99 protein-coding genes, 1 tRNA gene and 1 riboswitch (2 of these 101 running past the window's edge) are annotated in these 115,343 nt (G+C 62.2%); of the genes, 35 read left to right on the top strand and 65 right to left on the bottom strand.

The window, feature by feature from the left end:
• Positions 1-475 carry the 3' portion of a phosphoadenylyl-sulfate reductase gene (locus L1K66_RS06980; protein ID WP_252260215.1) on the top strand. 284 nt of this gene lie to the left of the window's left edge, so 475 of the gene's 759 nt are visible here — the last part of the coding sequence; its start codon lies off the left edge, out of view; the stop codon is at positions 473-475.
• Positions 476-478: 3 nt separating this feature from the next.
• Here L1K66_RS06980 and L1K66_RS06975 read toward each other — a convergent pair whose 3' ends face one another.
• The 30 genes from L1K66_RS06975 to L1K66_RS06830 form a co-directional block, all read right to left on the bottom strand.
• Positions 479-1,390 (bottom strand): NAD-dependent epimerase/dehydratase family protein, encoded by a 912-nt coding sequence (locus L1K66_RS06975; RefSeq protein ID WP_252260214.1) that lies wholly within the window; start codon positions 1,388-1,390, stop codon positions 479-481.
• 7 nt (positions 1,391-1,397) lie between these two features.
• Positions 1,398-2,519: a glutamate 5-kinase gene (proB, locus tag L1K66_RS06970; protein ID WP_252260451.1), complete on the bottom strand. Its 1,122-nt coding sequence runs from the start codon at positions 2,517-2,519 to the stop codon at positions 1,398-1,400.
• Positions 2,520-2,523: 4 nt separating this feature from the next.
• Positions 2,524-3,582 (bottom strand): GTPase ObgE, encoded by a 1,059-nt coding sequence (obgE, locus tag L1K66_RS06965; RefSeq protein ID WP_252260213.1) that lies wholly within the window; start codon positions 3,580-3,582, stop codon positions 2,524-2,526.
• A gap of 152 nt (positions 3,583-3,734) precedes the next feature.
• Positions 3,735-5,684, bottom strand: coding sequence for a TonB-dependent receptor plug domain-containing protein (locus L1K66_RS06960; RefSeq protein WP_252260212.1), 1,950 nt, complete (start codon positions 5,682-5,684; stop codon positions 3,735-3,737).
• A gap of 115 nt (positions 5,685-5,799) precedes the next feature.
• A riboswitch (cobalamin riboswitch) is annotated at positions 5,800-5,997 on the bottom strand.
• A 192-nt stretch (positions 5,998-6,189) separates the two neighbouring features.
• Positions 6,190-6,265 (bottom strand) — tRNA-Ala (locus tag L1K66_RS06955).
• A 57-nt stretch (positions 6,266-6,322) separates the two neighbouring features.
• On the bottom strand, positions 6,323-7,252 hold the full coding sequence (locus L1K66_RS06950) for a hypothetical protein (protein ID WP_252260211.1): 930 nt from the start codon (positions 7,250-7,252) through the stop codon (positions 6,323-6,325).
• A gap of 227 nt (positions 7,253-7,479) precedes the next feature.
• Positions 7,480-8,223 (bottom strand): Bax inhibitor-1/YccA family protein, encoded by a 744-nt coding sequence (locus tag L1K66_RS06945; RefSeq protein ID WP_252260210.1) that lies wholly within the window; start codon positions 8,221-8,223, stop codon positions 7,480-7,482.
• A gap of 160 nt (positions 8,224-8,383) precedes the next feature.
• Positions 8,384-9,190, bottom strand: coding sequence for a pyrroline-5-carboxylate reductase (gene proC / locus L1K66_RS06940; RefSeq protein WP_252260209.1), 807 nt, complete (start codon positions 9,188-9,190; stop codon positions 8,384-8,386).
• A gap of 21 nt (positions 9,191-9,211) precedes the next feature.
• Positions 9,212-9,718, bottom strand: coding sequence for a type III secretion system chaperone family protein (locus tag L1K66_RS06935; RefSeq protein WP_252260208.1), 507 nt, complete (start codon positions 9,716-9,718; stop codon positions 9,212-9,214).
• A gap of 171 nt (positions 9,719-9,889) precedes the next feature.
• The gene (locus L1K66_RS06930) at positions 9,890-11,404 is read right to left on the bottom strand and encodes a tetratricopeptide repeat protein (RefSeq protein WP_252260207.1); all 1,515 of its coding nucleotides are present in this window, start codon (positions 11,402-11,404) and stop codon (positions 9,890-9,892) included.
• A 119-nt stretch (positions 11,405-11,523) separates the two neighbouring features.
• Positions 11,524-13,299, bottom strand: a complete 1,776-nt coding sequence (ftsZ, locus tag L1K66_RS06925; RefSeq protein WP_252260206.1) for a cell division protein FtsZ — start codon at positions 13,297-13,299, stop codon at positions 11,524-11,526.
• Positions 13,300-13,482: 183 nt separating this feature from the next.
• Positions 13,483-14,805, bottom strand: coding sequence for a cell division protein FtsA (gene ftsA, locus L1K66_RS06920; RefSeq protein WP_034952496.1), 1,323 nt, complete (start codon positions 14,803-14,805; stop codon positions 13,483-13,485).
• Positions 14,805-15,716, bottom strand: a complete 912-nt coding sequence (locus tag L1K66_RS06915) for a cell division protein FtsQ/DivIB (RefSeq protein ID WP_034952493.1) — start codon at positions 15,714-15,716, stop codon at positions 14,805-14,807. Before L1K66_RS06915 ends, ftsA begins: the two co-directional genes overlap by 1 nt.
• Positions 15,697-16,686, bottom strand: coding sequence for a D-alanine--D-alanine ligase (locus tag L1K66_RS06910; protein ID WP_252260450.1), 990 nt, complete (start codon positions 16,684-16,686; stop codon positions 15,697-15,699). The genes L1K66_RS06915 and L1K66_RS06910 overlap by 20 nt, the downstream gene beginning before the upstream one ends.
• Positions 16,683-17,648: a UDP-N-acetylmuramate dehydrogenase gene (gene murB / locus L1K66_RS06905; RefSeq protein ID WP_407931981.1), complete on the bottom strand. Its 966-nt coding sequence runs from the start codon at positions 17,646-17,648 to the stop codon at positions 16,683-16,685. Before murB ends, L1K66_RS06910 begins: the two co-directional genes overlap by 4 nt.
• A gap of 5 nt (positions 17,649-17,653) precedes the next feature.
• Complete coding sequence (gene murC / locus L1K66_RS06900) at positions 17,654-19,078, bottom strand: UDP-N-acetylmuramate--L-alanine ligase (RefSeq protein ID WP_252260204.1); 1,425 nt, start codon at positions 19,076-19,078, stop codon at positions 17,654-17,656.
• Positions 19,075-20,295 carry an undecaprenyldiphospho-muramoylpentapeptide beta-N-acetylglucosaminyltransferase gene (murG, locus tag L1K66_RS06895; protein WP_252260203.1) on the bottom strand — a complete coding sequence of 407 codons (1,221 nt, stop codon included), beginning with the start codon at positions 20,293-20,295 and terminating at the stop codon, positions 19,075-19,077. The genes murC and murG overlap by 4 nt, the downstream gene beginning before the upstream one ends.
• Complete coding sequence (locus L1K66_RS06890; RefSeq protein WP_252260202.1) at positions 20,292-21,515, bottom strand: FtsW/RodA/SpoVE family cell cycle protein; 1,224 nt, start codon at positions 21,513-21,515, stop codon at positions 20,292-20,294. The genes murG and L1K66_RS06890 overlap by 4 nt, the downstream gene beginning before the upstream one ends.
• Positions 21,512-22,891 carry a UDP-N-acetylmuramoyl-L-alanine--D-glutamate ligase gene (murD, locus tag L1K66_RS06885; protein ID WP_252260201.1) on the bottom strand — a complete coding sequence of 460 codons (1,380 nt, stop codon included), beginning with the start codon at positions 22,889-22,891 and terminating at the stop codon, positions 21,512-21,514. The genes L1K66_RS06890 and murD overlap by 4 nt, the downstream gene beginning before the upstream one ends.
• A 12-nt stretch (positions 22,892-22,903) precedes the next feature.
• Positions 22,904-23,974 carry a phospho-N-acetylmuramoyl-pentapeptide-transferase gene (gene mraY, locus L1K66_RS06880; RefSeq protein ID WP_252260200.1) on the bottom strand — a complete coding sequence of 357 codons (1,071 nt, stop codon included), beginning with the start codon at positions 23,972-23,974 and terminating at the stop codon, positions 22,904-22,906.
• Between the two features lie 19 nt (positions 23,975-23,993).
• A complete protein-coding gene (locus L1K66_RS06875; protein WP_252260199.1) occupies positions 23,994-25,454 on the bottom strand; it encodes a UDP-N-acetylmuramoyl-tripeptide--D-alanyl-D-alanine ligase in 1,461 nt (486 codons plus the stop codon).
• Positions 25,451-26,944 (bottom strand): UDP-N-acetylmuramoyl-L-alanyl-D-glutamate--2,6-diaminopimelate ligase, encoded by a 1,494-nt coding sequence (locus L1K66_RS06870; RefSeq protein ID WP_252260198.1) that lies wholly within the window; start codon positions 26,942-26,944, stop codon positions 25,451-25,453. Before L1K66_RS06870 ends, L1K66_RS06875 begins: the two co-directional genes overlap by 4 nt.
• A complete protein-coding gene (locus tag L1K66_RS06865) occupies positions 26,941-28,614 on the bottom strand; it encodes a peptidoglycan D,D-transpeptidase FtsI family protein (RefSeq protein ID WP_252260449.1) in 1,674 nt (557 codons plus the stop codon). Before L1K66_RS06865 ends, L1K66_RS06870 begins: the two co-directional genes overlap by 4 nt.
• A gap of 122 nt (positions 28,615-28,736) precedes the next feature.
• Positions 28,737-29,294 carry a hypothetical protein gene (locus tag L1K66_RS06860; RefSeq protein ID WP_252260197.1) on the bottom strand — a complete coding sequence of 186 codons (558 nt, stop codon included), beginning with the start codon at positions 29,292-29,294 and terminating at the stop codon, positions 28,737-28,739.
• On the bottom strand, positions 29,291-30,232 hold the full coding sequence (gene rsmH, locus L1K66_RS06855) for a 16S rRNA (cytosine(1402)-N(4))-methyltransferase RsmH (RefSeq protein ID WP_252260196.1): 942 nt from the start codon (positions 30,230-30,232) through the stop codon (positions 29,291-29,293). The genes L1K66_RS06860 and rsmH overlap by 4 nt, the downstream gene beginning before the upstream one ends.
• On the bottom strand, positions 30,229-30,741 hold the full coding sequence (locus L1K66_RS06850; protein ID WP_034952465.1) for a division/cell wall cluster transcriptional repressor MraZ: 513 nt from the start codon (positions 30,739-30,741) through the stop codon (positions 30,229-30,231). The genes rsmH and L1K66_RS06850 overlap by 4 nt, the downstream gene beginning before the upstream one ends.
• Positions 30,742-31,165: 424 nt before the next feature.
• The gene (locus L1K66_RS06845) at positions 31,166-31,957 is read right to left on the bottom strand and encodes a Gldg family protein (protein ID WP_252260448.1); all 792 of its coding nucleotides are present in this window, start codon (positions 31,955-31,957) and stop codon (positions 31,166-31,168) included.
• Positions 31,938-32,306: a hypothetical protein gene (locus tag L1K66_RS06840; protein WP_252260195.1), complete on the bottom strand. Its 369-nt coding sequence runs from the start codon at positions 32,304-32,306 to the stop codon at positions 31,938-31,940. The genes L1K66_RS06845 and L1K66_RS06840 overlap by 20 nt, the downstream gene beginning before the upstream one ends.
• Positions 32,307-32,342: 36 nt before the next feature.
• Entirely contained in the window at positions 32,343-33,365 is a 1,023-nt protein-coding gene (locus tag L1K66_RS06835) for a cysteine synthase A (RefSeq protein WP_252260194.1), read from the bottom strand.
• A gap of 42 nt (positions 33,366-33,407) precedes the next feature.
• Complete coding sequence (locus L1K66_RS06830) at positions 33,408-33,716, bottom strand: 2Fe-2S iron-sulfur cluster-binding protein (protein ID WP_034952459.1); 309 nt, start codon at positions 33,714-33,716, stop codon at positions 33,408-33,410.
• Positions 33,717-33,825: 109 nt separating this feature from the next.
• Here L1K66_RS06830 and L1K66_RS06825 point away from each other — a divergent pair, with 109 nt between their 5' ends.
• Positions 33,826-34,443, top strand: a complete 618-nt coding sequence (locus L1K66_RS06825) for a DNA-3-methyladenine glycosylase family protein (protein WP_252260193.1) — start codon at positions 33,826-33,828, stop codon at positions 34,441-34,443.
• A gap of 67 nt (positions 34,444-34,510) precedes the next feature.
• On the opposite strand, the gene L1K66_RS06820 is transcribed toward L1K66_RS06825, so the two are convergent.
• Positions 34,511-35,317 (bottom strand): hypothetical protein, encoded by an 807-nt coding sequence (locus L1K66_RS06820; RefSeq protein ID WP_252260192.1) that lies wholly within the window; start codon positions 35,315-35,317, stop codon positions 34,511-34,513.
• Positions 35,318-35,496: 179 nt separating this feature from the next.
• Between L1K66_RS06820 and L1K66_RS06815 the strand changes: the two genes are divergently transcribed.
• Both L1K66_RS06815 and L1K66_RS06810 read left to right on the top strand, forming a co-directional pair.
• Entirely contained in the window at positions 35,497-37,437 is a 1,941-nt protein-coding gene (locus tag L1K66_RS06815) for a S9 family peptidase (RefSeq protein WP_252260190.1), read from the top strand.
• A gap of 81 nt (positions 37,438-37,518) precedes the next feature.
• On the top strand, positions 37,519-38,334 hold the full coding sequence (locus tag L1K66_RS06810) for an SDR family oxidoreductase (RefSeq protein WP_252260189.1): 816 nt from the start codon (positions 37,519-37,521) through the stop codon (positions 38,332-38,334).
• Positions 38,335-38,580: 246 nt separating this feature from the next.
• Here L1K66_RS06810 and L1K66_RS06805 read toward each other — a convergent pair whose 3' ends face one another.
• The gene (locus L1K66_RS06805; protein WP_034952441.1) at positions 38,581-38,874 is read right to left on the bottom strand and encodes a 4a-hydroxytetrahydrobiopterin dehydratase; all 294 of its coding nucleotides are present in this window, start codon (positions 38,872-38,874) and stop codon (positions 38,581-38,583) included.
• 65 nt (positions 38,875-38,939) lie between these two features.
• Here L1K66_RS06805 and ccmA point away from each other — a divergent pair, with 65 nt between their 5' ends.
• Positions 38,940-39,554 (top strand): heme ABC exporter ATP-binding protein CcmA, encoded by a 615-nt coding sequence (gene ccmA, locus L1K66_RS06800; protein WP_252260188.1) that lies wholly within the window; start codon positions 38,940-38,942, stop codon positions 39,552-39,554.
• Entirely contained in the window at positions 39,551-40,201 is a 651-nt protein-coding gene (locus tag L1K66_RS06795) for a heme exporter protein CcmB (protein WP_252260187.1), read from the top strand. The genes ccmA and L1K66_RS06795 overlap by 4 nt, the downstream gene beginning before the upstream one ends.
• A gap of 3 nt (positions 40,202-40,204) precedes the next feature.
• Here L1K66_RS06795 and L1K66_RS06790 read toward each other — a convergent pair whose 3' ends face one another.
• Positions 40,205-40,465: a hypothetical protein gene (locus tag L1K66_RS06790; RefSeq protein ID WP_252260186.1), complete on the bottom strand. Its 261-nt coding sequence runs from the start codon at positions 40,463-40,465 to the stop codon at positions 40,205-40,207.
• A gap of 185 nt (positions 40,466-40,650) precedes the next feature.
• Between L1K66_RS06790 and L1K66_RS06785 the strand changes: the two genes are divergently transcribed.
• Entirely contained in the window at positions 40,651-41,313 is a 663-nt protein-coding gene (locus L1K66_RS06785) for a hypothetical protein (RefSeq protein ID WP_252260185.1), read from the top strand.
• A gap of 13 nt (positions 41,314-41,326) precedes the next feature.
• Here L1K66_RS06785 and map read toward each other — a convergent pair whose 3' ends face one another.
• On the bottom strand, positions 41,327-42,154 hold the full coding sequence (gene map, locus L1K66_RS06780) for a type I methionyl aminopeptidase (RefSeq protein WP_252260184.1): 828 nt from the start codon (positions 42,152-42,154) through the stop codon (positions 41,327-41,329).
• A gap of 39 nt (positions 42,155-42,193) precedes the next feature.
• Positions 42,194-43,039: a DUF4163 domain-containing protein gene (locus tag L1K66_RS06775; protein WP_252260183.1), complete on the bottom strand. Its 846-nt coding sequence runs from the start codon at positions 43,037-43,039 to the stop codon at positions 42,194-42,196.
• A gap of 63 nt (positions 43,040-43,102) precedes the next feature.
• Here L1K66_RS06775 and L1K66_RS06770 point away from each other — a divergent pair, with 63 nt between their 5' ends.
• The 5 genes from L1K66_RS06770 to glnA all read left to right on the top strand — a co-directional run bounded on the left by L1K66_RS06770 (position 43,103) and on the right by glnA (position 47,953).
• Positions 43,103-44,488, top strand: a complete 1,386-nt coding sequence (locus L1K66_RS06770; protein WP_252260182.1) for a leucyl aminopeptidase family protein — start codon at positions 43,103-43,105, stop codon at positions 44,486-44,488.
• 114 nt (positions 44,489-44,602) lie between these two features.
• Positions 44,603-44,956, top strand: a complete 354-nt coding sequence (locus L1K66_RS06765; RefSeq protein WP_034952424.1) for a hypothetical protein — start codon at positions 44,603-44,605, stop codon at positions 44,954-44,956.
• 31 nt (positions 44,957-44,987) lie between these two features.
• Positions 44,988-45,911, top strand: coding sequence for an N-acetyl-gamma-glutamyl-phosphate reductase (argC, locus tag L1K66_RS06760; RefSeq protein ID WP_252260181.1), 924 nt, complete (start codon positions 44,988-44,990; stop codon positions 45,909-45,911).
• A 205-nt stretch (positions 45,912-46,116) separates the two neighbouring features.
• Positions 46,117-46,455 carry a P-II family nitrogen regulator gene (locus L1K66_RS06755; protein WP_034952418.1) on the top strand — a complete coding sequence of 113 codons (339 nt, stop codon included), beginning with the start codon at positions 46,117-46,119 and terminating at the stop codon, positions 46,453-46,455.
• A gap of 88 nt (positions 46,456-46,543) precedes the next feature.
• Positions 46,544-47,953 (top strand): type I glutamate--ammonia ligase, encoded by a 1,410-nt coding sequence (glnA, locus tag L1K66_RS06750; protein ID WP_034952415.1) that lies wholly within the window; start codon positions 46,544-46,546, stop codon positions 47,951-47,953.
• A 135-nt stretch (positions 47,954-48,088) separates the two neighbouring features.
• Here the strand turns inward: glnA and L1K66_RS06745 are convergent, their stop codons facing one another.
• The 3 genes from L1K66_RS06745 to L1K66_RS06735 form a co-directional block, all read right to left on the bottom strand.
• Positions 48,089-48,745, bottom strand: coding sequence for a hypothetical protein (locus tag L1K66_RS06745; protein ID WP_252260180.1), 657 nt, complete (start codon positions 48,743-48,745; stop codon positions 48,089-48,091).
• Positions 48,742-48,948: a helix-turn-helix transcriptional regulator gene (locus L1K66_RS06740; protein ID WP_252260179.1), complete on the bottom strand. Its 207-nt coding sequence runs from the start codon at positions 48,946-48,948 to the stop codon at positions 48,742-48,744. The genes L1K66_RS06745 and L1K66_RS06740 overlap by 4 nt, the downstream gene beginning before the upstream one ends.
• 198 nt (positions 48,949-49,146) lie before the next feature.
• Positions 49,147-49,953, bottom strand: coding sequence for a hypothetical protein (locus L1K66_RS06735; RefSeq protein WP_252260178.1), 807 nt, complete (start codon positions 49,951-49,953; stop codon positions 49,147-49,149).
• 74 nt (positions 49,954-50,027) lie between these two features.
• Here L1K66_RS06735 and L1K66_RS06730 point away from each other — a divergent pair, with 74 nt between their 5' ends.
• Positions 50,028-50,747 (top strand): lysozyme, encoded by a 720-nt coding sequence (locus L1K66_RS06730; protein ID WP_252260177.1) that lies wholly within the window; start codon positions 50,028-50,030, stop codon positions 50,745-50,747.
• Here the strand turns inward: L1K66_RS06730 and L1K66_RS06725 are convergent.
• The 4 genes from L1K66_RS06725 to L1K66_RS06710 form a co-directional block, all read right to left on the bottom strand.
• The gene (locus L1K66_RS06725) at positions 50,741-54,967 is read right to left on the bottom strand and encodes a translocation/assembly module TamB domain-containing protein (RefSeq protein WP_252260176.1); all 4,227 of its coding nucleotides are present in this window, start codon (positions 54,965-54,967) and stop codon (positions 50,741-50,743) included. The genes L1K66_RS06730 and L1K66_RS06725 overlap by 7 nt on opposite strands.
• Positions 54,967-57,081, bottom strand: coding sequence for an autotransporter assembly complex protein TamA (locus tag L1K66_RS06720; RefSeq protein WP_252260175.1), 2,115 nt, complete (start codon positions 57,079-57,081; stop codon positions 54,967-54,969). The genes L1K66_RS06725 and L1K66_RS06720 overlap by 1 nt, the downstream gene beginning before the upstream one ends.
• 49 nt (positions 57,082-57,130) lie before the next feature.
• Positions 57,131-57,976 (bottom strand): arginyltransferase, encoded by an 846-nt coding sequence (locus L1K66_RS06715; RefSeq protein ID WP_034952398.1) that lies wholly within the window; start codon positions 57,974-57,976, stop codon positions 57,131-57,133.
• Between the two features lie 263 nt (positions 57,977-58,239).
• Positions 58,240-59,505, bottom strand: a complete 1,266-nt coding sequence (locus L1K66_RS06710; protein WP_252260174.1) for a threonine ammonia-lyase — start codon at positions 59,503-59,505, stop codon at positions 58,240-58,242.
• Positions 59,506-59,641: 136 nt separating this feature from the next.
• Here L1K66_RS06710 and L1K66_RS06705 point away from each other — a divergent pair, with 136 nt between their 5' ends.
• The 3 genes from L1K66_RS06705 (at position 59,642) to L1K66_RS06695 (ending at position 62,829) form a co-directional block, all read left to right on the top strand.
• On the top strand, positions 59,642-60,547 hold the full coding sequence (locus tag L1K66_RS06705) for an NAD(P)-dependent oxidoreductase (RefSeq protein WP_252260173.1): 906 nt from the start codon (positions 59,642-59,644) through the stop codon (positions 60,545-60,547).
• 8 nt (positions 60,548-60,555) lie between these two features.
• Positions 60,556-62,205, top strand: a complete 1,650-nt coding sequence (locus L1K66_RS06700) for an amidohydrolase (RefSeq protein ID WP_252260172.1) — start codon at positions 60,556-60,558, stop codon at positions 62,203-62,205.
• A 405-nt stretch (positions 62,206-62,610) separates the two neighbouring features.
• Positions 62,611-62,829: a hypothetical protein gene (locus L1K66_RS06695; protein WP_034952390.1), complete on the top strand. Its 219-nt coding sequence runs from the start codon at positions 62,611-62,613 to the stop codon at positions 62,827-62,829.
• 102 nt (positions 62,830-62,931) lie between these two features.
• Here the strand turns inward: L1K66_RS06695 and tatC are convergent, their stop codons facing one another.
• From tatC to L1K66_RS06650, 9 genes are all read right to left on the bottom strand, one after another.
• Positions 62,932-63,750, bottom strand: coding sequence for a twin-arginine translocase subunit TatC (gene tatC, locus L1K66_RS06690; protein ID WP_252260171.1), 819 nt, complete (start codon positions 63,748-63,750; stop codon positions 62,932-62,934).
• A gap of 10 nt (positions 63,751-63,760) precedes the next feature.
• Positions 63,761-64,147, bottom strand: coding sequence for a Sec-independent protein translocase protein TatB (gene tatB, locus L1K66_RS06685; protein ID WP_252260170.1), 387 nt, complete (start codon positions 64,145-64,147; stop codon positions 63,761-63,763).
• Between the two features lie 47 nt (positions 64,148-64,194).
• Complete coding sequence (gene tatA, locus L1K66_RS16540; protein ID WP_407931980.1) at positions 64,195-64,572, bottom strand: twin-arginine translocase TatA/TatE family subunit; 378 nt, start codon at positions 64,570-64,572, stop codon at positions 64,195-64,197.
• Positions 64,532-65,185 (bottom strand): SMC-Scp complex subunit ScpB, encoded by a 654-nt coding sequence (gene scpB, locus L1K66_RS06675; RefSeq protein ID WP_252260169.1) that lies wholly within the window; start codon positions 65,183-65,185, stop codon positions 64,532-64,534. The genes tatA and scpB overlap by 41 nt, the downstream gene beginning before the upstream one ends.
• 1 nt (position 65,186) lies before the next feature.
• Entirely contained in the window at positions 65,187-66,038 is an 852-nt protein-coding gene (locus L1K66_RS06670) for a segregation and condensation protein A (RefSeq protein WP_252260168.1), read from the bottom strand.
• A complete protein-coding gene (nagZ, locus tag L1K66_RS06665; RefSeq protein ID WP_252260167.1) occupies positions 66,035-67,057 on the bottom strand; it encodes a beta-N-acetylhexosaminidase in 1,023 nt (340 codons plus the stop codon). The genes L1K66_RS06670 and nagZ overlap by 4 nt, the downstream gene beginning before the upstream one ends.
• 104 nt (positions 67,058-67,161) lie before the next feature.
• Positions 67,162-67,857: an SPOR domain-containing protein gene (locus tag L1K66_RS06660; RefSeq protein ID WP_252260166.1), complete on the bottom strand. Its 696-nt coding sequence runs from the start codon at positions 67,855-67,857 to the stop codon at positions 67,162-67,164.
• Positions 67,858-67,872: 15 nt separating this feature from the next.
• Positions 67,873-69,621 (bottom strand): arginine--tRNA ligase, encoded by a 1,749-nt coding sequence (gene argS / locus L1K66_RS06655; RefSeq protein WP_252260165.1) that lies wholly within the window; start codon positions 69,619-69,621, stop codon positions 67,873-67,875.
• A gap of 89 nt (positions 69,622-69,710) precedes the next feature.
• On the bottom strand, positions 69,711-70,361 hold the full coding sequence (locus L1K66_RS06650; protein ID WP_252260164.1) for a hypothetical protein: 651 nt from the start codon (positions 70,359-70,361) through the stop codon (positions 69,711-69,713).
• Positions 70,362-70,459: 98 nt separating this feature from the next.
• Between L1K66_RS06650 and ispH the strand changes: the two genes are divergently transcribed.
• Genes ispH through rnhA form a run of 3 tightly spaced genes read left to right on the top strand, consistent with a single transcriptional unit; the run spans position 70,460 to position 72,891 of the window.
• Positions 70,460-71,428: a 4-hydroxy-3-methylbut-2-enyl diphosphate reductase gene (gene ispH, locus L1K66_RS06645; RefSeq protein ID WP_034952368.1), complete on the top strand. Its 969-nt coding sequence runs from the start codon at positions 70,460-70,462 to the stop codon at positions 71,426-71,428.
• 12 nt (positions 71,429-71,440) lie between these two features.
• Positions 71,441-72,412: a homoserine kinase gene (locus L1K66_RS06640; protein ID WP_252260163.1), complete on the top strand. Its 972-nt coding sequence runs from the start codon at positions 71,441-71,443 to the stop codon at positions 72,410-72,412.
• A 29-nt stretch (positions 72,413-72,441) separates the two neighbouring features.
• Positions 72,442-72,891 (top strand): ribonuclease HI, encoded by a 450-nt coding sequence (gene rnhA, locus L1K66_RS06635; protein ID WP_252260162.1) that lies wholly within the window; start codon positions 72,442-72,444, stop codon positions 72,889-72,891.
• 61 nt (positions 72,892-72,952) lie between these two features.
• Here rnhA and L1K66_RS06630 read toward each other — a convergent pair whose 3' ends face one another.
• The 3 genes from L1K66_RS06630 to L1K66_RS06620 form a co-directional block, all read right to left on the bottom strand.
• Complete coding sequence (locus L1K66_RS06630; protein ID WP_252260161.1) at positions 72,953-73,129, bottom strand: YegP family protein; 177 nt, start codon at positions 73,127-73,129, stop codon at positions 72,953-72,955.
• Positions 73,130-73,192: 63 nt separating this feature from the next.
• Complete coding sequence (locus L1K66_RS06625) at positions 73,193-74,308, bottom strand: NAD(P)/FAD-dependent oxidoreductase (protein ID WP_252260160.1); 1,116 nt, start codon at positions 74,306-74,308, stop codon at positions 73,193-73,195.
• Complete coding sequence (locus L1K66_RS06620) at positions 74,305-75,294, bottom strand: alpha/beta hydrolase (protein ID WP_252260159.1); 990 nt, start codon at positions 75,292-75,294, stop codon at positions 74,305-74,307. Before L1K66_RS06620 ends, L1K66_RS06625 begins: the two co-directional genes overlap by 4 nt.
• Before the next feature lie 123 nt (positions 75,295-75,417).
• Between L1K66_RS06620 and L1K66_RS06615 the strand changes: the two genes are divergently transcribed.
• The 7 genes from L1K66_RS06615 to L1K66_RS06585 all read left to right on the top strand — a co-directional run bounded on the left by L1K66_RS06615 (position 75,418) and on the right by L1K66_RS06585 (position 82,906).
• Complete coding sequence (locus L1K66_RS06615) at positions 75,418-75,897, top strand: A24 family peptidase (RefSeq protein WP_252260158.1); 480 nt, start codon at positions 75,418-75,420, stop codon at positions 75,895-75,897.
• Positions 75,898-75,997: 100 nt separating this feature from the next.
• Positions 75,998-77,098, top strand: coding sequence for a Flp pilus assembly protein CpaB (gene cpaB, locus L1K66_RS06610; RefSeq protein ID WP_252260157.1), 1,101 nt, complete (start codon positions 75,998-76,000; stop codon positions 77,096-77,098).
• 92 nt (positions 77,099-77,190) lie between these two features.
• Entirely contained in the window at positions 77,191-78,828 is a 1,638-nt protein-coding gene (locus tag L1K66_RS06605; RefSeq protein WP_252260156.1) for a type II and III secretion system protein family protein, read from the top strand.
• Positions 78,829-78,858: 30 nt separating this feature from the next.
• Positions 78,859-79,503, top strand: a complete 645-nt coding sequence (locus tag L1K66_RS06600; RefSeq protein WP_252260155.1) for a CpaD family pilus assembly protein — start codon at positions 78,859-78,861, stop codon at positions 79,501-79,503.
• A 3-nt stretch (positions 79,504-79,506) separates the two neighbouring features.
• Positions 79,507-80,787 (top strand): pilus assembly protein CpaE, encoded by a 1,281-nt coding sequence (locus L1K66_RS06595; RefSeq protein WP_034952349.1) that lies wholly within the window; start codon positions 79,507-79,509, stop codon positions 80,785-80,787.
• 130 nt (positions 80,788-80,917) lie between these two features.
• On the top strand, positions 80,918-81,889 hold the full coding sequence (locus L1K66_RS06590) for a type II secretion system F family protein (protein WP_034952346.1): 972 nt from the start codon (positions 80,918-80,920) through the stop codon (positions 81,887-81,889).
• An 18-nt stretch (positions 81,890-81,907) separates the two neighbouring features.
• Complete coding sequence (locus L1K66_RS06585; protein ID WP_034952344.1) at positions 81,908-82,906, top strand: type II secretion system F family protein; 999 nt, start codon at positions 81,908-81,910, stop codon at positions 82,904-82,906.
• Positions 82,907-82,990: 84 nt separating this feature from the next.
• Here the strand turns inward: L1K66_RS06585 and L1K66_RS06580 are convergent, their stop codons facing one another.
• The 6 genes from L1K66_RS06580 to L1K66_RS06555 form a co-directional block, all read right to left on the bottom strand.
• Positions 82,991-83,491 (bottom strand): MarR family winged helix-turn-helix transcriptional regulator, encoded by a 501-nt coding sequence (locus L1K66_RS06580; RefSeq protein WP_252260154.1) that lies wholly within the window; start codon positions 83,489-83,491, stop codon positions 82,991-82,993.
• Between the two features lie 63 nt (positions 83,492-83,554).
• Positions 83,555-84,427, bottom strand: a complete 873-nt coding sequence (locus tag L1K66_RS06575; protein ID WP_252260153.1) for a crotonase/enoyl-CoA hydratase family protein — start codon at positions 84,425-84,427, stop codon at positions 83,555-83,557.
• A 234-nt stretch (positions 84,428-84,661) separates the two neighbouring features.
• Positions 84,662-85,633: a c-type cytochrome gene (locus L1K66_RS06570; RefSeq protein WP_252260152.1), complete on the bottom strand. Its 972-nt coding sequence runs from the start codon at positions 85,631-85,633 to the stop codon at positions 84,662-84,664.
• A gap of 112 nt (positions 85,634-85,745) precedes the next feature.
• On the bottom strand, positions 85,746-86,684 hold the full coding sequence (locus L1K66_RS06565; RefSeq protein ID WP_252260151.1) for an alpha/beta hydrolase: 939 nt from the start codon (positions 86,682-86,684) through the stop codon (positions 85,746-85,748).
• A gap of 121 nt (positions 86,685-86,805) precedes the next feature.
• On the bottom strand, positions 86,806-87,591 hold the full coding sequence (locus L1K66_RS06560) for an SDR family NAD(P)-dependent oxidoreductase (RefSeq protein WP_034952341.1): 786 nt from the start codon (positions 87,589-87,591) through the stop codon (positions 86,806-86,808).
• 25 nt (positions 87,592-87,616) lie between these two features.
• Positions 87,617-88,789, bottom strand: a complete 1,173-nt coding sequence (locus L1K66_RS06555) for an acetyl-CoA C-acetyltransferase (protein WP_252260150.1) — start codon at positions 88,787-88,789, stop codon at positions 87,617-87,619.
• Between the two features lie 142 nt (positions 88,790-88,931).
• Here L1K66_RS06555 and L1K66_RS06550 point away from each other — a divergent pair, with 142 nt between their 5' ends.
• From L1K66_RS06550 to L1K66_RS06540, 3 genes are read left to right on the top strand one after another with little or no spacing between them, the layout of a single operon-like run.
• Positions 88,932-89,669, top strand: coding sequence for a 2OG-Fe(II) oxygenase (locus tag L1K66_RS06550; protein ID WP_252260149.1), 738 nt, complete (start codon positions 88,932-88,934; stop codon positions 89,667-89,669).
• Positions 89,666-91,381 carry a putative 2OG-Fe(II) oxygenase gene (locus L1K66_RS06545; RefSeq protein WP_252260148.1) on the top strand — a complete coding sequence of 572 codons (1,716 nt, stop codon included), beginning with the start codon at positions 89,666-89,668 and terminating at the stop codon, positions 91,379-91,381. The genes L1K66_RS06550 and L1K66_RS06545 overlap by 4 nt, the downstream gene beginning before the upstream one ends.
• Before the next feature lie 11 nt (positions 91,382-91,392).
• Positions 91,393-92,304 carry a class I SAM-dependent methyltransferase gene (locus L1K66_RS06540; RefSeq protein ID WP_252260147.1) on the top strand — a complete coding sequence of 304 codons (912 nt, stop codon included), beginning with the start codon at positions 91,393-91,395 and terminating at the stop codon, positions 92,302-92,304.
• Between the two features lie 160 nt (positions 92,305-92,464).
• On the opposite strand, the gene L1K66_RS06535 is transcribed toward L1K66_RS06540, so the two are convergent.
• Entirely contained in the window at positions 92,465-95,353 is a 2,889-nt protein-coding gene (locus L1K66_RS06535; RefSeq protein ID WP_252260146.1) for a TonB-dependent receptor domain-containing protein, read from the bottom strand.
• 227 nt (positions 95,354-95,580) lie between these two features.
• Here L1K66_RS06535 and L1K66_RS06530 point away from each other — a divergent pair, with 227 nt between their 5' ends.
• Positions 95,581-96,177, top strand: coding sequence for a hypothetical protein (locus L1K66_RS06530; protein WP_252260145.1), 597 nt, complete (start codon positions 95,581-95,583; stop codon positions 96,175-96,177).
• A gap of 86 nt (positions 96,178-96,263) precedes the next feature.
• On the opposite strand, the gene L1K66_RS06525 is transcribed toward L1K66_RS06530, so the two are convergent.
• The 3 genes from L1K66_RS06525 to clpB form a co-directional block, all read right to left on the bottom strand.
• Positions 96,264-98,264, bottom strand: a complete 2,001-nt coding sequence (locus L1K66_RS06525; protein ID WP_252260144.1) for an alpha/beta hydrolase family protein — start codon at positions 98,262-98,264, stop codon at positions 96,264-96,266.
• Between the two features lie 159 nt (positions 98,265-98,423).
• Positions 98,424-101,867: a TonB-dependent receptor domain-containing protein gene (locus L1K66_RS06520; RefSeq protein WP_252260143.1), complete on the bottom strand. Its 3,444-nt coding sequence runs from the start codon at positions 101,865-101,867 to the stop codon at positions 98,424-98,426.
• A 382-nt stretch (positions 101,868-102,249) separates the two neighbouring features.
• Positions 102,250-104,826: an ATP-dependent chaperone ClpB gene (clpB, locus tag L1K66_RS06515; RefSeq protein ID WP_252260142.1), complete on the bottom strand. Its 2,577-nt coding sequence runs from the start codon at positions 104,824-104,826 to the stop codon at positions 102,250-102,252.
• Between the two features lie 222 nt (positions 104,827-105,048).
• On the opposite strand from clpB, the gene L1K66_RS06510 reads away from it, so the two are divergent.
• From L1K66_RS06510 to L1K66_RS06490, 5 genes are all read left to right on the top strand, one after another.
• Positions 105,049-107,280 (top strand): acylase, encoded by a 2,232-nt coding sequence (locus L1K66_RS06510; RefSeq protein ID WP_252260141.1) that lies wholly within the window; start codon positions 105,049-105,051, stop codon positions 107,278-107,280.
• A 132-nt stretch (positions 107,281-107,412) separates the two neighbouring features.
• Positions 107,413-110,283, top strand: a complete 2,871-nt coding sequence (locus tag L1K66_RS06505) for a M16 family metallopeptidase (protein WP_252260140.1) — start codon at positions 107,413-107,415, stop codon at positions 110,281-110,283.
• 193 nt (positions 110,284-110,476) lie between these two features.
• On the top strand, positions 110,477-110,779 hold the full coding sequence (locus tag L1K66_RS06500; RefSeq protein ID WP_034952324.1) for a hypothetical protein: 303 nt from the start codon (positions 110,477-110,479) through the stop codon (positions 110,777-110,779).
• 110 nt (positions 110,780-110,889) lie between these two features.
• Positions 110,890-112,038 (top strand): alanine racemase, encoded by a 1,149-nt coding sequence (locus tag L1K66_RS06495; protein ID WP_252260139.1) that lies wholly within the window; start codon positions 110,890-110,892, stop codon positions 112,036-112,038.
• 136 nt (positions 112,039-112,174) lie between these two features.
• A complete protein-coding gene (locus tag L1K66_RS06490; RefSeq protein ID WP_252260138.1) occupies positions 112,175-114,544 on the top strand; it encodes a TonB-dependent receptor in 2,370 nt (789 codons plus the stop codon).
• A gap of 101 nt (positions 114,545-114,645) precedes the next feature.
• Here L1K66_RS06490 and L1K66_RS06485 read toward each other — a convergent pair whose 3' ends face one another.
• On the bottom strand, positions 114,646-115,343 hold the 3' portion of the coding sequence (locus L1K66_RS06485) for a hypothetical protein (protein WP_252260137.1). It continues 178 nt past the right edge of the window; the window shows 698 of its 876 coding nt (coding positions 179-876); its start codon lies beyond the right edge, outside the window; its stop codon occupies positions 114,646-114,648.

Genomic DNA, 115,343 nt, shown 5'->3' with positions numbered 1-115,343 from the left:
GGAGCGGATCGGCCTCACCAATCTGCAAATCCTCAGCCCCAACGCTGACGATCTGGCACGGCAGGACGAAACCGGCCTCAGGTGGTCCTACGATCCCGATGGCTGCTGCGAAATCCGCAAGGTCAAGCCGCTGGCAAGGGCGCTGGAGAATTTCGACGCGAGCGTCACCGGCCGCAAAAGCTTCCAGTCATCAACCCGCGCCAATCTGCCCCGGTTCGAACTGGACACGTCGGATGCGCAAGGGCGGCTAAAGATCAATCCGCTGATCGATTGGAGCGCGCAGGATATCGCAGCCTATTTCGAGGAGCATGACCTGCCCCGGCATCCGCTCGTGGCGCGCGGTTTCCCCTCAATCGGTTGCGAGCCCTGCACCCACAAGGTCGCACCGGGCGAAGACCCGCGTTCTGGCCGCTGGAAAGGCTGGGACAAGACCGAATGCGGCATTCACAAGCCGGGCGAGGAACCGTTCCTCTAGGCGCTAAAGCCAGCCCTCGCGGGTATACCAATCTGCCGTCGCCTTCAGCCCATCCTCGCCGCTGATCTGCGGCTGCCAGAATCCGGCTTGTGGGCGACGGTCTGATCGCACGACCCAGTTGGGGTGGCACATGTAACCCACGCGGTCGGCGGTAAGCTTGGCCTTGTCCCCGCGCAGCAGCCTGTCGGCGCTCGCGGCGATGTTCAACACACCCTTGGGCAGGTGCGGAGCGAAGACGCGGCGCTTGCCCACCGCTCGCCCGATTGCCTGCGCCAGTTCCTGATGCGACCATCCGCCTTCACGCCCGTCATCGGGTTCGAAAATCCGGTTCATGCCCCGCTGCTCGGCCAGGGCCAGCAGCAGCACGGCGAGATCGTCAACATGGATGATCGAAGTCGCGCCGCGCGGCGGGAGCGGGACAATCCCCATCTTCGCCGAACGAAACAGTTCGAACATGTCGACATCGCGCGGGCCGTAAACCGCCGGGGGGCGAACGATCGTCCAGTCGAGATGGCTCGCCTGCACCAGTTCCTCAGCCTTTGCCTTGGACGCGCCATAAGCGGAAAGCTGCGGCTCGCGGGCCGAAAGCGACGAGACGAAGACCAGCCGTTTCACCTTGGCTGCCTTGGCTGCGGCGATCAAATTGGCAGTACCCGTCACATTCGCCACTTCGAATTCGGCAATGTCGGGGGTGTTGGTTAGCCCGGCGATATGGATCACCGCATCGGCCCCTTCGCATAGGGACGCGAGTGCTTGCGTGTCGTTGAGTGTCCCCTGCACCCATATCACACCATCGCGAACCGGCTGGTCGCGCCGGGTCAACGCGCGCACGTCGTAATCACCGGAAGCGTCGATCACTGCCGAGCCGACAAAGCCGGTCGCCCCGGTGATCGCTAAGGTGAAGAGCTTGGCCATGACCGTCCTACCCCTGCACCATATGATCGCGGTGGACGACGGCGGCACGCGGGGCATATCCCAGCCGCGCTTCCTGCTCCGCCTGCTTCAGCCCGGCAATCGCGCGGCATTCGTCTGACGAATATTCGACCAGCCCCTGCCCCAGCCGCTCTCCCTTCGGCCCGTGCAGGCTCACCAGCGCGCCTCGCTGGAAACTGCCTTCCACTTCGACCAGCCCGGCAGCAAGCAGACTTGCCCCATCGGCCAGCGCGGCGACGCATCCCGCATCGACGGTCAGCACGCCCTCAGGCGCGAGCCGCCCGCCCAGCCATGCCTTGCGCGCGCTGTCGCTGCGAACGGGCAGGAAAACCGTGCCGCGATCCGCCGCAACCGCGTTCGAGATCGGCGATTCCTGCTTGCCATTGATGATAGCCAGCATGATCCCGGCGCGCTCGGCAATGCGCGCAGCCTGCAGCTTTGACAGCATCCCGCCCGATCCCATGCCCGAGGAGGAATCGCCGGTCGCCATGGCGATGACTTCCGGCGTCACCCCTTCGACCCGATTGATCAGTTGCGCACCCGGCTGGCTGGGTGGGCGATCATACAGCCCGTCGACATCAGACAGCAGCAGCACGGCATCGGCATTCGCCGCCTGCGCCACGCGCGCGGCTAACCTGTCATTGTCGCCGAACCGGATTTCCTCGGTGGCGACGCTGTCGTTCTCGTTCACCACAGGCACAGCGCCCGCCTCCAGCAGTCGCTCTAGCGTGGCCGCCGCGTTTAGGTACCGCCGCCTCTCCTCAAGATCACCGAGCGTCACCAGCATCTGCGCCGCCGTGATCCCATGACGCTCAAGTGCCCCGGCCCACAATTGCGCCAGCGCCACCTGCCCCACCGAAGCCGCGGCCTGCGCATCGGCAAGGCTCGCACGCCCGCCTTTGGGCAAGTTCAGCCGGGCTGCGCCCAAAGCGATCGCGCCTGAACTGACGACAATCACCTGCACGCCTTCGCTGCGCAGGGCGTGGATTTCCTCGGCAAGCGAGCTCAGGCGCGCCGCCGCGGGCTCGCCCGCTTCGACCAGCAGCGCGCTGCCGATCTTCACCACCACGCGCCTTGCCTGCGCGATATCCTTTATCGCAGTGATCGCCATGGCATCAGATCGGCGACCATTCGCCGTCGTCATCGTTTTCGTCTTCGACCTCGACGGCCTTGGTCTCGGTCGCGGTGCGATCGGGCAGATAGGACAGCACAGCGTCCAGCAGCGGTTCGATCCCAGCCCCGCTCGCGCCCGACACGGTAAAGACCTGCTCGGCCCCCGCCGCGATCAATTCGTCGGCAAAGGCTGCGCCCAGTTCGCTGTCGGCAAGATCGAGCTTGTTCAGAGCGACCAGTTGCGGCTTGTCCTCAAGCCCCGCGCCATAGGCTTCGAGTTCGCCCTGCACGATCTGCATCGCCTCCACCGGGTCTTCCCCGGCGATGTCGATCAGGTGGATCAGCACCCGGCAGCGTTCGATATGGCCAAGGAACCGGTCCCCGATCCCGGCACCATCCGCTGCGCCTTCGATCAGGCCGGGAATGTCGGCGAGTACGAATTCGCGGCCCTTGTGGCGCACCACTCCCAGCTTGGGGATCAGCGTTGTGAAGGCATAATCGCCAACCTTGGCCTGGGCATTGGATACTGCGTTGATGAAGGTCGATTTGCCCGCATTGGGCAGGCCGACAAGGCCGACATCGGCAAGCAGCTTCAGGCGCAACCAGACCCACATTTCCTCACCCGGCAGGCCCGGCTGATGCTGACGCGGCGCGCGATTGGTCGCGGTCTTGTAGGATGCGTTTCCGCGCCCGCCCAAACCGCCTTCGAGGAAAGTGATCCGCTGGCCGACTTCGGTGAAATCGGCGAGCACCTCGTCCTTCTCATCCGAAAGAATCTGCGTACCCACGGGCACTTTGATCACCAGCGGCTTGGCACTGGCGCCGGTGCGGTCCTTGCCCATGCCATGGCCACCGCGCGCGGCCTTGAAATGCTGGGTGTAGCGGAAGTCGATCAGAGTGTTGAGGCCGGCCACAGCTTCGAACACGATATCGCCGCCACGGCCCCCGTTGCCGCCGTCAGGGCCGCCGTACTCGACATACTTCTCGCGCCGGAAAGAGACCGCTCCCGGTCCCCCCGCGCCAGATTTGAGATAGATTTTGGCCTGATCGAGGAAATGCATGGGCGCCGCATAAGCCTTTCCTGCTGCAATTGCGAGGGCTTTGGGCGGCAGTGACCCGGCCCGAAGGGCCGCAAGGCCGACTGGCCGCCCGCAGCGATGCGACCTTCAGGTCGCGTGAGCGAGGATTTCGCACCCCGGATGGGGTGCGGAACTCAAAAACGTGCCTCGATCCCGATCACCGCCGTGCGGCCCGGCGATACGAAGCTGAAGACTTGCTCGTAGCGTTCATCCAGCAGGTTTTCGATCCGGCCGAAACCGTTGATCCCCTCTGCCAGCTTCACCCGCGCATTGAGGTTTACCAGCGTGTAATCGTCGAGCACGGCCCGCACCGGAACGAAGCTGGGTTCGGTGAAGGCGAGATCGACAGCTTCGCCATTGTGGCGCACCACGAGGGTTGCCGATGCCTTGTCCTGCGGATGCGTCCATGTCAGCGCGGCGCTGGCGATGCTTTCCGGGCGGCGCACTTCGGCAAGGCCGTTTTCCTCGGCATCGACATAGCTGTAGGCGGCATTCACGCTCCACTGCGGGCTGAGACTGGCCGACAATGCCAATTCGACGCCCTGCTGCTTGCTCTTCGTGGCGGCATTAGCCGGGGTGGCAGTGAATGTCGGAGGTGGGAAGGTGGTGAAGATCTCATCCTCAAGCTCGGCGTTGAAATAGGTCACCGAAAGCCGCGCGGCATCGCCGAGGTCCTGGTCCAGGCCGATTTCCCAACTGGTCGATTTCTCCGGCTGCAAATCGGCATTGCCGATGAAGCGCCCATCGACGAAGCCGAACAGCTCGAAAAAGCCGGGGTTCTTGATCCCCGACCCCGCGCTGGCGCGGACACGGGTGGTATCCGTCACCCGGTATCCTGCGCCGATGCGGAACGTGGTTTCGTCAGCAAAACGATCGTTGAAATCGTGGCGCAAGGCCGCCGAAAAATCGAAACGCTCCCCGTCATAGCGGTACTCGCCCACCAGCCCGGTGTTCTCGATCTGGCGACGCCCGTTGAAGGCGAAGCCGCCCGGCGTGGTGTTGCGGAACCGCTCGCGCTCCCAATCGGCCGCAAATGTCAGCGTGTGCTCGTCAGCCAGTCGGAAGGCGCTGACATAGGAAGCTTTCACCCTGTCGCCCTCCGATGAATTGCTGGGGCCGAAAGGGCCGAAGGTGTCGCGAGTGATGTCTGCTATCTGGACGGACAGATCATGGGTCCAGCGCCCTTCCAGCGTCTTCAGCCGAGCCCCGACAAGCGCATAGATCGCCTCGTTCTCGAACCTGGTGTCGGGACTGTCGACTACGAAGCCGAATGTCGGGCTGGTCGGATCAAAATCCTGATCGTTGAACTCCCCTTTGGTGAGAACGTACCTAGCAACCGCGCGCAGGGTGAGCGTGTCTGTGACATCCGCTGCCAGCTTGCCTGCAAGCGTGTAGCTGTCGCGCCCGATGTCCCGCCAGCCGCCCCGTGCATTCGGTTCGCCATCGGTGCTGACGATGGTGCCCGAAAGCGAGGCGCGTACGCCTCCTTTGTCCATGCCCCAGCGCATGGCGCCGTTGAGTGTGTCATTGGTTCCCGCTTCGATCCTGCCGCCGAAGCCTGAGAAAGCGCCGCTTTCATAGGCGATGACGCCGCCGATCGAATCCGTGCCGTAGAGCGCGGATTGCGGCCCGCGCAGCACTTCGACCCGTGATCCGATTTCAGCCTGAAGCGCGCCAATATCGAATTCGCCCGCGAACGGATCGGACACTTCGATTCCGTCGACCAGCACAAGGACATGGTTCGCCTCCGACCCGCGCAGGCGCAGCTGCGTCTGCCCGGCTACGCTGGAGACAGCCACCCCCGGCACATCGCGCAGCACATCGGCGATGTCGCGTATCTGGCGCTGTTCGATCTGTTCGGGAGAAACAATGGTGGCAGAGCCAGTGAAATTGCCAAGGCTTACATCGCCGGCCCGGCTACCCGGCACAATGATCACGTCACCCGGATAGCACAGCAGCATTTCCTCATAGGGTTCGCCATCACCAGTGACATAGCAAACACCCGCGGCCCGCTCCTGCGCCAAGGCAGGTGCGTTCCATCCCAGAGCCAGCAGCGCGGCTCCGCACAGTATTTTCGACTTCATCGGCATCCCTTCCGATTGAGCAACAACATTCGCCGCAGGGGTCATCCCCACGGCGATTTCCAAGTCGTCGCTCGAAACGAAAGAACTTCGCGCCGCACCAATCCCTGAGCGAGGCAACAAGCGACACGCTCCGGTCGGTCTCCTGGCTTGCGGATCGCCGTATTCGGGTTTTCACCTTCCCAGGACTTTTCGGCCCCAGTGGCTGCGCCCCTCCCGTCAAAAAGGCACGCAAACCCGATACTCACCGCTTACAGTTGCAGGGACAGCTGCGGATTTGAACCGCATTCCCGTTACCGAAGTGTGGTGAGGGAGATAGCGTCCAGCCAAGCTGACGGCAAGCGATGTAAAGACCCGGGCGAAAAGAGGAAACTATATCGGCCCGAAGGGCCGCAAGCGCGAACGCGCGCCCGAGCCTATGCGAGGAAAGCCAAGCTGCGCGGACGCGCTGCGCCCGGCGCTTGAGGGCGAAAACAAGGAATCCGGTTTTCTGGCGAAGCTAGAAAACTGGTGGAGCCGAGGGGAATCGAACCCCTGACCTCGTCATTGCGAACGACGCGCTCTCCCAACTGAGCTACGGCCCCACAAATCATGGTTCGGCGCAAATAGCGTGCGCCGATGCGGCTGGCAATCGGGTGCCGCTACCTTGGAGTGGAGCCGTCCTGCCCGCTGGCAACCGGTTCCACCACCGGCTGCGACACGAAATTCTCCTGAACCGGCACGACCGGCACGGCCACCCCTGTTTCGGGATCGGTTACCATGCCGGCGGTAGCAGCCGGATTGGCCAGCGTCGCCGAAGGGTCGCTTGTGCCTGCGGTGGGTACGGGTATGCCCTTTGCCCGCGCTTCCTGCACCGCGACCCAGCCCGGTTGCGACGGGCCGAACATCGCCCCCCACTTCGCGTCCCAGGCGGCGGAGGCGCGCTGGTATTGCTCATATTCCTGGAAGAACAGCTCGAACGGCTCTTCGACCAGCGCGAAATTCTCGTTCGCGAAACCGACAGGATCGACCGGCGCGAGCAGGTAGCGGTTCGAAATGTCGAGCGCGGCGCGGCAGAAGCGCGCGCGGGCCGGCGGCAGGGCGAAGAAGTTGTAGACCGCAGTCATGCGCTCTTCGCGCGCAAGCATACCTGCCCGCCGAGCGCCCAATTGCTGGCGATAGGCCCGGTCGATGCGCTCGTTCACCTGACCCAGAGTGCGCTGATGCTTGCTGATGTAGTCGCTGTATGCAGTCAGGATCGGATCGTACTGCGCCGCGGTGCAGTTGAGCGCGGCGACGTTCCAGGCGGAGCGGAAGTGCCAGACGCGTTCATCATCGGTGATGCCGAGATTGATTGTCTGGCGCTGCCCCATCGCATTTCGGCGCGGGATTTCCATGACGTAAGCGGCCCCGCCCGGAGGAAGCGGGCGATACGGTGTCGTCTCAACTGCCGGGGGTGGAGGCGGCGGCGGAGGGGGCGGCGGCGGAGGCGGCGCGGGAGTCGCACAGGCGCCCAGCAATGCGACGGTAACGGCGATGGTGGTGATCCTGATCGGCGCTGTGAAGCCTACGGACTTTGGCTGTGTGCTCATTGGCAAGCTGTCTCTCATCCTTGTGTCCCCCCGGACCGGCATACGCGGCAAATGCACCCATGCGCGTTCCAGCCTTGCTCTTCACTGAAGAACATTTCGGACACTTGTCAAAAGCCTTGTTAGGCGCGGCAGATGACAAAGCAAATGCCCGAAACCTCGAAGAAGGTTCCGGGCATTGCGATTTCAACAGTCTGGTTTGACGCCCCGTGGCGAGGCGTCAGCGCCGATTATTCGCGGCTACCCAGGAAGTTCAGCAGGAACATGAACATGTTGACGAAGTCGAGATACAGGCTGGTAGCGCCCATGATCACGGCCTTGCCCATGAATTCGGTCCCGCGCAGATACTGGTAATCGTTCTTCAGGCGCTGCGTGTCGTAGGCGGTAAGGCCTGCGAAAACGAGCACGCCGATTGCGCTGATCACGAAGGCCATGGCTTCCGACTGCAGGAAGATGTTGACCACGCTGGCGATAAGCAGGCCGATCACACCCATGATCAGGAACGTGCCGAAGCCCGACAAGTCCTTCTTGGTGGTGTAACCGTAGAGCGAGAGTCCGGCGAAAGCTCCCGCCGTCGCAAAGAACGTCACCGCGATCGATTCACCGGTGAACACGAGGAAAATCGTCGAAAGCGAGAGGCCCATGACGACCGCGAACGACCAGAACAGCACCTGAAGCGTGCCCTGGCTCATCTTGTGCAGGCCGAAATTCATCGCGAGGATGAAGCCCAGCGGTGCGAGTGCGACGATCCACATGAGCGGGCCGCTTGCCAGCGCATAGGCGATGCCTGTCATTGCCGCGGAAAGGGCCACGATGCCGGTCAGCAGCACGCCCGATGCCATGTAATTGTAGATCAAGAGCATGTACGAACGCAGGCCCTCGTCATAGGTGGCGCGCCCTGCAACATCACCGCCGGCCCGGGGTACGGAGCCGAAAGCCTGTCCGCTACGCTGAGTGTCATTCCAATCAGACATTCTGGATCCCTTTCTCCACTAATGGAGTCTCCAATAATGACGCGACCATACGCGTCTTATGCTACGCAATATCGGTGCATTGCGTCTCATTTTCAAGCGAAACCGGGCGAGGATCGACGAATGTCGTTCATTTTTTCACGCCCCATGCTTAACAAGTCGTTCAACTATCGCCCTTGGACAATTCCGCGCCGCGATCCCTTGTCGCCGCAAGCGTGCGGGTGAGAAGTTCCACCAGCGCTCCGCCCTCATCCAGCACATTCAACCCTTCGCGGGTCATTCCGCCCGGACTTGCCACCCGATCCGCCAGCTCGCCGGGCGAAAAATCGGATGCCGCTGCCAGCGATGCTGCCCCTTCGACCATGGCCAGCGCCAGCGCATCGGCTTGCTCCCGGTCCAGCCCCAGATCGGCCCCGGCGCGCGCGAGCGCATCGATAAAGCGATAGACGAAACCCGGCCCTGACCCGGCGAGGGCAGTAACCAGATCGAACCGGCTTTCATCTTCGAGCCATACCGCCGTGCCGAGCGCATCGAACAGGGCGAACGCGGCGCTCCGCCCGGCATCATCAAGGCCGGCTTCCATCAGGATCACCGGCGATTTTTTTATGCGTGCGGCAAGGTTCGGCATTACGCGGACGTGGGCCGAGGCGTTCGGAAAGGAAGCCCGCAACTGCGCCAGCGTGATCCCTGCGAGCAAGGAAGTAACCGCAATGCCATCGCCGCAAACCGACTGTATTCCGGGGGCGAGTTGTCCGAGTTGCTGCGGTTTGAACCCCAGCATCACCGCATCATGCTCACTAGCCGCTTCGGCCTCGGCAACAGAGCGATAAAGCGCAACGCCTTCGGGCGCTGTCTCAAGCGCCGGATCGAGCACGGCAAAACGGGCAGGGTCCATGCCGGCGGCAAGCCATCCTGCCAGCATCGCGCCGCCCATGTTTCCGCATCCGATAATCAGAAGCTGTCTGTGCATGGCATCCTCCCGCCAGACCGATCAGGCTTCGCCCAATGCATCCACCATCGCCGCCTCCAACGCGGCGCGCGGGGTCTTATCGCCCCACAGCACGAACTGGAACGCCGGATAGAACCGGTCGCATTCGTCGATCGCGGTCTCCACCAGAGCCTGAGCCTGCTGGATCGAAAGCATGCCCTCATCGCCCAGCAGCACGCCGTGGCGATACAGCAGCACATCGCCGTTCGACCAGATGTCGAAATGGCCGAGCCACATCTGTTCATTGACGAGGCTCAACAGCTCGAATGCACTTTGCTTCTTTTCCTGCGTCACGCGGATGTCGGGCAGGCAGAGAAATTGCAGGACATTGTCTTCGCTGCGCCAGATCGCCCGCAGCTGGTATTTGGCCCAGCTGCCCTGCACCTCGCCCACCATTTCCTCGTCGGAGACGATCTCGCACTCCCAGCCGCGCGCTTTGAACAACGCGGCCAGCATCTCGACAGGAGCTGCGTCCTCTTCGGCGGCATATTCGGTTTCGCGCGGCATCATGCTGACGCTTTCAGGTCCGGAGCGGACATAGGGGGAGAGGTGTCTTGCATCAGGATGCGGAATGCCCGTTAACCCTGCCGCTTGGCAATCCGTCCCCGTTTTCGCGCTGGGGAGAAGTGTTCTGGCTTGTTCAAAGCTTGTGCAAAGAAACCCGTGGATGATCGCAAGACACTACTTAAGTTCCTGAATTTCGGTGCCTTCGGGGCTGGTATAGGAAAAAGTCTCAACCCCCTTTTCCGCCAATGCATTGATCAGCTCGCGAGCTGCCTCGCGACTGCCGATCGGGCCTGCAAGCAGGCGATTGGCCTGCCCCCACGGGGTAACATGAGGCTTGAACCTGCCCAGCAGATCGGGCGCGCTGCGCTGGATCCTTCGCCAGTCGAAGCGCAACGCGTCGGTGTCGCGCCCGGTGGCCAGTTGCACCCAGATCCGGCGGGGATGCGCCGGTGGTGCAGGCTCCGGCTCCGGCGCGACTTCACGCGGGATATCGATGGCGGCGATGTTCACCGCACCGCCCGTCCCCGCTGCCACGGGCAATTCGCCATTTCCCAGATCGGCAAAGGCGTCAGCCACACTTGCAGGCTCCGAACGGGCGGGTGGAGCCTCCGCTTCCCGGACCGCGATTGCAGGCAGAGTTGCAGAAGGAGTAGCCTCGGCAGGACGGGCGCGCTCGACCTGTGGCCTCGACGCTGCTTGTGAGGGGGCCAGAGCAGGGGCTTGCGCGGGGGTCGGAGCAGTGGTCGGCTGCGTTCGCGCGGGCGCTGGCGTTGCTGCCGGTGTGGGTAGCGGGGCCGCTGCGACAGTTGTGGCGGGTGCGGGCGCTGTCCCGAATGGCTCACCCGACGGCTCCAACCGTGATCCGGCTGCACCTTCGCGGGCAAAACGGGCAATGCGCGGGTCTTCCCGTCCGATATCCGCCACCCGCGGAAAAATTCCGAGATTGGCCGCCGCCGCCTGCTGCGTTGCCGTCAGGCGCGGCATATAGGCGAGATAGGGATTGATCCGCAGGGCGAGATCGCGCGGCATGACCTGATTGACGATCCCTTCGGCACGCTCCTGCTGCCCCATGATCGCAAGCCCGAACGCCCGCGCGCGAAAGGCGGCTATGTCCCGCGCCTCAAGCAGAGGAGCGAGCGTTTCCTGAAACGCAGCCTCGTTGCCCGATATCGCATGGCTCAGGGCAAGCCTGCGGCGTGCCTCGTCATCTTGCGGGTTCAGTTCGATCGCACGCCGATATGCTGCCTGCGCCGATGCCTGATCCCCGATCAGATCAAAAGCGAGCGCCTGATCGCTCAAAACGTCGCGCGGACTGGCCCCGGCCGTCAGGGCCGCGTTGAGCATCGGCATTGCTTCCAATGGCATGCCGCTGCGCAGGTAGACCTTCGCGAGGCCCAGCTTGACCCTCGGATCGTCTGGCTCGATGTCGGCAGCCTGGCCATAAAATCCGGCCGCCGCGTCCAGATCGTCAACCGCCAGAGACGCATCAGCAGCCTCCAGCAGGGCGCTTACGCGGCGTGGCTGGCGTGCCAGTTCGAGCAAGGCGCGGTTGAGCCGCTGGACTTCGGGCGATGGCAGCGGCTGGACGACTTCGCGCGAAGTCGAATCCTGCGCCGCAACTGGCGCGAAAACGCCGCAACAAAGAGCCGCTGAGATGGCGGTGCGAAGGGGGAGAAAACGTCGATACATTGTCACATCGCCCCCGCTAGCGCACAAACCCCGGCAATCCAGCCCTCAAATCCGCAACGCGGGACGAACCGCTCCACGGTTTCGATCAGCCGCGCGGGCAGGGTTTGGTTCGGCAGGAACTACTGGTTGTTCTGGCGACCGAGGAAGCGCGGGATGCTGAGCGCGGGCGTATCGTCACCGTCGCCATCATCGTCATCTTCGTCATCCGAGCCCGAGGAACGGGACAGATTGGCCATGCGCTCGAACAGCGTGCTGCCGGCCGAAGGGCCACCACCAGGGCCGAGGATGGCCGCACGCCGGGCGGAAGGAGTGACGGGCTTGTCCTCTTCGGCAAGGCGATCGGCATTTTCCAGCAGATCGTCGCTGCTGTCAGTTTCTGCCGGCTGCGCACCATTCGATTCGTCGTATTCGGCATATTCGCCACCAAGGTCCAGCGTGTCTTCCGCGGCGTCCTCACCGGTGTCCTCGCCATAGGAAGAGCTGCCCAGTTCCTCAGCCGCGTCATCGTCGCTGTCGGAATAGCTTCCGCCACCAAAGCCCGAATAACCGTCTTCATCGTCGGCGCCGCGCGGACCGGCGAGAGGATCAATGATGCCGTCGACATCGTCTTCCTCTTCACCCATCTCGTCCCCGGCTTGCATACCGGTCAGGTCGAACGGTTCGGCGTCGGCCGATGCCTCTTCGTCACCGCCGGTATCGCCAAAGCCGCCGTCCTCAAATCCGTCTTCCTCGTCATCGGCTTCCATCGCCTCGGACACCGGATCGGGGATCGCAGGAATGCGCGGAGCGAAGGACTCCTCGGGCGTCTCCGTCGCAGCAGGCTCTTCCGCCGGGCTCTCATCCTCACCGCCCAATTCCAGCACGGGGCGCTTGGGCGCACGTGAGCCGCCGAAAGCAGAAGTGGCGGTGCGAGGAGCGTCACTGGCAGCACCAGCTTCGATGCCGGTCGCGACCACGGAAACGCGGATCTTGCCCGAGAGATCAGGGTTGAATGCACTACCCCAGATGATGTTGGCATCTTCGTCGACCAGATCGCGAATGTGGTTCGCGGCCTCATCGACTTCCATCAGCTTCATGTCTTCGCCGCCAATGATCGAGATGATCACGCCCTTGGCGCCTTGCATCGAAACACCGTCGAGCAGCGGGTTGGCTATCGCCTGTTCGGCAGCGTCGAGCGCGCGGTTTTCGCCTTCGCCCTCACCCGTGCCCATCATGGCCTTGCCCATCTCGCTCATCACCGAGCGGACATCGGCAAAGTCGAGGTTGATCAGGCCCGGCATCACCATCAGGTCGGTGATCGAACGCACACCCTGTTGCAGCACTTCGTCAGCCAGCTGGAACGCTTCCTTGAAGGTGGTTTCCGGCTTGGCGACAAGGAACAGGTTCTGGTTCGGGATCACGATCAGCGTGTCGACGTGATCCTGCAATTCGGCGATGCCCGCTTCGGCGGCGCGCATCCGGCGGGTGCCTTCGAACAGGAACGGCTTGGTCACCACGCCCACGGTCAGCACGCCCTTGCGGCGGGCAGCTTCGGCGATCACCGGCGCAGCACCCGTTCCGGTGCCCCCGCCCATACCTGCCGCGATGAACACCATGTTGACGCCATCGAGCGCTTCTTCGATCTCGGCGACGGTTTCCTCGGCGGCAGCCTTGCCCACTTCGGGACGCGCACCTGCACCAAGGCCTCCGGTGATATCCGGGCCAAGCTGGATGCGGGTTTCCGCCGGGCTGGTGCTGAGCGCCTGCGCGTCGGTGTTGGCGACGATGAAATCGACACCCTCGATCTCCGATGCGATCATGTTGGCAATGGCGTTGCCGCCAGCGCCGCCAATTCCGATGACGGTGATGCGGGGGCGCAGATCGTCTGTCTCTGCCGGTCCGATATTGATGCTCATCGCTTTAAGTCCTCCAGACGCGGGGTCCGGTCTTGGCTGCCCTCTTGCCCCACGCCATTGCTTCTGTGACACATTCAAGATGCGCCTGTTATCCCGCCAAATTCCTTATCCACAGGCGGGCATTAACCCTGATACACCATGCGGGCGGCGGTGAGAATCCCGCGAGACTGCCGTTTCCCCGCCCTAGAAATATTCCTTCAGCGCCCGGAACAACCGTCCCAAGGCGAAAGTCGAAGCGATTGAACCGCCAAAATCCGCATGGCGAGTGTACCGCGAACCGAATGAACGAATGTCGACAGGATCTTCTGCTGCATACAGACACAGCCCTGCCAGCCCCGCAAATCCGGGCGTTGCATGCGCTTCGGGCAGACCCGTCAGGCTTGGCGGGCGCCCCAGCCTCACCGGCATAGCCAGCGCGCTCTGCGTGAATTCGGCCAGTCCGGCCAGTTCCGCCCCACCCCCGGTCAACACGACCTGACCTGCGCGTGTTCCGGAGAAACCCATTTCCTTCAGAGCCTTGCCGATCTCCGTGGTCAATTGCGACTGGCTTTGCGTGATCACCGATATCAGCTCGGCACGGGCGATGCGGTTCTTGTCATCCGCACCGCGCGCCTGCGGGCCACTGTTTTCGCCGGGGCCTTCGTTGGGGCCATGGACGGGGATCATCTCGCGGTGATCGCTTGGCGATGCGATGGCCGAACCGGACACGCATTTGAGCCGCTCCGCCTGGAACCGGCGGATACCGAATGCGCTGGCCACGGCATCGGTGATATCGCCTGAACCCATGGGGATCGCCCTCAGGCCCAGCAGCATCCCGGCAGCAAAGACCGAAACATTGGTGACGTCCGAACCGATTTCGACCAGCGCAACGCCCAGATCGCGTTCCTCCGGCGACAGGCAGGCATATCCCGAAGCCAGCGGTGCGGCGACCACAGCTTCGACTTCGAGATGGGCGTTCTGCACCGCTTCCATCAGATTGCGAACCGGAGCGCCATCGGCCAGCATCACATGCACATCGACGCCCAGACGCTCGGCATGCAGACCGCGCGGATTGGCAACACCATGCGCCCCGTCGAGCGTGTAATGCGCCGGTTGCGCGTGCAGCACCGTGCGGCCGTCGGGTTGGATCATGTCGCGCGCCTCGATCAGAAGGTGCTCGACATCCTCATCCTCGATCCGGCGACCGCCGATTTCGATCTCCACCTTGGAAACACGGCTTTGCAGCCCTGCCCCGGCGCAGGCGATCCAGACGCTCTGGATGCTCGTGCCGGCGTTCTTTTCCGCCCGCTCAACAGCATCGCGGATCGCATAGGTCGCCGCCTTCATGTCGGTGACATAGCCGCGCTTGATGCCCTGGCTGGCACGATGACCCGACCCCAGAACGACCAGATCACCGGTCTCGGTTTCGCCCATGATCATCGCGGAAATGCGGAACGAGCCGACATTGACCGCGCCGAAAATCCGGGCAAGCCGCGCGTTCTGCCGCGAAGATGCCTTGCTCGCCATCAGGGGGTATCCTTTGCCGCCAGCTCAACCGCATCGCCGCGACCGGGGACCCGCATGTAGATGCGCGGAGGTGAACGCATGTCGAAACTGGCCACCTCTCCGCCCAGCAATCGGTTTTGACCGTCGAGCCGCGCAAACTTGACAAGGGCGGTCGCGGCCTCGGTCGCGCCCTCTGGCAGGGCAAGCACCTGATCGCTCTTGAACGTGAGGTTCCAGCGGCGATTGCCGACCCATTCGGCGGCCACCACCTGCGGTTGCAGCGCCGGAGCGGATGCAAGCAACCGTTCAAGCTCTGCGACCTGTTTGGCCGATCCCGGGCCGGATATCAGCAGCATCCCCTCGGCCGCGTCAGCCGCAATAGGTTCCAGCTCCACCCCTTGCGCGTCGATCAGCATCAGCCGATCGGGCTTTTGCAGCACCGCGTGAGGTTCACGCTCGACAATGTCGATCGCCAGCGTCGAAGGCAGTTGCCGCGAAACCCGCGCATCCATTACCCAAGGCAGTTGCTTGAGATCGCTGCGCAAGGCTTCGAGTTCGACCATCGGCATGGGCCGGTCGCGCTGCGCGAGCGCACGGGCGTAAACCTGGCGTTCGTCCATCCGGCTGGTGCCGGTGACGCGCACATGCTTGACCTCGAAGCCGACATCCGATGCCATTGCCGCGACCTGAGCCTGCGCAAGCGCCGGAACGCCTGCAAGGTTGGCGATCACGAACGCAAGGCCGACGCCCGCGCCAATGATCACCGTCATCCAGATCGTGCTCCACTGCTCGTCCGAAAAGGGCAGCAGGCCCATCGCCCGGTCCAGCATGCTGGTGGTCTGTGCCTTGGCCCGGCGCGCGCCGGCTGCACGGCTCTGGGATTTTGCCGCACGGCGGACGCCCTTGCCGGAGCTACGCGTGATCTTCGCCATCAGCGCCCCCTGCAATATCATGCACCCTGATCGCCTCCATCACGATCAGTTCGACCAGCTCGGCATAGCCGATGCCCACTGCCCGGGCCTGTTCAGGCACAAGGCTGAGCGGGGTCATGCCCGGCTGGGTGTTGGTTTCGAGGACGAACAGACCATCCTCGCCCTGTTCGTCATCCCAGCGGAAATCGGTGCGGCTGGTGCCGTGGCAGCCGAGCACTTCGTGTGCCTTGAGCGCGTATTGCTCGCACAGCGCGGCGATTTCGGGCGGGATCTTGGCAGGGCAAACGTGCTGCGTGCGCCCTTCGGTATACTTGTGCTCGTAATCATAGAAACCGTTGTCGATCACCAGTTCGGTCACACCCAGGGCACGCGGGCCGGATGCGCTGTCAATCACGGCGGTGGTCAGTTCGCGACCTTTGATGAAAGGTTCGGCCAGCAAGCGGTCAAACTCCTGCCACGGCCCCTTGGCCTCGCGGGAAATGGGATTGCCCACGTTCGAGTCCGCAGTGACGATGGCCACGCCAACCGACGATCCCTCGTTGACCGGCTTCAGGACATAGGGCCGCGGCAACGGATCGCGCTCATGCAGTTCCTCGACATCGACGATCCGCCCGCCGGGCATAGGGATACCATGCGGAACAAGCGCCTGCTTGGTCAGCTGTTTGTCGATCGCGATCACCGAAGTCGCCAGCCCCGAATGGGTGTAGGGAATGCCCATCAGATCGAGCATACCTTGGACGCTGCCGTCCTCTCCCGGTACGCCGTGAAGCGCATTGAACACCACATCGGGCCTGGCCTCGGCCAGCCGCAGCGCGACATCGCGGCCCATGTCGATGCGGGTTACGCGGTGGCCATTCATCTCAAGCGCATCGGCAACGCCCGCTCCACTCATCAGCGAGACTTCGCGTTCATTGGCCCAGCCGCCCATCAGCACGGCGACATGCAAGGGGGGCTTTTCCGCCATCATCATGGCCGCCCCACCCGCTTGATTTCCCATTCAAGCTGAACGCCCGAATTGGCATAGACCTTCTCACGCACGATTTCGCCCAGTTCCTCGATATCGGAGCCGGTGGCCGTGCCGGTGTTGATCAGGAAATTGGCGTGCTTCTCGCTCACCTGCGCGCCGCCATGCCTGAAACCGCGAAGGCCCGCTTCGTCGATCAGTTTCCAACTCGAATGGCCCGGCGGGTTCTTGAAGGTCGATCCGCCCGTCATGCTGCCGATCGGCTGCGATTCCTTGCGCTGGGTGGAGATGCGATCCATCTCCGCCTTGATGACTTCGGGATCGCCGGGGAAGCCTTCAAACCGGGCTTCGACCACTGTCGAACCTTCGGGCAGCGCCGAATGGCGATAGGAATATTGCAAATCGGCGTTCGACAGGGTGACGAATTCGCCATCCGGCAGAACAACGTCGCAATCGGTCAGGACATTGCAGGTTTCGCGCCCGTAGCACCCGCCGTTCATCTTGGTCACTCCGCCGACCGATCCGGGGATGCCGATGAAGAAGGAAAGCCCGTCGATCCCGGCCTTCGCCGCCCGCCGCGCCACCATACTGACAGGGGCCGCCGCGCCCGCTTTCAGGGTGGTCTCTCCGGTGATTTCGATATTGGCAAACGCCTGACCCAGCTTGATCACCACTCCCGGCACGCCGCCATCGCGGATGATCAAGTTCGATCCCACACCCAGCGCCATCACCGGCATCTGGCCGTCGAGCCGTTCGAGAAAGCTTTTCAGGTCATCGACATCGGCGGGTTCGAACAGCCAGTCGGCCTTGCCGCCCGCCTTGAACCACACGTGCTTTGCCAGCGGTGCCTCCCGCGTCAGCCGTCCGCGCACGCCTTCGACCGGGACAGGCGAAGTCGCCGCCCCTTCGACCGTGCTGGTAGGGGCGGAACCGTCGTCGAGATCGTTCCAGTCGTCTGGTTGCGTCATGCCTGTCATGCGCCCCCTTGTGATTCAATCGCGGGCGCGAGGGTAGCCGCCCACTTGGTGATATCCCCCGCTCCGAGGCAGACCACGATATCGCCTGGCACAAGCTCCTGCGCGAGCGTGGCCGCCAGATCGGAGTGACTGGCGGTGGTGCGGGCGGAGCGGTGGCCGCGCGACTTGATTCCGGCGACCAGCGCTTCGGAATCGACGCCCTCGATCGGGTCTTCGCCCGCGGCATAGACCGGGGTCACGAACACCATGTCTGCATCGTTGAAGCAGCTCTGGAAATCATCCATCAGATCGTTGAGGCGGGTGTAGCGATGCGGCTGCGCTACCGCGATGACGCGGCCTTCCGGCACCGCTTCGCGCGCGGCGGCAAGCACGGCGCGGATTTCGACCGGGTGGTGGGCATAATCGTCGATCACATTGACGCTGCCGCCACCCAGTTCGACCGTCCCGACCTTGGTAAAGCGGCGCCGCACTCCGCCAAAGCTGCCGAAGCCTTCGCGAATAACATCGTCGCTGCATCCCATTTCGATCGCCACGGCAATCGCGGCGAGGGCGTTCTGGACATTGTGCCGACCTGGCATGGGAAGGTGCACGCCTTCGATCCGGCGATCTTCCTCGCCGCGCTGGCGCACGATCACGTCAAAGGTGTTGCCGCCTTCGTGCGGGCGGATGTTCACGCCGCAGATATCCGCCTGAAGCGAGAAGCCGTAAGTCACGACCTTGCGATCGCGCACTTCGCCGATCACCACCTGAACTTCGGGATGATCGACACACAAGACTGCCGCGCCATAGAACGGAACATTGTGGATGAACTCGACAAAGGCGCGCTTCACCCCGTCGAAATCGCCGTAGTGATCGAGGTGTTCTGGATCGATATTAGTGACTACCGCGATCGTCCCGTCGAGCCGCAGGAAGCTGCCGTCGCTTTCGTCGGCCTCAACCACCATCCAGTCGGAATCGCCCAGCCGCGCGTTGGAGCCGTATTGTTCGATAATCCCGCCATTGATGACGGTGGGATCGACATCACCCTTGTCCAGCAGGCTGGCGATCATGCTGGTCGTGGTGGTCTTGCCGTGCGTCCCGGCGACCGCGATTGTCGATTTCAGGCGCATCAGTTCGGCCAGCATTTCGGCACGGCGCACAACGGGAATGCGCGCTTCCAATGCGGCGGCGACTTCGGGATTGGTCCGCTTTACTGCGGTGGAGGTGACGACGACGGCGACGCCTTCGACATTCTCGCGCTCATGCCCGATCTTCACGGTGATGCCGCGTGCGCGCAGCCGTTCGACACTCGCGCTTTCGGAAATGTCGCTGCCTTGCACCGTATAGCCGAGGTTGTGCATCACTTCGGCGATGCCCGACATGCCGATGCCGCCAATGCCGACGAAGTGGATCGTACCGATGTCTGTCGCAACGCCCTTCATGCCGCGACATCCTCTCCGCTTTCGCGCGTGGCGGTCTGCGGCTTGGTTGCGGTTGCGGCGGCACGCGGGGCGGTTTCGCTGACCTTGATCACGTCCATCAAATCGATCCCGCCCATGCTTTCGACCAGATCGGCGAGGTCTTTCGCCGCCTTGGGGCGCCCGCAATTCCACGCGCCATGCGCGGCATTGCCAAGGCTCGATGGGTTCTTGGCAAGCGCCTGTATCTGCTTCGCCAGTTCCTTGGGCGTGAACTTGTCCTGCCGGATCATTCGTGCACCGCCCGCCTTGACGATCTCGCCGGTGTTCGCAGCCTGATGATCGTCGGTGGCGATAGGCAGCGGGACGAGGATCGCCGGGCGGCCAACCGCCGTCAGCTCGGCAATGGTAGAAGCCCCGGCACGCCCGATGAACAGATGCGCGTCGGCCAGCCGTTCGTGCATATCCTCGAAATAGGTGCCCAGTTCGGCAGGGATATCGTGATTGGCATAGCGATCGCGGACCCGCTCAAGGTCTTCGGGGCGGCATTGCTGGGTCACCTGCAGCCGGTTGCGCAGCGCCGGTGGCAGCATCGCGAGGCCATCAGGCACGACATCGGAAAGCACGCTCGCCCCCTGACTGCCGCCGGTGACCAGAACGCGCAGCAGCCCCTCTTCGGTAAAGGGCGGGAAATCCTGATCGCGCAGTGCCAGCACTTCCTCGCGCACCGGATTGCCGACGAGATGGACCTTGTCCTTGAACTTGGGCTTCAGCCGCTGGACCTGGGGATAGGAGATCGCAATCGCATCGACCCGGCCCGCCAGCAGCCGGTTGACCCGGCCCAGCACCGCGTTCTGTTCGTGCACGACGCTCGGAACGCCCGATCCGGTCGCGGCGAGCAGAGCAGGCAATGCAGGGTATCCGCCAAAGCCGATCACGGCGGCAGGCTCGAAACTTTCGAACAGGCGCAGCGCCATGTCGCGCCCTTCCAGCACCGCGCGAAGGCCGCCGATCCAGCGCAGCGGGTTTTTACCGAAACGCCCCGCGGGCAGGACATGCGCGGTCAGGAAATCGGGCTTGCCCGGAATATGCGCACCGCGTTCGTCGGTGATCAGCGCCACGTGATGGCCGCGCGCGTCAAGCTCTGCCGCGAGGGCAAATGCGGGGATCAGGTGCCCCCCGGTTCCTCCTGCGGCAAGGACGAAATGGCGGCTGGCGCCTTTCCTTGCCTCGCTGGTCATGCGCGGTCCTCCCTATGCCCGTGACCGGGGCGCTCAAACAGATCCTTCAACCCCGGCTTTTCCCGTTCAAGGAAAGGATTGCGCCGGGTGATCGCCAGCAATAGCCCGAAGGTCAGACACACCGCCAGTGTCGACGACCCGCCATAGCTTACCAGCGGCAGCGTCATCCCCTTTGACGGGAACAGCTGGAGGTTTACCAGCATGTTGATGAACGCCTGCCCACCGATCTGGGTAGCCAGCCCTGCCCCTGCAAGCAGGGCGAACAGATTGTCCTCGTCCACCAGCCGCAACAGCGCCCGCGCGACCAGCGCGACATAGACAAGAAGAATGACGGCGCAGGCGAGCAGGCCGAATTCTTCCCCGATGACGGAGAAGATGTAATCGGTGTGCGCTTCGGGCAGGCTCAGCTTGCGGGTACCCAGCCACAGGCCTGCCCCGGTCCAGCCACCGTTGAGCAGGGTGCGCTGTGCGAGGTCCACCTGATCGAAGGCAGTCCCGCCGCCAAAGAAACTGTCGATGCGATAGCGCGCATTGTCATACAGGAAATAGGCTGCGGTGAGCGCCGCAAGGCCAGCCGCGATCAAGCCGCCGATCCGGGCAAAGGAAACGCCCGACAAAACCACCAGCACAAACCATACGCCGCCGAACAGGATCGTGTCGCCAAGGTTGGGCTGAAGCATCAGCAGCGCTGCCACCAGCGCCATCGTCAGCGTGGCATATCCCAGCACCGGCAGTCCGGGATCGCGCAGCCGCCATGACAGCATCCATGCCAGCAGGATTGCGAAGCCGGGTTTCAGGAATTCGCTCGGCTGAAGCGACATGCCCACTTCGATCCAGCGTTTCGCGCCATTCTTTTCCACCCCGATGATCGGAACCAGGAACAACAGTCCCAGCATCCCGACAGCCAGCAGGATTCCGATGCGGCGCGCGTCCTCGCGGCTGACAAAGGACAATGCCAGCATCAGGCCCACACCCAGAAACTGAAACACGATATGCCGCTGGAAGAAGGCGAAATCGGAAACGCCATACTGGCTTGCCGCAGCCGGAGATGCCGCAGCAACGGCCATGGTACCGAGTGCCATCAGAAGCAGGACAAGGCCAAGCAGCCACTTGTCGATTTCGCGCCACCAGACCCGCAGGCTTTCGCCAAGGCCACGCCGGGCAGGAACAGGCGCATGGAATTTCGGATCGGCGCGCGATGGAGTGTAGATGCCGCTCATACCCGGTCGCTCCCGATCGAAGGATCAGCCGAACAATCAACCCCGCATTCGGCAATGACACCCACCAGCTGGCGGAAGTGTTCGCCGCGCTTTTCATAGTCGCGGAACTGGTCAAAGCTTGCGCAGGCAGGCGAAAAAAGCACGACATCGCCAGCTTGCGCCGCGTCGCGTGCCCGGCGCACTGCTTCGCTTACAAGCTCGCACCGCTCGACATTGGGCACGGTGCCTTCGAGCAATTCGGCAAAGCGCGGCCCGGCTTCGCCGACGGTATAGACGGCAGCGACATTGCCAAGGTGCTCGCCGCAATCGCCCAGCCCGTCTTCCTTGGCCAGACCGCCGACGATCCAATGCACGCGCGGCCTGCCCTCGATTGGCGGGAACGCGGCCAGTGCCGGGGCGGCAGAGGCGGTGTTGGTTGCCTTGCTGTCGTTGATGAAGAGGACGCCGTGTTCCTCGCACACCCGCTCCATCCGGTGCGGCAGGCTGCGAAAGCGCGGAAGCGCGTGTTGCCATTGTGCCGGCTTCACGCCCAGTTCTTCGACAATGGCGATTGCAACTGCGACATTTTCGAGATTGTGCGGGCCTTGCAGGCTCGGCCATTGCGGCTGCAGCTCGCGCAGGGCATCCAGATCGGCAGCCACCGCACGTCCCGCAGGACGGCGCGCCCGCTCTGTCTCGAAGATCGCGCCGACAGGCTCCGCGAGTGATCCGAACACAGCCAGGTTGGCAGCGGACTGTATTTCGAACAGCCGCGCCTTGGACGCAGCGTAGGCGGCAAAGCCATCGTAGCGGTCAAGATGATCGGGCGTGATATTGGTCAATGCCGCGACATCGCAATCGAGGCTGTTCGTCAGATCGATCTGGTAGCTCGACAATTCGAGCACATAGACACCCTCGCCCTGATCGTTCGGGGCAAGCGGGGTTTGCGCCATGATCGCTTCGCCGATGTTTCCGCCAAGCACGCTGGGCAGGCCGGACATCTGCAGGATGTGGTGGACCAGAGCGACGCTGGTGGATTTGCCGTTGGTGCCGGTGATGCCCACCACCTTGTGCGGCAAAAGCTCTGGCCGGGCGAGCGCGAACAGCTCGATATCGCCGATGATCGGCACCCCGAACTTTTCCGCGTGCGGCCGGATCGGATGGGTGTTGAGCGGCACGCCGGGAGAAACGATCAGCCCGTCAAAGCCGGTCAGGTCGATCGCCAGCGGATCAGCGATATCGCAGCGACCTTCGAACGGTTCGCGGGCGACATCCTGCCGGTCCCACACCGTCAGCCGCGCGCCGCTGGCGAGCAAGGCCTCAGCCGCCGCCGCGCCGGAGCGCGCGAGCCCTAGGATCGCATAACGCTTTCCGGCAAAGGCGGTGGAGGTGATCACGGCGGTCTTGCGTTACCTCAGCTTGAGCGTGGCGAGCCCGATCAGCGCAAGCACTATGGCTACGATCCAGAACCGGATCACGACCTTGCTCTCGCTCCAGCCGAGCTGCTCGAAATGATGATGGATCGGGGCCATGCGGAACACACGCTTGCCCGTGCGCTTGAACCAGAAAACCTGAATGATCACCGACAGCGCCTCGAACACGAACAGACCGCCGACGATGGCAAGCACGACTTCGTGATGGGCCGCGACCGCGATTGCGCCCAAGGCTCCGCCTAGCGCCAACGACCCGGTGTCGCCCATGAACACCGCCGCAGGCGGCGCGTTGAACCACAGGAAGGCAAGCCCCGCCCCCATGATCGCGGCACAGAACACCACCAGTTCGCCTGCGCCGGGGACGTGCGGGATGCCGAGATAGGCGCTGAAATCGGCGCGTCCGACAAGATAGGCGATGATCGCGAAAGTACCCGCCGCGATGATCACCGGCATGATAGCGAGGCCATCCAGCCCGTCTGTCAGGTTCACCGCATTGCCGGCCCCCACCATCACGAAGGCCGCGAAGACATAGTATGCCGGGCCCAGCGGGATCGCGACGTTCGACAGGAAGGGGATGTAGAGGTTGGTGTTGATCTGGCTGACGATAAGATAGCTCGCCACGCCTGCGACCGCGAATTCCAGCAGCAGGCGGACGCGGCCGGAAAGCCCGGCATGGCTGTTCTTCGACACCTTGTCATAATCGTCGATGAAGCCGATCACGCCGAAGCCGATCGTCACCGCCAGGCAGGCCCAGACGAACGGGTTGGTCAGGTCCATCCACAAGAGCAGGGAAACCGTCAGTGCGACGAGGATCATCAACCCGCCCATCGTCGGCGTTCCGCGCTTGGCGAGATGGCTTTGCGGCCCGTCTTCGCGGATCGGCTGGCCCTTGCCCTGCCGCACGCGCAGCATGTTGATGAAACGCGGCCCGATGATCAGGCCGAAAACCAGCGCCGTCATCAACGTCGCGCCGAAGCGGAACGTCTGGTAACGCACCAGGTTCAAAATGCCTTCAAAGCCAAGCCATTCCGCGAGCAGATACAGCATTACGATCCCTTGGCGCCGCTCATGACGGGGCGCTCGTATAGTGTGAAACCAGCCTGCCAAGCCCGACCGAATTGGAACCCTTCACCAACACCGCGTCGCCGTGGATCAGCCCGAAATCGTCCAGCGCCGCAATCGCCTCGACAGGGGTTTGGCAATGCGCGAACTGCGGGGCAAAGCCAAGCGAATTGGCCGACCTTCTCCCCAATTCCGCAGCGAGAGCGCGCATCTCGTCGCCGACGAGGATCACGTGATCGATTTTCGCATCTTGCAGCGGGTCTGCCAGCTGCGCGTGGAAGCCTTCGGCGAAATCGCCCAGCTCCTTCATGCTGCCCAGAACCGCGATGCGCCGATGCGCGGGAGTCTGGCCCAGCGCCTTCAGCGTGGCACGCATCGAAGCCGGGTTGGCGTTGTAGCTTTCATCCACCAACAGCGCCTTGCCGCCAGCAGCATCAATGCTGAAACGCGCACCGCGGCCCTTCAGCCCGCCCATTTCCGCCAGCGCCAGACCGGCGCTTGCCAGATCACCGCCGGCCGCGCGCACCGCCGCCATGACGCCAAGCGAATTGGCGACCCAATGTTCGCCCGGTTCTGCCACCGAATAGCACAGGCGTGCCGTGCCAAGGTCCGCTGTGACAAGCGATCCGCCATTGGCGCTGGGGATCGCATCGAGCAGCCGCACGTCGGCATGCGCGCTGCGGCCGAAAGTGACGACCTTCACACCCAAGCCCCGCGCATTGGCAATCATGCGATCGGCATATTCGCTGTCAGCCGGAATGATCGCGGTGCCGCCTTCGACCAGACCGGTGAAGATCTGCGATTTCTCGTCCGCAATCGCCTCCATGCTGCCGAGGTTTTCGATATGCGCAGGCGCAATGGTGGTGATCAGCGCGACATGCGGACGCACATGATCGGCCAGCGGCGCGATTTCACCCTGATGGTTCATCCCCATCTCGAACACGCCGAACTGCGCACGCGCCGGAAGCCGGGCGAGGCTCAAGGGAACGCCAACGTGGTTGTTGTAGCTGCGCACGCTGCGATGCGCCGCGCCGCGGCTTGCACGATCAAGAGCCGTGAAGATCGCTTCCTTCACCCCGGTCTTGCCGACCGATCCGGTGACGCCGATGCGCACCGCGCTGCTGCGTTCGCGCGCGGCATGGGCCAGCGCGTGCAGCGCCGCTGTCGTGTCCTTGACCAGCACATGCGGGAAATCGACCGGGCGATCGGTGATCGCGGCAACCGCGCCTTTGGCGAAGGCGGCGGGAATGAACTTGTGACCGTCCATCGCTTCGCCCTTGAGCGCGACAAAGACATCGCCGGGCCGGACATCGCGGCTGTCCATTTCGACGCCGGATGCCTGGAAAGCGTGGCTCGCCCTGCCCCCGGTCGCGGCTTCGATGCTTACCGCATCCCAAAGCGACAGCGGCAAGGCATCGCGCGGATCAAGCGGCCATTGCCGCAGCAGGGCCCGTGCAGCGTTCATGTGATCGGCCCCCAGGATTCCTTGACCAATCGTCCAGATTCTTCATGCGCCACAGTCACGTCATTGAACGGCAAGACCCGCATATTTTCTCCCGATCCGATAATCTGGCCCTCTTCGTGGCCCTTTCCGGCGATTAGGACGATCGTATCCTCTGTCGCATATTCGATGGCATGGGCAATGGCCTCTCGCCGATCGCCGATTTCGGTCACGTTGTCGCCTGCACCCGCGATGATTTCCTGCCGTATGACAGCAGGGTCCTCACCCCGCGGATTGTCGTCAGTGACAATGATCCAGTCGGATAGCCGCGACGCGACCTCGCCCATCTTTGCGCGCTTTCCCTTGTCGCGATCGCCACCAGCACCGAAAACGGTAACGATCCGGCCCTTGGTATGCGGTCGCAGCGCAATGATCGCAGCTTCGAGCGCGTCGGGCGTGTGCGCGTAATCGATATACACCGGCGCGCCGTCGGCGGTTATGAGCGCACGCTCAAGCCGTCCGCGAACCGGCTGCAACCGGCCGATCGCGTCGAAGACCTGGGATGGCTCCATCCCGGTCGATAGTGCCAGCCCTGCGGATACCAGGGCATTGGCCGCCTGATAGGCTCCGATCAGCGGCAGTTTTACGGTCCGGGTCGAGCCTTCGAATTCCACCGTCAACGTCTGGCCCAGCTGGGTCGCATCGCGGGCGGCGAGGCGGAGGAAATCGCCCCGCTCGCCCACTGTAAGCACGCGCAGGCCACGGGCCTTGGCGTGCTCGATGGCACGGCGGGTCCACTCGCACTCTTCCCCGCCGTTCCAGATGATCGCGTCGCCGCCATCCTCGACGACTTCGTCGAACAGGCGCATCTTGGCCGCGAAATATTCCTCCATTGTCTCATGATAATCGAGGTGATCGCGGCTGAAATTGGTGAATGCCCCGGCCTTGACCCGCAGACCTTCATTGCGGAATTGCGATAGCCCGTGGCTCGATGCCTCATATGCGACATGGGTCACGCCTTCGAGGGCAAGCCCGCTCATATTGTTCATGAAGGTGACGATGTCGGGCGTGGTCAGCCCGGTCGAAATGCTGCCATCGGGGGTGGTCACACCCAGAGTACCGATGCTCGCCGCCCGCTCGCCGCACATGCGCCATATCTGGCGGGTCATTTCGGCAGTCGAAGTCTTTCCGTTGGTGCCGGTGACAGCCACCACGGTTTCGGGAACGGGGGTGAAGAACCCTGCGGCCAATTGCGCAAAGGTGCGGCGCGGTTCTTCGCTGGCGATGTGCAGCGCACCTTCGACGCTGGCTTCGGGCGAGGCGACAACCGCGACCGCACCCGCTTCGATGGCAGCCGGGATGAAATCCTCGGCATTGAATTTCGTCCCGCGAAACGCTCCGAACACGGTTCCGGGTGCGACCTTGCGATGATCGATCGCGAAGCCGGTGACAGAAACGCCCGACGCGCCCGCCACACTCAGCCCAGCCCGTTCGGTCAGCACTTCGAGCTTCATCGGCGCCCCTCCACCAGGAAGCGGAGATCGGAGATATCGACATCGCGCGTCGCATCGGGGCGCACGCCCAGCATCGGGCCGATGCGCGGGACCAGTTCACCCACGATCGGTGCCGCGTTGAAAGCGGCGGTGCGCTGCATCTGGCTGGCGGTGGTGCCACGCGGTTCGTCGAGCACGGTAACGACGACATAGCGCGGGCGATCCATCGGGAATGCCGCCGCAAACGAAGCGATCAGCGATTTCTCGCGATATCCGCCCACCCCGGCCTTTTCCGCCGAGCCGGTCTTGCCGCCTACACGGTATCCCGGTGCGTCGGCGCTGCGGCCCGTGCCATACATCGAGATCATCCGCAGCAACTGGCGAATGCGTGAGGAGGTCGAAGCCTTGAACACCCGGCGGCCCTTCTCAGCCTTGCCCGGTTCGACCTTGCGCAGCGTCGCATCGCGATAGAACCCGCCGTTGACCATCGCGGCATAGGCATTGGCAAGGTGCAGCGGCGTAACGGCGATGCCGTGGCCGTAACTTACCGTCATATTGGTGATGCGCGACCATTGCCCGTTGGGCTGTTCCAACGGCCATTGCGGCTTGCCGCGCGCGTCCAATTCGATTTCGGCTGGCTTGTTCATGCCCAGATCGATCATCAGCTTGCGCATCCGTTCCGGCCCCAGTTCGTCGGCGACGCGGGCAGTGACGGTGTTGGACGAATAGACCAGTGCTTCGGGCACGTTCAGCGTATCGCCCTTGGGGTGCAGGTCGCGGATACGCCGTCCGGCGATTTCCACCGGGCTCGCGTCCCATTCCTTGCGCAGCGAACCGATCAGGTCGGCATCGATGGCAGCCGCGATGCTGAGCGGCTTGAAGGTGGAGCCCAGCTCGTAGGTCGCATTGGTTACGCGGTTGAAGATATGCGGCGAATGCTGGACGTCCGACAGGTTCGGGTCGAAGGCGGGCAGCGATGCCATCGCCATGATTTCGCCGGTATCGACATCCAGCACGATCCCCGCCGCGCCCTTTGCATCGGTGGCGAGCATCCCGCGCCCGAGTTCATCCTCCAGCGCGCCCTGCACGCGCAGATCGATCGAAAGCGCGATCGGTTCGCCACGCGATGCGGGATCGGATAGCTGCGGGTCGAGATATTTCTCCATCCCCAGCCGCCCTTCGAGCTCGCGGTCCTTGCCTTCCATGACATAGCCAAGAATGTGCGCGCCCAGAGTTCCTTGCGGATAGTGGCGATCATATTCGCGAGGGATCTCCAGCGCGACCTCGCCCAGTTCGAACACCCGGTTGGCATCCTCGGGCAGCACGCGGCGCAGAATGTAGCCACCGCGATCGGACGAAAGGATGCGCACAGTGCGCCGCACGTCGAGATCGGGGAAAATCTCTTTCAGCCGCGCCGCGACTTCGGCCGGTTCGCGCACCAGAGGATCGCCGTCATCGCCCATCGCCTTGGGGTTGAACCACAGCGCATAGGCGGGAAAGGTCCGCGCAAGCGGCGTGCCGTTGCGATCGGTGATCTCGCCGCGCGGCGGCAGCAGCGCTTCGTCAAGGCTGGTCTGGCTGGGTGCGGCTCCGACCAGGCCGAGATAGCCGATCCGCACCAGAGCAACCGCCGTCACCAGTGCGAACACACCCAGCAGCAGGAACAGCCGCAAGCGCGCGGTGACAAGCATGCTGTAGCGCAAATGGACAAATTTCACCCGCCCGACAGGCAAGGTGGGGTGCGGCTCGCTCGGTTGTGGCGTGCCGAACAGGTCCAGAGTTGGCTCGTGCCCCGCGTTCAGGGCGAAGGCATTCATTCGGCACCCTCGGAGCTGCGACCGGCCTGCTCAACCATGGCGGTGCGGGCGTTGGCTGCACGAATGGGCGATGCGTCGATCAGAAAATCGCCAAAGGCATCGGTGAACATCGCCGCCGCATCCTCTGTCTGGCTGGCGGATGCGAGGGTTACGGGTGCGCCGGTGACCGGAGAGACCATCGGGCGGTCGGCAACCTGCTCGGCGCTTGCCAGATCGGTGCGCGCCACGCGGATCGGCGCGGGCGCATCCGGGCCAAGCGGTGTGCCGAGGCTGGCCAGCTGGCGCTCGTTATCGAGATACTGGTCGGCGCGCGGGGCGCGATACCCCAGCTCCACCGCGTTCCATTCGGCCAGCTGGCGCTGGCTCGCACGGGTCTGGAATTCGGTTTCGAGCAGCAGCGTTTCACGCTCCAGCGCGATGATCTGGCGCTCCGCCAGCAGCACCTCGCTCTTTACGGCGTGGACGTTGAAACTCAGCACCGCGAACATGGCCACGCAAGCCGCGAGCACGGCAGCCCAGCCAATCTGACGGATGCGGGAACCGGTGACGATCATGCAAATGTCCTTTCGCGGGCTGGGGCGCCGGTGCGGATGGCATGGCGCAGAGTTGAGGATCGGGCGCGGGGGTTGGCGTCGATTTCGGCGTCGCCGGGGCGGATAGCCTTGGAAACGCGGGTAAAGGTCGGCTCAGGCCCGGCAATTTCACCGGGGAGATGACGCGACACCGCGCGCCCTGCCCCGGATGCTTCGCGCAGGAAGCGTTTGACGATCCGGTCTTCGAGGCTGTGGAAGCTAACCACCGCCAGCACTCCGCCTTCGCGCAGCAGCGCCTCGGCCGCGGCCAATCCGGCAGCGAGTTCGCCCAGTTCGTCATTCACATGGATCCGCACCGCTTGGAACGTGCGGGTCGCGGGGTCTTTCTTGTCGTGCGGCTTGTGCCCCAGCGCGCGGCGCACCACGCGGGCGAGATCGCCGGTCGTCTCCAGCGGACGAGCGGCCACGATCGCACGGGCGACGCGGCGCGACTGGCGTTCCTCGCCATACTGGTACAGCACGTCGGCAATCGCGGCCTCGTCCCCGCTGTTGAGGAAGTCCGCTGCGCTCGTCCCCGACTGGCTCATCCGCATGTCGAGCGGACCGTCAGCCGAAAAGGCAAAGCCGCGCTCGCCCTGATCAAGCTGCATCGAGGACACGCCGATATCCATGACCACCGCATCGACCAGCGGCACGCCGATCCGGGTCATTTCCTCGCGCATGGCGGAAAAGCATGCAGGGTGCAGCGTCAGGCGACCGGCGAATTCCTCCACCATCGCCGCACCGTCGCGGATGGCGTTGGGATCGCGGTCGAAGGCATGCACACGCGCGCCAGCGTCCAGCAAGGCGCGCGAATAGCCCCCCGCACCGAAAGTCGCGTCGATCACAGTCATGTCGGGACGCGGGCCGATCGCAGCGATCACTTCTTCAAGGAGGACGGGAATGTGCGGCGCGTTCATTTCGCACCGCCTTTCTTGGCGGCCTTCGCCTGCGCTTCGGCCACCAGCTTGCGGCAAGCGGCCTGCGCGCCCTTGTAGGCGGGGCCCATGCGTTCGAGTTCGGCGGGGTTCCAGATCAGAAAGAAATCGCCCGCACCCTGGCAGAACAACCCTTCGCCGACATTGCCCAGTTCCTTGAGGTGTTCGGGCATGACAAAGCGCCCGCTGTCGTCGAACGGCAATTGTTCAAAGCCGAACAATTGCTGCGCGCGGGTATCGTAATCGAAATCGGGATCGCGGGTTTCGCGGGCGGTGATCTTTTCATCGTCGAGCCGCTGTTGCAGCTGCTCGATGCGGGACAGGCCGAAACCGACCAGACAGTCGAACTTGTCATGCACCGCGAGGCACAGCGTCTTTGACCCGCCGGAGCTTTCCTTCACAGCCTTGCGGAAGGTCGGAGGCAGGACAAAGCGGCCCTTGTCGCCGGCTGGCGAGTAGGCATATCCGCTATATGCTCCGGGCGCTGACACGCGCGGTACCCCTTCCCCATATGGCCAGCACCCCTGCCGGCCTTCCTGACCTCCTCAAACCTGCCGCCTTTTTCGACCCTTGACCGGGCACAGCTTCCCCGCTGCCACCAACGCGCGAGCGAGGGCGGCACGCCGATCACAAGAGGACGACGCGGATCAAAACGGCATGTTTGATGGAACCCGGTAATATCCGGGAAGCAGGCGGGTGACTAGGGGATTTGTGGGAAAATCACGGGATTACTTGGTAAATAATTGATTTACCTATGTTTCAACCTCGCAATTTTCTGCGGAAACGCCCCGACAAACCCGGAGAATCCCGCAATTTCCCGTTCCAGCCCGCTGGAATCGCGCAATATTCCCGCCAAATCCCCGCCCGAGTCCCGAATAATTGCAATGCGTCCCGCGATTTCCCCGATTTGGGGGTTCAGTCGAAGGCATGGGCCGCAATCCGTTGAAGCAAGGCGCCGTTTTCTCCGGCAAGGTCACGCTTTTCGAACACGGCTGCATCGGCCATCAACGTCACTCTGCCTGCATCAACCTCGCATTGCGCGATTACGCCATCCGCTTCGATCCGGCATGTGGCGGCGTCCGGATCAACCACCGAGATCAAGCCCGCCTGCTCCACACCAAAGGGCACCCCGTCCAGCATGACAATTGCCGAAGCGGCTTGGGTGTCAGGCTGTTGCATCTGCAAGCCCCACCGCGCCACCACCGGCGGGATCAGCGCCACATCGTTGGGTCGGCTCGGATCGCCCAGCGGCACGTCGTATTCGCCTGTCAGCAGCGGATCGAGCACCAGCAGCAAACGCCCCCCTGCCCGCACCCAATCATCCAGCGCGACATTGTCCGCCGGTGAGAGACCGCGCGGCTGGATTATTGCAAGATAGTCCAGTTCAGCCAGCGGATCGGTTTCCGGCTCATCCGGGGTAAGCGCGGGGATCGGCGACAATGTATCGAGCGGCACCAACTCAAACCGCCGTTCCATCGCCTGTCTTTGCCACGGGACCTGCGCATTGCCGCTGGCGATGGCGGCGACATCTGCGCCAAGAGGCCAATACAGAGGTAGGCTGGTCATCAATCCCAGTCTCCGCTTCTCCATTTCATCAGGAAAGGCGCAGCATACCTTCTGGTTTTCATACCAGACCCACACGGCACCACCCAGCACAAGGCAGATGGCGAGCGCGGCGAGGATGACCCTATTGCCGAGGCGGCGCATCACTGGGCGAAGGAGCAGGTTGAGGGGCCGTCGTGGCAGTGGGCGTCGGGCTGGGTTCCGCCGGAATGTCGGGCACGATCCCGGCATCGGCCAGCGGATCGCGCTGCGGCGCAGCGGCTGTGGGTTCCGTAGTCGGCGCGGCGTCGGGCACGGCGGCTTCTTCGGCCCGGTCGGCCTGAGTGCCCAGGACATTGGCGAGCGCGATCAGCAGGATCATCGAGGCAAGCCCGACAAGCCCGATCTGCAAACGCTGGTTCGCCTCGGCCTTGGTCCCGCCAAGCGGCGCGGCATCCGGCGGAGATTCTTCCGTGGTCCCCGGCGACCTGCGAGTGAAATTGACGCCTTTCATCGCGGCGAGACTAACGACCGAAACCCGGCCTGTCGATCAGTCGCTTTGGTTCTGAGTGAGCCAATCGAACACCGGCAGGTTCTTCGATGCGAGCCAGTCGGCATTGTAGAGCGTAGAGAGGTAACGGAATCCGGTATCGCACAGGATTGTCGCGACCTGCGGGTTGTCCCGCCCTTCGGCGACCAGTTGCTTGCCCAGTTCGATTGCTCCGGCGACGTTGATCCCGCTGGATAGGCCAAGGCACAGCCCTTCCTCGCGCAGCAGCCGTTCAACCCAGACCAGCCCTTCCTCATCGGAAATGCGGAATTGCGTGTCGATCGGCGCGCCTTCGAGATTGGCGGTGATGCGCCCCTGCCCGATCCCTTCGGCGACGGAGGAGCCTTCGGCCTTCAATTCGCCATGCGCGTAGTAATTGTAGAGCGCGGCGCCGTGCGGATCGGTCAAGGCGATGCGGATATCGGGGTTCTTTTCCTTCAATCCCATGCCGACGCCGGCAATCGTCCCGCCGGTGCCGGCGGCGCAGGTGAAACCGTCGATCCGGCCCTGCGTCTGCTCCCACAACTCCTGGCTGGTGCCTTCGATATGCGCCTTGCGGTTGGCGATATTGTCGAACTGCCCGGCCCAGATCGCGCCTTGCGTCTCCTCCGCCATGCGGCGCGAGACGTGCTGGAAGTGGGCGGGATCGGCATATTTGGTCGGCGGGACGAGGACGAGCTGCGCGCCCAAAGCCCGCAACGTGTCCATTTTTTCCTTCGACTGGTTGTCCGGCATGACGATGATCGTCTTGTAACCGAGCGCATTGGCCACCAGCGCGATGCCGATACCGGTGTTGCCCGCCGTGCCTTCGATCACGGTGCCGCCGGGCTGCAATTCGCCGCGCGCCTCGGCATCGCGGATCATGTAGAGCGCGGCGCGATCCTTCACGCTCGATCCGGGGTTGGCGAATTCGCACTTGCCCCAGATGTCGCAGCCCGCAGCCGCGCTTGGCCCGGCAAGGCGGACCAGCGGCGTGTTACCGATAAGGGCGAGCGTATCGCCGAAAGGTTTGGTGATGTTCATGGGATCGCAATTAGGCGTTTCGCCGCTTCCCATCAAACAACATCAATCTTCAGGGGCGATAGTAACCTTAAGCCCGTCGAGTTCTGCCGTGAACGGGATCTGGCACGACAGGCGGCTGTTTTCCTTGCGGTGATCGGAGGATTCGAGCAGGTCGTCCTCGTCTTCGCTCATTTCGGGCAGCGCATCGCTTTCGATGTAGCAATGGCAGGTCGCGCAAGAGCAGCAACCGCCGCACAGGGCGAGCAATTCGTCAAAACCGTTGTCGCGGATCGCTTCCATCACGGTCAGACCGTCTTCGACCTCGATCTCGCTCGTTTCGCCTTCACGATTGGTGACGATCAGCTTGGGCATTGGGTTACTGTGTCCTCTTAGAATGGTTGAGCGCAAGGATGCGCGCTTGGATTCAATCGCAGGTGCGCTAGGACGTTCCCCCGCAGAAGGCAACCTAGAGGTTTGAAGAGTGGGGCTGACGGCAGAGCAGATAATGACGGCGCTGGACGCTGTCGGCGACGCGGACCCGCGTGTCGCCAGAGAGGTTGCGCGCATCGGCTATCCCGAACCGCGTATCCGATCGCGCGGGTACAAGACTTTGCTGCGGACGATCGTCGGCCAGCAGGTGTCGGTCGCGGCGGCAAGCTCCATGTGGAACAAACTGGAGGCGGAACTGGGTGAAGATTTCACCCCCGGCTGCCTGCTGAAACGCGATTTCGACACTTTGCGCGCCTGCGGCTTGTCGCGCCAGAAACAGGGTTACGCCCGCTCGCTGTGCGAACTGGTGGATGCGGGCCAGATCGACTTTCACGCGCTGCCCGCAGATGACGAGGAAGCAATCGAGCAACTGACGATGATCAAGGGGATCGGCCGCTGGTCAGCAGAGATTTACCTGCTATTCGCCGAAGGCCGCACCGACATCTGGCCTGCCGGTGATCTCGCGGTGCAGGAAGGGGTCAAACGCCTGCTCGAACTGGATGAACGGCCAAAGGAAAAGGAAACACGCGAGCTCGGTGAACGCTGGGCCCCGCACCGCGGCGCGATGGCGATCTTCACCTGGCATTTCTACGCCAATCCGGCGCTGTAGCGGGCCGACGGCGGCAAAACCCCCGGCTGCGCGGACACAACCGGGGGCATTCGATCTCCAGGTCCGATTACTGGCGGGTCGCCGTCCAGCGTGAGGTGCTGTTGTCGCGCGGATCGGTGCTGACCGCACGCAAAGTGTCGCCATCGACGGTCATTTCGAGTACGTTGATGACTTCGCCGTCGCGACTGTAGGTTTCGCGATAGACGTTGTCCGAAACCTTCTCGACCGCGATCATGCCGCCGCTTTCGTCGCCCTCGGGTTTCACCGGATCACCGCCCAGCGTCGCGGTGTAGCCGCCGCCGTTGCCGGTCGAAGTGATGGTGTCGCCATCGATCATGTAGGAGAACAGCAGGCCGGCGTCGCTCATTTCGCCGATGCTGGCGACATCCCAGTCGCCCGAAGCCGCATGCGCGCCATCGGGAGCTGCTGCCACACGGGTCAGGGTCGAAGTGCCTTCAACCACTTCGTCGCCGTCCAGATTGGTCCAGTTGACCGTCATCGTCTGCCCGTCCTCGCTGATGGTCCAGGTCGAATTGCCCAGTTCCTTGTCACCGAGGCGCGAAGCTGCCGTGATCGTCCGGTCATCGACGATGGTATATTTCACCGCATCGACCCCGGGCCGGTCCACGCTCACCCATTCGCCGTTGGCGGCGACGGTGTAAGGCGGAATGCAGCTGTTGCAGGTGTATTGCCCGTCAGCGAAAAGATAGCTGCTGGTGCTGTTCTCGAATTCGGCGGAATCGAGATTGGCTTTCCATGTCCCCGCGAGCGAGGCTGCCTCGGTCGCTTCGGTCTTCGTGCCCGGATCGCCGCTGCACGCAGCCACGCCAAGCGCAAGCGATGCAGCACACATCGCTGTGAGAATTGATTTCATGATTTCCCCCTCCACAATAAAATTGCGGCCCTGACCGGTCTTCTACCACTGATTTCGATTGCAACCAAATTGTAAGGCAAGCAGTTGTCGCCCGGCGATTATTGTCGAAGGTTCGCCCGATGGCGGTTTGCTTTTCCGCAACCCGTCCCTAGCTGTCACCCGATACCAAGGGAGACATCATGCCGGCACTCGATACCATTCCGCTCATTCCCCGCGATCACCTGTTCGGCAATCCGACCCGGTCGCAGGGCAAGATCAGCCCGGATGGCCGATGGCTCAGCTGGCTTGCCCCGCTCGACGGGGTGATGAACATCTGGATCGCCCCGCGCTCCGATCCGGACGCAGCCAAACCGATGACGAAAGCGGACGACCGCCCGATCCGCGAACATTTCTGGACACCCGATGCGAGCGCGGTCGGCTACATCCAGGACAAGGGCGGCGACGAGAATTTCCTGCTTTACCGCGTCGATATCGCCAGCGGGGAGGAGGTCTGCCTCACCCCGTTCGAGAACACCCGCGTGATGATCGTCGGATCGTCGCAGGTGGACAAGCAGCACATCCTGATCGGCCTCAACAATCGCGATCCGCAATGGCACGATGTCCACCGGCTGAACCTGTCCAACGGTGCGCTGGAGCTGGTTTACGAAAACAACGCCTATGCCCACTTCATGGCCGATGACACGCTGACTTTGCGCATGGCGATGGCGCAGAACGAAGCGGGCGGAACCGACTATTTCCGCGTGATCGACAATGTGGTGGAGGAAGAGCCGTTCGAAACCACCGCGATGGAGGATTCGATGACGACCTCCCCTGCCGGATACACGGTGGACGGCAGCGTGCTCTACTGGCTCGACGGGCGCGGGCGCGATACCGCCGCGCTCTATGCACAGGACACGGCGAGCGGCGAACGCACCCTGATCGCGGAAGATGACCGCGCCGATATCGGCGGCACGCTCCGCCACAAGCAGACGGGCGTGGTGCAGGCCTATTCGGTCACTTACCTGACGACCGAATGGACCGCGATCGATGCAGAGATCGGCGCGAGCTTCGAATGGCTCGGCACGCAGTTTGACGGCGAATTCGGCGTCATGAGCCGCACCGATGATGATCGCACATGGATCGTCTGGAACGATCCCGTCAGCGGCCCGATCCGCACCTTCATCTATGATCGTGACGCGGGCACGCTGGCTCCGTTCTACGTCACCCGGCCCGAACTGGAGGGCGCGCCGCTGCAACCGATGCATTGCGTCGAGATCACCAGCCGGGATGGTCTGACTTTGCCGTCATATCTGACGCTGGCTGCGGGCAGCGACCCCGCTGGCTCCGGACGCCCCGCCGCGCCGACGCCGATGGTGCTGCTGGTGCACGGTGGGCCGTGGGCGCGCGACGATTATGGCTACAACCCGATCCACCAGATGCTCGCCAATCGCGGCTACAGCGTGCTCTCGGTCAATTTCCGCGGCTCCACCGGCTTCGGCAAAAGCTTCATCAACGCCAGCAACAAGCAGTGGGGGCTGGCGATGCATGACGATCTGATCGACGCGGTGAACTGGGCGGTCGAACAGGGTATAGCACCGCGTGACAGGGTGGCGATCATGGGCGGTTCCTATGGCGGCTATGCGACGCTGGCGGGCCTTGCCTTCACGCCCGAAGTGTTCGCCTGCGGGGTCGATATCGTCGGCCCGTCCAACCTCGAAACCCTGCTGTCCACCATTCCCCCCTACTGGGCGCCGATGGTGAAGATCTTCCACGAACGCATGGGCAATCCGAACACCGAAGAAGGGCTCGCGCTGCTCAAGGCCGCCAGCCCGCTTTACAAGGCGAAGGACATTTCGAAGCCGCTGCTGATCGCGCAAGGGGCCAACGATCCGCGCGTGAAACAGGCCGAAAGCGACCAGATCGTTGGCGCGATGAAGGAGGCGGGCATTCCCGTCACCTATGTCCTCTACCCGGACGAAGGCCACGGCTTTGCCAAGCCCGCCAATTCGATCAGCTTCTTTGCCATCACCGAGAATTTCCTTGCCGAAACGCTGGGTGGCCGGGCTGAACCGCTGGGCGATGTGCTGGAGCCGTCGACCGCCGAAATCGTCGAAGGCGCAGGACATGTGCAGGGTCTGTGATGCGATCAGGTGCTTAAGCTGCTGACAAACGCGTCACCCCGTCTTAAAGCCGGTTGCAAATAGCAATCGGAGAGGGATCACATGGCAGACCAGCGGCGCAGCATTTTCATCACCGGCGGGGCTTCGGGTATCGGGCGCGCGGTGGCGCGGCATTTCGGCGATCGCGGCTGGTTCGTGTGCGTTGCCGATGTCAACGCCGCCGGGATGCAGGACACGCTCGGCATGATCGAAGGCGGGTTCAAATATTCGCACATCCTCGACGTGCGCGATCGCGCTGCCTGGGACGTTGCGCTGGAAGCGGCGGCAACGGCGGCGGGTGGCCGGATCGACGTGATGGTGAACAACGCCGGGATCGGAACCGGCGGGCCGCTGGCAGAGCTTTCCAAGGACGAAATCGACGCCTGTCTCGACATCAATCTGCGCGGGGTGCTGTACGGCGCGCAGGCCGTCTATCCCTATCTGAAGAAGACCGCCCCCGGATCGGCTCTGGTCAATATCGCCAGCGCGGCGGGGATCACCGGCGGCAGCGGGATGAGCGTTTACAGCGCGACCAAATTCGGCGTGCGCGGCATCGCCGAAAGCCTTGATGCGGAATGGGCGCCGGACGGGATCAAGGTATCCTCGATCTGCCCCAGCTTCATCGAGACACCGCTGCTCGACGGCACGGGCAATCGCAACACCAACGAAGACATCCGTACGCGGGTGAAGGCCGCCGGGCTTGAGATCACTCCGGTTGAGGAAGTGGCCGAAACGGTATGGAACGCCGTCCACGGCGATGATCTGCACTATCTGGTGGGCAAGACCGCGCGGCAGTTGAACTTTGCCAAGCGATGGATGCCGGGCAAGGTCCGCAAACAGCAACGCTCGGCCGCGCGGCAAGGGCTGCTGGGCAAGTAATCGCGCCCCGATCTCGCCGCTTTCCTACAGTGCGGGAAGCAAGGTAAGAAAGCGGCGGCTGTTTGAAATCGTCGGCAATCCCGCAAGGTGACGGTGTGAGATCGGAAGATCACACCGCGCAAGCGTCATCGCGCCCATAAACGCGCCACAAACTGCTGTTTTTGATGGATTTATGAGTTTCGCACCGGGAACGGGGAATATTTTCAAAACCCCGGCTCAGTGTCAATTTCAGGCCCGGAATCCCGATCAGACAAGCGCGTCGATGGCGCGCGCCATCTTGGCATCGCGGATCGACAGGCCGTCTGCGTCATGCGTGGTCAGGGTGATTTCCACCTTGGCATAGACATTGAACCATTCGGGGTGGTGATCGTGGCGATCCGCGATCAGCGCAACGCGCGACATGAAGCCCCAGGCCTCGGAAAAGTCGCCGAACTGGAATGTCCGCATGATCGCCTTCCCTTCGCGTGCCAGTTCCCATTCGGGATGATCGGCCAGCAATTCATCGCGTTCTTCGTCGGTCAGTTGGGGGACGCTGGTCATTGCGCGCTGCTCCGCTTCAGGCAAGTGTTGTGGGAAGGCTCGCTTTTGCCTAACGCGGTGGGGCGATGCAAGCTTCTGTCTCCCCCGCAATTTCGGCCAAGGATGTCGCCTGTCGGCGCGGCGACCGGCTGCTGTTCCGCAAGCTGTCGTTCGATCTTGGCGCGGGTGAGGCGCTGCATGTCACCGGGGCAAACGGCACGGGCAAGACCACGCTGATGCGGGTGCTGGCGGGCCTGACAACGCCGTTCGCGGGCGAAGTGCTGCGCAGCGGGGAAATCGGCCTGCTTGACGAACGCCCGGCGCTCGATCCCGACCTGCCGCTCGGCCGGGCGCTGGCATTCTGGGAGAAAGTGGACGGCTGCGCCGATCCGGCGGGCGCACTGCATGTGATGGGATTGGAGCCACTGCTCGAAGTACCGGTGCGGTATCTTTCGACCGGCCAGAGGAAGCGCGCCGGGCTTGCCGCGCTGCTCAATCGCGGGGTGCCGATCTGGCTGCTGGACGAACCGCTGTCAGGTCTCGATATCACGGCCATCGCGCAAGTCACCGCGCTGATCCAGCTGCACGTCAGCGGCGGCGGGATTGCGCTGATCGCTTCGCACCAGCCACTCGAAATCGCGGGGCTGCGCACGCTGGCGGTAGAGGACTTCATCCCGCGCTCGCAGGAAGAGCCCGCATGATCGCCGCGCTGCTCAAACGCGACCTTGCCAAGTTCTTCCCCTTTGCAGGCGGCGGAGCAGCGCTGCCGGTGGTGTTCTTTGTCGCAGTGGCAATGCTTTACCCCTTTGCGGTGGGGCCGGATGCCAACCTGCTGGCGCGCACGGGCGGGGGCGTCGTCTGGATCGCGGCGCTGCTGGCGGCGATCCTGCCGCTGGAGAAGCTGGTGGCGCAGGATATCGAGCTGGGTGTGTTCGACCAGCTCAAGCTGCGCGGCGTGACCGAGGAAGTGATGATGGCGGTGCGGCTGCTGGCGCATTGGCTCAGCTTCGGACCGCCGCTGATCATCGCCGCCTTTCCCTCTGCGGCGCTGCTGGCGATTGACGGGCCGACGCTGCATCTGCTGCTGATCGGGCTGGCAGTGGGGACGCCGGGTCTGGCTGCTATCGGGCTGATGATCGCGGCGCTGACGGCGAGCTTGCGGGCAGGTGCCGCGCTATCGGGGCTGCTGCTGGTGCCGCTGGCGCTGCCGATCCTGATCTTTGGCGCGGGCGCATTGGCGCGGCAGGATCCGGCCAGCCTCGGCTTTGTCGCCGCGATCAGCCTCGGTCTGGTGGCGATAGCGCCGTTCGCTGCCGGGGCGGCAATCCGCGCGGCGCGCGAGGTCTGAGGCTTACGCAGCCTCTTCCAGTTCCGGCATGCCGACGGGAACCGGCGCCGGCTTCTTCACGGGCTCCGCGGGCTTTTCCTCGAACCGCTGATCGAGCACCAGCACCATCAGTTCCGCCTGCCGTTTGGCGACGACAAAGGCATAAACCAGTCCGCAAACCAGCACGACCCCGGCTCCGCTGCCAAGGAAGGCAATGTCGAAATAGGTTGCGACAAGGATCAGCCCGATCGCGGTAAACAGCAGTCCAATCGAAATCTTTGACATGTCTCGCCATCCTTCCGCCAAACCGGTGCGACCAGGCCTGTTGGACGGTTCCTGAGAATGGCTGAAAGCTATCGTTAAGGTGTTAACCGGCTGTTCCGCGGCATGCTTGCGAAATGGTTTCGCAATTGAGGATCAACTTGGGCGCGCTGGCGTTTCAATCGGGCAATCGACAAGAAAAGGCAGCCATGCGCGCACCTGAAAGCCATCGCCGGGAAAACCTGCTGCTCAGCCGTATTGCGCAGGGCTTGCTCGGTTTCACCATGCTGGCCTTTGCGCTGAAGGCGCTGGTGCACACCGAAGTGCAGGCGCGCTACACCCCGCTGGTGGTGTTTCACGGCGCGGTGATGCTCGGGTGGCTGACGCTGCTCGCGTCACAGGCCTGGCTGGCGGCGCGGCACCGGATGAACCTGCACTACACCATCGGCCGCGCCTCGATCGCGCTGGTGGGGGCGATGCTGGTTTCAGGGGCAATCATCGCTGTGAACATCGGGCGCGAACTGGGCCGACCCGAAGTGACAGTGGTGAACATCGCCGCATTTGTCACTTTCGTCCCGCTCTATCTCGCCGCCCTGCACTTCGCCCGACGGCTCGACATGCACGCGCATCGGCAGGCGATGCTGATCGGGACGCTCGCGCTGATGACCCCGGCCTATGCCCGGCTGGTGCAGGTCGCAGGCCTGCCGGATCCGGTAGCGATCGCGGCGCAAGTGCCGATCACTCTGGCAGTCGCGCTTGGTTACGAATGGGCAGTTCTGGGACGGCTGACCAAGCCGGTTATCGCCATGCTCGGCTTCTCGCTCGCGGTGATCGCGGTGATGGTTGCCGTCCTGCTCGCCTTCTTCATGTGAAGGCGCACCGAGATCAATAAGGCGGCTTGTCGCGTCCTGTCGGGCTCTTGGTGAAGACTTCCACCCCGTCTTCGGTGATCGCAAGGCTGTGCTCGAACTGCGCCGAAAGGCTCTTGTCGCGGGTTACCGCGGTCCAGCCGTCACCCAGCACCTTCGCCCAGGGCTTGCCGAGATTGATCATCGGCTCGATGGTGAAGAACATGCCCGGCTTCAGTTCCGGCCCCGTCCCCGCTTTCGCCGCGTGGACGACTTCGGGCGCGTCGTGGAACAGGCGGCCAAGCCCGTGGCCGCAGAATTCGCGCACCACGCCATAACGGAACTGGCGCGCATGCGCCTCGATTGCGGCGCCGATATCGCCCAGCCGCGCACCGGGATTCGAAGCGGCTTCGATCCCCAGCATCAGGCATTCGTAGGTCACATCAACCAGCCGCTTCGCCTTCAGGCTCGGCTCGCCCGCGTAATACATCCGGCTGGTATCGCCATGCCAACCATCCAGCAGCGGAGTGACATCAACGTTGAGGATGTCGCCATCCTTCAGCACCTTGTCCGAAGGGATGCCGTGGCAGATCACGTGGTTGATCGAAATGCAGCACGAATGGGTATAGCCGCGATACCCCAGCGTCGCCGGAATCGCGCCGGCGTCCAGCATCATCCCGCGGATCGCGGTGTCGATGCTTTCGGTGGTGACGCCCGGCTGCACCATGTCGGCGACTTCATCGAGGATGGTGGCGGCAAGACGCCCGGCCTTGCGCATCCCTTCGAAGCCTTCTTCGGTGTGCAGCTTGATCGTGCCGTCGCGATAGACGGTCTCATTGCCTTCGACGAGTTGGTATTCAATCATGGCGGCGCATATAGCGAAGCAGCCACCGAAATGCGAGCGCTACTCTGCCAATGCAAAAGCGCCGCGATATTCGGGCTTCACCACGGACAGGATCAGATCGTTCACCGCGATCTCGAATTCATAGGGCCCTTCGGCATAGGAACCCGCAACATAGGGCGCGGCGACAAAACGGATGGTGTCGAAACGCTTGCCGTCCGATGCCAGCGGCAAAACCACGAGCTCGCTGACGGAAGGGCAATTGTCGAACTTGTTCATCGCCGTGATGTCGATTTCCAGCTTGTCCCGCCGCGCCTCCAGCAAGGCTTGGCAGTAATCGCCATAGGCGGTGTTTTCGAGAGCGACCTCATCCACGAACAGCGCAATCGGGCGCATGGCCGCGCCCGCCCCTTCATTCGCTTCCCGATCCCACATCAGCGCGTCGAAATCGGTGTTGCCGTGCGCACCGCCGGTGTAGACTTCGGTGGTGCCCAGCATCACCAGAAAGCGGGGCGGATCGGCGGCGACTGTCCAGCTTTTGGAATAGTAGCGGTTGACGCAGGTAATGCACTGATAGCCGTCTTCGGCATCGGCGAATTCGGCGACGGATTGTTCCCACTCCGCCTTCTGTTCGGCGAGCGCCTTGTCCCGTTCTTGTGCCAGCATCGCGGCGAAAGGTTCGATGTTGCTGACTTGCGCTGGCCAGAAATAGGCGAAATCGCGCGCCGCCTCCCCGCGCGCTTCCTCGTCCTTGAACTCGACCGGTTCCGCACCCTCGCCCAATCTGCGATCCAGCGCCGCCTGCGCGCTTTCGCCCTGACCGGCTGCGATTTCATCACCCATTTCATCGGGGGAGGAACACGCCAGCAGCACCGGCAAGGAAATCGCGACAAACGCCCAACGAACCATCTTTACCCCCGTCCTGCCTGAATTGATGCGTGACAAGATTAACAGCGGGATTATGGACGCAGCATGACCGAGATAAAAGACCTGATCCAGCCCGATCGCGGGCAAGAAGCCATCGCCATCCACCTCGTCAACAAGGATGGCTTTGCCGATTTTGCAAAGACGCTTTCCGCCGGACAGCGTGCCGCGCTTGCCGCGCAGAAATTCGATGGCAGCGGCTATCAGGTCGGGATCGTGCCCGATGGCGACAGCTTCTTTGCAGTGGGCGGTGTTGCCAACCCGGACAATTTTTCAAGCTGGTGCCTTGCGAAGCTGGCGGAAGACCTGCCTGAAGGAACCTATCGCGTCGCCGGCCGCCAGCCCGGCCCTGCCGCATACGGCTGGCTGACGGCGCAATATCGCTTCAACCGCTACAAGGTGGAGGACAAGCCCGTGGGTCCGCGCGTGCTGTTGACCGAACAGGTCGGCCGTCTGCCCGCCATCGTCGCGGAAGCCGAAGCGGAAATGCTGGTGCGCGATCTCGTCAACACTCCGGCAGAGGACATGGGCCCTGCCGCGCTTGAGGCCGAGATCGAAAAGCTGGCGAAAGCCAACAAAGCCGAAGTGAAAGTGACGCGCGGCGATGAACTGGAACAGGGCTATCCCATGGTGCACGCCGTGGGCCGCGCAGCCGCGCGCAATCACGCACCCCGGATCATGCACCTGACTTGGGGCAAGAAAGACGCCCCGGTGCTGGCAATTGTCGGCAAGGGCGTGTGCTTTGACAGCGGCGGGCTCGATATCAAGCCTTCGTCCGGCATGCGGCTGATGAAAAAGGACATGGGCGGTGCCGCCCACGCGATCGCGCTGGCCGGGTTGGTAATGGCAGCCGGGTTGAATGTAAGGCTGCACCTGCTTGTCCCCGCAGTCGAGAACGCGATTTCAGGTCCCGCTTTCCGCCCCGGTGACGTGCTTTCCAGCCGCAAGGGGCTGACCGTGGAAATTCACAACACCGATGCCGAAGGGCGGCTGATCCTTGGCGATGCGCTGACTCGCGCGTCGGAGGAAAGCCCCGATCTGATCATCGACTTCGCTACGCTTACCGGAGCGGCGCGGGTCGCGCTTGGCCCGGATTATGCCGCGATGATGGCGCGGCGTGACGAAACCGCCGATGCGATGATCGCAGCGGGCAAGGCCAATGATGACGAACCCTGGCGCCTTCCGCTGCCGGATTCCTATCGCGAATATCTGGCAAGCGATATCGCCGACCTCGCCAATGCCCATTCGAATCCCTACGCCGGGGCAAGTGTTGCCGGGCTTTTCCTTGACCGGTTCGTAGGCGAGGGAATCGACTGGGTGCATTTCGACACCTTCGCATGGCGCCCCTTCCCCAAGCCGGGCCGGGCACGGGGCGGAACTGCCTATGGCCTGCGCGCCGCATGGCACATGCTGCAGGGTCGCTACGGCGGGTAACTTGCCCCGACGGAAATCTGCGTCTAAGCGCGCTTTTTCCAGACTGATGCAACTTTGTTGAAGCGGGGGCTTCTGGCGAAGTTACTGGCGGGTTTTTGGGGACAGAAGAAAAAGATGAACGGGGCGCCCAGCCTGATCACAACCTATGAAGTGCCGTCCGGTGGACTGGGTCTGAAAGGCCCGGTGGCAAAGCCTGCGCCCGGCACTCTGCCGCTGCGCGGCGATCTTGCGCATATCGCGCTGGCCGGCACGCATCTCGCCGCGCATTACGTCATCCCGCATGAACGCTTTGTCGGGCCTGACGGAGTGGCCGTTATGGAAAACACCCGCGACGATTCCCCGCAAATCACGCGTTTCGAACCCGGCACAAGGATCGAAGTGCTTGATGTCGCAGGCGACTGGGTGTGGGGTTGCCTCGGTCCGCAGGGGCCGAGCGGCTACATGAAAGCCAGCGCGCTTGCGGATTGATCCGTTTGCGATAGCCGCTTAGTTCTTGGTGATGGCTGTTCGCGTTTTCATTGATGGTGCCGCCGGGACAACCGGCCTCGAAATCCGCGATCGGCTGAAAGGCCGCGACGAATTCGAACTGTTGGTGCTGCCTGACGATCAGCGCAAGAATGCGAAGGCCCGCAAGGATGCCCTGCACGCAGCGGACATCGCAATCCTGTGCCTGCCCGATGATGCCGCGCGGGAAACGGTGGCTCTGGCCGAAGGATCGCAGGTGCGAATCATCGATGCGTCGAGCGCGCACCGTGTTGCCGAAGGATGGACTTACGGCTTTCCCGAAATCATCGGCCACAACCGCATCCGGAAGGAGCGGCTTGTTTCCAATCCGGGTTGCTATCCCACTGGCTTCATCGCGCTGCTCGCCCCTTTGGTGGACGAAGGGTTGCTGCGATCCGACTGGCCGTTCACCGTCAATGCCGTCAGCGGATATTCGGGCGGCGGCAACGCTCTGATCGACCGGTTCGAAGCGGACAAGACGCTTGCCTTCCGTGCCTATGGCCTCGCGCTCGGGCACAAGCATCTGGCGGAGATGACCCGTTATTCCGGATTGCGCCACGCACCGGTTTTCTCGCCCGCAGTGGTGCCTGCCTATCGCGGCATGGTGATCGACATTCCCGTGCCGGGACAGGCCTTTGCCGGCGACGCGGGCGCGGGCAATCTCCACGAAGTGCTCGAAGCGGCATACGAAAGCTCGCGGGTCGTGCGGGTGCATGATCGGGCCGACAATCCCGCAGAAATCATCCTCAACGCCGATGCCCCGGCCAGCGACGCGCTTGATCTCTATGTCTTTGGCGAAGGGCAGGAGGCGCGGCTGGTGGCGGTGCTCGACAACCTCGGCAAAGGCGCGTCCGGGGCCGCGATCCAGAACCTCAACATCATGTGCGGCATCGCCGAGACGACCGGCCTGCGGCTTTAGCGCCGCATTACCCTGCCCAAATATTGGGCAGCCCTCGCCCTAGCCTTAGGCACTGTTGCGCTGCGTTGCACAATATTGCTACCACATTTGGCACACGCAATGATCCTTGCGCACGGCAAAGGATCGGCTACCGAAGTATGACAAGGCTTGGCACGATTCTTGATCGAATCGTGCAAGGTTCACTGCCCGGCGGGAATGGATTTACGTGAAAAAGATCGAAGCGATCATCAAACCCTTCAAGCTCGACGAGGTGAAGGAAGCGCTGCATGAAATCGGCGTATCCGGCATCACCGTCACCGAAGCGCGCGGGTTTGGCCGCCAGAAAGGCCACACCGAGCTTTATCGCGGGGCGGAATACGTCGTCGATTTCCTGCCCAAGGTGAAGCTGGAAGTGGTCGTATCCGATGATCAGGCTGACCGCGTCGTAGAGGCCATCGCTGCCGCTGCGCAAACGGGCCGGATCGGCGACGGCAAGATCTTCGTTTCGACGATCGACCGCGCTCTTCGCATCCGCACCGGGGAAACCGATGATGACGCGATCTGACGGCACCTGCTGACAATACCCAGATCCGCCGGACGGGCGGGCATCCTCTCAAACCAGAAACTACAGAACTCAAGCTGGAGACATAAGAATGGCAAGCGTGAATGACGTCCTGAAACAGATCAAGGACGAGGAAATCGAGTGGGTCGACCTGCGCTTCACCGATCCCAAGGGCAAGTGGCAGCACCTCACCATGGCCGCCAGCGTCATGGACGAAGATTCGCTTGAAGACGGCCTGATGTTCGACGGTTCCTCGATCGAGGGCTGGAAGGCTATCAACGAATCCGACATGATCCTGAAGCCCGACATGGACGCCGTCTATGTCGATCCGTTCAGCGCCACCCCTATGCTGTCGATCTTCTGCGACATCGTCGAGCCTTCGGACGGCCAGCTGTATTCGCGCGATCCGCGTTCGACCGCCAAGCGCGCCGAAGCCTATCTCAAATCGACCGGCATCGGTGACACCGTTTACGTTGGCCCTGAGCCCGAATTCTTCATGTTCGACGATGTCCGCTTCGAAGACGGCTATGCCGGTTCGGGCTATGCCATCGACGATATCGAACTGCCGACCAACACCGGCAAGGAATACGAGATGGGCAACATGGGCCACCGCCCGCGTGCCAAGGGCGGCTATTTCCCCGTCGCACCGGTCGACAGCTGCATGGACATCCGCGGCGAGATGGTTTCCACGATGATGGAAATGGGCCTCAACATGGACAAGCACCACCACGAGGTGGCTGCGGCCCAGCACGAACTCGGCATCACCTTCTCGACCCTAACGAAGACCGCCGACCAGGTGCAGGTTTACAAGTATGTCGTGCAGCAGGTCGCCCATGCCTACGGCAAGACCGCGACTTTCATGCCCAAGCCGATCAAGGCTGACAACGGCAGCGGCATGCACACCCACATGTCGATCTGGAAGGACGGCAAGCCGACCTTCGCCGGTAACGAATACGCCGGTCTTTCGGAAACCTGCCTCTATTACATCGGCGGTGTGATCAAGCACGCGAAGGCGCTGAACGCCTTCACCAACCCGACCACCAACAGCTACAAGCGTCTGGTTCCCGGCTTCGAAGCTCCGGTGCTGCTGGCCTATTCGGCCCGCAACCGTTCGGCATCGTGCCGCATCCCGTACGGCGCGGGCGAAAAGGCGAAGCGCGTGGAATTCCGTTTCCCCGATCCGCTGGCCAACCCGTACCTCGCCTTCTCGGCGCTGCTGATGGCCGGTATCGACGGGATCGAGAACAAGATCCATCCGGGCGAAGCCATGGACAAGAACCTCTACGATCTGCCGCCGGCCGAACTCGCCGACGTGCCGACCGTGTGCGGTTCGCTGCGTGAAGCGCTCGAAGCTCTCGAAGCGGATCACGAGTTCCTGCTCAAGGGCGACGTGTTCTCGATGGACCAGATCGAAGCCTATGCCGAACTGAAGTGGGAAGACCAGCTGCGTCTCGAAACGACCCCGTCGCCGGTCGAATTCGACATGTATTATTCTTCCTGATTGGTGGGCGAGGGGCCATCCGGCCTCTCGTCTCCTCGCTCACGCGAGAAATTCATCATTTCCAAGACCCCTTGGAAAAACGAAGGCCGCTCGGGGGGTGCCCGGGCGGCCTTTTGTTTTTCGCGATAGCCGGGATCACCTTGGCTTGAGCAGTCCACGTCGGCCCGTCGCGACGAATGTGGCGACCATACTCAGGATATAAAACATTGTGATCACGTCGATTGGGTCCTGCCCTGCGGCAAGCCCGAGGTGCTCGAGCAGCGCCCACCCGCCAACAACGGCGAAGGTAAGGCAATAGCCAATGGTCATCGCGTCGGAATTCACCGCAGCCATCAATTCATCCGACGCGCGATAGGATTGCCAGGCAAAATAGCTGCCAAGCGCGATCAGGATGCCGGCGATGATCAATGCGGTGGCAGCCGGGATCACGCCGTTTTCCCCGCCCAGCGCGGCCACCACCAGGCCCACGCCCCACAAGGACGCGGCGTAGCAGGAATGGAGCAGCATGCCGCGCTGTTCCATCAGCTCTTCCTCATCCTCGACATTGAGGATGCGCGCGCCGACTTTCGGCTTCAACGCGCCCAGCGCCACTCCCAAGCCCATGACGACATAGAAAGCACCGACCAGCACTGCGGCCTTGGTCGACTTGTCGAATTCCCCGATCCATCCGTCGGACAGGAAACTCGACACCGCGAACATGGTCACAAATCCCACGACGGCACCAATCGCCATCGCGATCAACGCTTTGCGCGTGGGCGATTTTGCATTCGCCTGATTGGTTTCGGTCATCATTCTTCCGGCTCCCAGTGATCGATAAACAGGTTTGGCACGCTCACCTGAAACAGCTTCGCCATGCGCAATGCCAGCGGCAGCGAAGGGTCGTACTTGTCGGTTTCAACCGCATTGATCGTCTGCCGCGAAACGCCCAGCCGCCGGGCCAGTTCGCCCTGGCTCCAGCCGTGCAGTTCGCGGTGATGCTTCAACCGGTTTTCCAATTTCGAGCGCCCTTTTCGAGGTGATTCGCATCAGGCCTTGTCCTGTAAAGAGCTCTTTACTGTAAAGAGGTCTTGTCAGTCAAGAGCTCTTTACATCTGTTCTTGCGCATCGCTTCCACGATGCGACATCCCCGCGGCGCTGCGGGCGCGCGGTCGCACTTGCGACACCTGCTGCGTCGCAAGACCTGCCCTTGGGGCTTAGGCGTAACGCCATTGAAGCAAGTCCACTGATTTCAAAGCCGCCTTGAAATCAGGGTGATCCTTGCGCACCGCAGCCGCGGCTTTCTTGAGATCGCCTTGCAGATAGGGTTTGAGCGCATCACGGGCTTGCTCCCATGGATAATCGTGCAAAGCGGTGAACATCGCTGTCGCAGTCACCAGCGCCTGTTCTGACAGATAGCCGCTGGCTGATGACTGCCAGCCGCTCCATTCGCCATCGTTCCATTGCTCGAAAGTTCTGGCCGAATTGGCCAGCAGGACTCCGAACCCGATGTAGACCGCTGCGCAATCTATAGCGTGCTCCAAGAGATCAGGCCCTCCCGGCGGATCACCGGCATTGACCAGCAGATAATGGCAGAGTTCATGCGCGAATGTTGCGGCCAGCGCTTCGGGCTGATGAAGCATGGCACTGGAGTATCGGATTACGACCTCTTCATCGACGACCGAGAATGTGCCGACGGCGGCATCCGACACCTCAGTGACAATTCTCGGATCAGACGGCCGCGTCGGGGCATCGAACCGTTCAAGCCGACAAACCCATTCTTCCATCCCCGCGAGGCGCTTAACCGCATCGAACAGTTCTGACGCGGTCCGGGCGGCACTCAGTTCGGGGTTTCCCGGCAGAACCAGTTCCGGGCGGATATCCGCATCATCAAGTACAGTGCGCAGCCACGCAAAGCACGCGAGCAGCCATTCGTACTCTTCGCGTTCAACCGGAGGCTTCGTGCGTGAAAACAGCATGATGTAAAGCTGGCCAGCGCCTCTTGCGAGGTCAAGCGCAATCACAACCCATTTTCCTACTCGGCGCTTTTGTGCCTAATCAGTCGGCCTCGTTCCCCCTTTTCTCGAGGCTGATACCGATGACTTATACCCCCTCCCCCACCCTCAAACCCGTTTTCGATGCCGTGCGCCGGATGCTTGGCCGTGGTTTCCGCCCTGCCGAGGTCGACGCGCTGGATCAGGCGCTCGATCCCGTCCTTCTGCCGGAAGGTGACACTTCCGGCGATAATGATGACACTCCTGCTTTTTTACCTGAGGACAGTGTTCCATGTGTTCCAAGCGTGCCTCACATACGACGAAGCGAGCGCAACCGGACACAATCTCCGCGCACCGTCGGTGATGCCGGAATTGCCCTGATCAAGCGGTTCGAAGGCTGCGCCCGGCTTCGGCGTGACGGGCTGGTAGAGGCTTATCCGGATCCCGGCACGGGCGGCGCACCGTGGACGATCGGCTGGGGCGCGACGCGCGGCGGCCTCCACGGCTTTGTCACGGCGGAGACCGTCTGGACGCAGGAGCAATGCGACGAACGGTTGGTGGACGATCTTGCGCGCTATGCTGCCGAAGTGGAGCGCGCGATCGGCGATGCGCCCACCACGCAGGCACAGTTCGATGCGCTCGTCAGCTTCCACTACAACACCGGCGCGATTGCCCGGGCCACGTTGACGCGCAAGCACCGGGCGGGCGACTACGCCGGGGCCACGGCCGAATTCGCCCGCTGGAACCGTGCGGGCGGGCGGGTGCTCAAAGGGCTGGTCCGGCGGCGTGCGGAGGAGGCGAAGCTATACCATTCGGCTCAGTAATCGCGGCTGATCTCCGCCAGCACGCTGTCGCGCCCGATGGTTGTCACCGTGCCCAGCAGTGCGAGCCAGCGGGTGATACGGTATTCGACCTGCGTGGCGCTGTAGCCCTGCCCGTCCGTCACCAGTTCGATGTAGAAACGGCGGCCAAGGTTCTTGCCCAGCGCCACCCCGGTGCCCCGGCCCAGCGCAGGATCGGCGCTGACAATGCGGAGCTGGTCCAGCCCGATCGAGCGCCTTAGCTGCCCGATCGGATCAAGCCCGGCTCCGCCACCCTGAAGCGCGGCCAGCGCCGCACCGAGCTGCACCGCGTCGGTGGCGGAAAGCGAGGTGACTGAGCCGCCGAACAACAGGCGCGCAAGGATCTCCTCCTCGGGCAAAGCGGGCGTGGACGAGAAAGCGATCATCGGTGATTGCGCATTGCCGGTGATGTCGATGGACACGTCGGTGCCGTTGGCGCTGGCTTCGGCTTCGATGTCGAGGCGCGGATCGATGGCGCGGCTTTCGTCGAACGCGATCCGCCCGCGGGTCAGTTCGAACCGGGTTCCGGCAAAGGTGTAATCGCCGCGCACCAGCCGGGCCTCGCCGCCGATGCGCGGATCGTCGACAGTGCCGCGCAAGGCAATGTCGATGCCCCATTCGCTATCGAGGCCGAGGCCGTCGACGGCAACGCGGCTGGGCGCGGTGGCATCGACGAGGTAGCGCCATGCACCGGTAGTTGTGGCGCGCTCCACTTCGATCCGGTCGGCGCGGCCGATCTCGCGCGTGGCGATCGTGGGCAGGCGCATGTCCTCCTCCGCCACGCCGAGCGCCCAGCTGGCACGGTCAACCCGGACCCGGCCCGCGATGGCGCCGCCCGAACCGTCGGAGACAATGCGCAGCGGCCCGGTGATGGTGGCATCGAGGCCATTGGCATTGAGCAGCCTGGCGTTCCGGGCTGCAGCGCGGATGTCGATCTTCGGCCCCCGGCTTGCCGAGATGTCCGCAAGATCGACAAAACCGCTACCCGTCACCGATCCATTGCCACGCGTTGCGCCGGAGAAGCGTGTGAGTTCAAGCCGCGATCCGGCAAACCGCCCGCGCAGCGTGATGCCGTCGATATCGGTTCCCGAGATCGAGCTTTGCAGCCGCAGCGCATCGCTGGCGAGATTGCCCGATATCCGCGGCGCTTCCAGCGTGCCGGTCGCGCTGGCGGACAGATCAAGCGGCCCGGTGATGTCGAATGTCTCGATCGCGGCAAGCCGCCACAGGGCTTGCGCCGATCCTTCGTAATCGAGCCTCGCATCAAGCCGGCCGCGCCTGATCCGTTGCGCCAGATCGTCGCCTGCACCCAGCCGGGTGATCCGCGCCTCGAGGCGTCCGAGTGGCGTTTCGTCTTCGCGCAGGCGCGCGCCAATCGCGAGCGCATCCGGGCCAAGATCGGCAACGGCGAAGACTTCGACAGGGTGCGACGAGAGCACAAGTCCCGAGCGGCGGAAGCCTTCGACCCGCACACGCGCACTACCGGTGGGCGCTGCGCCATCGCGCTGATTCCAGGTGAGTATGCCGGACAACCTCCCGCCTAGCCCCAGCTCAGCCCCGGCAAGGTCCGTCAGCTGCAAGGGCATGCTCGCCAGCCTTGCCTCCAGCTCGGTCCGATCACCCCCGAAGCTTCCTTCAATGATGGTATGGCCCCGCGCAAAGCTGATCTGTGTCGGCGCGAGGCGATATCCGCCATCCTCAAGCGAGGTCAGAACCGCGCGGCGCGGCATGGTGATCCGCCTGCCGCCGTATTCGCCTTGCGCATTCAACGCGATCCGGCCGGGGGCGAAATCGCCATCGAGTTTAAGCGCGAAGCGTTCCTCGCGCCGCCCCGCGATCGAAGCCGTAACATCGCCGCGCCCATCGACGATCGCGGCTTCGGCAGCAAAACTGGCGATTTCCAGTGCCCCGTACTTCAGGCCCTCACCGGCGATGTCGGCATCAATAGTCGTTGCACCTGCCCCGAAGCGGCCTTGCGCCCGAATGTCCGCGCTCGCGATGGCGATCTCTGTCTCACCACCAAAGCGCGCCTGATTGGCCTTGAGATCGGCATCCAACCGCTGCCCACCGCCCGTCGCAGGGGCAATCCGAATAGTGCCGTTGAGCCCGCCGCCTCTCAGCGCGAGATCACCGGCGATGCCCGCTTCACGCAGCAGCAGTTCTCCTGCGACATTGGTGCGAAACACCTTCAAACTCGCAATATCGATGCGCGTGGGCGCGTCAGCTGGAAGATACAGCCCGAGCTGCCCCTCGAATGGCCCAAGGGTCGATCCACCGGCTACATCTATAGCAAAGCCGTCACCCTGCGGGGCGATCCCGACCCTGACATCCGAGAGACCGGCCGCCGGAAGCGGATCGGCAAGCACAAGCTGCGCTCTTGGGCCATCGCCAGCGATCTCCGCGTCGAAGGTGAAGGGGCCGTATTGCTGGTGGCTGCCGCTTCCCGCCAAGGTCGTGCGCCCCTCGACGATCCTGCTGTCCAGCCGGGCATCAAGCCGATCGCTGGCAAGCACCACATCGCGCAACACCAGCGGCTCCTCGCCGCCAACGCCAAGGCTGCCGTCAAACCGCAACGGGTCGCCCGCCACCGTCACCACACTTTCATTGGTGATTTCGGTCAGGACACCCGACAGGTTGGCGCGCAAGCTCCACGGAAAGCCCGAACCGAACTTTAGCAGTATCTTGGAATTGGCATTGATCCTGCCGACTTCGGGAAAGGCGACCCCGCGCGCGGTGACCGGTCCGGCCAGCGCATAGGCTCCCGCCGCCGTATCGCCTCGCAAGGTCAGCTCCGCATTCAGCCCCGGAAAAGCAATACGGGCATTATCGGCTTCCAGCCGCTTGCCATCAAAGCTCAGCAAGCCGCGCAGGGTGCCGCTCTTGAGCAAGGGATCGGCATAGTCATTACCGGTGATCACCTGCCCCGCGCTGATGTTGAGCGGCACACGCAGGGTCGACCCGTCAAAGCTCGCCGTGCCATCATGCGAAAGCCGTTCGAGCCGTGCCACCCCATCAGCATCGAGCGCGGAGGCAAGCAATGTGTGTTCGATCTCAAGCTCGCGGAATGGCCCCGCAAGGGTTGCATCGAACCGCGCGTCCTCAAGCCGGGCAATACTGCCGAGCAAATCAGGATCGCGCAGCCGTGCGCGCAGGATCAGATCGTCAGCCTCATTGTCAGCGAGGTCAAGCCCGCCCGCGCTACGCAGATCAAGCGCGCCCGAAATCGCAGCCATCTGACCGTCGAGAACGCTGTCTTCCAGCGTGCCGGAAAAGGCGATCGAAACGGCATCCCCCAGCGCGCGATCAAGGATCGATCCATCGGACAAGGTTGGCTTGATCTGCCCCAGCAAGCCGTATTTGCCGCTGGCATTGGTTATGCGGAAAGCCGCCACATTAGCGAGTTGGCGCGCCCCATCTTCCGGAGCTGCCACCTCTCGCTTGACCAGCGCATGCCCCAACCAGCGTGACCATGTCCCCTGCCCCTGAATTCGCGCATCATAGGCGGCACGCAGACCGGCAATCGCCGCAATCGGGCCATCATCGGCGGCCTTGTAGTCCAGCGCCAGATCGAACCTGTCACCATCCGGCTCCACGTCGAGCAGGAAATCGATCCGGTCCTCAGGCCCGAACCGGCCTTGCGCATCAACCAATGCACGGCCTGAACGGATATCGACCTTGGCATCGAAATCGACGCGCTGAGCCACTTCGCCCGCCACACCTTCGAGCAGTGTGAGGTTTTCGATCGCCAGCTTGTCCACACGAATGTCGAAATCGGGCAGGATGGGGGCGTCAGGATCGCCGGGCAGCAGTTCGGGTATGCGCTGCAACCGGCCCCGACGCGCTGACAACTCGCGGATATCGAGCCCGCTCCACAGCCAAGCAAGCGGACGCCAGTCGAGCGCGACTTCGGGTATGGTAAGGAACGTCCCCTTGGGGTCTTTGACCACCACGTCGTGCAGGATCGCGGAGCCGTAAATATCGCCTTCGATCCGCCCCACTTCGAACCGGAGCCCTGAGGCAGGCGAAACTTGCGCGATCTGGTCTGCCACGAAACGTTTGCCGATCGGCGATGAAAGGAATGCCGCAGCCAGCAGCACCGGCGCCATCACGATCGCGATTGCCCAGCCCAGCCGCTTTGCCCAGCGGCGCTTTGCTTGCGGCTGATCGGCGGTATCGGTCATGATGGTTTCAGGCTCGCTCATCAGAACGCCTGCCCAAGGCTGACATAGACGACCACCAGAGCGTCAAACATTCCCGGATTGAGCGGAACGCCAACATCGACGCGGATCGGACCGAAGCTGGTCTTGTACCGCACACCCACGCCTGCGCCGTACTGGACAAACCGGAAATCGGGGGTTGAGCCGAGCGACACCGAACCGACATCGAAGAACGGCACGACCTCCACCGCTCCGTCGAGCAATCCGGTCTCGATGCGCGCTTCTACCGCAGCCTCCACCAGCGATCCGCCGCCGGTAGGTTCACCGAAATCGTTGAGCGGGCCAATGCTCTGGAACCCGTATCCGCGCACCGATCCGCCACCACCTGCATAAAGCCGGCGAGACGGTGCCAACTGGAATGGTTCAGCCCCCTGATTGGTGGCGAAGGCGATACGCCCGGCTATGACATTGTCGCCGAACGGCTGGTAGATGCTCGCATCGATCCGGGTGCGAACATAGTAGGTTTCATCGCCAAGCGAGCGCGAAACCTCGGGAGCAACCACACCGGTGATCCGGAAACCCTTGGTCGGGTCAAGCAAGTCATCGCTCCGGTCAATCGTCATGCTGCCGAACAGACCGGCGATCTGATAGGTCTGTCTGGGACGAGGAATGCCGCCTATGACGCGGTTGCGTTCATCGGTGTAAAGCAGTTCAAACCCGGCTTGCCATCCAAGCGGCTTCTGGAAGATCAGGTTTGACACCCGCTCCAGCCCCGCCCTGAGGCCGATGGTGCGCGCATCCACCGCCTCGGTCTCGATATCGCTGGCATAGGCATCGATCCCGATGGTCTGATCGCGCTGGCGGAAATTACGGCGGGCAAAGGTGACGCTCGCCAGCTGCTCGCGCGTGCCAATGATACCGCGCAGCCGCAGCGATCCTTCGGGCGGGAAAAGATTGCGGTGCTCCCATCCTGCTTCAAGCTTGAAGCCGTCCTCTGTACCGTAGCCGATAGCGCCCGAAATGGTCCGCAGCGGCGCACGTTCAAGCGTCACGTCAAGCGCGACTTCGCCGGGCACACCTGCTTCGGGAGGGGTGGCCTCGCGCGGGGCGATGGCGACGCTGGAAACCAACCCTGTGGCGAGAATGGCCCGCCGCAGGTCTTCCTTCATGCTTTCGCGATAGGTCTCACCCGGATCAAAGCGGGCAATCCGGGCAAGATGCCGCCCGGAAAGGAATTCGGGATCATTGCTCAGGATGTCGCCAAAGACGAATTTGCCGCCCGGTTCGACCGGCAGGGTAAGATCGCCTTCAAGCCGTGAATGATCGACCAGCAGCGACGGCTCCCCCAGCGTCGCAAAGGGATAGCCGTTTTCCCCCAAGGCGACGGACAGGTTCAACTGCTGCGCCACAATCCTGTCAGCGTAGAGCGGGTCGCCGGACGCGATGCCGAATTCGCTCCTCAGCCGCGCGCCATCAGGATCTGGCAGACGGTCAAGTGCACCCAGATCAATCCTGCCAAAGCTGTATCGCTCGCCCGGAATAATGTCGAAACGCACCCGCGGATCGCTGTCCACTGCGCTTCCGACGCGGGCCTGTTCGCGCCGTCCTCCGGACAAGAGGCGGATGACACTGCCGTCGTAATAGCCATAGTTGCGCAGTATATCGTCCAACAGCAGCTCGTCAGACCGTGCACGGGCGGCCAGTTGCGGCACGGTTTCCTGCCCGCTGTCGAGCGCCTTGATCGTGGACAGCGCCCGGAAACGTTCCACATACTCCCTCTCTTCAGGGAAGCTCGAACGATCCGCAGGAAACGCCAGCACAAGTTCATCGCCGAGCGAAACCTCTATGAGATCGGGCAGTTCCACCAGGTCAGGAGCGTCGATTTCGGTAAAGGCCAGAGCCTCCGGATCGGGTTCAAGCTCGGGAATTTCGGGGATCCAGAGATTGTCAAGCGAAGCGTTCAGATCGAACAGCGGATCGGATGGAACAACGGTAGGCTCAGGTGCTTGCTCATCAGATCCGGCAGGCTCCTGAGGATCTTCAGCGGGTGGCTGCGGCGTTTCTGGCGCACCTTGCGCAGCCCAGTCCTCTGGCCGTTCGACTGCACTTTGCGGGATCAGGTCATCGAGCGATTGCGCGAATGCCGGCGAACCGGACATCGCCACGCCGACCGCGAGGGCCAGTCCCAGCTTCGGCCAATGCAATCGCTCAGCTCGAACGGAATTTGCCGGGCTGTCCGTCTTTGCCACCGACACCCGCAACACTCCCTTTCGTCCGATCGCGCGGAGCCGTGGCGACTGCGATAAGCTTGGTTTGTTCGGCATCGTCCATTCGCTGCCACCCCTCACGCGTCAATCGTTCTAGCGGGCGGTAGCGGACTTTGTACTGCATGCGCGGCGACCCATCCACCCAATATCCCAGGTAAACATAGGGAAGGCCGTCTTCAGCGGCACGGCGGATGTGATCGAGAATGATGTAATTGCCCAGACCCGCACGTTCGGCATGATCAGGATCGTAGAACGAATAGATCATCGAGAGGCCATCGCCCTGACGATCAGTCAGGCAGGCGCCAACCAGGCGGCCCGGCTCCCCGGTTTCCGTCGGTTCGCGATACTCCACTACGGTGCTGGTGACCGGGGTGTGTTCGACCATGTCGGCATAGTCGAGTTCATCCATGGTCGACATCCCGCCGTCGGGATGCCGCACGCCGAGATATTTGGTCAGCAATTCGAACTGTTCGTCGGTCGCCCAGGGGCGGCATTCGGTAACGATCAGATCGCTGTTGCGTTTGAGATCGCGCTTTTGCGTGCCCGACGGCCGGAAATCGCGCGCCACCACCCTGACCGAAACGCATGCCTGGCAATCGAGGCAGCTAGGGCGATAGGCAACGGTCTGGCTGCGGCGGAAACCGATGCGGCCCAGTGCCTCGTTCAACTGATCCGCATGCGGCCCCTTCAACTCGGTAAAGACCTTCCTTTCGCTACGCCCGGGCAGATACGGGCACGGCGCAGGGCTCGTCACGAAGAAGCGGGGAAAGCGGATCGGAGCCGTCACGGGTCTGGCTGGGTCCTCTTGAACGGGAATCGTCTGGGCGCGTGTTAAGACATTCTTATGCCTTTTTGCCTCCGGCGGTAAAAGACCCTTAACCACAAAACAGGGTGAATTTTGGGTTACTTTGCACAAGCTGGCCAAAAGTAATGCGCCGTTCCGGAGCAATGTTTTGCAAAGTCGAAGCTGCTCGCCCGAAAGTGGGACAACACAGAAACAGGCACTTAACGGCTAATCGGGAAGCGCGACCGGGCCGGCGAATCACCTGATCAGTTGAGTTCGACAACCTGTACGTTGTAATTCGCCTCGCGCAGCGCATCGACGAGCCTTTCGACCTGCTCGGCATCGCGCGCCTCGCATTCGATATCGGTGATCAGGCCCTTTGCCGGCAGCGTCGTGAAGATGCGCTGGTGATAGATTTCAATGATGTTGACGTTGTGCGCGTCAAACAGCCGCATGACCTTGAACAGCGCGCCGGGGCGATCCTGCAAGGTCACGCGCAGCCGTGCCAGCCTCCCCTGTCGGGCAAGATCGCGCAGCAGCACGTTTGCGAGCAGCCGGGTGTCGATATTGCCCCCGCACAGCACCAGGCCGACTTTCTTTCCGGCGAACCGTTCGGGGTTCATCAGCACGGCAGCAAGTCCGGCGGCGCCTGCGCCTTCAACCACGGTCTTTTCGATCTGCAGCAGCAGCGCCACTGCCTTTTCCAGCTCGGGTTCATCCACCAGCAGGATGTCATCGACCCGCTCAGCGATTACCTTGCTGGTGAATTCGCCCGGCTTCTTCACGGCGATGCCTTCTGCAAGGGTATCACCCCCGCAATCGCGTTCCTCGCCCTTAATCTTGGCGAACATGCTTGGGAACAGCGCAGCCTGGACGCCGATGACTTCCATGTCCGGATTCAGTGACTTGGCGACAGTCGCCATGCCCGAAATCAGCCCGCCGCCGCCAATAGGCGTGACGAGGCAATCGAGATCGGGGTTCACCTCCAGCATTTCGAGAGCGACCGTGCCCTGCCCGGCGGCGATTTTGGGATCGTCAAACGGGTGGACGAAAGTGAGGCCGCGTTCCTTTTCGAGCAGCCGCGCATGGGCATGCGCATCGTCGAATGTTTCGCCTTCGAGCACAACATTGCCGCCGACGCTTTCGGTCTGCATCACTTTCACCGTCGGGGTCGTCTTGGGCATGACTATGGTGACTGGCACGCCCAACCGGGTGCCGTGGTAGGAAAGGCCCTGGCTGTGATTGCCTGCCGATGCCGCGATAACTCCGCGCTTCCTCTGATCCTCGGTAAGCTGCAACAAGGCGTTGAGCGCACCGCGTTCCTTGTAGGCGGCGGTGAACTGCAAATTCTCGAACTTGAGCCAGATGTCCGCCCCGGTAATCTCCGACAAGGTGATCGAATGCATCATGGGCGTCTTGACCACGGCGCCTTCGATACGCGCGGCAGCGGCACGCACGTCTTCGATGGTGAGATCGGCCGGAGTAGCGACGGCTTGCTCGGGCGAGGCTTGGTTTGCGGCTGGCACAGTCATGATGCGCGCCGCGCTAGCCTCCCATAGCGGCAAGGGCAATTCGAAACGCCGTAATGATGCCAAAGAAATACTTCATCCGCCCTGCAATCAGCCTTGGCGTTGGCAGTACGTGCAATAGGCTTTAGGGCAGCGAACCATGACACAACCAATCAACATTGCCTTTATCGGTCTGGGTGTGATGGGCGGGCCGATGGCCGGACATCTGGCTCGCGCCGGATACAAGGTAACGGTCTATAACCGCTCTCAGGAACGCGCCGCGCATTGGCAGGCGAAGTGGAGTGAGGAAGGGCTTCCCATCGCTTTCGCCGAAACTCCGGCCCAAGCGGCAGAGGGTGCGGATATCGCTTTCACCTGCGTGGGCAATGACGAAGACCTGCTGTCCGTTCTTGAAGGCGACAGCGGCGTTCTCGCTCTGCTTCCACAAGGCGCGCTGCTGGTCGACCACACCACCACTTCTGCCAACATCGCCCGTTCGGTTGGGGAACGCTGCGCCAATTTCGACATCGGTTTCGTCGATGCTCCGGTCAGCGGCGGTCAGGCCGGTGCCGAAAACGGCCAGCTGGCGATCATGTGCGGAGGCAGCGAGGAGGCGGTCGAGCGCGCGCGTCCGGTGATGGACTGCTATGCCAAATCCATCGTTCACGTCGGCCCGACAGGTGCGGGCCAGACGGCCAAGATGGCAAACCAGATGTGCATCGCCGGAGTGCTTGGCGGGTTGTCCGAAGCGATCCGGCTGGCACAGGGCGCGGGGCTGGACCTCGACAAGACCTATCAGGCCATCTCCGGCGGAGCCGCGCAAAGCTGGCAGATGGACAATCGCTGGGCGACGATGGTGCAGGACAAGTTCGATTTCGGCTTTGCGATCGACTGGATGCGCAAGGATCTGGGCTATGCGCTGGAGGAAGCAAAGCGGCTCGGCCTGTCTTCGCCGATTTCCGCGCTGGTCGATCAATTTTATGCCGATGTACAGGCGCAGGGCGGGAACCGGCTCGACACCAGCGCGCTGATAACCCGGCTTCCCAAGGTGAAAGACACGAAATGAGGCTTCCCATGTTCCGCACCCTTCTCGCCGCATCGGCGGCGCTGATCGCCACGCCTGCGCTGGCTGATACGCTGGTCTATAACGTCGATGGCATCACCATTGACGAAAACGGCGAGGTGAAGCGTTTCACCCAGCTGGTGTTCGACGATGATGGCGTGATCACTCGCACCCTCGAACGCGGCGAAGCGCGGCCCGAGGGTGTCGAATTCGCCATCGACGGCGCAGGGCAGGTGATGCTGCCAGGCATGATCGACGCGCATGTCCACGTCATGGGGATCGGGTTTGGCGCGCTGACGCTCGATCTTTCGGAAACAAACAGCCTTGAAGAGGCACTGGCCAAGATCGCCGCTTTTGCCGAGGAAAACGCGGGCCGCCCGTGGATTCTCGGCCGCGGCTGGAATCAGGAGAAATGGGGCCTTGGCCGTTTCCCGACCGCAGCCGAGCTCGACGCGATCGTGCCCGATCGCCCGGTCTGGCTGCAACGTGTCGATGGCCATGCCGCCTGGGCCAACAGTCTTGCGATGGAACAAGCTGGGGTAACCGCAAAGACAGTCGATCCTTCAGGCGGACGCATCATCCGCGATGCCAACGGCAATCCCACCGGTGTTTTCGTCGACAATGCCGAATCGCTGGTGGCAGACACCATCCCGCCTCCGCGCCCTGAAGATCGCAACGCTGCGCTGATGATGGCTCAAGAACGGTTGCTCGCCAACGGCATCACTGCCGTTGCCGACATGGGCACCACCATAGAGGACTGGCAAACCTTCCGCCGCGCAGGCGATGCCGGCGCGCTGCGTATCCGCATCATGTCCTACGCCAACTCGCTTGAGACGATGGAACTGATCGGCGGGACCGGGCCGACCCCGTGGCTTTATGAGGATCGGCTGCGTCTGAACGGGATCAAGCTTTATCTCGACGGGGCGCTCGGCTCGCGTGGCGCGAATCTAAAGGAACCGTATGAGGACGAGCCCAACACCCACGGCTTGCCGCTGTTGACCCCAGCGCAATTGCGCAACCGGATGAGCCGTGCGGCGCTCGACAATTTCCAGACGGCCGTGCACGCCATTGGCGATGCCGCCAATTCCGAAGTCCTGCTGGCGATCGAGGAATTGTCCGAAACCTACACCGGGGATCGCCGTTGGCGGATCGAGCACGCCCAGATCGTTGATGTCGACGATCTTGCCCGCTTTGGCGATCATGGCGTGATTGCGTCGATGCAGCCGCTGCACCAGACCAGCGACATGTTCATGGCAGAGGCGCGGCTGGGTGAAGACCGGCTTGGCGGCGCCTACGCCTGGCGCAGCGTACTGGAAGTCGGTGGCAAACTCGCCTTCGGTTCGGACGCTCCTGTCGAACCCGCAGATGTCTTTGCCGGGGTCGCGGTGGCTATCAGTCGCACGGATGCCAATGGCCGGCCATTCGGCGGCTGGCGCGCGCAAGAGGCCGTGAGCCGCGAGCAGGCGTTTGCAGCCTTCACCGCCGATGCAGCCTTCGCCGGTTTTGCCGACGGCAGGTTTGGCCGCCTGATTCCAGGCGAACGCGCCGATTTCCTGTTTGTCGACCGGGACCCCCTGCTCGCTTCGCCTTCGGAAATTCGCGAAACCGAGATTCGCGAAGTCTGGGTCGGCGGAACGCGGGTTTATGCACCTCGGGATTGATCCATTTCCGCTCTGAGTGATGACGGCAATGCCGGGATAGCGTTCAATCGCGATAGGTGTGACTACCTAGTCGCTTGATTCGCATCGGAATTTTCATAGTTTGGTCACTCATAAGCCTTAGCAAGGTCGCGAAGGGTAATGGCGGTCGCCCGTTGTTTTCCCGCCAGCCATCGCTCGTATGGCTCAGCTTGCCTCAGGCAGGTCGCAACAGGTGTTTTTCCGATCCGCTTCCTGACCGTGTGGTAGGTGAGGCAAGTGAGCCACGGCGTGCTTAAAATGTTGAAATAAAACTGTTCTGACGACACCCCGGAGCATGTTTTTCGTCGGTTTGGGGGTTGTCACCATGGCCTTGCTGGCATAGGCAGCAGGTGAGTTTGATCGCAGAAGACTCATAGGAGACTATTAATGAAAATTCGTACCCTCGCTCTGGCAACTGCGGCGGTTTCGCTCGCAGCTTCGCCGGCTATCGCAGAAGCCGCGTTTGAGCGTTCGGTCGCCCCGGTTTCGGGTGAAAGTGAACTTGAAGGCGGCTCGGGCATCCTGATTGCCGTTCTGGCTGCTGCTGCCGTGATCGGCGGCATCATCATCATCGCAGATGATGATGATGAGCCTGCCAGCCCGTAAGCTGCTTATACAGCGATCATGAAGAGGGGTCCCGTTCGGGGCCCCTTTTTTATTGTCCGGGTTTCGCATTCAGCAGATTGGCGAACCGGGCAGCCTTGCTTTTCAACCTGTCTCGTTGCCCGTCTCGGGGTTCGCGCTTGCTTTATCCGCATCGGATGCCTTGCGCTTCATCATCCGCTCTTGCACACGCATCAGCACCAGCGATCCCTCGAACAACAGCAATAAGGGGATCGCGAGGATGATCTGGCTGCCCGGATCGGGAGGTGTGACAACAGCAGCCAGCGCCACCACACCGACGATGACATAGCGGCGCGCAGCAACCAGTTGTTCACGACTGACGATACCCGCGCGGTGCAAAAGCATGAGCAAGACCGGGAGCAGGAAGGTCAGCCCGAAGGCGAGAATGAACTGCATCACCAGGCTGAGGTAATCACCGGCGCTGGGGAGCGCCTGAATCTCCAGCCCGCCTGCTGTCCCGCCAAAACCGAGAAACCACCGAAACGCTGTCGGCATAACCACGAAATAGGCCAATGCAGCGCCGCCAAGAAACAGCACCGGAGTGGCGATCAGGAACGGAAGAAATGCCTTCTTCTCGCTGGCGTACAGGCCCGGCGCGATAAACGCCCAAAGCTGATTGGCGATGATCGGAAAGCTGAGCATGAAACCGGCAAACAGGCCGACCTTCAATTCGACGAAGAAAACTTCAGGAAGCTTCGTGAAGATCAGCTGTCCTTCGCCTTCGGGAAAGGCATCCTTAAGCGGCTGAACGAGAAATCCGATAATGGGATCGGCGAAGTAGAAACAGACGCCGAAACCCACCAGCAGCGCGAAGATCGAGCGCACCAGACGGGTGCGCAGTTCGATCAGGTGATCGAGCAGCGGAGCGCGGGTTTCGTCGATGTCCTTTATCTCGAATACCATCGCAGCGCGCCTATTGATCGGACTTGGAAGCTGCGGACTCGCCGGATTGCGTATCCTTGATCTGGTCGCCGGAGGCGTCGCCGTCGGTGCGTTCGCCTTCGACTTCTCCGACCGGAGGTGGCCCCGTCATAACTGGCGCACCCTTTTCAGCCTCGGTCAAAGAGGCGGTGCGGCGCATGATTTCCTCGTTCTGCGCTTTCCACTTCTTCTCCATTTCCTCCAATTCCGCCTCGCGCACCATTGCATCGATACCAGTCCGGAAATGGGCGGAAACCTTGCGCACCTTGCCGATCCAGCGCCCGGCAGTGCGCATGGCAAGCGGCATATCCTTCGGCCCGATCACGATGACCGCGACGATGATGATTACCAGCAGTTCTGCGGCGCCAATGTCGAACATGGATGTGCCTTCATGCCGCGCGACTGTCCGCGCGGGTTTTTCTGCGATCAGCCGGGGTTATCGCTTTTCTCGCCGGTCTTGGCTTCCGTTGAGGCAGCATCCTTTGCAGGCGCTTCTATCTGGGCCTTGGCCGATGACACGGTTTCCTCGGTCTCGTTCATGCCCTTCTTGAAGCTCGAAATGCCCCTGCCGAAATCTCCCATCATTTCGGAAATCCGACCACGCCCGAACAGGACGAGGATCACGATCGCCACGATGAGGATTTGCCAGATACCGATACCGCCCATGCGAATTCTCTCTTGTTTGCCCGTTTCGGGTGATGAGGCTGGCAATATAGGGATGATAACAGGACTGCGCCAGTGACCGTTGAGATCACGGACACGATCAATCCGCCGAATCTTCTTCCAGATCGGGATCGGGCTCATCGTGATCGCCATCGTCGCTGTCTGCGCTGCCGGAATCCGCCATCGCCTCCTCGAACGCTTCGTCCACCGGATCCAGCAGCCCGGCCGCCCGTAATTCGTCGATGCCGGGCAAATCGCGACGCGATGCAAGTCCGAAGTGATCGAGGAACTCGGCAGTGGTCGCGTAGATGACAGGACGGCCGGGGACTTCACGACGACCGGCCAGCCGGATCCATCCGGCCTCCATCAACACATCGAGAGTGCCGGAGCTTGTCTGCACCCCACGGATGGATTCGATCTCCGCGCGGCTGACGGGTTCGTGATAGGCAATGATCGCAAGCACTTCGGTCGCCGCGCGACTGAGGCGACGAACCTGCTCTTTTTCGCGGCGAAGCAAATGCGCCATGTCTGCGGCAGTTTCGAAATGCCACCGCTTGCCGCGTTCGACAAGTTGGACGCCGCGACGCGAATAATGCTGCTGCAATGCTGCCAATCCATCCCGCACGAGATCCTTTTCCAGACCCCCGAGATGTGCTGCCAGCTGATCGACGGTTAGCGGTTCCTCGGCGGCAAACAACGTCGCTTCAAGCCCGCGCTCGACCTCGTCAGCCTCCTTGTGCACCTTTTCAGTCACCTTATGCCCCCTCTTTCAGGCGACGGATTCGCAGTGGCGCAAAGGCTTCTTCCTGAGCAATCTCCGCACGACCCAGCCTCGCCAGTTCGAGTGCCGCGACAAAACTGGAAGCAAGTGCCGAACGCCGCAGGGCAGGATTGGCGTGCGGAGGCAGGAAATCGCGGATTTCCATCCATTCCAGGGTCACGCCAAGCATGGCCGAAACCCGATCAAGCGCGCTTTCGAGCGTCATAACCGGGCGATCGGAAACGTGATAAATGCGAGGAGCCGTCCGCGCCTTGACCTGACCATACGCCTGAATCAACGAATAGGCATCTGATTTCCAGAGGATTTTTCGATCCGTCCTGAGCCCTTCCGGAGCGCCGCGCAGGAAGATATCGCGCCCGATCCGGTCTCTCGCCATCAATCGCGCAGCGGCCTCGCGCATCGCCCCAAGCCGCTGCAACCGCAATTGCAGACGCAGGGCAAGTTCTTCGGGACTTGGGTCTGCCTGTTCGTCCTTGGGCAGCAGCAACGCCGATTTGAGGTACGCCAGCCATGCCGCCATCACGAGGTAATCGGCTGCCAGTTCCAGCCGCAAATCCTGAGCGCGCTCAATGTAATTGAGATACTGATCAACCAGCGCCAGGATCGAAATCTGTCGCAGGTCGACCTTTTGCCGACGCGCCAGATCGAGCAGCAGGTCAAGCGGACCTTCCCACCCGTCAAGCTCCAGATAAAGAGCCTCGTCACCCTGCTTCGCGCCCTGCTTGCCGGTTTCGTCCAACCAGCCCTCGGGAAGTTCTGCCGTCGGCTCCGATGCACCTGCGGCATCGCCGGAGATCATGAACCCGTCGTCGCGATCGGCGTTCATGCGGCCTCTCCCTCAAGGGCCAGCAGTGCATCCCGCTTGGCCAGCAACTTCCCTTGCTCGGGAGAAATGGCATCGGCCAATCGCGTTGGCGCGAGAGCGCGCTCCAAACGGGCTGCGGACTTTTCGCTAATCGCCGGTACTGAGTCGCAAATGCCCTGCATTTCATCCATTTTCGCCCAGCAATTCAGGATGATGTCGCAACCGGCAGCCAATGCGCGAGCCGCCCTTTCAGGGATACTGCCATCGAGCGCTTCCATATCGATGTCATCCGTCAGCAACAGGCCATCAAAGCCGATCTGGTCGCGAATGACATCGCCGATGATAGTCGGCGACAAGGTGGCGGGCCGGTCGGCATCCCAGGCGGGAAATTTGAGATGGCCGGTCATGCCGATCAATGCAGAATTCAGCGCGCGAAACGGAGCGATGTCGTCTTCAAGCTCCTGCGCGCTTTCATGCACGGTGGGCATTTCCTTGTGCGAGTCGACCTTGCTGCGGCCATGTCCGGGCATGTGCTTGATGCATCCGGTCACCCCTCCGGCAGCCAGCCCGTCGAGTATCGCACGCCCGATCGCAGCAACCTGCACCGGGTCGCTCCCCAGTGATCGATCACCGATTACATCGTGCGCACCGGTCTGGCGCAGGTCGAGCGGCGGATGATAATCCACGGTGATGCCCATGGCCGAAAGTTCCAGCGCCATTGCGTGGGCTCCAGCACGCGCTGCCTCGATCGCACTTGCCGGGGCAAGCCGGTACAACCGGTCGAAAGCCTCACCCGCCGGATAGGCAGACCAATGCGGCGGGCGCAGACGGGCCACCCGCCCGCCTTCCTGATCGATCGAGATCAACAGCCGCTCGCGCCCGTGGAGTGCACGCAATTCATCGGTTAGCGCCCGCAATTGTTGCGGATCCTCGCAATTGCGCCCGAACAGGATGTAACCAGCCGGATCCGCATCGCGGAAGAAATCGCGCTCATCCGCTGTCAGGCGGGCGCCGGAGCATCCGAAAATTGCCGGTGTCATGGCCAAAACCTTGCAGCGTGCAGCAGATCAGGCAAGCGCGCTAACCACTTGTCCGCCACATTTGACGGGGAAAGGCGGTGGGAAAGCGACGAATTGCGGGTCGTTCAGGGCTTTACCTGGCAATCGAGACCATCAGCCTTGAGCGCGGCGCAGAGTTGTTCCGCTGCTGCGCGATCGCTGGCGACGGCCTGAAGACGGTAGACGGTCCCGATGTCGACCACACCTTCTTCGATCCGATAACGCGCATTGTCGAGCGCATCAGTGCGGCGGCGCAGGTCATTCCAGCCCTGCTCGGCACGGGCACGCGAACTGTATGCCGCAAGCTGCACGCCGACACCGCCCGATCCGGACGATGAGGTTGCCGGTGACTCGTCGGATGAAGGTGAAGATGCGGGCGTTTGCGTCTGTGCGCTTTCGTCACCAGCGGTATCAAGAACGCCTTCACGGGTGCCACCTTCGGCAACCACAGGAGCGACATTGCCGGTACCGTCAAACTCTTTGCCGCCGGGGTCCTTCGGACGCTCCTTGATCGGGCCTTCGGGCGCCTCGATCATGCTGCCATCGGCAACCACTTCGGCATTGCCGGACTTGTTCGCGAAATACCAGACGGCACCAACTACAGCCGCAAGTATAGTAAGCAGGATCAGCGCAAATCCGATGATCTGGGCGATATCGATATCGCTACGCCCTTCGTCTTCCTCGTCAGCCTCAAGCCAAGGCAGACTGTCGTCATCGGACAGGTCGAGTTCGGATTCCTGCCCGCTGCCTTCGACTTCTTCATACTCGGCTTCGATAATCACCGATCTGCCCCCAAGTCACATCCTATCGACGGCTTCCACACCCAAGACGCGAAGCCCATTGCGCAACACTTGCCCTATTGCCTGCGCAAGGAAAAGCCGAGCCGCGGACAAACCCTTATCGTGTTTCACAATGAAGCGCTTTTCCAGGTCGGTGTTACCGAGGCTGTAGAACGCGTTCAAATCCGTGGCGAGGTCATAAAGGTAGAATGCGATCCGGTGCGGCTCGCGGGCCTTTGCTGCGGCCTCGATTTCGCGGGGGAACTGAGCGGCCCGGCGAATCAGGGCGATTTCCTCATCTCCCAGTTGTTCAACAGCGTCAGCCGAAGGGGCAATTTCCTCTTCTTCCAATGCCTTGCGCAGGGTCGACTGGATCCGGGCATGGGCATATTGCACATAGAACACCGGATTGTCTTTCGACGCTTCGACCACCTTGTCGAAATCAAAATCCATCTGCGCGTCGGGCTTGCGGGTCAGCATGGTGAAACGCACCACGTCCTTGCCCACCATCTCGACGACATCGGCTAGGGTGACGAAATTGCCGGCGCGCTTCGACATCTTGAACGGCTGCCCGCCCTTCATCAGCTGGACCATTTGCACCAGCTTGACCTCGAAGGGTTTGGGCGCAGCCCCATCGGCGCTGGTCAGTGCGGCCACGGCTGCCTTGATCCGCTTCACCGTCCCCGCATGGTCCGCGCCCCAGATATCGACGAGGGCATCAGCATTCTGGGCTTTCTGGAAGTGGTATGCGAGGTCTGCACCGAAATAGGTCCACGCGCCGTTCGACTTCTTGATCGGACGATCCTGATCGTCCCCGAACTTGGTCGAACGGAACAGCGGCAATTCCACCGGCTCCCAATCCTCGGGCGGGGCCTTGCCCTTGGGCGCTTCGAGCACGCCGTCATAGACAAGGTCGTGTTCGCGCAGCCATGCCTCTGCCGCGTCGACCTTGCCCGAAGCCTGCAATTCGGCCTCGGACGAGAACAGGTCGTGATTGATGCCGAGAGTCGCGAGATCGGCCCGGATCATGTCCATCATTGCCGCAACGGCGCGAGTGCGGAATTCGATCAACCACTCGCTCTCTGGCGCGGCGGCATATTTATCGCCAAATTCAGCGGCGAGTGCCCGTCCTACCGGAACCAGATAGTCCCCGGGATACAGGCCATCAGGAATGGTGATCTTTTCGCCGAGCGCTTCGCGATACCGCAGATGGACGGAGCGAGCGAGTACATCGACCTGCGCACCCGCATCGTTGACGTAATACTCGCGGATCACCCGGTGCCCGGCAAATTCAAGCAGGCTCGCCAGCGCATCGCCCACCACGGCTCCGCGGCAGTGCCCCATGTGCATTGGGCCAGTGGGATTGGCAGATACATATTCGACGTTGACCGTCCGCCCTGCCCCCATGGCCGATCGACCGTATTCGTCGGCGAGCGCATGAACAGCGTTCAATTCAGCGATCCACGCCTTGCGATCGAGCCGCAGGTTGATGAAGCCGGGGCCTGCAATTTCAGCGCTGACAATTGCATCATGCGCCTGCAGCTTTGCCGCGATCGATTCAGCCAAAGCCCTCGGGTTTGCTTTGGCCGGTTTGGCCAGAACCATCGCGGCATTGGTAGCCAGATCACCGTGCGAGGGATCGCGCGGTGGCTCGAGCGTGACGTTGGCAAACGACACGTCGGCAGGCAGAACGCCTTCCGCAACAAGATCAATCAGCGCGGTTTCGATGGTGCCGGCAAAGGCGGCGTAGAGTGTCTCTTGCGACATAGAATACCTGTGCGCTCCCGAGCTATCGGGGCTCCTTGGTGGGCATGCCCCAGCCTTTGCGGGGTCATGCGGATTTTTCAAGGGTTCGCTTACCTTGTGGCGTTGTAGGCCAATTGCTCTTCGGTCAGCTGAAATCCGATAAGCATTTCGAACCGGGTCCGGGCGATTGCCGCGCGAACTTCGGGGGCAGCCAACGGATCAAGCGCCGCTTCGGGATCGCCCGGACGGCGTCGGCGGGTGATCTGCTCGCGGATATCTTCCGGCAAGGATGCTGCCGCGCGATCGACAAACGAACCGGCCTTGCCGCTCGCCATTGCGCGTTCCTGTCCGTCAGCAAAGTTGAGCGTCACTTCGCCCACCCGCTTGGTCACGACGGCGCTGCCGCCCTGAAGCACAGTGACGAAATAGGGCAATGTGACCGAGCGCGCACCGCGCGCATCGGCGCGCCGGGCGTGCACATCGAAAGTCGCTTCGGTGTAGACCTTTTCCGAACTGTCGTTGCAGGTTGAACGAAGATTGGTGATCGAGGCGGTCACATCGAGATTACCAAAGGTCTGATTGCCGGCATCGCGGAAAGTCGTCACGTCACCGGTATAGTTGGGAATGCCGACCGCAGGGCAGGAAGATAGGACCGCGGTGATACCGACGCCCTGATCAACAACCAGCTCACCCTCTCGCGCACAGCCCGCAAGACCCGCAGCAAGCGCGATGGCAGTCAAAACACGGGTGCGAAACATCATTGAAAACCGTCCTCGAATATCGAACTGTATCGGGAACCCCATCCCTATCTGCGTGTCCGCCCTAGCGAGCCGCGCAGCAAAGCGCTAGAGGCTGAGACATGAACGCCCCATTTCAAGAGCCCTCTGTGGACGCAAAACCGCTGAATCTCCTGATCGCAGCACCTCGTGGCTTTTGCGCCGGAGTGGATCGGGCCATCGAGATCGTCGAAAAGGCGCTCGAACGCTATGGCGCGCCGGTCTATGTCCGCCATGAAATCGTCCACAACAAATATGTTGTCGAAGGGCTGAAGGCGAAAGGCGCGATTTTCGTCAAGGAACTGGACGAAGTGCCCGACGATGCACCGGTGGTGTTCAGCGCGCACGGCGTTCCGAAATCGGTTCCCGCCGAAGCAAAGCGGCGCAAGCTAATGTATGTCGACGCCACCTGTCCGCTCGTTTCCAAGGTGCACCGACAGGCCGAACGTCAGCTGGAAAAGGGCCGCCATATTATCTTCATCGGACACGAAGGCCACCCGGAGGTGATCGGCACAATGGGGCAGGTCGAACCGGGCCAGATGACGCTGGTGGAAAATATCGAGGACGTGGACAAGCTGCCTTTCGATTCGGACGAACCGCTTGCCTATCTCACTCAGACGACCTTGTCGGTTGATGATACGCGCGAAGTGATCGAGGCGCTTGAATGGCGCTATCCCAATATCAGCGGTCCCAAGGCGGAAGACATTTGCTACGCCACCTCAAATCGCCAGGCCGCAGTGAAGGAACTGGCGCATGACTGCGATCTGGTGCTGGTGGTTGGCGCTCCCAATTCTTCGAATTCATTGCGCCTCGTCGAGGTTGCCGAGCGGCTTGGCACGCCCGGCAAACTGATACAGCGGGCTGAGGAAATAGACCCCGCCTGGCTTGAGGGTATCGACACGATTGGTCTCACCGCCGGTGCGTCCGCACCCGAAGTGCTGGTTCGCGAAGTGGTGGATGCCCTTGCAAAGCTGCGCCCTATCCGTGAGCGGACGATCACGCACACCGAAGAGAAAATGGTTTTCAAACTGCCCCGCCAGCTTACCGAATAGGGATGCTGAAAATTGGCGGTTTACACCCATCTCGGTGCGGAGCAGCTGGCGGAATTGATCGCGCAGTATGACGTCGGGACTTTGCTGTCTGCCAAAGGCATCGCCGAAGGCGTTTCCAATTCGAACTGGCTGATCGAAACCACCGGAAACAATGGTGCCGGAGCACGGTTTATTCTGACAATGTACGAACGCCGCATAGAACTCGGCGATCTGCCTTACTTTCTCGGGTTGCTGGATCACCTTTCGAATCGTGGGTGCCCTGTTCCACGGACAATTCACGATCGGACCGGGGCAAGTTTCCACATGCACGACGGGAAGGCTCTGGCGTTAATCGAGTTCCTCCCTGGCGTATCTCCAACGCGGCCGGAGCCCGATCAGGCTCTTTCCGTCGGAGCAACCCTCGCACGCATGCATCTCGCCAGCGATGGCTTTGCGCTCTCGAGAGCCAACACGATGGGGTTCGCAGACAATCTGGCACTGCTGGAAAAATGCGGAGAAGCAGGCCTTGCTTCCATCCATAAAGACTTGCCGGCGATGCTCGCTCCGGCCCGATCTGCTGCCCGGCTTGACCTCTCCAGCCTGCCGCAGGCGCAGATTCATGCAGACCTTTTCCCTGACAACGTGCTGATGCTCGGCAGTCAGGTGACCGGACTGATTGATTTCTATTTTGCCTGTACGGGCGCGATGGCGCTTGATCTCGCCACCACGCACGCGGCCTGGGGATTTGATCCGGCCAGCAACAGCTATCGCGAGGATTGCGGCAGCGCGATCATCCGCGGTTACGAAAGCGTTCGGCCTCTGACCGATGCTGAGCGTGCCTTGCTGCCAGAGATCGCCAAGGGTGCGACCTTGCGCTTTGTCGCGAGCCGGGCCGAGGACTGGCTCGACACGCCCGATGATGCGCTCGTTACCCGCAAGGATCCCATGCAGTTCGTCTCCCGCTGGCGCTTTTACGACGAATTCGGCGCGCAAGTGTTTGCGTGACAAACGCAAAGCGGCGATGAAGCATTTCGATGAAACAGGTCGAAATCTACACTGATGGCGCATGCAAGGGGAATCCCGGCCCTGGCGGTTGGGGCGTACTGCTGCGTATGGGCCCGCACGAAAAGGAATTGTCGGGCGGGGAAGCCGATACGACCAACAATCGGATGGAAATGACCGCTGTCATAAAAGGGCTTTCGGCATTGATCGAGCCCTGCAAGGTCGATCTCTATTCCGACAGCAAGTATGTGATCGACGGGATCACCAAATGGGTCCACGGCTGGAAGAAGCGCGGCTGGGTCAACGCCAGCAAGAAGCCGGTTCGCAATGCCGATCTATGGCATGAAATGATCGAAATCGCGGATCGCCACGAGATCAAGTGGCACTGGGTCAAAGGGCATTCCGGTCACAGCGAGAACGATCGGGTCGACAAGCTTGCAAGCGACGAGGCGGATCGCATCGCGGCTCTAGCCTCTGGTTGAAACGCAAACGGGCGCGACACTCAGGTGTCACGCCCGCTCAGAATGATCTGAATGCAACAGATTAGCTGTTGTCTTCAATCGGCGCATCCGGGCCATTCTTCTTGATGGAGGCGATGGCGTTTTCAGCCGAAGACTTGCTCGAATAACCCTGAGTCGAGAATATCACTTCCGAATTGTAGCTGAAGCGCACGCGAAACTCGCCAGCCTTGTCCTTGTAGATTTCAAACTTGTGAGCCATCGAATTTACCTCCCTTTGGTGGTTGTGTTGAACCGAGTAATTGGCAGATCACAGCAATTATGGCTAGCCCGTCCGCCGTTCTTTCATTTCTGAAAAACGACTTGGCGAATATCGCGCTGCATCGATTTCTTCGGTGAGCCAATCTGCAGGAAGTCCGAGCAATATCTGAGCGCCCAAACGAGCAGCCGCAGGCGCGGTTTGAATTCCGAAGCCGCCTTGGCCGGCAAACCAGTTGAATCCTCGTACATCCGGATCAGGGCCATAGACGGGCAAGCGATCGGGCGCGAAGCTCCGCAATCCGGCCCAGCGCCGCTCGACCGCTTCAATCTTCCAGTTTGTGACCGAAAGGAATCGGTCAATCGCCATAGCCACGTCGATTTCTTCAGGCGCGGCATCGCAAGGGTCACTGGGTATTTCGTCATGCGGGCTGAGCCACAAGCGACCGTTGTCCGATTTGAAATAGAACCCGCCCGAAACATCCAGAACAAGGGGCATTTCCGCAGGAGCCTCGGGATCGACCCGAAGTTGCACCACGGTGCGACGCTTCGGCTCTATTCCCAAAGGCCTTGCACCAGCGTGCGACGCGATGACATCGGCCCATGCACCAGCGGCGTTGACGATCTCTGCAGCACGATAGGTGTCACCTTGCTCGGTATGGATACACCAGGCACCGTCCTCCCGGCTGAAGCCGCTGACCATTGCCCTGCAAACGAGATCCGCGCCGGCCTGCCGCAAGGCCTTCAGGTAATGCTGATGCAGACCGGCCACATCAATATCGGCACAAGCCCGTTCATAGATCGCATGGCACCACGTCTCACGGACTTGCGGGACGAGTTGCGCCAAACGATTGCGATCAAGTCGCTCGATCGTCACTCCCGTTCCAGCGAAGCTATCGATGAAATCATCAATTCCGCCGCGGTCTTCCTGCCTACCGATGTAGAGCGCACCCCGCGGAGTCAGAAAACCGCCGTCTCTGAGATACCTTCCCGAAGCGAGCGTGAGAGGGACCACGCCGGGCCCACCATAGCATTCCTCCCAGAACGCTGCTGAACGGCCGGTCGAATGGTATCCGGGCGCATCCTCGCCCTCCAACACCAACACGCGGGCATATGGCGCAAGCTCGGCAGCAATGCTCGCGCCGGCCATCCCCGCTCCGATTACGGCAAAGTCGTAGATCATCCCTGGGGCGCCTGTGGAACGGCTTCATCCAGGAATATTGCGATCTCGCGCATCATGCGGTCACGCACATCGTCCACTTCGCGGAGAATTTCGTGATGGGCTTCCTCGCCGAATGTAACCAGCTTGCCTTTCGGCAGCCGCTTGGCGGCGCGGACGTTGGCTTCGTGACTGACAAGCTTGTCCCCCGAAGTTGAGACGATCAGCACCGGTATGCCGACTGCTTCCAGCGCGCCCGGCTGCTCCAGCCTGCGGCACGAGGCGTAGGCCCGTTCAACCCATTTCCAGCTGGCTGGCCCCATGACCAGTTCTGGCCGGGTATCGCGCCACCATTGCTCATCGAAATATCGATCAGGGTCATGCGTCAAGAGATTGGCACGGTGCGCAGGCAATTCGCCCGGTTTCTCGCTCCATTTCCAAGCTTGCCGGGTAGGGTCACCAACCTTGGTCATCAACACGGCCACAAGGTGCAAGACAGGCAGCGGCAAGGGCGGGCCTTGCATTCCCAGCATGGGCGCGCTCAGAAACACGGCATCGGGTTGAACCTTGCCGTCCACCAGAGCGCGCATGATCAAATGCCCGCCCATCGAATGGCCAGCGAGCACATGCGGGCCCGGCACCTCGTTCACCCATTGGTTCCAGATGTGCGCCAGATCATCGGTCCAGGTGTCGAAGTCGTCGATGTGGCCTGTGACTGCATCCTTGCCCAGCCGACCTGACCCGGCCTGCCCGCGCCAATCCGATCCGGTCACTCGCCATCCTGCACGGTGCCACTGCTCAAGGCTTTCGAGATATTTCTCGTAACAATCCCCACGCCCCGGCAGGAACAGGATCGATCCGCGAACCGGACTTTGTGCACCGGGCCAATCGATCCGGCGCAAGGGATGGCCGTCGGCCGCCTGCCATTGCGATTCAACCGCTGCAGGCGGAATTGCCCGACGGTTGATCTGAGGACTTTCTGTCATTTCGGCCTGGCTGTTCTGGTCCATGACTTTGCTAACGGAAGGCCTCCGGGTTTGGTTACTATTTGGTAAGCACTCATCTGTCGCACCCGTTTCCCAGATGGACCCGCACACGCAAATAACGGTGTGCGGCATCCTTTCGGGGGCCACATGATGATGACGTATATTCACTACGGACTGCTGATTGCATTGGCAATCGCGCTCCTGTTCGCGGCGGCAAGCGATATCCGCAGCCGCACGATCCATAACTGGCTCAATGCGGGCATTGCCCTCGCTGCACCGGCTTTCTGGTGGGCCAGTGGCCTGTCGCTTTGGCCGGATGTTGCCATGCAACTTGGGATCGCAGCTCTTGCGTTCGCGCTTTTTGCCGGTTTGTTCGCACTTCGCATGATGGGTGGCGGTGACGTCAAGCTTCTCACCGCCCTCGCGCTGTGGATCGAGCCCGGCACATTCCTGCAACTGCTGATCATCATGGCGCTAGCCGGTGGCGCGCTAACGATCGTGATGGGCGGATACCATTTTCTCCGCCGCGAGAAGGAGCGGCTCGCAATTCCTTATGGCGTTGCGATCGCCTTCGCCGGAATTTGGGTGATTTTCCCGAAACTAGCATCGGTTCCGGCGATCGCATGAAAGTCGCTGTGAACCCGATTTTAACCAATTCGGACGTACGCCACGAAACCATACCCGCCCGAATTTTCTGACCGGGCCGAAATGAGGGGGCTGATAAGCCATGGATAGGAAGAAACTGGTTCTGCTGCTTGGTGCGCTTGTTGTTGCCATTGGCAGCGCATTCCTTGCGCGCAGCATGTTTGCTGGCGATGCAGCCCCGGCTGCGGAAGCGGCGGCACAGGAGCCCAAAGGGCCCAAGGTGCTGGTTGCGAACCGCGCCCTGCCTGCAGGTACGATCATCACCGCCGATGCGATGGGCTATCAGGACTGGCCGGAAGAGCTGGTCAAGGATGCCTATTTCATTGAAGGCGAATCCGACATGAGCCAGCTGCTCGGCACGGTCGTCCGCTTCCCGATCACGGCTGGTGAACCGGTGACGCAAGGATCGCTCGTCAGCCCTGGCGACCGCGGCTTCCTCGCGGCGGCGCTTGGCCCGGGCATGCGTGCGGTTACCGTGCCGGTGTCGGCGCAAACTGGTGTTGCAGGCTTTGTCTTCCCGGGTGACCGCGTTGACGTCGTCTTGACTCAGGAAGTTTCGGGTGAAGGCCAGCCGCTCAAGGCCGCTGAAACCGTTCTGCGCAACCTTCGCGTCCTCGCGACTGACCAGACCACCGAACAGGTTACCAACGAAGCAGGCAAGACCGTGGTTCGCGCTTTCCGCACCGTCACGCTCGAAGTGACGCCGCAGATTGCCGAAAAGGTCGCCGTGGCCCAGACGATCGGCCAGCTGACCCTGGTGCTTCGCTCGATTGCCGACAACCAGGCAGAGCTTGAGCGTGCGATTGCCTCGGGCGACGTCAAAATCCCGGAAAACGCCACTCCCGAAGAGGAAGAGCGCATCCTTCGCACCGCGATGGGTCAGCCGATTGACAGCAAGTCGACCTTCTCGACCGGTGGCGACGTTTCCCGCTTCCAGCGCCGCAACATTCCGCCGCAGGATGAAGGCAACCGTCGTCCCGAACGGACCGCCGCTGCACCCGGGGTTCCTGCCAAGGTGGACGGCGTTCCCGTCAACACCGAGCCTAGCGTCCGTGTCACCCGCGGCAAGGCCACTGTCGAAGTGCCGGTTGGTGGCTCCGTCAGTGCAGTCAACACCGCCACTTCGAACGGCGTCGGTCAGGCAGGCCAGGTTGCACCTGTTGCCGGCATGACGATCCGCTGAGGAAAATGACAATGTCGATCCAGATCAAATGCTTGAACCTCGTGACCGGCAAAGTCGGGATCGAAAAAGTGAAGTCCACAGGGGGCTCTGAAATGAAAACCAAGACCTTTGCCAAAGCGCTGCTTGCCGGCATCGCCGCGTTGCCGATGGTTGCCGCTCCGACAGGAACCGCAACCGCGCAGCAAGTCGTCAGCCCGAGCCAGGAGATCGTCTTGTCGATCGGCCGTGGCGAACTGGTGAACGTGCCCGGTTCGATGACCGACGTTTTCGTTGCGAACGAGAACGTGGCCGACGTGCAGATCAAGTCGCAGCGCCAGCTCTACGTTTTCGGACGCGCCGGCGGCGAAACCACGATCTATGCCAGCAACGCTCGCGGCGACATCATCTTCTCGGCCAACATCCGGGTCGGATCGAACATCGGCAGCATCGACCAGATGCTTGCCCTTGCCATGCCCGAAGCCGAAGTCAGCGTCGCCACCATGGGTACCAACACAGTGCTTCTTACCGGCACCGTAAAGGCCCCCGAGGACGCAGCAGAAGCAGAACGACTGGTTCAGGCTTTCCTCGGTGAAGGCGCCAATGTCATCAGCCGCCTCAAGACGGCAACACCGCTGCAGGTCAATCTTCAGGTGAAGTTTGCCGAAGTCAGCCGCAGCCTCGTCCGCTCGATCGGCGGCAACGTCACGACTTTCGATGCGTCGAGCGGCGGTTTCCGCGGCGCTATCGGTAATGGCCGTGCGCTTGGTTCGGGGACCTATGATCCCCGCAACGGTCCGCTCGCAGTCGGCAACGGTGTGCAGAACCCGGTGCTCGGCCCGTTCTTCGATGCCGCCGGCAACCCGATCCTTGGTGCTGACGGCACTCCGCTGACCTTCACCGGTCCGGGCGTCAACAGCAACGGCGGAACCTCGATCGCAGGTCTTGGTCGCCTGTTCGGGCTTGATGTGCTGGGCGCATTGGACCTTTCGGAACGTCTTGGCCTGATCACGACGATTTCCGAGCCAAACCTGACTGCCCTTTCGGGCGAAACCGCCACTTTCCTCGCGGGCGGTGAATTCCCGATCCCGATCTCGCAGGGTCTGGGCAACGTCGCGATTGAATATCGCAACTTCGGCGTCAGCCTTGCCTACACCCCGACGGTGCTGGCGAACGGTCGCATTTCGATCCGTGTGCGCCCCGAAGTTTCCGAACTGTCGACCCAGGGTGCGGTAACGCTCAACGGCTTCCAGGTTCCGGCGCTGACAATCCGTCGCACCGAAACCACTGTGGAACTCGGTTCGGGCCAGAGCTTCATGATCGCCGGCCTGCTGAGTGCGAACTCGCAGAACGCGCTCGACAAGGCTCCGGGTCTGGGTGACGTGCCGATCCTTGGCAACCTGTTCCGTTCGCGTTCGTTCAACCTTGGCGAAACCGAACTGGTCATCATCGTGACGCCGTATCTGGTGAAGCCGGTCAATGCCGGTGACATCAAGCTGCCGACCGATGGCTATCATTCAGCCAACGCATTCGAGCAGCTGCTCACCTACCAGAACCAGTCGGGTGTGAGCGGCGAAGCCCGTCCCGGACCGACGGCGGCCGAGCCGGATCCACCCAATCCGGACATCAGCAACGCCGACCCGGCCGCTATCGTCCCCGGCTCGCCGCAGCAGCGTCCGCAGCGTGCAGACGACAGCCGCAACCGCAATCGGGATCGTCAGGCAGATGCCGCGACCCCCGGTTTCAGCCTTTAACCTACCAGCGAACGCCGAAAGGTTCACATCATGAACATCGCAAGAAACAGCAAGTTGATGGGCGCAGTCGCCCTTTCGCTCGGCCTCGCAGCGGCAGGTTGTGCAGGCATGCCAACCAACACCTCGCTTTACAGCATGAAGCAGCCGGTGGTGGAACGCACAAACTTCACGATGGATGTCGACACGTCGCAAAGCGGCCTCTCGATCTCCGAACAACAGCGCCTGAACGGCTGGTTTGAAACCATGGACCTTCGCTATGGTGATCGCATCACCATTGAAGATCCGGCCAGCAACCCTGCGGTCACTACGGCGGTGAACGATCTCGCCGGTCGCTATGGCCTCATGGTCAGCGCGGTCGCGCCGACCACGTCAGGACTGCTCCAACCCGGACAGGCTCGCGTGATCATCACCCGCTCGAGCGCTTCGGTACCCGGCTGCCCCGACTGGAGCGCCAAGTCCGATGCAAACTACATGAATGCCACCAGCCCGGGCTTCGGTTGTGCCATCAACGGCAACATGGCGGCCATGGTCGCCAATCCCGAAGACCTGCTGCAAGGCCAGCAGGGCGACAGCGAAACGGTTGTCGCGACGGGTAGCAAGGCCATCCAGACATATCGTGACGCCGAACCCACGGGTGCCGGCGGTCTTCAACAAGCTGCAGGCGGAGGTAACTGATCCATGAACGCTCCTTGGAAATCGGGTCTTCCCGGCAATCGCGATGCCTTTGCCGCCTATATCTGCGACGATGCCGCGCTCGACGTTCTGCGTCCGGTGGTCATCGAGATGGGTTGGGCGCCTGAAAAGTGCAACAAGGGCGGTCTGCGCAATGCAGTCCAGTCACTGTCGGTCAGCGCCAGCCCGGCGATCCTGATCGTCGACCTTTCGGAAAGCGGCGATCCGCTCAACGACATCAATGCCCTTGCCGAGGTTTGCGAACCCGGCACAGTCGTGATCGCCATCGGCCAGGTCAACGACGTGCGGCTGTACCGCGATCTCCTCGCCAGCGGCATCCATGACTACCTGCTCAAGCCGCTCAATGCTCAGGCGGTGCATGATGCGCTCAATGGCGCCCTGGCAGTCTTCTCTTCGCCCAAGTCGGGTGATGGTGACGGTGTCAAGCGGCACATTTCCACCGCAGTGGTGGGTACGCGTGGCGGTGTGGGCGCATCGACGCTCGCAACCTCGCTTGCATGGCTGTTCAGCTCCAACCACAATTCGCCCACCGCACTGCTCGATCTCGATGTGCACTTCGGAACGGGCGCACTTGCGCTGGATCTGGAGCCGGGCCGCGGGTTGACTGATGCAATCGACAACCCGAGCCGTATCGACGGACTGTTCATCGAACGCGCCATGATCCGGGCCAATGACAATCTGTCGATCCTGTCGGCAGAAGCCCCGATCAGCCAGCCGCTGATGACCGATGGTGCCGCTTTCGTTCAGCTTGAGGAAGAATTCCGTCAGGCGTTCGAAATGACCGTCATCGATCTGCCGCGCAACATGCTGATCAACTTCCCGCATCTTCTTGCTGACGTAAATCTGGTCATGCTGACCTGCGAACTCACGCTGGCATCGGCACGTGATACGATCCGCATCCTTTCGTGGCTCAAGACCAATGCAGCGCATGCGCATCCGATGATCATCGCCAACAAGGCGCAGCCTGCAGTTGCTGAAATCAGCAAGGCCGATTTCGAGGCGTCGATCGAGCGCAAGATCGACTTTGTTGTCCCTTACGACATCAAGGCCGCATCGAATGCGGCCAAGCTTGGTCAGGTCTTCGTCGAAGCCAACAAGTCGAGCAAGGCAACTGCTGTGATCAAGCAGATCGCCGAGCGCGTCCTTGGCGCGAGCGAAGATGATCTGTCGTCGGTCGGCGAAGAGAAGAAGTCGCTGCTTGGCGGCTTCGATCTCAAGAGCCTGCTGGCGAAGAAAGACAAGACCGAAGCTGAGCCGGCCGAATAGGTTTCTGAAAGGTGGACGGCGGCCCAGCTGCCCTCCACCCGACCGGCAAAAGCAAGGGGCCCGGCCCCTTAGTTTCGAGGCAAGGCGCCAAATTGGCGCGCAACAGTAACTGGCGAGGCACGAGGCCGACATGGACTTTTTTCAGACCCTGATCGTCACGGTGATCATCTTTTCCGTGCTCGTGGCCGGCTACATTCTTGTGTCCGGATCGGGTGCAGGAAAGGCGCAAAAGCGTCGCCTTGAATCGCTGCGCTACCGGCATTCGGAAAACACCGACACAAAGGTGGAATCGCAGCTCAAAAAGGCGATTGCAGCCCGCAAACCCAAAACGCATCGTGTGGCGGGCTCCGGCTCGCGGGTCGAAGCTCTGGAGATGCGGCTCGACCGCACCGGCAAGGGCTGGACTGTGTCGCAATATGTCTATGCGACGCTTGGCATCATCCTCGTTGTCGGTGTGCTGATGTTCCTGCAAACGGGTGCATTGCTTTTGTCGCTGGGAATTGGTGCGGTTGTCGGCCTTGGTGTGCCACACCTTGTTGTCGGATTTGCGATCAACAGCCGGACGAACCAGTTCAATGCGAAGTTTCCGGACGGTATTGAATTGCTCGTGCGCGGTCTGCGCTCCGGCCTTCCGGTAACCGAAACGCTGGGTGTGGTGGCACAGGAAGTGCCTGGCCCAGTGGGGCTCGAATTCAAGGGCATCGTCGAACGCATCAAGATCGGCAAGACCATGGAGGATTCGCTCCAGGAGACCGCCGATCGCTTGGGCATCCCGGAATTCAACTTCTTCTGCATCACCCTCGCAATCCAGCGGGAAACGGGTGGTAACCTTGCAGAGACGCTCTCCAACCTCGCCGACGTGCTGCGCAAGCGCGCCCAGATGAAGCTGAAGATCAAGGCGATGAGCTCGGAATCGAAAGCTTCCGCCTACATCGTCGGTTCGTTGCCCTTCATCGTCTTCGGCCTGATCTACTGGATCAACCCGGACTACATCGGCGGCTTCTTCTACGAAGAACGGCTGATCGTTGCTGGCCTTGGCGGGCTGGTCTGGATGAGCATCGGCGTATTCATCATGGCCAAAATGGTCAGCTTCGAGATCTGATCCGGGGACACACTCATCATGAACCAGACACCTGGACCAACCCTTCTCGGCTTTGACGTAGTCCTCGTCGGATCGATACTTGCCGGGCTTGCCGCCTTCGCAATCCTGATGGCGATCTATGCCGCGGTCACGATCAAGGACCCGATGGCCAAGCGCGTCAAGTCGCTGAACGAGCGGCGCGACGAGCTTAAGGCAGGCATTGTCACCTCGGGATCGAAGAAACGCACCAGCCTGGTGCGCAAGACCGATACGACTGACAAGGTCAAGAGCTCGCTGGGCAAGATGAATGTCCTTGAGCAAAGCCAGATCAAGGACGTGCAGCAGAAGCTGGCCCATGCCGGCTATCGCAACAAGGAACTGGCCGTCATCATCATCGGCCTTCGCGCTGTGCTGCCGATCGTGCTGGGCGCTCTTGGTTTCGTGATGATCTATGTCGTCGAATATTTCCCTGACTGGGGTCCGATGACCCGGCTGGGCGCCGTGGCGATGATGCTGTTCCTCGGCTACAAGGGGCCTGAGCTATATCTTTCGAACAAGGCGCAGAAGCGCACCACCGAAATCCGCAAGGGTCTGCCCGACGCGTTGGACTTGCTGGTGATCTGTGCCGAAGCCGGTCTGACTGTAGACGCTGCCTTCAACCGCGTGGCAAAGGAACTGGGGCGGGCCTATCCCGAACTGGGCGACGAATTCGCGCTCACCGCGATCGAGTTGTCCTTCCTCAACGAACGCAAGATGGCTTTCGACAACCTCGCATACCGCGTTGATCTCGAAGCGGTGAAGGGCGTGGTTACCACCATGGTCCAGACCGAACGCTACGGAACTCCGCTGGCATCGGCGCTGCGTGTGCTTTCGGCGGAATTCCGCAACGAACGCATGATGCGCGCCGAAGAGAAGGCCGCGCGCCTGCCCGCGATCATGACGGTTCCGCTGATCCTGTTCATCCTGCCGGTGCTGTTCATCGTCATTCTCGGCCCGGCGGCCTGTTCGATCTCCGACGCCCTTATCAACAAGGACTAGGTCGAACCACACCGGTTACGGGGTAAGGCGCACCCCGTATGCGAAAGGGCCGGTCGGGATCATCCCGGTCGGCCCCGTTTGCATTCAACGACGCGTCGCCCCGCTCAGGCTTGCCGCACGCTCGCGCACCCTTTCCAGCATGGTGCGCAGCGCGGCTTCCTCGGCCGGGTCGAGCCCTTCGAGCAATTCGCGCTCGGTCGCCTTGGCAATCGGCATGACTTCGCCGTGGATCGCCTGGCCATCGGGCGTCAGTTCAAGCAGATGCGAACGCCCGTCCTGTTCGTTGGCAGCGCGAGCGATAAGGCCGCGATCCTCCAGCACCTTGCAAGCCCGGTTTACCGCGACCTTGTCCATCAAGGTTGCCTCGGTCAGGTCGCGCTGCGTCAGCCGCCCTCCCCGCTGTCCGGCATCACCCAGCACCGCCATCACCCGCCATTCGGTAATCTTCAGCCCGAACCGCTTGCGATAACGCTCCGCGATCAGGCTGCTGACGGCGTTCGACGCAATCGAAAGCTGATAGGGCAGAAAGCCCGAAAGCTGATAGGTGCTCTCGCCCCGTGCGGGCGCGTCCGTCATGTCGTTCATGACAAGTGGTTTCCCATGAAACCACCGCGCTGGCAAGATCGCCCCGCCAGAGCCACCTGCCCGTCATTCATAAGGGCGTTCGTCCCACCACGGATAGAAGTCGGGCATGTCCTCGCTAACCTTGTCAGGATAGGCCGGGCGCCGCTTTTCAAGGAAGCTGGCGATCCCTTCCTTCGCATCGGACCCGCGCGACAGGCGATAGATCGCGCGGCTGTCGATCTTGTGCGCTTCCATCGGGTGATCGGTGCTCATCAGGCGCCACATCATCGCCCGCGTCATCGCCACCGACACCGCAGAAGTGTTCTCGGCAATTTCTGTCGCCAGCGCACGTGCGGCAAGCAACAGGTCGTCAGGGGTGTGGATTGACCGCACAAGCCCGCCCGCCTTCGCTTCCTCGGCATCGAACACCCGGCCAGAATAGCACCATTCGAGCGCCTGGCTGATCCCGACGATGCGCGGCAGGAACCAGCTCGAGCACGCTTCGGGCACAATCCCGCGCCTTGCAAAGACGAAGCCATAGCGCGCATTCGACGCAGCAAGCCGGATGTCCATCGCCAACTGCATCGTCGCACCGACGCCGACTGCCACGCCGTTGCACGCGCTGATCAACGGCTTCTTGCTCTCGAACAGTCGCAGCGTCAGCCGCCCGCCCCCGTCGCGCACGCGCTCGTCGGACAGGCTTTCAACCTCGCTCGCGTCGGAGAACACCTGCCCCCCGCCCTCCGGCGTCAGGTCTGCCCCGGCACAGAAAGCCCGCTCCCCCGATCCGGTGAAGATCACCGCACGCACATCGTCATCCGCGTCGATATCGTCCATCGCCGCCATGATTTCCGCGCCCATCGTGCGGGTATAGGCGTTCATCTTGTCCGGGCGGTTCAGCGTGATCGTGGCGATCCCGGCGGTCTTGTCGACGATAATCTGGGTGTAATCGGTCAAGGTCTCTCTCCCTTGGAATGGAACACTGAAACGGGTGTTTTAAAAATATCGGGAATCCCCGCTAATCGCCGGAAAACCGCGACTTTCCGGCGATTTCCATGGACCATGGCGTGAACTTCCGGATGCAAGGCGTCGGGCTCCCAATCAATCGCTTTCCTGCCCGCACTCGCAGCCTCGGGCAAACGCGAAAGGAATAGGGCAAACAGATGCAGGTAGGAAAGCCCGCAGCAATTCTCAGGGCACGCCATCGCCCAGCAGATCGCCATCGACCATCTGCCCGTAGTAATCGCCATTCTTGTGATGGCGTGCCCGCGCTTCCTCGATCGAACCGGTCTGGCGCGGATCGCGCGGCCGTTCGCGGCTGGTAACATAGGCGGCAACGTCCCATGCCTGTTGATCGGTCAGGGTGTAGCCCATTCCGAACGGCATGTTCGCCTTGATAAAGCCCGCCGCATTGGCCGTTTTCGACATGCCTGCGCCCCAGTTGAACGAAGCATCGCCCCACAGCGGGGGATAGGTGTAAGTCCCGTCGGGATTGCCGACCCCTTCCCCGTTTTCGCCGTGGCACACGCTGCAATGCTCTTCATATACGGCGGCCCCACGCCCCGGATCGAAACCGTCGGCTGGAACATCAAGCTTCAGGAAGCCCCTGCCCGGCATCTCCTGCCCCACCGGCACCCCTTTGGCGAGCCATGCGAAATACATGCTCATGTCGCGGTAAATATCATCACCCGGGGGCGGCGGCGCTCCGGCGGGGGAGGCCTGCGCATTCATCGAATAGATGAAACAGCCCAGAATGCGGTCTTCCATCGTGCTGATCGCGTCATTCTTGGTGCGATAGGCAGGATACATTCCCCACGCAGCCCACATCGGGGAAGCATTGGCAGTCCGCCCCGCATCAAGGTGGCAATTGCCGCAGGTCAGGCCACTGCCGACATATTGCGTCGCCAGCTCTCCGGTGCGCAGGAACAATTCCTTGCCGCGCCGGATGGAGTCGCCTTCCGGCCCGTCGGGAATGGTGGATTCGTTGGGCGGCTGGAACCCGGCCAGATCGGCCGCGACGGGCGCGCCTGCGTCTGGCGGCGCGGCATCGGGGCCGGAGGACACATGCACCAGCATCACCAGCCCGGCGATGATCGCAGCAACAAAAAACAGCGTCAGGCCGGTTTGCCGCGATCGGCGCGGCGCAGCAGATGTTTCGTTCATTGAACTTCCCTCACGAAGCTACGCACCCGCTGATCCCGACGCGGGCGAGTGCCTTGCCCGATCACTGCAATAGGTCACAAGCAGGCGGGTGGCAAAGGGCCGTGCCTGCCGCTCAGTCCGCCAGCAGCCAGCCGAAGATCTCCGGCAAGCGCGCCGCCCAGGCGTTCTCCTCATGCTCGGCCCCTTCATAGACGCGGCTTTCCCAGTCCTTGCCCCTTGGCCAGCCTTGCGCCGCGATCCTCGCGTCGACCACCTGCTGATAGGGCGCGTAATAGGCATCGAGCGTCGCGGTGCCGTGATCCAGCCACAGCCTGCGCCCGTCCGGCTGCCCCAGCCTTTCGGCAAACCATTGATCGAGGATTTCCTGCAATTCGTCATCCACCCCCGCGACATCGCGCGGATCGACTGCGGGCCAGTGCGAGCTGACGCAGCCCGCCCGCCCGAACACGTCGGGCCGTTCCATGAAGGCATAGCAGCTCATCAGACCACCCATGCTCGATCCGACAATGGCGGTGTGATCGCGCCCCGGCAGGGTGCGGAACTGCGCATCAACCCAGCTTTTCAGCGGGCCGGTGATCCAGTCGAGATAAGCCTTCGACACCATCGCCCCCTGTGCGCGCTCGTCCATCTTGGCTCGCAGCGCAGGGGAGGCACGATCATGGATCGGGCGCGGCAGATATTGCCGGTATCGATCCACCCCGGGGGCCCAGATGCCGATGATGATATGCGGTTCGACTGTTCCGGCAGCCATCCCCGCCAACATCGCCTTGTCCGCCGCCCAGATCTTGTTGAAATTGGATTTGGCGGGATCAAACAGATTGTGCCCGTCGTGCATGTAAAGCACGCGGTATCGCTGCGTGCCTTCGTCATAGCCGGGCGGCAGCCAGATCGTCAGTCGCTGATCGGGCAGGCCGGTGGCGGCTATGCCCTGATATTCGAGCAATCGGCCCTGTTCCGCTCTGGCTTGGGCATACGCGGCTGACGGCAACAGCCCCGCCAGCAACAGGCCCAATGCGAACACGAATTGCGCGATCCGGCGCATGGTGACCATTCCCCTGTCGTTTCTCTCAAGAGGCAGGGCTAACCCAGAAGGGGTCTCGACGGGAAGCACGAAAACGCCGCCCGCACCCGTGGCGCAGGCGGCGTTCCGGTTTGCCGTAAAGGCGGATCGTTTAGCGAGGGGCCATGCGAATCGCGCCGTCGAGGCGCACGTCTTCGCCGTTGAAATAGCCGGTTTCGATCATGCACATCGCCAGCTTGGCGTATTCGTCCGGAACGCCCAGACGCTTGGGGAACGGCACCGATGCGGCGAGCGCGTCGCGCACGTTCTGCGGCGCGGCAGCAAGCAGCGGGGTGTCGAAGATGCCCGGCAGGATTGTGTTCACGCGGATGCCTTCGTTCATCAGGTCGCGGGCGATGGGCAGGGTCATGCCGATCACGCCAGCCTTCGATGCGGAATAGGCAGCCTGGCCGATCTGGCCGTCTTCACCGGCGACAGACGCGGTGTTGACGATCGCGCCGCGTTCGCCGTTCTCGTCAAGCGGGTCGAGCGTCAGCATGCCCGCCGCCGACTTGGCGATGCAGCGGAAAGTGCCGATCAGGTTCACCTGGATCACGAAATCGAAGGCCGAAACCGGGAAGTGCTTGATCGATCCGTCTTCCTTGGAACGGCTGGCGGTCTTGATCGCGTTGCCGATACCGGCGCAGTTCACAAGGATACGCTCCTGCCCGTGCGCTTCGCGCGCCTTGGCAAAGCCGGCGTCGACGTCTTCGTCGCTGGTCACGTTGACCTTGCAGAAGATACCGCCGATTTCAGCGGCCATGGCGTTGCCCTTCTCTTCGTTCATGTCGAAGATGGCGACCTTCGCGCCCTTGGCTGCGAGCGCCCGCGCGGTTGCCGCGCCAAGGCCCGATGCGCCGCCGGTGACAACTGCAGGGGTGTTTGCTGAAACTTCCATTATCGTATTCCTCTCGAGGGTTGGATCAGAGCGACTCTACAATCGTGACGTTGGCGACACCGCCGCCTTCGCACATGGTTTGCAGGCCGTATTTCTTGCCGTGACGCTTGAGCGCATGAACCAGCGTCGCCATCAGCTTGGTGCCCGATGCGCCGAGCGGGTGCCCCAGCGAAATCGCCCCGCCGTGAACGTTGAGCTTTTCCGGATCGGCGCCGGTGTGCTTGAGCCACGCGAGCGGGACAGAGGCGAAGGCTTCGTTGACTTCGTACAGGTCGATGTCGCCGATTGTCATGCCCGCACGCTGCAGCGCACGGTCAGTCGCGAACAGCGGCTCTTCGAGCATGATCACAGGATCGCCCGCCGTCACCGTCAGATTGTGGATGCGCGCCAGCGGGGTGAGGTTGTGACGCTTCAGCGCCTCTTCGCTCACCACCAGCACCGCCGACGAACCGTCGCAAATCTGGCTGGCGGAGGCCGCTGTCAGCTTGCCTTCCGGGTTGATCAGCTTGACCCCGGCGATGCCTTCAAGCGTGGCGTCGAACCGGATGCCTTCGTCCACCGTGTGCATTTCGGTACCTTCGGGGGTTTCGATTTCCACCGGCACGATCTCGTTTTCGAACGCCCCGCCCTGCGTCGCGGCGATGGCGCGCTTGTGGCTTTCCAGCGCGAAGGCATCGAGCATGTCCTTGCTGAAGCCATGCTTGTTGGCGATCATTTCAGCGCCCATGAACTGGCTGAACTGGACGCCGGGGTATTTCCCCTGAAGCTCGGGCGACATGTAGTGGCCCAGCCCTTCCTTCATGTGGAAGGTCGCGTTCGAACCCATCGGCACGCGGCTCATGCTTTCAACGCCGCTGGCGATCACCACGTCCTGCGTGCCGCTCATCACGGCCTGCGCTGCGAACTGGATGGCCTGTTGGCTCGATCCGCACTGGCGATCGATCGTCACCGCCGGAGTGCTCTGCGGCAGCACCTTGGACGCGAGCACGCCCATGCGCCCGACCTGCATCGCCTGTTCGCCCGCCTGCGTGACGCAGCCCGTGACGACATCGTCAACGGCGGCAGGATCGATCCCGCTGCGGGTGACAACCGCGTCGAGCGATTTGGCCAGCAGATCAACGGGGTGCACCCCGGCAAGGCGGCCGCCGCGACGGCCCCCGGCGGTGCGGACCGCCTCGACGATATAGGCTGTGGTCATAAGGGGTATCCTCTCGTTTACGTAAACGTTGTTCTTTGCCACCGACCTATGGGAGCGCGCGGTCTAAATCAACTGGCCAAATGCGCTGTTTGATCTTCGTCAGTGTGCTTGCGCGAAGCATCGCGCAGTCGCTATCGGTGAAATGACGATGAAGAAGCTGTTCGAACTCAATCCCGCACTGGATCGCGCCGCCCTCGCCCGCCGCTTTGCAACGCACGGGCGGGTACAAGTGCGCGACGTGTTGACCCCGGAGACCGCTCGCGAAGTGGCAACCGTGCTGGCCAAGGGCACGCCGTGGGGCATGGCGACAGGTGCAGGCGACGAAAACCGCCAGAGCTTCCGCCTTGAGGAAATCCGCACGCCGCAAGGTGCCGAGCGGGTCAATGCTGCCGCAATGGACGCGCAAAACAACACTGCGCGGGGTGAATACGGCTTTCGCTTTGCCCATTACCCGATCCTGACTGCGATACAGGAAGGATGGGACCCCGGCGGCCCGCACGAAATCCTGCTGGAACACATCAATTCCGAACCCTTCATGGCGCTGGCTCGCGAAGTCACCGGAATGGCAAATCTGATCAAGGCCGATGGCCAGGCATCGCTGTTCGCGCCCGGCCACTATCTTGGCCGCCATATCGACAGCCATGTCGCCGAAGGGTGGGAAGTCGCCTATGTCCTGAACTTCGCGCCGCCCGATTGGCACCCGGACTGGGGCGGCTATCTGCTGTTCCTCGATGACGAAGGCGACGTGGTCGAAGGGTTCCGCCCGCGCTTCAACGCGCTCAACCTGTTCAAGGTGCCGCAATCGCATCTGGTCAGTTACGTTCCACCCTTCGCGCCGGTGGGCCGGATGGCGGTGACGGGGTGGCTGCGCAGCCAATGACGAGCACGCCGACTCCGGCAGAGGCGATGGTGCGCATCCGTATGGCGATGCAGCAAAACAACCTCACCCAAGCCCGCGCCATCGCCGAGCAAGCCCGCAAGGCGCATCCTGGCGATGCCGCACTGGCCGATGCTGCGGGTGATCTGGCGCTGAAATCAGGCGACGCAGTGACAGCGATCGCGCATTTCGCAGCCGCCTGTGCGCTCGCGCCGGCCATGCTCGATTACGCGATCAACCACGCGATTGCCTTGCAAAGGCTGAACCGCCACGGCGAAGTAATCGACGCGCTCGGCAAGCTCGAAAAGCAGGGCCGCACGGTTCCCCGTTATGGCAGCGTGCGCGCGCTTTCGCACCGGGCAATGGGGGAGGCGGCTGAGGCTGCGCATTGGTATGACGTGGTGCTGGGGCTGGAGCCGCGCCACCCGCGAGCCTTGCATGGCCGTGCCCGAGTGGCGCTCGAACGTGGGGAGCGCAATGCGGTCGCGCGGTTTGATGCGGCTCTGGCGGTCAATCCGGGCGACGCCGATCTTTGGCTGGGCAAGGCGCAGGCGCTTGATGTTGCTGGCGATATCAAGGGCGCGCGCCTGATCGCGCAGCAATTGTGCGATCAGGCTCCCGGCTTCATTGCCGCCTTGGAGTTCTTCTCCGGGCTCAAGCTTGCGGCGGGAGAAGCTGACTTCACCTCGCCCTTTCGCGCGGCGGCGGCAAAGGCTCCGCAGGACCCTAACATTCCCTCGGCGCACGCCGAGGTTTTTGCCGGGCTGGACTATGCTGAACAGGCCGCGCAAGTCGCGACCGAGGCCCGCGCACGGTTCCCGCACGAACCCCATTTCGCACTTCTCGAAGCGGTGCACGCCGGTTCTGCAGGCGACTGGGAGCGGGCCGACGCGATCTTTGCCGGGCTGCAGCTCGATACGCCGATGCGCGCCCTTCACGAAGCCCGCCACCGTATCCGCGCCGGACAGATCGAACGGGCAGAGGCGCTGCTCGATCGCGCACTGGCGAATGATCCGTGGGACATCAACGCCTGGGCGCTGCGCGGCATGGCGTGGCGCGTTGCCGGGGATGCTCGGGCGGAATGGTTGCACGAGCAGGCAGGGCTGGTGCAGCTGCGCCCGCTGGTCGGTCGAGACGGGCTGGTGGACGATGCCGTTGCCGAACTGCGCGTGTTGCACGCGGGATCGGCCATGCCGCTGGGCCAAAGCCTGCGCGGAGGAACCCAGACACGCGGCATTCTGTTCCACCGGACAGAACCGCTGCTGGCGGAATTGCACGAAGCCATCCGGGCCACGCTGGAAGCGTATCGCGGCGATCTCCCCGCGCTGGATGAAAGTCACCCGTTGCTTCGCCACCGCGAGACGCCGTGGCGGCTGGAAGGATCGTGGTCGGTGCGGTTGACCGGCGGAGGCACAGGCGCAGGGGATTATCACACCGCGCATATCCACCCGCAGGGGATCGTTTCTTCCGCCGCCTATCTGGTGGTGCCGCCCGCTGCCGAAGGACCGGAGCAATTCGGCTGGCTCGAAATCGGGCGGCCACCTCCCGATCTCGGCCTAGACCTGCCGCCGGTGCGCAGCATCCAGCCAAAGACAGGGCATCTCGCGCTGTTTCCCTCCACCCTCTACCACGGAACCACACCGTTCGGAGCCGGTGGCGGGCCGGATTCCGAACGGATGACCATTGCATTCGACGTAGTGACAAAGGCGCGCTAGAGCACTACACCATGACTGAAGATGCACGCGCACAAGACGCCGCCGCCTGGAGCGATTTCTGGGCAAGGAACACCGCCAGCGGAGCCAATGGCTGCCTGCCAGAACGCTGGGCGGCGATCGAAGAGGCGCAGAAGCAGGCTTGGTACGGATTCATCGCTGATTTGCCCGAGGGCGCGCGTGTCCTTGATCTCGCCACCGGCGACGGGCGCGTGCTGCGCTGGATGCGCGAGGCGCGCCCTGATCTCGTGCTCGAAGGGATAGACCTCGCACCCGATTTGCCGCCAGCACCTGAGGGGACCAAGATCCAGGGCGGGGTTGAGATGGAATTCCTTCCGTTCGACGACTCGAGCTTCGATGCAGTCGTCAGCCAGTTCGGTTTCGAATATGGCGACACCTCAGCCACCGCGGCCGAAATCGTGCGGGTGCTGAAGCCCGGCGGCGCTGCCGGGCTAATGGTCCATCGCGGGGACGGCCCGATTTTGGAACACAACCTCGCGCGCCAGACCGAGATCGGTTGGGTGCTTGACGAAGTGAACGCAGCTGACGCGGTGCGAAAAGCGCTCAACACCCCGGGCGCGGGGGCGGGCGTGGCGGCGCAAGTCGCGGCAGCCTTGGCAATTCTTGGCGAAGCGAAATTCGGGTCGAGCAGCCCCGCATGGGAAATCCCCGAAGCCTTGCGACGGGCCTGCATCATGGGCGAGAAAGACGGCCTTCAATCAGTCGAGGCGACGATTACGGCGATCACCGATCAGGCTGCCAATGAGATAGGGCGGATCAGATCGCTGTCGGGTGCATGCGGGACTGCCGACAATCGACCGGCTTTGATCGCCGTTTTCGGCGTTCATGGGATGGGCCTTCGTGAAACCACTGAGGTGCGCGAGCCTTCGGGTCGGGCACTCGCCGATTTCCTGCTCCTGGGCTGACCCCCAACCTCACTGAAATTTTGGAGCTTAGCGCGTCTTCTCGCGCAGGGTTCGGTGCGTCTTCCTCCCCCGTGGGTTCTTGCAAAATGCCAACGAAAAAGGGCGGCGGACCGAAGTCCACCGCCCCAATTCTGTAGCTCTTATCAGAGCCGCGTAGTTCTTAGAACTTGAACGCGGCCGAGATGAAGAAGTCACGACCCAGCACGTCGTAGGTGCTCGGGTAGGTGTTCGCCTGCTCCTGGTTGTCACCAAGCAGGAGGCTGTTCGGACGGTTGGTCACAATGCCGTTCGCGTCGAACAGCGGAGTGCCCGGCAGCTTGTCGAACAGGTTGTTGATACCAGCAGTGATGGTCACGTTGTCGCTCGCTTCAACCGAGAAGGTCAGGTCGAACAGATCGTAGCTGCTGATCTGATCGATACCGTTGAACGACGCATAGTCGACGGAGCCACCGTTGAGAACCGAGTCCTCCGAGGTGACGCTGCCGAGGTGACGCCAGCGAATCGAGGTGGTCACCGGTCCGTCGATCCACGACAGACGCGAGTTCCACTTCCACTCAGGCGTCGGCTCACCGCACTGACCTGCGAACAGACCAGCACAATCAACCTGCGGCGAACCGACCAGCGGAATGAAGCTGGATTCGTCGGTGTAGGTCGCGAGAATGTTGAAGTTCAAACGCGAACCATCGGTACCGAAGAGCGAGAAGCCAACGTCGGTCGAGTAGTTGAGCTCGATGTCAACACCAGCAACCGCAAACTCGGCCACGTTCTGGCCGCCGAGACGCGGCGGGTTGTTGACGTCGATGATACCGGCCGAGTTACGCACACCAACGAAGGGCAGACACGCGGTATCCGACAGGTTACGCGCGCCCGACGAGCCGAAGCACAGATCGAACTGCGTCTGCAGACCAACGGTGGTAATTGCGTCTTCAATGGTGATGTTGAAGTAGTCAGCCGTCAGCGTCAGGCCCGGCAGGAACGACGGACGGAGAACCGCACCAACGGTCCAGCTGTCCGAGGTTTCTTCACCGAGGTTCGGGTTACCACCGAACAGCGCCGGGATCTGAGCGTTGATCTGGATCGCCGAGCTACCGACGGACGCAGCGGGCACGCCGTTGGCAACGCACAGTGCGTTAAGACCGGCATCGGTGATCGCGCCTGTTTGCGAACAAGGGTCGGTTGCACCCGGGAAGCCGATTGCCAGACCGCCGAACAGTTCGCCCACGTTCGGAGCGCGAACCGCACGCTGGTACTGACCACGGAGCTTGATGTCCGGGATCACGTCGAATTCGACACCGCCGGCATAGGTCCAGACGCCGCCGACGCGGTCGAGGCTGTAATCCGAATAACGGGCTGCACCACTCAATTCGAGACGCTGCATGCCGTTGTCGAAGACCGGGACGTTAAGTTCGGCGAAGAGTTCCTTCACATCGTAGCCGCCTTCGGTAGCCTGACCAGCGTTAAAGCCGATCACGTCACCCGACGACAGTGCAGTGTCAGGAATGAACTGCGAAGCAACCTTGCGATACTCGGCGCCGACCGCAAAGCCGACATCACCGGCACCCGAGGTGAGTTCACCAAGGAAACCCGAGATCGCACCCGATGCGATTTCCTGAGTCGAGATGTCGCCGTTCTGCGCCTGGATCGAAATGGCCGCAACCATCGCCGGGGTCAGAGTGTTCGGACCGAAGATGTTGATCGCGGTGCCGGTTCCGTCGAGTCCAGCCTGGAAGGCCGAGCGCGAGATGTTACCTGCCTGAACGTTGGCGTTCCGCGTACGCGCATAGCTGTAGTACACATCGTAGAACAGGTTGTCGGTGATCCCACCCTTCACACCTGCCAGAACACGGAATGCGTTACGCTCGTCCAGCGAGTTACGCGCACCGGTTTCAACCGTACGACGCTGCAGGAACAGCGACAGAACGCCGTCAGCGGTTCCGGTCGTTTCGGTGTTGTCCAGCTGCTGAAGCTGCGCGAATTCGGCCGCGTTGAGGAACGGCTGAATGGTCGCGAGATCGACGTTGAACGTACCGGTCACAGGCGTAGCAGCGAGTTCCTGCTGCACGCGGTTGTTGACGTAGGTCACTTCGGTGTAGGCGGTGTGGCCATCGGTGAATTCATAGTCGGCGTAGCCACCCAGCAGATAACGCTCTTGCGGGATCTGCAGGTAGTTGACCGGCGCGTAGTTGTAGGTGTCGCCGGTGCGGGTGCGGAAATCACCCGGGGTGTCGTCGAACACAACTGCGCGGTTGGCGGCAAAATCGGTGCCGGTGCGGTCACCGTCGCCGAAGTAACGGATCACGCCGTTGGGAAGCGTCGACGAACCGAACTGCTGCAGGTTGTCATCGAAGGTTTCAGCGCCGATCGCGAAGTTCGAGAACGGACGGTCGCCCTGGAAAACGCTCGAACGGTTGTAGTATTCGGCGAAGACGGTAGCGTTACCGCGGCCATCGTCGAAGCTGGTGCCGATCGCGCCGTACAGCTGGTAGCGAGCGCCGTCACCTTCTTCGGTGATCGAGTACTGACCGCCCATTTCGAGGCCTTCAACCTTCTTGAGGTTGAAGTTCACGACGCCTGCGAGTGCGTCCGAACCGTAAACGGCCGATGCACCACCGGTCACAACGTCGACCGAGTCGAGCAGGAACGACGGGATGGTGTTAAGGTCAACGATTTGCGCGGTGTCGAACGACACCCAGCGACGGCCGTTGACGAGAACCAGGGTACGGGTGGTGCCGAGGCCACGCAGGTTCAGAGTGGCGGTACCGTTACCGGGGTTGTTCGAGAACGAAGTCGTGCCCGGAATGACCTGCGGGAGGGTGTTGACGACGTTTTCAACGTTGACCGTACCCGAAAGCTGGAATTCCTCCGCGGCGACGACAGCCACCGGAGCGGCGGTTTCGACGTTGCGCTGCTGAATGCGCGAGCCGGTGACGGTAATTACGTTACCTTCGCTGGCGCCTTCTTCGTTGTCTTGGGCGTAAGCCGGAGTGGCGATCATGGCGCCTGCCATGATGGTGCCAGCCAGGAGCGAGCCCTTGCTAAAGCGGTTCATTTTAGTCCCCTTGGATATGTACGCCGAAATGGCGCACAATTCACACGTACGGGCAGCTACCCGTGTGTTTCGCCTCTATGACATTCGTTGCGCTATTCGCAATCTATCAGGGGCACCCATCACAAGGTTGCTGTGGACCTGTGGCAAACACGCTACAGTTTCATGTGTGACTAACTGCTGACACGGGCACGGCGCATTAGGACTGCTGTTCGGCGCCAGCCTGCGCTATGCTCGGGCAAAAGCCGGGATCGGCAAAAGGGAGAATTCTGATTATGCCAAAATCGCTGCAATCACCGCTGATGCCTAAGATGTTGGCAGGAATGGCGGCGAGTGTCCTCGCGATCGGAGCGGCCCCGCTGGCGGCGCAAGACGATGCTCCCACCGCCCAGCCCGACTATGTCGAAAATCTGAAGACCTGCCAGACGCTTACCGATGATATGGCGCGCCTGGCCTGCTTTGACAGAGCAGTCGGCGCGATCCTCGCTGCGAATGATGCGGGCGATGTTCAGGTCATCGACAAGGAAGACGTGCGCGAAACCCGCCGCAGCCTGTTCGGCTTCTCGCTGCCAAATATCGGTCTTTTCGGCGGCGGCGATGAGGCCGACGAACTGTTCGAGACAACTATCGCCAGCGTTCGCTACACGGGGCGCAATTCGGCGCGCTTCACCACTGCCGAGGGCGCGGTGTGGGAGCTAAACAATATTCCTTCACGGCTTCGCACGATCAAAGATGGGGACGCGGTGGAATTCAAGAAGGCCACGATGGGCTACTTTTTTGTCCGTATCGCCGGGCAGACCGGGATCAAAGGCCGGCGGGTGGAATAACCCTTCGCGTCAAGCACTTGCCGCAAGATACAAAAAGGGCCCGCCGCAACCGACGGGCCCTTTTCTATTGTAGCGTAATCGCGTGATCAGAGGCCGCCGGGGCCGCAATCATTCGCGAGGTAATCGAGCATCTTGGTGTAGAACTGTTGCTGGTGGGTGTACATCAGCGTGCGATAGAAGTGATCGGCATCCTTGAGGGTGACGAATTCACCCTGCTTGCCGGCCGCCTCGAACGCCTTCTGGTAATCGGTCATGTGGTACAGCAGCACGCGGCTGTCGTCTTCGCCATGAACCATCAGCAGCGGGATGTTGACCTTGTCGACTTCCTTGTACGGGTTGGTGCCGTAATAGACGCCGCGGCCCTGGAACCAGTCATCCAGCGCCTTGGCGCGGATGCCCCGCTTAATGTCGTTGTACCAGATTTCTGGGCGTGACACCGCAGCACCGGCGATCGCGCACTGATAGATGTTGTTTTCGCGGGCAGCAGCGACGAGTGCCGCATAGCCGCCGTACGACCAACCGAACATCGCCATCCGGTCAGGATCGACGAGGCCCTGCTCCACCAGCCAGAGCGCGCCGTCATCCTTGTCGTCCTGCATCGTCCCGCCGTGTTCGTGATAGGCGAGATCGAAATGCTTCTTGCCCCAGCCGACCGTCTGGCGATAGCCGGGCTGCAACACCATGTAGCCGGCATTGGCGAGCAGCTGCCCCCATTCGTCATAGGTCACGACTTCGGGAACCGCCGGGCCACCGTGCGGCAGCACGATCAGCGGGAACGGCGGCTCACCCTTGGGTACGGTGACATAGCCGGGGATCGTCAGCTTGCCGTCCCGGGCGGGATAGCGGATGAACTTGACGTCCGAGAGTTGCTGCGGATCGATCAACGGATTGCGGCTGCCAAGTTTTGCCAGCTGCCCGTCCTTCACCAGCCAGAACGAACCCGGATCGCGCGGGCCGTTGTTGAACACGACCATTGTCCGCCCGTCATAGGAACGGCTCGAAATGCTCAACTGATGCGCATAGGGAATCTGCTGCTCAAGCGCTTCGTAAAGCGCCTTTTCCTCTTCGTCGAACCAGTGACGCATCATCTTTTCGCCCGGATAGGACGCAAAGGCGAGCTTGTCGTTGCCCGGGATAGAGTGCAGGCCGATGCCCATCACGTCGGCATCTTCGGCCTGGAAGAGCTTTTCGACATATTGCTCGGTTTCGAAATTGAACAGCCACAGCGCGGCCTTGTCGTCACCATCGCGGGTGTCGATGATATAGCCGAGGTCGGGGTTTTCGTGGTGGAAGCCGACAACACCGAAGAAGCCTGCGAGCAGGCGGTAGAGGTTATCGGGATCGTTCTGGTCGATTTCCTCGCCGAACTGTTTCCAGTTCGTTTCGCCCGGCCTGCGATAGAACGACTTGATTTTGAGGTCGCTATCGATGCCCTGCGCGTATCGGGCGTTGCCCTTGTTGTCGAAGGTGACGTTGGCGTATTTGCTGGTTCCGCGCATCACCAGCTCGCGGGAACCCGTCTCAAGGTTCAGCTTGAAATAGGAGCGCGGGCGGAAGGCGGCAGCAGGATCGTTGCCAAGCCCGCCGTCAACGGCAGCGCCTGAGGCGATCAGGATGTGGTTCGGTTCATCCGGAAGCCGTTCCACGATCGAGAAGTTGCCTTCGATCTGCTGGAATTTGTTGGTGTCGAGATTGTAGAAATAGCTCGCGTAATTGCGCACGTCACCTTCCTGGCGGCGCACGCTCTCGCGCTTGATCTGCCATGCGCTGCCGAAGATCAGATTGTCGCTGACCCATCCGGCCCCGGTGATTTCCATCGGATCGGCATTCAGGGTGCGGAACGGCTTCGACAGATCATCGGTCTTGTAGATCTGGAGCAGGTAATCGCCTTCGCGGCTCGGGTTGATGTGCACCAGCAGGTGCTTCCCGTCCGGAGAGATCTGAACAGCATTCACGACATCACGCAGCGCCCAGACATCGATCGGAACGGTGCCGGTGGCCTGTGTTTCGGTTGGTGCGGAAACGCTGAGGCCCAGCGTGGATACACCAAGCATCGCCGCCATAAGAGGCTTCTTCAAAAGGTTCATGATTGCAAATCTTCCCGTTGGTTCTTCCAGTAAGTCCCCCACGGGTGCGCCTCACCTCCACTCGGCACGACCCATGCAGCGAGGAATAAAACAAAAAAGCGGCCCCCCGGCAAGTCCCGAGGGGCCGCTCCTTATGGCTAGATCAAGCCTTTGTTCCGCTTAGAAACGAGCCAGCAGCTGAGCGAAGAATTCGCGGCCGTTGAGGTCGTAACCGTTACCGATCGGAACGTTCGAGATCTGCAGGATCCCGGCACGCGACGATACCAGCGGCGGCTCTTCGTCGAAGAGGTTGCGGACACCTGCGATGATGCGGAAGTCGCCGCTGTCCCAACGGATCGAAGCGGTGTGCTCGAAGTATTCGGGCGCAGTGCCGACCGGGCGGCAGAAGTTACCGTCGCCGGCAACAACAGCGTTCGGCGAACCGTTACCCAGACAGGTCGGCGAGAATTCGCCGTTCGGGCCACCGTTGAAGGCATCGCCGAAGTCCACGCGATCGCGGAACGGAACGCCATCCGAGTCCGAGTTGCCGATCGCGTCGATGTAACGGACCTGATAGGTGAAGCGGAAATCTTCCCAATCAGCAGCGAAGGTCAGACGACCCGTCCAGTCCGGGAAGCCGAAGCGATCGGTGAAGTTCGATTCGACGATCGAACCGTCATCCTGCGTTTGCAGGTTCGAACGCTCGATCAGCTTGTTCGCAACAAGGTTCAGCGTGAGATCGAAGGTCTCGTTGCCGATTTGCAGCGGGTAGCCGAAGGTCGTGTTGATATCGATACCACGGACCGATTCCTGGTCACGGTTAAGGAAGCCGGCGCGGACACCCTGAATGAGAGCGCGGTCGGTGGTGTTGATATCGATACGATCACAGAACTCGGAACGGGCGCCGTCTTCGCGGAAGTAGCAGTCGTTGATGATGAACTGCCCCGAAGGCTCGACGATCGCGTCCTTGATCTTGATGTCGTAGTAGTTGAAGTTGAACGCGAAATCGAAGCCGCTGCCCCAGCTTTCCTCGAAGGCGAAGCCGGTCGTGATCGAGCGTGAGGTTTCCGGATCGATGTCCAGCGAGCCGCCCTGGGTGATTTCACCGCTGACGAACTGCCGAGTGTTCAGACCCTCTGAGTCGATACCGACGCTGGTCGGATCGCGACCTTCGCGCGAGCAGTTGGCGAGGACGAAGTCATCGCGCTGGTCGAGCGTCGGATCGTAGGCACCGTTGACGAATGCATCGTCAGGGACGGCGCACGGGTCGAACAGGGTGGTGAAGCCCGACTGGCCGCGCAGGAAGTTCTCGCGCAGGTTCGGCGCGCGGAACGACGTGCCGTAGCTGAACTTGAACAGCAGCGGAGCCACCGGACGCCAGCCGCCCTTGATGGCGAAGGTGCCGTTGGTGCCGTAGAATTCTTCGTCGGTCAGACGGCCCGAGACGTTCAGCGACAGTTCTTCAACCATCGTTTCGCCTGCCATCAGCGGAATGTCGATTTCGCCGAAGAGTTCGCGGATCCACTTGGAACCCGATGCACCGCCGTCAGCGAAGAAGCCGAAGAACAGACCGTTCGAAGCGACGATGTCGGGGTTCGATTCGATCTTGTCCTCACGCCATTCGCCACCGAGCACCACGCCGACCGGGCCGGCAGGCAGTTCGAACAGGTCGCCGGTGATGTAGGCCGACAGCTGGATCTGTTCGTAGGTGGTGTCGAAATCGCGGCTGTCGAACAGGTAGTCGCGCTCAGCCTGAGTTTCGAAGTCGCCGACCGGGCCGGTCAGGACGCTTGCAGCGAACAGGTTGACGGGAACACAGCTCGAAGCGTTGAGGTCGGGCGCGGCGAGACCGGGGTTCGCCAGGCCGGCAGTGTTACATTCACCGATGACCTGCGGGTCACCGAAGAAGCCGAAGAAGTCGAGACCGTTGTTGTAGTCGTCAGCGATGCCGTCACCGTCGTTGTCGATGATGCCGTCGCCGTCGAAGTCTGCCGTCGGGTCAAGGCCGAGGGCGAATGCCAGACGGTCTTCACGAATACCGACGCGCGAGGACTTGCCTTCCGAACGCGAGTACACGCCAGCGACTTCGAAGGTCCACGAGGAACCGATGAAGGGCAGGTCACCGCGAACACCGAGCACGCCGCGATACTGCTCCTGCACAACGTCGAAGTTGTTACGGTCACCGCGGATCGCGGCAATCGGGGTGGTCGGGAGCGGTAAGCCGGTCGAAAGTGCCGGCGGGATGCGCGGGAAGCTCGACAGCCCGAGCAGCTCGTTGTCGACCGCACGGCAGTCGACGCCGTTCGGGTTCGAAATGAAGTTACACGGGTTGAATATGTTCAGGTCAGGCACCGACGGGAAGATCTGCGGGTTGCCTGCACCGGTGTTGGTGATCTCGGCGCGAGTATACTGCGCTTCGAAGAACGGCGTGATGTTCGCTTCGCCCGGGAAGGTGTATTCGCCGTATGCGAAGACGTTGATCAGTTCCTGCTGCGAGATGAAGGTCCGATCGAGTTCGGCTTCGCTCGCATTGGTGTTGACGTTCTGGAAGTCGACGTCACGGATGCCGTCACCGTTGATGTCAAGGTCCGTACCGAAAGCGTCGGTCGATTCACCGAAGAGGAACGGACGACCGGTGCGCGGATCGTTCGGGAAGTTGGCGATGTTGCCATTGGCCGGGAAGTAGACCGAGCCGAAACGTGCGAACGGCTGGAAGATACGGCCCGAAATGCCGGAGATAACGCACTCGCTTTCCGAAACGCTCACGCCCGGCGTACGAGCCTGGACTGCGGCGTTGTCGGCAAGACCGAGACGGTAGATGTTGCCGTCGGCATCTTCTTCGAGGTTGGTGGTACAACCGCGCAGGAAGTCACGATCGCGCAGCTTCACTTCGTCGCGGAACTGGTATTCCGCACCGATGCCGAACACGGCACGGTCGGTGGTGAAACCCCATGCGCCGCTGACCGAGTAATCTTCACCGGCACCCATCGGGTTGATGTCGCCGTTGGCCTGAATTTCCAGACCGTCGAAGTCCTTGCGCAGGATGACGTTCACAACGCCGGCAACAGCGTCCGAACCGTAAACCGACGAAGCACCGTCGGTCAGCAGGTCGTAGCGGTCAACCAGAGTTGCCGGAATGAGGTTGATCGAGGGAGACGTCGGCGCGCCTTCCACACCGGCAGGTGCGAGGCGACGGCCATTGACGAGAACGAGGGTACGGCCTGCGCCGACACCGCGAAGGTTGATCGTTTGCGAACCCGGGCCGTTGTCAAGAACGAAGCCCTGGAAGGTCGCGTCGATCTGCGTACCGGCAGCAGCTTCCGAACGCTGCAGGATCTGCGCGGGGTCGAAGGCGCCGACTGCCTGCTGGTTTTCGGTGCTGAGAACCTGCAGCGGCGAAATCGAGCTGTAGGTGTCACGGACAATACGCGAACCGGTAACGGTGATGCCACCGCCGCCAGCAGTCTGACCCGAAGCATCGGTCGTGACATCGACCTGCTCTTCGTCTTCTTCCTGCCCCTCTTCGCTATTGTCCTGGGCATAGACAGGTCCGGCCACCACAAACGCGATAGCCGACGCGGAGAAGGCAAGCGCCTTCAGCGAATTGTTGTGAAACTTCTTCATGATCACTCCAGTTACGACAACCGGAACCTTGGCCGGGCACCAATCCAAACAGACGGCACGCATATTACCCTACACGTGCGCCAACACCCCTGTTGGTTGCGCGACAAAGCCCCTGCGGTGACGTTTGTGTGCAATAGCAGGGGGGGTATGTAAATGAGAGGTTCAGGAAGAACCGCGATTTTGCGCGACTTTCTCCCTTTGTGTTGCGGGAATCCCACAAGCCGCTTTCGCAACCGCAATATCGCAAGCGCGAAACTTTCCAAAAAATATAGCGCAAGGCGGATTGCACGCAACAATCCGCCTTGCTTGTTTATTCTGTCCAACCGCAGTCAGAATATTTCACGGCCTTGTAACAGGCACGGTGCATGACACCCGTCCCGACTCACTCGACCGCGATCTGCAATTCCCCGTCGCCTTCGTCGATGCGGATCGTGGAGCCATCGAGCACCTTGCCCTCGATCAGCATTTCGGCCAGCGGATCCTGCAGATAACGCTGCACCGCGCGCTTCAACGGACGCGCGCCGTAGACCGGATCGTATCCCACCCGGCCCAGCCAACGCAGTGCGGCATCGGTCAGATCGAGCTTGATCTTGCGATCGTCGAGCAGTCTCTGCACCCGCTTGACCTGAATTTCGACGATCGGCGCCATGTGCTCCATCGCGAGGCGGTGGAACAGGATGATCTCGTCCAGCCGGTTGAGGAACTCGGGGCGGAAATGCCCGCGCACCACATCCATCACCTGATCCTCGACATCGGCGACCTTCCCGTCGTCGGGCAGGTTGGCGAGGTACTGGCTGCCGAGGTTGGAGGTCAGGATGATCAGCGTGTTGGAGAAATCGACCTTGCGGCCCTGCCCGTCGGTAAGGTGCCCGTCATCGAGTACCTGCAACAGCACGTTGAACACGTCCTGATGCGCCTTCTCCACCTCGTCGAACAGCACCACCTGATACGGGCGCCGGCGCACCGCCTCGGTCAGCACCCCGCCTTCGTCATAGCCGACATAGCCCGGAGGCGCGCCGATCAGGCGAGCGACCGAATGCTTCTCCATGAATTCGCTCATGTCGATGCGAACCATCGCCTGATCGTCATCGAACAGGAATTCGGCGAGCGCCTTGGTCAGCTCGGTCTTGCCTACGCCCGTCGGGCCGAGGAACAGGAAACTGCCGAGCGGCCGGTTCGGGTCCTGCAAGCCGGCGCGCGCGCGGCGCACCGCCTTTGACACGGCAACGATGGCCTGACTCTGGCCGATCACCCGCTTGCCGAGGATGTTTTCCATGTCGAGCAGCTTCTCGCGCTCGCCTTCCATCATCTTGTCGATCGGGATGCCCGTCCAGCGGGACACGACGCTGGCGATGTCCTCTTCGGTCACCTCCTCGCGCAGCAACGCGTTCTCGCTCATGGCCTCAGCCTCGGCGAGCCGCTTTTCGAGAGCGGGGATCGTGCCGTAGGACAGCTCGCCCGCCTTGGCGAGATCGCCGGAACGTTGTGCCTGTTCAAGCTCCAGCCGCGCGGCATCAAGTTCTTCCTTGATCTTGCCTTCGGCCTCGATCTTGTCGCGCTCGTTCTGCCAGCGGGTCGTGAGTTCGGAAGACTCCTGCTCCAGATCCGCCAGTTCCTTGCGCAGGTTTTCGAGCCGGTCTTGCGACGCGACATCGTCCTCCTTGGCCAGCGCGCTTTCCTCGATCTTGAGCTGGATGATCCGCCGGTCGAGCGCCTCGATCTCCTCGGGCTTGCTCTCCACTTCCATACGGATGCGGCTGGCGGCCTCGTCCATCAGGTCGATCGCCTTGTCAGGCAGGAAGCGGTTCTGGATATAGCGGTCGGACAGGCGCGCCGCCGCCACAATGCTGGCGTCGGTGATCCGCACGCCGTGGTGCAGTTCATACTTGTCCTTGATCCCGCGCAGGATCGAAATCGTGTCCTCGACAGTGGGTTCGTCGATGAACACCGGTTGGAACCGCCGCTGGAGCGCGGGGTCCTTTTCGACATACTTCTGGTATTCATCCAGAGTGGTTGCGCCGATGCAGTGCAGCTCGCCTCGGGAAAGGGCGGGCTTCAACAGGTTGGAAGCATCCATCGAGCCTTCGCTGGCCCCCGCCCCGATCAGCGTGTGCATCTCGTCGATGAACAGGATGATATTGCCTTCGGCGTTTTTCACCTCGTCCAGAACCGACTTTAGCCGCTCCTCGAATTCTCCGCGATATTTCGCACCGGCGATCAGCGCACCCATGTCGAGCGACATCAGCGTGCGGCCCTTGAGGCCGTCGGGCACGTCGCCATTGGCGATGCGCAGCGCGAGCCCTTCGGCAATCGCCGTTTTCCCGGTCCCGGGTTCACCGATCAGCGCAGGGTTGTTCTTGGTCCGCCGGGCGAGGATCTGGATGGTGCGGCGGATTTCCTCGTCGCGGCCGATCACCGGGTCCAGCTTGCCATCACGCGCAGCCTGAGTCAGGTCGCGGGCGAATTTCTCCATCGCGTCGTAATTGGCTTCGGCGTTGGCGCTGTCGGCACGCTTGCCACCGCGCAATTGTTCGATCGCGGCGTTGAGGCCTTGCGGGGTCACGCTCGCAGCCTTCATCGCATCGCGGGTGGAATCAGGCGCCATCGCAAGCGCGGTGAGCAACCGTTCGACGGTGACATAGCTGTCGCCAGCCTTGTCCGCGAGCTGTTCGGCGCTATCGAGAACGCGCACCGCATCATTGTCGAGCCCCGGCGTCGATTGCGCCCCGCTGCCGGTAACCTGCGGGATCTTGGACAGGCCAATATCGACCGCGCTCACAGCAAGGCTCGCCTCGCCGCCCGCGCGCTGGATCAGCCCGGCGGCCATGCCTTCGTCATCCTCAAGCAGCGCCTTGAGCAGGTGCAGCGGCGTGATCCGCTGGTGGTTCATGCGGATCGCGACGGTTTGCGCGCTTTGCAGAAAGCCCTTGGCGCGATCGGTGAACTTTTCGAGATTCATGTCTGAAGACCCCTCATTGGTGTTACCCGCCCAAGATGGTGTTGCATTTTAGCAACACAAGACATAGCGACCGCTTTTTTGCAACATTGGTGTATTACCTGACTAGGTGGGTCGGGCAAGGCGGTTTGCAAGCCCCCTTTGCAACCTGCCTGACTGGCCTGCTTGACTGCGTCCGTTTGCAAGGCGATTGTCCGCATCGAAGAGAGATCGGAGAGTCAGATAATGAAATTCCTGAAGGGCGGCGTCATCACGCTTGCCGCTGTCGTGCTTGCCGTGTTCATCGCGCTGGCGACGTGGGAACCGTTTTTCGCGCATCAGGCCAAGGCGCCCGAATATCGCGAATACTCGGCCGAGATCGTGCGCGACGAATTCGGCGTACCGATGATCTATGGCGAAACCGATCCCGACGTCGCTTTCGGTGTCGCCATCGCCCATGCCGAAGACGATTTCTTCACCTTGCAGGACGTGATCGCCATGTCGCGCGGACGCTATGGCGCGATCGCGGGAGAAGACGGCGCGACCTTCGATTACGTCTATCACCTGCTCGACGCGCGCGGCACGGCTGAACGCGAATATCCCAAGCTGCCCGAAGACACGCGCGCCCTGTTCGAAGCCTATGCCACCGGGCTCAACCAATATGCCGACGAGCATCCGGAGGAGATCAAGCTCGCCAATCTGTTCCCCGTGAACGGAGAGGATGTCGCCGCTGGTTTCGTGCTGCGCCAGCCGTTCTTCTACGGTCTTGGCAATGTCGTCGGGCCGCTTGTCGCAGGCGAGGAACTGCGCCGCGAATTCGGGCCGGACATTCCCGGCTTCCCGCGCGAAGGCTCCACCCCCGGTGCTTCGGCCCCGGTCGACGAAGCCGAACCCGGCGGGCAGGCGCGGCGCGATCTGGTGTTGCCCTGGGGCGAGGATGCCGAACATCTCGGCTCCAACGCCTGGGCCGTGACGCCAGAGCGTTCGGGCGGGCCGACCACGCTGATCTCGAATTCACACCAGCCGCTGCGCGGCGGCGTCGCATGGTACGAACTGGGCGTGCAGTCGGGCGAAGGCTGGCACTTTACCGGCGCGAACTTCCCCGGATCGCCCTTCCCCTTCCTTGGCCACAACGAAAACCTCGGCTGGACCAATACGGTGAACCGGCCCGACATGGCCGACATCTACCAGCTGGAGGTCAACGAGGCGGGAACCCAGTACAAGCTGGATGGCGAATGGCGTGACCTTGAAACGAAGACCGTCACTCTGCCCGTCAAGCTGGGGCCGATCACCCTGCCCGTCCGCCGCACCGTCTATCGCAGCGTCCACGGCCCGGTGATCAAGAACGACAAGGGCTATTTCGCGATCCGTTACGGCGGGATGGACAGCGTGCAGCAGCTGGACGCCTATTACCGCATCAACAAGGCGACCAATCTCGAAGAATGGCAGACACAGATCGCGCGCATGGCGATCCCTTCGACCAACTTCATCTACGCCGACCGCGAAGGCAACATCGCCTATGTCTACAATGCCGCCATCCCCGACCGGCCCGAAGATGTGAAGGCCAACTGGCGCGGCATCCTCGACGGGAAACGCAGCGATCTGATTTGGGAAGGCACCGTCGATTACGCCGAGATTCCCAAGCTGATCAATCCGGCCTCGGGCTGGCTCTACAACGCCAATAACGAACCCTACACCGCCGCGGGCGCGGGCAGCGATCTGTCGCGGGAGGATTTCTCACCCGTGCTAGGGATCGAAGAAAAGCAGACCAACCGTTCCCGCCGTGCCTACAAACTGCTGTCGGAAACCGAAGGCCCGCTGACCCGTGCCGAACTGGAGCGGATCAAATACGACACCGCCTACGAACGCCAAGGCTATGTCGCGGACATGTTCGCCGGGTTGGAAACGATGGAAGCCGAAGGCGAACTGGCCGAAGCGCGCGACCTGCTGCTGACGTGGGATTTCACCGCCGACAACCAAGGCCCAGCCGATGCCCTCGCGCTGTTGATGATCCGCGATTTCATGAGCGCGGAATACAACAACAAGAACGCCGAGGAATTGCCCAAAGTCGCCGAACATCTGCAAAAGGCGGTCGATCACCTGACAACACATTTCGGGCGCATCGATCCGCCAATGTCGGACTTGCTGCGGCTGCGGCAGGGCAATGTCGACCTGCCGCTTGACGGCGGATCGGACACGCTGCGCGCCTCAACCACCTGGCAAGTGGACGAGGACGGGCGTTTGAGCCTCGTCCACGGCGACAGCTTCATCCAGTGGGTCGAATGGCCGCGCGATGGCGGGCGTGTCTTCTCGCGCTCGATCCAGCCGTTCGGGGCAGCCACCACCCGCCCGGACAGCCCGCATTACACCGATCAGATGGGCCTTTTCGTCGAACACAGGCTGAAGCCGGTGCGGTTCTGGGAAGAGGACGTTCGCGCCGCCGCCCGCAGCAGCCGAAAGGTCAACAACGCGCGCTAGTACGAGAGTATGGAACTCGTCGATGGACCGACGCGTTTGATCGATTAACCGCGCTTTGCAGTTGATCGCCGACTGGCCAACACGCACGAGCGCACCAGCAATTCTTGCGATTTTCCAACGGGGAGCATCTTCATGAAACTTCGTCTTGCCACCACCAGCCGCATCGCGCTTGGCGCGGCGCTCGGCCTTGCCCTTGCCCTGCCCGCCGCACCGGCCTTTGCCGATGCGCATATGGACGCATCGCAAAACGTCTCCGAAGGCGCAGGCGATCTTGAGGCGCTGGTCGCACAGGTCCAGATTCCTTACGAGGAATTCCAGCTTGAAAACGGCCTGACCGTCATCGTCCACGAAGACCGCAAGGCGCCGATCGTCGGCGTTGCCGTGTGGTACAATGTCGGGTCGAAGGACGAACCCACCGGCAAGACCGGCTTTGCCCACCTGTTCGAACACCTGATGTTCAACGGTTCGGAAAACGCACCCGCCGACTATTTCCAGTATCTCCAGGAAATGGGCGCGACGGATTACAACGGCACCACCAATTTCGACCGCACCAACTACTTCCAGACGGTGCCCCGCCCCGCGCTCGAACGCGCGCTGTGGCTGGAAAGCGATCGCATGGGCTATCTGCTGGGCGCGGTGACGCAGGAAAAGCTCGATAACCAGCGCGGCGTCGTCCAGAACGAAAAGCGTCAGGGCGACAACCAGCCCGGCGGCCTCGTCTTCTACGAAATCCTCGGAACGATCTTCCCCGACGGCCACCCGTACCAGCACTCGGTGATCGGCTCGATGGCTGATCTCGACGCGGCATCGATGGACGATGTGCGCAATTGGTTCCGCGACAAGTACGGCCCCAACAACGCCACTCTGGTTCTGGCCGGTGACGTGTCCGCAGAGGAAGCGCGCCCGCTGGTCGAAAAGTGGTTCGGCCCGATTGCGCGCGGCCCGGTCAACACTCCGGCAGCCGCTGAAATCCCGACCCTGTCCGAACCGGTCCGCACCGTGATGAAGGATCAGGTCGCAGCGACCCAGATCAGCATCTACTGGCCTGCCCCCGGCATCATGAGCGAGGATCTGACCGCGCTCAACGTCGGCACCGCCGTGCTCGGCGGCCTTGCCTCGAGCCGTCTCGACGAAATCCTCGTGCGCGACGAGCAGCTGGCGGTGGGTGTTTCGGCCGGCAATTTCGACTTCCAGCGCGTCGGCATCATCAATGTCAGCGCCACGCTGAAGGATGGCGTTGATCCGGCCGTACTCGAAGCGCGACTGAAGCAGCTCATCGAATGGTACATCGAAACCGGCCCGACCGAGGACGAAGTGCGCCGCGCCGCCACCAGCGATCTGGCCGGCACGATCCGCGGGCTTGAGCAGGTCGGCGGGTTCGGCGGCAAGGCCGTGGCTCTGGCCCGCGGCGAAGTGCTGGCAGGCGATCCGGGCTTTGCGGTCGATCAGCTGGCGACGCTTGCCTCGATCACTCCGGCCGACGTGAAGGCCGCGATGCAGAAATGGATGACCCGCCCCGCTTTCACCCTGGTGCTCGAACCGGGTGAGCGCGACGGAACTTACGAGGAAGCCGCCAGCGTCGCTGCCGAGGGCGAAAACGCATCGGAGCGCGATCGCGCGGCAGAGGAAATCACGGTTTCGGTCACCCGTCCGGCTCCGGCAATCGATTCCGTCCCGCAGCTCGACTTCCCCGATTTCGAGCGCACCACGCTCGCCAACGGCATGAAGCTGACTTACGCCAAGCGTGACGCCGTTCCCGCGACCTATGTCACCATGTCGTTCAACGCCGGTTCGGCGGCTGATCCGGTTGACATGCGCGGGCTTGAGAACCTGACGCTGGGCCTGTTCGACGAAGGCACCGCGACCATGTCGAGCCAGCAAATCGCCGAAGCGCGTGAGCGTCTGGGCGTCAACATCTCCACCGGCGGCGGCGATGACCGGTCGTCCTTCACCCTGTCGGCGCTGTCGGCCAACCTTGCGCCGTCACTCGACCTGTTCAGCTCGATCATTCGCGAACCCGCTTTCAACGAAAGCGACCTGAACCGCGTGAAGGCGCAGACCATTACCGGCATCCGTTCACAGATGCGTTCGCCGCAGGGCATTGCCGTGCGCGCGATCGGCACCGAGCTGTTCGGCGACACGCCCTATGGCGGCACCACCACGATCGACAGCGTTTCGGCCATCACCCGCGACGATCTGATCGCGTTCAAGGACACGTGGATCCGCCCGGACAACGGCGAAGTCTTCGTGATTTCCAGCCTGCCGATGGATGAAGTCGTGGCCCAGCTCAACGCCGCTTTCGGCGACTGGAGCGCTCCGGCGGTGGCAAAGGGTGAAAAGGATTTCTCCAACCTGCCCACCAGCACGCAAGGCGGGCGGATCGTCCTGATCAACCGTCCGAATTCGCCGCAAAGCTTCATCCTCGGCGCGCAGGTCACGCCGCTTGATGCGAGCGATCCGGCCTATGTCGACTTCACCAATGCCAACAACTCGCTGGGTGGCAACTTCCTTGCTCGTCTCAACATGAACCTGCGCGAGACCAAGGGCTGGTCCTATGGCGTTCGTGGCGGGCCGCAGGCGCGCGAAAACGCGGTGGTCTATGCCATCAGCGGCGGCGTGCAGGCAGACCGCACCGGGGATTCGGTGGCGGAAATGATCCGCGAAACCAGCGAATTCCTGACGACCAGCGGGGTGACCGAGGAAGAGCTGACCCGCAACAAGGCGAGCGAGATCGGCGAACTTCCGGGCAGCTTCGAAACCTCGGGTTCGGTGCTCAGCGCGATGCAGTCGATCGCGCTCTATGGCCGCCCGGACAATTACTACGAAACGCTGGTGGATCGCTACACCGCGCAGACCACCGACAGCCTCGATGCCGCAGCGCGCGCCGCGCTCGATGTCGATGACTTCGTGTGGGTCGTCGTCGGCGATGCCTCGGTCGTCCAGCCGCAGCTCGAATCGCTGGGCCTGCCGGTCGAAGTGCGCCAGATGGAAGGGGCCGAATAAAACCTGCCTAGAAGCCGTCAGCGGCTGACGCTACGGCTTGCTAATCTCGGGGGCGGAAGGGGCACACAGCCACCTTCCGCCCCCTTGTTTTTGGCCGCGATAGTGGTTGAACGCCCCCCGCTGACGTGTACAACACGCCCCACGCCAGAGGCTCCCCGCAGCGGCTGGCCATAGCAAATCAGGGAGATCACAGATGTCACTTTCCGGTACCTACAACACCACCGTCAAAAGCCCGATGGGCGATCAGTCGGGCACTCTCACCGTCGTCGACAACGGTGACGGCACTTTTTCGGGCAACATGGCCGGCGGCATGGGCTCGATGGATATCGAAGACGGCAAGGTCGACGGCAACACGCTGAGCTGGAAAATGAACATGACCGTGCCGATGCCGATGACGCTCGATTGCGAAGCGACCATCGCTGACGGCAAACTGGCCGGCAACGTCAACGCCGGCGCGTTCGGCGCGATGCCGGTGACCGGCGAAAAGGTCGCCTGATAGCTTTTCAGGATAACGAAGGGCCGTCGGAGCTGGATTGCTCCGGCGGCCCTTTTGTTTGCGCATCTACCGACTGAGCGGTTATCGGGTGCGGCAAGCAAGGAACCATCATGCCGATTAACGCGCCTTTCGACCTGCCTACCCCCGCCTTGCTGGTGGAGAGGCCGAAATTCGGCGCAAACCTGGCCCGGATACGCGATCACGTCGCGGCGCTTCCGTCAGGCGTGAAGCACCGTCCGCATCTCAAGACCGTGAAGTCGGTCGAGCTCGCCCGGATGATCACCGATGCGCTGGAAACCGACGCAATTACGGTATCGACCCTGGCGGAGGCGGAGCACTTCGCTGCGGCCGGATATCGCGACATTCTCTACGCTGTCGGCATGGTTCCGGCCAAGCTCGATCGGGTGGCGGCGCTGCGCAGTCAGGGTGTCGACCTGACCGTGATCACGGACAATATCGCGGCAGCCCGCGAAACCGCCGCCTTCTGCCGCCGGCACGATATTTCAATCCCGGTGCTGATCGAGGTGGATTGCGACGGCCACCGATCAGGCATCCCGCCTGAGGACAGCATCCGCTTGCTCGCAGTCGCCAATGCGATCGGCAATGGCGCACGGCTGCGCGGGGTGATGACCCATGCGGGCGGGTCCTACGGCGCGCGGACGCCCGAGGACTTGCGCAGCCATGCGGAACGCGAACGGGCGGGCACGCTGCTGGCCGCTCAAACGTTGCGCGCTGCCGGGCACGAAGCGCCCGTTGTCAGCGTCGGCTCCACCCCCACGGCGCTCTCCACAGCCGATCTTTCGGGCGTGACCGAACTGCGCGCCGGGGTGTTCCCCTTCATGGATCTGGTGATGTGCGGCATTGGCGTGTGCAAGCCGCAGGACATTGCCCTGAGCGTTCTGACCAGCGTGATCGGACACCAGCAGGACAAGGGCTGGATCATTGTCGATGCCGGATGGATGGCCATGTCGCGTGATCGTGGCACGGCAGACCAGCCGGTCGATCAGGGCTATGGCCTCGTTTGTCATGCGCATGGCACGATCATCTACGATCTGATCATGATTTCGGCCAATCAGGAGCACGGAATCCTTGCCATGCGCGAGGGATCGCGGGCCAGCCTTCCCGAACTGTCCGTTGGCACGCAATTGCGCATCCTGCCCAATCACGCTTGCGCGACAGCCGCCCAGCACCAGAGCTACGCCCTGTTCGAAACGCCCGGAGCGCCGGTGGAGAGCATTGCGAGGTTCTCAGGCTGGTAGTTGCTGCAAGGCAACAATCCACGGCTTCAACCCCGTTTCATCGTTCTGAAATCCTGCGGCAATGATCGTGTCACGCGGGCCGCCTAGCGGCGCTGGAATTGCTTACCCCTCTCCAACAAAAGGCAATTCAGAAACCATGAAAACCTTCGCATTGCGCAGCCTGCTGCTTGCAACCATTGCCCTGCCCGCTTTCCCGGTCCTGGCTCAGGACACCGCCGATAGCGAGGAACAGGAGACCGCCACCTCGGGCAATACGATCCTCGTCACCGCGCAAAAGATCGAGCAGCGTGCGCAAGACGTGCCGATCACGATTTCCGCATTGAACGGCGATCGCATCCGCGAAATCGGCGTGACCGATCTCGACGAATTGTCGAACTACATCCCTGGTCTCAACATTCAGGAACAGAGCGCCAACAATCCTGGCATCGTGATCCGCGGCATCACGTCGGACAGCGGATCAGCCCAGCAGGGCCCGCGCGTCACGCTGTATTACAACGGCGTCGATATCTCACGCTCGCGCGGCAGCTATCAGGCGATCTACGACCTTGAGCGTGTCGAGGTGATCAAGGGCCCGCAAGCAACGCTGTTCGGCACGGCCTCGGCGGTCGGGGCGATCAGCCTCGTCTCGGCTCGCCCGCGCGAAGGCTTCTCGGGCGAGATTACCGGCGGCTATGGCAATTTTGAACAAACGCTTCTGGGTGGCTACATCAACGCTGGGTCGGATGTACTGGCCGGAAGGGTGGCGTTCGAATGGCGTACCCGCGACGGCTATGTCGAGAATCTCAATCCAAATCAGGAGGACGAACTCTACGCACAGGACCAGCTCGGCGTGCGCGCCTCTGTCCGCTACACGCCGACCGCCGATTTCACGCTCGACCTGATCGGCACCTATGATCAGCAACGCAATGGCGGCACCCCGTTCATTTCGGGCACCTTCCCGGCATTCGCCGGTGCGCCGGGCGGCCCCGCCAACGCGTTTGAGGATGCCAACCTGAGCGGCTTCCCGGCTGGCGCAGCGACACTGGGCGATGACCAGCTCGGCCTCAACCGCGAGGTCTACGATCTCAACCTCACCGCTGAATACCAGTTCGCAGACGACTGGACCTTCACCACCGTCAACGGATATCGCGAATTCGACAGCCTCGAAGTGTTCGACGCCGATGGCGGCCCCGCGCCGTTCCTCGAATTCACCGAAATCGCCAAGGGCTGGCAGGTCAGCCACGAAGGACGCTTCAGCTACAACGGTGCCAACATTCGTGCGAGCGCGGGCTGGAACCTGTTTATCGAGGACAGCATCCAGAACGTCCCATTCGCTACCGAGGAAGGGACCTATCTCCAGTGCCTCACCGCGCTGTTTGGCGCGCCGCTGATCCCCGGCATCCCTTGCGTCGGGCCTGACGGCTCGGTCCCGGCATCGGCTGTCACCGGGCTTGCCACGGGTGGCGCAGTGCAGGCGATCCCCTACAGCGCGGTGCTGTTCGAAAATCAGGGCCGCAACGAAGCCTATTCGGTGTTCGCTGACATGACCTGGATCGCGACCGACTCGTTCGAACTGACCGCTGGTGTCCGCTTTATCGACGAATACCGCCAGTCGGGCTTCTTCAGCGACATCCCCAACAGTGTGCTGTCGGGCGCTCCCTTGATTCCAGGCGGGGTCAATACGGGTGGCCGTGTCTTTACCGCTGACGAAGGCTTCCAGACCGTGCTGCCGCGTTTCAACGTCCTTTATCGCATCAGCGATGACGTGAACGTTTTCGCCACCGTTTCGAAGGGCCGCCGATCGCCGGTGGTGCAGCTGGGCGCGCGCCGCGATGCAGGTGGCAATGCCGTCGCCAACTCCCAGCTCATCCCCGAAGAAACCGTGTGGAACTACGAAGGCGGGATCAAGCTGGCCAGCGGGCCTGTCTCCGGCTCGCTCGGGGTATATTACCAGGTCTATGACGGCTTCCAGGTCAGCGTCGCGCAGCTTGATGCCAACGGCAATCCGACCGGCGCCTTCGTCACGGAAAGCGCGGGTTCGGCCAGCAATCTGGGTGTCGAAGCCGAAGTCGCAATCGATGTGGCCGACTGGCTGCAAGTCTTCGGCAATGTCGGATATATCGATGGCGGCATCGACGAAGACGGCGCCTTCCGTCCCGACTTCTCGGGCGCGCGCTTCCGCCTCCAGCCCGAGTGGCAGGCGGCAGGCGGGTTCACGGTCGACTACGAATTCGGCAACGGCATGCGCTTCTTCGCCACGCCCAGCGTGACGCACCGCAGCCGCATCTTTTTCGAAGTGCCCAACAATCCGCTGATCGGTCAGGAAGCCGTCACGCTGGTCAACGCGCGCGCGGGGTTCAGCTTTGCCGATGAACGCTACGAAATCGCCGGCTTCATCCGCAACGCATTCGACGAGGACTATCTGCTGGATGCAGGTAACACCGGCGGGGCCTTTGGCATCCCCACCTTCATCCCGGCCGAACCGCGGTTCTACGGCATTCAGGTAACCGCCCGTTTCGGCGACTGATCCGCACGCATTGATCGGCAGACTTTGATCGGCACTGGGGGGTAGCTGATCGAGAGGCTGCCGGAGCTCACGCTCCGGCGGCCCCTTTTTCTTCAGGCTTGCTATTCGCCCTCGGCGGATTGCGCCTTGAGATCGATCACCTGATCGCGATCATAGGCGATAACGCCGTCGATCGGGGCGATGCGGGCGATCATCTGGCGATAGAAATTGTTGATCTTGCCCACGGCGAAGAATTCCGGGATCACAAATGGCTGCGATGCCAGCGTTGCAGGCATATCATAGACCAGTTCGCCCGATTGCTGCGGCAGTTCTACGACGAAACCGTTGAGACCGCTGTTCTCCTTGATCTGCGGCACAGGCGCGCCGCGATCTTCCTCCCACCGGGGCATGGCGAACAGCGAATTGCCGAGATTGGTGACGACGCCGGGCTTCACCTCGAACTTGATCGTTCCCATGCAATAGCACTGGCCGAGATAGCCCTGCTTCACCCCGTAGAACACCGGTCCGTACCAGATGTACGTCCCCGGCTTCAGCTCTTCGAGATAGGCGTAAGTGCCGCCATCCTTCGAATAGACGAAGGTGGGGCCGAAGCTGGTCGCGAAGAATTGTTCGATCGAAGCGTAGGTAAAGCCTTCCTCGGTCGGCTTCACCGGCTCTTCGGGCGGATTGTCGGTCGCGGTCTGGCTTTCCATCCGGCGCTGCCAGCGGGCGTAGTCCTTTTCATACTCCTCCACCGCCGCGGCAAAGGCTGCCGCGCGGGCCTCCTGATACTTGGCGATGTCTTCCTCGTCCGCCACCC

Source organism: Erythrobacter aurantius (assembly GCF_023823125.1).
GTDB classification, from domain to species: Bacteria; Pseudomonadota; Alphaproteobacteria; order Sphingomonadales; family Sphingomonadaceae; genus Erythrobacter; species Erythrobacter aurantius.
The sequence above is the reverse complement of the archived record's forward strand: the minus strand, read 5'-3'. Positions and strand labels throughout refer to the sequence as shown.

Coding starts and splice junctions, on each gene's coding strand:
- L1K66_RS06975 (WP_252260214.1), bottom strand. CDS start 1,390: ATGGCCAAGCTCTTCACCTTAGCGATCACCGGGGCGACCGGCTTTGTC.
- proB (WP_252260451.1), bottom strand. CDS start 2,519: ATGGCGATCACTGCGATAAAGGATATCGCGCAGGCAAGGCGCGTGGTG.
- obgE (WP_252260213.1), bottom strand. CDS start 3,582: ATGCATTTCCTCGATCAGGCCAAAATCTATCTCAAATCTGGCGCGGGG.
- L1K66_RS06960 (WP_252260212.1), bottom strand. CDS start 5,684: ATGAAGTCGAAAATACTGTGCGGAGCCGCGCTGCTGGCTCTGGGATGG.
- L1K66_RS06950 (WP_252260211.1), bottom strand. CDS start 7,252: ATGAGCACACAGCCAAAGTCCGTAGGCTTCACAGCGCCGATCAGGATC.
- L1K66_RS06945 (WP_252260210.1), bottom strand. CDS start 8,223: ATGTCTGATTGGAATGACACTCAGCGTAGCGGACAGGCTTTCGGCTCC.
- proC (WP_252260209.1), bottom strand. CDS start 9,190: ATGCACAGACAGCTTCTGATTATCGGATGCGGAAACATGGGCGGCGCG.
- L1K66_RS06935 (WP_252260208.1), bottom strand. CDS start 9,718: ATGATGCCGCGCGAAACCGAATATGCCGCCGAAGAGGACGCAGCTCCT.
- L1K66_RS06930 (WP_252260207.1), bottom strand. CDS start 11,404: ATGTATCGACGTTTTCTCCCCCTTCGCACCGCCATCTCAGCGGCTCTT.
- ftsZ (WP_252260206.1), bottom strand. CDS start 13,299: ATGAGCATCAATATCGGACCGGCAGAGACAGACGATCTGCGCCCCCGC.
- ftsA (WP_034952496.1), bottom strand. CDS start 14,805: ATGGCGAGCAAGGCATCTTCGCGGCAGAACGCGCGGCTTGCCCGGATT.
- L1K66_RS06915 (WP_034952493.1), bottom strand. CDS start 15,716: ATGGCGAAGATCACGCGTAGCTCCGGCAAGGGCGTCCGCCGTGCGGCA.
- L1K66_RS06910 (WP_252260450.1), bottom strand. CDS start 16,686: ATGATGATGGCGGAAAAGCCCCCCTTGCATGTCGCCGTGCTGATGGGC.
- murB (WP_407931981.1), bottom strand. CDS start 17,648: ATGACGCAACCAGACGACTGGAACGATCTCGACGACGGTTCCGCCCCT.
- murC (WP_252260204.1), bottom strand. CDS start 19,078: ATGAAGGGCGTTGCGACAGACATCGGTACGATCCACTTCGTCGGCATT.
- murG (WP_252260203.1), bottom strand. CDS start 20,295: ATGACCAGCGAGGCAAGGAAAGGCGCCAGCCGCCATTTCGTCCTTGCC.
- L1K66_RS06890 (WP_252260202.1), bottom strand. CDS start 21,515: ATGAGCGGCATCTACACTCCATCGCGCGCCGATCCGAAATTCCATGCG.
- mraY (WP_252260200.1), bottom strand. CDS start 23,974: ATGCTGTATCTGCTCGCGGAATGGCTTGGCTTTGAAGGCATTTTGAAC.
- L1K66_RS06875 (WP_252260199.1), bottom strand. CDS start 25,454: ATGAACGCTGCACGGGCCCTGCTGCGGCAATGGCCGCTTGATCCGCGC.
- L1K66_RS06870 (WP_252260198.1), bottom strand. CDS start 26,944: ATGAAGCTCGAAGTGCTGACCGAACGGGCTGGGCTGAGTGTGGCGGGC.
- L1K66_RS06865 (WP_252260449.1), bottom strand. CDS start 28,614: ATGCTTGTCACCGCGCGCTTGCGGCTGTTCCTGCTGCTGGGTGTGTTC.
- L1K66_RS06860 (WP_252260197.1), bottom strand. CDS start 29,294: ATGATCGTCACCGGTTCCCGCATCCGTCAGATTGGCTGGGCTGCCGTG.
- rsmH (WP_252260196.1), bottom strand. CDS start 30,232: ATGAACGCGCCGCACATTCCCGTCCTCCTTGAAGAAGTGATCGCTGCG.
- L1K66_RS06845 (WP_252260448.1), bottom strand. CDS start 31,957: ATGCGCCGCCTCGGCAATAGGGTCATCCTCGCCGCGCTCGCCATCTGC.
- L1K66_RS06840 (WP_252260195.1), bottom strand. CDS start 32,306: ATGAAAGGCGTCAATTTCACTCGCAGGTCGCCGGGGACCACGGAAGAA.
- L1K66_RS06835 (WP_252260194.1), bottom strand. CDS start 33,365: ATGAACATCACCAAACCTTTCGGCGATACGCTCGCCCTTATCGGTAAC.
- L1K66_RS06830 (WP_034952459.1), bottom strand. CDS start 33,716: ATGCCCAAGCTGATCGTCACCAATCGTGAAGGCGAAACGAGCGAGATC.
- L1K66_RS06820 (WP_252260192.1), bottom strand. CDS start 35,317: ATGAAATCAATTCTCACAGCGATGTGTGCTGCATCGCTTGCGCTTGGC.
- L1K66_RS06815 (WP_252260190.1), top strand. CDS start 35,497: ATGCCGGCACTCGATACCATTCCGCTCATTCCCCGCGATCACCTGTTC.
- L1K66_RS06810 (WP_252260189.1), top strand. CDS start 37,519: ATGGCAGACCAGCGGCGCAGCATTTTCATCACCGGCGGGGCTTCGGGT.
- L1K66_RS06805 (WP_034952441.1), bottom strand. CDS start 38,874: ATGACCAGCGTCCCCCAACTGACCGACGAAGAACGCGATGAATTGCTG.
- ccmA (WP_252260188.1), top strand. CDS start 38,940: ATGCAAGCTTCTGTCTCCCCCGCAATTTCGGCCAAGGATGTCGCCTGT.
- L1K66_RS06795 (WP_252260187.1), top strand. CDS start 39,551: ATGATCGCCGCGCTGCTCAAACGCGACCTTGCCAAGTTCTTCCCCTTT.
- L1K66_RS06790 (WP_252260186.1), bottom strand. CDS start 40,465: ATGTCAAAGATTTCGATTGGACTGCTGTTTACCGCGATCGGGCTGATC.
- L1K66_RS06785 (WP_252260185.1), top strand. CDS start 40,651: ATGCGCGCACCTGAAAGCCATCGCCGGGAAAACCTGCTGCTCAGCCGT.
- map (WP_252260184.1), bottom strand. CDS start 42,154: ATGATTGAATACCAACTCGTCGAAGGCAATGAGACCGTCTATCGCGAC.
- L1K66_RS06775 (WP_252260183.1), bottom strand. CDS start 43,039: ATGGTTCGTTGGGCGTTTGTCGCGATTTCCTTGCCGGTGCTGCTGGCG.
- L1K66_RS06770 (WP_252260182.1), top strand. CDS start 43,103: ATGACCGAGATAAAAGACCTGATCCAGCCCGATCGCGGGCAAGAAGCC.
- L1K66_RS06765 (WP_034952424.1), top strand. CDS start 44,603: ATGAACGGGGCGCCCAGCCTGATCACAACCTATGAAGTGCCGTCCGGT.
- argC (WP_252260181.1), top strand. CDS start 44,988: ATGGCTGTTCGCGTTTTCATTGATGGTGCCGCCGGGACAACCGGCCTC.
- glnA (WP_034952415.1), top strand. CDS start 46,544: ATGGCAAGCGTGAATGACGTCCTGAAACAGATCAAGGACGAGGAAATC.
- L1K66_RS06745 (WP_252260180.1), bottom strand. CDS start 48,745: ATGATGACCGAAACCAATCAGGCGAATGCAAAATCGCCCACGCGCAAA.
- L1K66_RS06730 (WP_252260177.1), top strand. CDS start 50,028: ATGACTTATACCCCCTCCCCCACCCTCAAACCCGTTTTCGATGCCGTG.
- L1K66_RS06725 (WP_252260176.1), bottom strand. CDS start 54,967: ATGAGCGAGCCTGAAACCATCATGACCGATACCGCCGATCAGCCGCAA.
- L1K66_RS06720 (WP_252260175.1), bottom strand. CDS start 57,081: ATGTCCGGTTCGCCGGCATTCGCGCAATCGCTCGATGACCTGATCCCG.
- L1K66_RS06710 (WP_252260174.1), bottom strand. CDS start 59,505: ATGACTGTGCCAGCCGCAAACCAAGCCTCGCCCGAGCAAGCCGTCGCT.
- L1K66_RS06705 (WP_252260173.1), top strand. CDS start 59,642: ATGACACAACCAATCAACATTGCCTTTATCGGTCTGGGTGTGATGGGC.
- L1K66_RS06700 (WP_252260172.1), top strand. CDS start 60,556: ATGTTCCGCACCCTTCTCGCCGCATCGGCGGCGCTGATCGCCACGCCT.
- L1K66_RS06695 (WP_034952390.1), top strand. CDS start 62,611: ATGAAAATTCGTACCCTCGCTCTGGCAACTGCGGCGGTTTCGCTCGCA.
- tatC (WP_252260171.1), bottom strand. CDS start 63,750: ATGGTATTCGAGATAAAGGACATCGACGAAACCCGCGCTCCGCTGCTC.
- tatB (WP_252260170.1), bottom strand. CDS start 64,147: ATGTTCGACATTGGCGCCGCAGAACTGCTGGTAATCATCATCGTCGCG.
- tatA (WP_407931980.1), bottom strand. CDS start 64,572: ATGAGCCCGATCCCGATCTGGAAGAAGATTCGGCGGATTGATCGTGTC.
- L1K66_RS06670 (WP_252260168.1), bottom strand. CDS start 66,038: ATGAACGCCGATCGCGACGACGGGTTCATGATCTCCGGCGATGCCGCA.
- nagZ (WP_252260167.1), bottom strand. CDS start 67,057: ATGACACCGGCAATTTTCGGATGCTCCGGCGCCCGCCTGACAGCGGAT.
- argS (WP_252260165.1), bottom strand. CDS start 69,621: ATGTCGCAAGAGACACTCTACGCCGCCTTTGCCGGCACCATCGAAACC.
- L1K66_RS06650 (WP_252260164.1), bottom strand. CDS start 70,361: ATGATGTTTCGCACCCGTGTTTTGACTGCCATCGCGCTTGCTGCGGGT.
- ispH (WP_034952368.1), top strand. CDS start 70,460: ATGAACGCCCCATTTCAAGAGCCCTCTGTGGACGCAAAACCGCTGAAT.
- rnhA (WP_252260162.1), top strand. CDS start 72,442: ATGAAACAGGTCGAAATCTACACTGATGGCGCATGCAAGGGGAATCCC.
- L1K66_RS06630 (WP_252260161.1), bottom strand. CDS start 73,129: ATGGCTCACAAGTTTGAAATCTACAAGGACAAGGCTGGCGAGTTTCGC.
- L1K66_RS06625 (WP_252260160.1), bottom strand. CDS start 74,308: ATGATCTACGACTTTGCCGTAATCGGAGCGGGGATGGCCGGCGCGAGC.
- L1K66_RS06620 (WP_252260159.1), bottom strand. CDS start 75,294: ATGGACCAGAACAGCCAGGCCGAAATGACAGAAAGTCCTCAGATCAAC.
- L1K66_RS06615 (WP_252260158.1), top strand. CDS start 75,418: ATGATGATGACGTATATTCACTACGGACTGCTGATTGCATTGGCAATC.
- cpaB (WP_252260157.1), top strand. CDS start 75,998: ATGGATAGGAAGAAACTGGTTCTGCTGCTTGGTGCGCTTGTTGTTGCC.
- L1K66_RS06605 (WP_252260156.1), top strand. CDS start 77,191: ATGAAAACCAAGACCTTTGCCAAAGCGCTGCTTGCCGGCATCGCCGCG.
- L1K66_RS06600 (WP_252260155.1), top strand. CDS start 78,859: ATGAACATCGCAAGAAACAGCAAGTTGATGGGCGCAGTCGCCCTTTCG.
- L1K66_RS06595 (WP_034952349.1), top strand. CDS start 79,507: ATGAACGCTCCTTGGAAATCGGGTCTTCCCGGCAATCGCGATGCCTTT.
- L1K66_RS06590 (WP_034952346.1), top strand. CDS start 80,918: ATGGACTTTTTTCAGACCCTGATCGTCACGGTGATCATCTTTTCCGTG.
- L1K66_RS06585 (WP_034952344.1), top strand. CDS start 81,908: ATGAACCAGACACCTGGACCAACCCTTCTCGGCTTTGACGTAGTCCTC.
- L1K66_RS06580 (WP_252260154.1), bottom strand. CDS start 83,491: ATGAACGACATGACGGACGCGCCCGCACGGGGCGAGAGCACCTATCAG.
- L1K66_RS06570 (WP_252260152.1), bottom strand. CDS start 85,633: ATGAACGAAACATCTGCTGCGCCGCGCCGATCGCGGCAAACCGGCCTG.
- L1K66_RS06565 (WP_252260151.1), bottom strand. CDS start 86,684: ATGGTCACCATGCGCCGGATCGCGCAATTCGTGTTCGCATTGGGCCTG.
- L1K66_RS06560 (WP_034952341.1), bottom strand. CDS start 87,591: ATGGAAGTTTCAGCAAACACCCCTGCAGTTGTCACCGGCGGCGCATCG.
- L1K66_RS06555 (WP_252260150.1), bottom strand. CDS start 88,789: ATGACCACAGCCTATATCGTCGAGGCGGTCCGCACCGCCGGGGGCCGT.
- L1K66_RS06550 (WP_252260149.1), top strand. CDS start 88,932: ATGACGATGAAGAAGCTGTTCGAACTCAATCCCGCACTGGATCGCGCC.
- L1K66_RS06545 (WP_252260148.1), top strand. CDS start 89,666: ATGACGAGCACGCCGACTCCGGCAGAGGCGATGGTGCGCATCCGTATG.
- L1K66_RS06540 (WP_252260147.1), top strand. CDS start 91,393: ATGACTGAAGATGCACGCGCACAAGACGCCGCCGCCTGGAGCGATTTC.
- L1K66_RS06535 (WP_252260146.1), bottom strand. CDS start 95,353: ATGAACCGCTTTAGCAAGGGCTCGCTCCTGGCTGGCACCATCATGGCA.
- L1K66_RS06530 (WP_252260145.1), top strand. CDS start 95,581: ATGCTCGGGCAAAAGCCGGGATCGGCAAAAGGGAGAATTCTGATTATG.
- L1K66_RS06525 (WP_252260144.1), bottom strand. CDS start 98,264: ATGAACCTTTTGAAGAAGCCTCTTATGGCGGCGATGCTTGGTGTATCC.
- L1K66_RS06520 (WP_252260143.1), bottom strand. CDS start 101,867: ATGAAGAAGTTTCACAACAATTCGCTGAAGGCGCTTGCCTTCTCCGCG.
- clpB (WP_252260142.1), bottom strand. CDS start 104,826: ATGAATCTCGAAAAGTTCACCGATCGCGCCAAGGGCTTTCTGCAAAGC.
- L1K66_RS06510 (WP_252260141.1), top strand. CDS start 105,049: ATGAAATTCCTGAAGGGCGGCGTCATCACGCTTGCCGCTGTCGTGCTT.
- L1K66_RS06505 (WP_252260140.1), top strand. CDS start 107,413: ATGAAACTTCGTCTTGCCACCACCAGCCGCATCGCGCTTGGCGCGGCG.
- L1K66_RS06500 (WP_034952324.1), top strand. CDS start 110,477: ATGTCACTTTCCGGTACCTACAACACCACCGTCAAAAGCCCGATGGGC.
- L1K66_RS06495 (WP_252260139.1), top strand. CDS start 110,890: ATGCCGATTAACGCGCCTTTCGACCTGCCTACCCCCGCCTTGCTGGTG.
- L1K66_RS06490 (WP_252260138.1), top strand. CDS start 112,175: ATGAAAACCTTCGCATTGCGCAGCCTGCTGCTTGCAACCATTGCCCTG.